Origin of the sequence: Rhizobium sp. P32RR-XVIII, from assembly GCF_012641395.1 — a bacterium.
Taxonomy (GTDB): Bacteria; Pseudomonadota; Alphaproteobacteria; order Rhizobiales; family Rhizobiaceae; genus Rhizobium.
In genome coordinates this window covers 782,087-889,435 of the sequence record NZ_JABAIH010000002.1, presented here as the reverse complement: position 1 = coordinate 889,435, position 107,349 = coordinate 782,087, and the positions used below count along the sequence as shown (strand labels likewise).

Genomic DNA, 107,349 nt, shown 5'->3' with positions numbered 1-107,349 from the left:
ATAGTTGAACTTGGTGGCCGCAGCAGCACGCATGGCGATCTGCCCCACGTCATCGAAGATGCGCGCTACCTCGATCGAGAGCTCGCCCGCGTCCTCGACGCCCTTGGCCTTCGACGTCACCTCGGTGTCGAGGGTGTTGTAGTTGACCATGTTCGGCGAGGCACCGTAGTCGCCGAGGTTCCCGACGCTACCAACGGGGGTGAATGTCAGGGCCGCAAAGCCAGTCGCGTCGAGTGGCAGCGTGACAGCCGCCGTGCTGATGGAGACTTTCGCCCCCGCAAGGGTAGTCTTGATGCCTGCCATGATGGTTTCCTTCTCTAAATGAAGCCGATGTAGGGGATGGTGACGGGTACCTGGACTGAAGCGTCCTCGATGAGTGGACCAGCTGCCCACGGCTCGCTGCTGATCGTGATCTTCACGCCAGAGGCGAAGAGTGTTTTATTTTTGAACCGTTCGATGATCTGGCCGGCGACATTGAGCGGGTCGATAATTCCGACACCCTTGGGCCAGATGACCGACACCTGCAGGATGCCTTGCCGTGGCTCTGGATCATCTGCGATCGGATATGGGCGTGGCCGGTTAGGCAGGAACGCCAGGCGAAGGTACTTTGTCGGTGTCGGCTGCCCGGCTTGCGGGAACAAGACGTTCGGCCCGGCTATCGGCAGCGCTGGTGAGAACGTGATGCCCTGCAGGTGCGCGACCAGCGCAGCAAATATCGTTGCGTCCGTGTTCGTCGCCATGTATCGATTGCCCATGTCCGAAAAGCCGCCTTTGTCAGACAGCGAGATTTACGATGCCTTGCACAACGCATGGCTGATGCTGGCTTCTGAGGCTGGAGCTACCGAGTTCGGCAACAACACGCTGAAAGCGGCGCGCCTGTCTCTTTTCACTCTGCAGATGACGTTGATGATGAAGATGGAAGGCGCTACAGACCAAATGCCTTCCGTACCTTCTCCGCATTCCGATTGACGTGCACATCCCAGTTCTGGGCTGCAAGACGGACAAAGCCAGCAGCCGGGCGACCATTCGCGCCATACTCCTGGTGGCCTGCATAAGCGGCGGTGTAGCCGAAAAATAGGTCATCTTCTAAGGAAGAGCCCGCAATCACCGCCTCAATCGTGCCGAAGTCGAAACTGTAGGCCCGCCCGTCAACTGGCTGGGCGTTCGGATTGATGCTGGGCATGGCGGCAGTGGATGCCATCAGCGAAGCCCACAGGAAGCCGGTCTCGAAAGGCAGTCTCCCGCCCTCTCTGTTGAGCGTCTGCATTTCCTTGACGACGTCGGCGGCGCTCTGGTTGCGCACAGCCTCCACCGCTTCCGGAACTTTCTCTACCCATCCAGACACCTGAGCCGAGAATGAAAGCGAAGCCATCAGGCCGCCCTCGCCCTATACCGGCGCAGACCGGCCGCGATGTAGTCGATTTCATACCTCAAGCGGCACTTGCAACCGATCTTGTGCTTCGCCGGAAGGCCGGGTGCGTGCGGGTACATCAGCAAGGTGCCGTCTGGCGCAACAAAAGCCTGATCGAGCGGGATGCCCTCAGCCTTATACCGCGCTGCCATCTCAATGTGCTGCATGCGGGGATGCTCCGAATCCGAATGCATCCAGTGCTTGGTTACTTCCTGCGCCGTGATCTTGCCACCATCGATCTGTTGGCGAATGGCGTTGTCGCGTGCAGAGAACAGAGCCGTCCGCGTTTCTTCAAGGCCAATCATCTCGCCGCGAAGGCGAAGGTTGTTATCCGAGAGACGCCCGACCATCTTGCCGACCAACTCGGCATCCACTGCCCTGCCCTCGCGGATGGCCTTCGTCACAGAGCGGTCGAAGCGCTTGTCTCTCGTTTTCAGGTCCAGGTATTGCTTCATCAGCTCCGGATCGCCTGACAGCAGGTTTTCGCGACCTCGCAAGATGAAATCTACCTGGCGAGACGTGAGCCCGATCGTTCCGCCTTCCCGCCGACCAGTCACGCGGTTCACTCGGCCGATGACATCCAGAGCTGTCGCCGTGGGGTTTTTCCCCTTCGACAGGCCGCCCTCGAAGGCCATCCGCAGCGCCTCGCGCTGATCGTCGGTGATGTTCGTCACCAGTGTGGCCGACTGCTCGCGGATGAGCCGTTCTGCTTCGAGGTTGCGGACTCCGAATTGGAAGAGCACGCGGGTCCCATCACGCGAAACCAAGGACGGCAGGCTCTGGACCATATTGACGCCGCCGGCATTGAAAGCATCGCGCAGCGCGAGTTCCAGGGTAGCGAAAGCCTCCGGCTCAAACTGGATCGCCGCCACAGCTCCAGCGATGTCACCACGTTCCAGGCGCTCGACGATGGTCCGCAAGACAACGGCCGACCTGATCCCTTCTATAGCCTCGCGAAATGCAGCCGCCAGCCGGGGCTCGAAGGTATTGAGCAGTTCTTCGAAGGTCATGTGTCATCCGATCAGCCATCTGGCAACGGCCCGCCAAGGTGGGCAAACGCACATCCCAAGAGCCAGAGGCGAGTGATGAGCGAGCACGGCACGTTGTCGTTCATGCTCTTTTCGTGTGCGGAACTGAATCGCTCCGCAGTCGTTGCCGCTGCTCATTGAAGGAGAACCGAAGCCATGAGCGAAGTCACCGCAATCCCGAGTCTCGACCTTAACCGGTATCTGGGGCGCTGGTACGAGATCGTCCGCCTTCCAATCAAATATGAAGACGATGGCGCAACGGACATCACGGCACACTACTCCCTTGATACCAATGGAAGGATCCGCGTCGACAACCGCTGCTTCGACAAGGACAACCAGCCTAAGCAGGCGGTCGGCGAAGCAGAGCCTATCGACGAGACGAATGCGAAGCTGAAAGTGAACTTTCTTCCGGCCGGCCTTCGTTGGCTTCCCTTTACTGATGGCGATTATTGGGTGCTCAAGATCGATCCTAAGTATCGGATCGCACTGGTTGGCACGCCAGACCGCAGGTTTCTTTGGGTGCTCGCACGAGATAGAGCCATCTCGGAAAGTACCCTCGAAGACTACCTAGCCGAAGCTCGTCGTCAGGGGTTTGACCTGAAGAACATTATCAGGCCGCGCCACACTGGACGTGAGGTGAGCGACGCTATGCTTGAGCACCAATGACGCTCATGCCGCAACTCTTCCCTGTACGATGAAGACGACATTGGTCACGCCGTCATAGTTATTCGGATCGGCCGCAATGACGTGATACTCAACCCCGCCGGCGGATACGATGTCGCCGACCTGAGGCACGATCGCGAGCCCGACCGACGAGATGTAAATCTGCCGGTCAGCCGTGGTGATGACCGTGCCGTCAATGTACCGCTGATCGTACGTCATCGGCACTAGCGTGGCCGTGTACGAGGTTTCCACCGGATCGCCGCCCAAGACGAGATCGGTGGTTAAGCGGGTCACGGTACCCGTCTGGCCGGACTCGGAGATGAGGCGTTCAGCGACCTTCTGCAGCCGCCCATAGTTGAACTTGCTCATACCCGATACGAACTCCCGACGAGGCTATTACCGGCGCCTTTGCACAGCAGTGGCCCGATGATGTCCTGCACGATCAGCAGGATCGGCCGTGCAGACTGCGCCGACGCATTCGCGTTCAGGTATTCCACCTCGATCTGCCCGATCTTCTCCCGCTTCACCTGTTCGGAGGCGAGGAAATCCGGGTTCATCGAACCGGGCGACACCAGTTCGCGCAAAGCGACTTCTGCCGTTGCCTTCTGGATCTCGACCGGGACGGCATCAAAGGCAACGCCCCAGCCTTCGCGATCGGTGACATCGACACGCGGCCAGGCGAGCGCTTGAGGGCGTCCCTGACGCTTGTATCCCTGCCACTGGTAGGAATTCGACAGGAAAGCTGTCGCGCGCCGGATAGCGCCTTCCTTGAGCGCCACATCACCGGTCCAAGTCGCGTTGACCATGGCGGAATGATAGGCATCGGCATACTCGACGCTGATGAAGGCGTCGGCGTCGGTCATGCCGGAGCCGTCTTCGACAATCAAAGCCATTTCCGGCCCTTCCCTTGCGTCTTGCAATAGGCCTCGATGAGGCTGCGCGAGATATTCTCGATGCCGTAGGCTTCCATTTCGATGCCTGGCTTACTCTCTCCGATGTGGTCGCAGAGGAACTGCCAGACATGGACCGCTTCGTGAACGATGGTCATGATAACTTCGAGCGCGTCACGTTCGGCAGCGCTATGGATGACGACGAGGATTATCGCCTCGTCCGTCTTGTCATTCTTGAGCCACTGTGTGTGGCCGCCCGCGTTCGGTACGTCGGGCCAAGGAATAGCGCTGTTCAGTCGCTGCATTTCCCGACCCCAAGCTTTTTCGCTCGGGCAGAAACCGATCGCGACCGGTTGCCATCCCCGATCGCACCAAACGACCTTGTCGCTCACTGCTGAGACAGAGCCTCGAGAGCGGCGACAATTTCATCCTTGGTCGCTGGCGTGTTCTCGCCAAGGAGTTTCCGGGCTTCCGCTTGGAAGGTCTTGAAATGGACGTCGGTATCCGTCGCCATCGCGAGCACTTCGGCGGGCGTCTTGACAGCCTGCGCGGCCACGGCTTCGTCGATTTCTTCCGGCGTGCTTCGGGACGCGTATCCGCTCGGCGGATAGTTGGAAGCGAGATAACCGGCGGCCACATATTCCGCGACCGTTGGGCCGTCCTGTCGCAGGACAGAAGCACCGCCGCTATCCCCGTCGCCGTAGAGGATGTGCTTATCAGGATCGAAATCCGCCTTGTTGATCAGCACATGATCGCCCTGGTCCTCAGACCACGGCTTGACCTTCATCGTTTCCATGTTCGTTCTCCGTTTTTGCTTGGAACAAAGTATCCCGGACTGCGTTCGATTGCCCGATGAGCACCAATAGATACGACTTGACCCTCAATTTGGTGACCGGCTGGGATGTTGTGGACACGCACACCAGTCTGATTGCCGAGATGCCTCCCGGGATGCCACTAAAGGGCCTCCTGAGGGATGAGGCAGAAGACCTCTGCCACTTGCTGAACATCAACCTGGACCAAGCCATCAGCGAGCCTGAGGGTAATTCACCAGGTCGAGCCTCGGCAGACGAGAATTAGACCGGGGCCGAAGCCCCGGCCGGTTGTTCAGACCGGTCAGCCGAGCAGCAGACCGATGTGTTCCTTCTTGATCGCTGCGCAACCCCAAGCCGCTGCGATTTCGTACTGGATCTGGCGATACTGCTCGTAAAGCGAGACCTCGAAGGAAAGACCGGAGAGCGGATCGGTGATGATGATGCGGTCGGCCGCCATGTCGCCCTGTGCCGGGAGAGCCGGCGCGCGGGTCGCAAGAGCGATTGCCGAGCGGGCGAAGAACATGTTGCGGGCGGAGCTGCCGACAACCGTGATTGCCGTCGCGGAGGCCGGGATAGCCTGACGAAGGCCAGGAGCCTGCAGCGTGATCGTGCCGGCGTTCGAGACGTCGGAGTCACCAGAGGCGACCACATATTGGTTGGTATCGCCTGCGAAGGTGATCACGTCACCGGCAAGTATCGTACCGGTGCCGGCCGATGCCAGGGTGATCACGGTCGCGCCGATGGCATAGCTTGCAGTGTTCGTCGTCGCCGATGCACCAGTGCCCTTGGTGAAGTTCTTCACACCAGCGGAGTTGCGAAGTGCGAAGTTCTGCAGGCGATCGGTGATGCCGTTGCGGAGCATGTCTTCGCGGCCGGCTTCGTTGACCTTGAAGAGAACCGACTGCTTACCGCGGAGGTTCTGCATCGCGCCGGAACCAAGCACCATCTGGAAGTCCAGACCCTGAGCGCCGTTGTCTTCGAGGATGCGCAGCGCACCGGCGGTGTCGCTGAGATCGCCAGCGGTACCGAAGGGAGCCGTGCCGGCCGTACCGACAGCGCGAGATGCATTCACATGCAGCGCGCCAAGATCGGCCTCGATTTCGTTCACGAGGGTGCGGATACCCTGGGCGAACTGGTCGCGAAGGATGACGTTGTAGCTGGCGCCGTTGTTGTCGAGACCGCGCTTTTCTTCGCCGTTCCAACGGATCGGGACGCGGCGGGCCTTGGTGATGGTCATCTGCACGTTGCCGATGGTCTGGTCACCGTCGTTCGGTGCAGTCACGGCCGGCGTGATGTCGGTTGCCGTTGCTGCCGGCGCAACCGGAGACGATACGGTCTGACCGACGGCGGCGCGCTCATAGGTCATGTCGGACGTGACAGCCGGGATGAAGCCAACCATTTCGCGGGAGACGACGTCGAGTGCGTTGTAAAGCGTGGTCGTGAGACCGGTGAGCGTATTAGCCATTGAGCTTGCCCTTTCTAGGAGTTGATGGCGATGTCATTGGGTTGGGTTGGGCTATCCAGCCCGGAACACCGCCATCCATCCGGATCGCGGCAGAAACTGCGGGTTACTCGGTGACCGTGAAGCCTTCGCGGACCTTGGCGGCCTGATCGGGGGGCGTCATCTGGTTGAATTCTGCGCGGGTGATCGTCTTGCCACCGCCCTGCCCGTTGCCGGGCTTGCCACCGCCGCCCGAATGGCCGTTGCCCTTCAGGATGCTGGCCTTCTGCGGGTAAGCGTCGACGAGGAGCTCAAGCGCCTCGTCGAAGTCCGCCAGCTCACCCGGGCGAGCCTTGGAATAGAGCTTATTTCCGGCCTGATCGTAGCCAACGACCTTGCCATCCTCGCGCTTGAAGTTCGTACCGAAACGGGCCTGCACGAAGTCGGCCGGGATCGCGAGCTTATCGGTCGCATACTTGGACCGGGAGAACGCGCCGCCGATCATCTCGCTGTCGAGCTGGCCCTTGAGCGTTTCATTCTCCTTGACGATCGGAGCATATTTCTCCTCGGTAGCCTTGATCGCTTCAGCCTTGACCTTCTCGACCTCGCCGGCATCGATCAGCTTCTTGTCGTCGATCGTCTTCAGCTTGGCGAGCGCATCCTTGGCCGCCGTCGCGTCGAGACCTTCGAACACCTTAAGCGCCGCCTCAGCCGCTTCCTTGCCCTCGCGATGGCCCTTCGCCTCGCCGTTGAGGCGGGAGATGGTTGCCACTGTGCCAGGCGCATCGAAAGCGATTTCCTTGCCATCGTCACCGATGAAAAGCGGCTTGCCGTCGCTGACCTCCGCATAGGTCTTGCCGTCTGCGGTCGTGATCGTCTTCAGTTTCATGACTGCTCTTTCCGGGCATCCGCCCTTTGCTATGGATCATCCGATCCGGTCGCCCTCCCGCATCCACAGGCGAGCATGAGAAGCGCGCCGCAGTCAGAAGGCTGCGACGGTACAAAGCCGCGTGGGCGGCTAACTGTGTGGCTAAGCGAGCGCTGCGCTCTGCTCATCCTCCGAAGGATCGGAGGGAATTTCATCGATGATCGCCCGTTCTTCCGCCTCCGGGTCGAACTCCGGGGAGAGCACATTGCGGCGGCGCATCTCGCTCCAGAGCGTGCGCTGTGACAGGTCGCCGGCAGCCCGCATCTTGATCAGCGTGTCCGGTCCCTTCTCGTCGTTCGGGTCCAGATCGAAATCATCATGGACCGCGACTTCCGGCTCCTCAGTCTCGCGGAGCCACATGGCCGTCAGCTTCATGGCATTCTCAAGCGCATCCTTCAGGTTCAGCGCCCAAGCCTGAATGGCGCTATTACCCTTCTGTGCGGCAAAGGCGGTTGTCACCACCGTGAGATTGCCGGTCTGTGCTGTGAGTGGCTGGCGCCCGAGCTCGCGCAACTGCTGCTCGGTCTGCTTCACATCCTCGGCGAGGAACCGGAGCGATTCCGCCGACGGCTCGATGAACTTCCACTCGCCATGCTGGCCGTCACCGTTGGGCGGGGCATACAGGACAGACTTTGGCCCGACGGGAACCGGCGCGGGCTTGCCATCCTCTCCCACCGGAGGCGTTACGCCGTTCGCGGCAAGCATTGGGAAGCAGGTCAGCTCCTTGATGTATTTCAGCCCGCTCTCTTGCTGGTAGTGCTCGACCTGGAGGAAGGCGGCATCCTTGAGAGGCGGGATCACCTGCCAGGAATGACCGACGCGGCGGCCGGTCAGGAAAGGCACGATCGGGATGACGCCGATGGTGATGGGTCCGGAGCCGACCGATGTCCAAACCTCTTCGCCCGATTGTCCCTTGCGCTTCTCCAGCAGCTCCCATGTTGCCGGAGCGGCCGATATCGCCTCGCCGCGCTCATCCCGCGTCACCTCACGATTGAGGACGCGCACCCGCTCGATCGTCTTCTCGCCATAACCGGCCCGCTCTGTCGTATCTTCCTTGATGCGGACATGGACGAAGGTTTCCACGCCTCCGATCATCTCGGAATAGGCGGCAATGAGGTTCTGAGCCGTGACAGGCACCCAATAGGGCCGCGCGCCGATCCTCTCCTCATCTGCCTGTGTGGCGTTCTCCGGGACATTCTTGGTGTAGTCGACGAGGATCCAGTCGATCGCATAGCCGATGCCCCGGAAGAAGCAATTTGCCGCGAAGACGTGCAGATGATCGCCCTGCCCGGTGATGTTCTCGGACAGCTTCTTGATACGCTCGCTCACCTTGTCGGAGAGTGAAACTTCCTTTGCGAAAGGCTTGGCGGCCAGGTTCTCAACGATATCCCGGAAGATGTTGGTGAACTTGCTGTTCTGCCGGCGGAAGTCGTAATCAGGCTGGCTCTCGTTCGGGAACTTCGGCAGGTACTTGACGCCCGCCGCGCGCATAGCATCGGCGCCGCCCAGGATCGTCGAGACCATGTCCCAATACGAGCACATCGCCTTGTAGTCGGAGCTGGTATCGCTCGGCTTCGCTTCTGGCATCAACGGTTTCCGTATGTTCCGAATAGGGCTTGCTGCGGTCGAGGCTTCAGCAGTCGCCCGAAGGCGCCCGATGAGGCGTCAACCTGGTCCTTGAACGAACCGCCCGGGAACAGGCACAGCTCGTCGAGGTAGTCTTCATTCCAATCCGCCTGGATCAGGTAAACGTTGCCCGCCTCGCACTGGCTTGAGAACGGTTCGGCGCGGGTCACCTTGTCGCCGGTTTCCGGCTCTGCCTTCACCTTCCAGCCGGCCAGCATGGCAACCATGTCCTGCGCCTGCACCTTGCCAGCTTGGCCCGGATCCTGCGGTAGGCTGATCTCGACATCCTTGCCGTCAATCTCGGCCGTACCTTTGATAAGCAGCCGAACCTTGTTGCCTTCGTCTTGTGTCTTGGCGACATGCCCGACGACGAATGAACCATCGGGCGCGCGACCAAGCTTCACGCCAGCGGTCCGCGCCGCGGTCGCCTTTTTCGTTGCAGCCAAGTCCCAATGACGAACCCACACTGTGCCTGCCGGAGCCTGGCGGATGATCTTGCCGGTGAACCACTCACGCTTGAACAGGCCGCCCTCGCGAGGAACGGGGCGCTGCTGGTATTGACCGGACACCGCATAATCGGTGAGCGCCTTCTGATCTCGGGTAAGCACTTCCGGCGGGAACCGCTCGGGAAAGAGCAGATCACCGTCATCGGTACGCGGGTCTTCGAAGCCGAGGGCAGTCTTGCAACGCCGTTCCGGTTCGAACTTCATCGGCAGCATCAGATGCTGGTAGCCAAGCCCGAGCTTCATGATCTGGCCTGAGACATCATCCTCGTGCAGGCGCTGCATGATGACGACGATCGCCGACTTTTCCGGATCGTTCACGCGAGACGGGACCGATTCCCGGAAGATGCGCGTTGTCCTTTGACGCTCTGCAGGGCTTTCCGCGGTCTCGGTCGAATGCGGGTCATCGATGATAACCCGGTCACCGCGGCCGCCGGTCATGCTCGAGAACGGAACGCCCTCGCGAAACCCGGTCTTGCTGTTGGCGAATGATGCCTCGCCCTCACGGCTAAGCTTCACTTCCGGCCAGAGCGATTGATACCACTCTGACTTGATCAGATCGCGCATCCGGCGGCTGTCGCGCTTGACGTAGCTTTCCGAATACGAGGTCGAGAGATATCGCATGCCCGGCATCTGCATCGGGCCCCATTCCCACGCCGGCCAGAAGACCGAGGCGAGAAGGGATTTCATCGTCCCGGGCGGGACATTGATCAGCAGCCGGTTCGAAAGCCCCATCGCAAGGAACGTGCCCTTGGTGATGGCTTCGAGATGCGAGCAGATCGCATCGATATGCCAGCCGTGGATATATGGTTGCGTAGGCTCCAGCACATGCCATGCTTCACGAACGAAGCCAGCCAGGGTTTGGCAGCGCGCCCGTATGCGCTCCGCATCCTTGGCGATGCGTTCCCGTTCGGCGTCAGCGGCTCTCCTTGCCCTCTCCGCCCGGATCGCCCGCATCATCGTCGCCGGATCCGGCAAGCGGGCCGAAGATAGCTTCGAGTGCTGCAAGCTGATCATCCGATACGTTGGTTAGGTCGACGGTCTGGATTGGGCCACCCTTTGGCCCTGAGTGCTGCACGCTGGCGAGCTTGGCATGCATGTATGGCGCCGCGTCCTTCGCGATGGATGCAGCAGCATCCCAATCCTTCTGCTTGGCGTGTTCGCGCATTGCCGTCAGCATGACCTCCAAAGGCGTCAGTCCTTCGGACGATGCCTTGTCAGCTATCTCGCGCGTTCGCTTCGTAGCTGCCCCTCTGGGGCGGCCAGCGCCGGTCCTCTTGCCACCGCGTGCCACGTCTGATTACCTTTGATTTATTTCAACACGACTGCATGGTGCAAACAGATGAATGAGGCCCCAAAGGGACATCGATTTTCTCAACTATATCTTCGAAACTCGGAGCTTCTGCCGGACAGCGAGAGGGCTCGTCGAAGGATTGGTTTTCTTATCGGCGAAAATTTCTTTGCAGAAGACTTTGGGCAAGTCCTAGCTCGTGAACTTGGGATACCTATTCCCGGAAACTCTAGCTATGCGTCTGCTTGGCCGAGCATCGTCAAGGACCTGGATCTTCGTGATTTTCTGGACCTAATTACCGTTCGTTATAAGAAGCTTAATAACCAGTTCCAACAAGAGCGTTCCAGAGTATTCCAAGCTCGGTTTCTGAAAGCTGCCCGAGAGATATTCGCGGAGGAAGACCTCAGGTATCGAATCGATGATTTGGGCGGCGTGCATCTGACTGTCGACGAGGCCTTCGAAGCCGTTCGCATATCGGTCATTACGGCTCTCATCGGCGTCAGATACAATGGCGTCCGATCCGTCTATGAGCAGGGTTTCTCATACTTGGACAAGAGCCCACCGGATGGCAAAGGTGCGCTCCGATCGAGCTTCTTTGCCACCGAGAGCCTGTTTCGCTTAATGTTTCCAACTTCGCACCAACTTAGCGGCGGCGAGGTGCAGAAACATCTAGAGCCTCTCGTCAATCGAATTTATGCCGACCAGAAACCCGCTATTTATCTCGCGCAGAAGCAGGTTGCCTCTTTCAAGGATTGGATCGATGGCGCGCACTTTTATCGACATGAGCCGGGCGCAGAGGAGCCCTCGCAGCCTCCCTTGGAACTCGCTATCTACATGATAACCCAAGCAGGCGGCCACATTAGATGGCTGGCCAAGCTTGACGCGATGAGCAACCAACCTGCATCATCGTAGGGACTGGTGAGTTTTTCAAGACTGGCATGCCTAACCTTCGAGGGATGGAATGGGGTTCTCAGATAAGCCGATGGCCTCGGTGATGAAGAAGAAGGTCGCCGATGGTTGGTCGGTCTACACATACAATGTCGGAGGGGTACCACTCCGAGAGAAGTTTTTTTACAGTGAAGCTGAGGCAGATGTTTACCACCTGCAGCAGCATGCCTTGATTCGAGCAGAACAAGGCCAATAGAGCAAAATCATTTCTACTAGCCGATGAGGCCATCGCATTTCGCGATATGAATTTTCTACCAGATGTACCACAACGCATAGACGAAACAGGCGGCGGCAACAGCACAGAGAAATACGAGGACCGCGCGTTCTGCACGGGGAGTCATGACCGCCACCACATAGACAGCGAGCCAATGAAGAACATCAGCGCCACCAGGGCGAGATAGACGATCCATGAAGAAGCGTTGCGGACAGGAGGAGGTAGGCGAGCCAGACGGCCTTGCAGGCGATGTGTAAGGCTTGGTCCTGGGCGAACGTCGTTCTGCCCTGCACCTTCGCCTCGTCGATGATCGTGTGAGCCAGCCATTCCGCTAACCCGATCCACACATTGCCGGTGACCAGCCCTACGCCGGCGCCTTCAATGCCGGAATGTGCGATCAGGTGGTAAACGCGCAGCGGGCCTAATTGTTTGCCCTTGGAGAGGAAGTCACCTTGCAGTGGATAGTCGAGCAGCCAGTGAACGGCCAGCAGCATCAAAGCCAAGGTCAGGACGCTTTCCATGATCTCTCCAAATGAAAAACCCGCCACCGGGTGGTGACGGGCTATGAGTAACCAGCCAGGGTGCGCCGAAGCGTGGCCGGTGTTGTTTATGATGGCTCCACAATCAGTTTCGTGCGCACTCTGCCGATAGCACCGTGTGTTCACGCGCTGGCTTGAATGTCCCCGGTGACGAACCACCGCCTACATTCAGAGGCCGGAGCCTACCTGTGTTGAGGCATGGCCTCGAATTGGGCAGCTACCGCCTTAACGGTAGCCGAGAGCAAATCGCCTTGGGCGCATGCTCGAATTATGCCGCCTGTTTCCGGCGGGCCTCGCGCTGGCGGCGGCGGGCGTTTTGTGCCTCAGCCCAATCGAACCGCTCCAGCGTCATGTCAAAGTCGCAGGCCGTCGGCTTTGCCTCAGCGTCCCGCCAGTGTGTCGCACCTTCTGCGATGATGACATCTTTATCGCTGATTTCCGGGTCATCAGGCAACAGGGCATTTATGTCGATTTCGTTATGCTGCAATGGCTTACAACCAATTACTAACAAAATGCGCAAGATTGCCCGCTCTTTTCGGCGCCTACCGGTCTCCGGGTGAATGCCCTCTTCCCTGCACCAGTCCTTAAAGAACCGCTTCCGAGCGCTGCACCATGCCCATGCCGTGAGGCACCGGCGCTCGCTCTCGTCGGGGACATGGGACAGCCAGCCTTGCGTCTCTTCGGCTTCGGTGATGTCGCGAGCGGTAGGCGTCCGCATGGTGGCCCAGAAGGCCTTCCGCTCCTCTGCAAGCCGCTCGGCGCCCCAGCCATTCTTATCTGCCTGGGTGTAAGGGTACTCGATCCAAGCGGCTCTGCTGGATACCCTCGGGCCGACCGATGCGAAGGAGACCATGCTGATCTCTACCGCTCGGATGAAACGCTCACCGATGTCACGTCCTGTGATCATGCTGCCTCCTGCCAAGCCACCGCTCGGAGAATGTCTTCATCCCCCTTGTAAAGGGCGTTATCGAGGATGCGGAGCTGGCCGTCACCGACATCCCACCAGTGCGGGGCTTTGAAAACCATCTTGCGGACAGAGCCTTCATCGTCTTTGATGCGAACACGGCGATCCCGCGGCGCTGTCGCTATATCGTGCCATTCCCTCATGCCGTTCTCCTGTCATCAAGCAAATCAGGTTGGACCGCCAAGGCCCCGAAGCGCCGGCGCATCCTCTCGTATATCATCCCGCCCAAGGCGTGTCGTTTCGATATGACGCCGTCGAGGTCCAATGCCCAGTATTGAAGCCATCCCAGCGGGAGACCATCGAAGAAGGCGAACCAGGCGGAGACATTGTTCTCGACGAGCTCGGGATAGTTCTTGGCCGCCGCCCTCACCATGTCGCTGATGACCCACAGGGAAGTCTCGTCGATAAAGGCCTTGTTGTTGGCGGTCTCAGACAGCGTCATGACCACAAAGCGAGCGTGTGCCTCTCCATGCCGGTTTCTGATGCGGTCCAGCGTGGCAATGGCGCGGGTCTGCCCGTTGGCCGGCATCACGTTCGCCGGCACGACTTCAATGCCGTACTCCGCGAAGATCGCCTGGGCCTCGGGGTGCTCGGTCATTCGATCTCGCCCATCGCTGCCCGGTGCTTCTTGATCGCATACCGAACGCTGGAATCATTCATCCCCATGAACCGGGCAATCTCAGAATGCGTCATGTCGGGAATGCGATCGGCGAGAGCGATGATGCATGCGTGACGGCACGCCACGACATGTTCCGCCCGCCGGCCGCTCCTGATGTGCGCCATGGTGAGGTCGGGCCAATGCTTCATCACCTCTTTGACGACTTCCTCGCCTTGGACCTTCGGCCCTCCTTCGGCCTGCGCCTTGCTAAGCTCTGCCTTCAGGGCGTCCTCGCTCTTGCGGGCTTCAAGCAACTCTTCCTTCAGCCGGTCGATGATCGCTTGCTTCTGCTCGTGCATCTGCTCATGAACGCGGATGGTCCGGCAAAGGGAAGCTATCTTGGCGTCCTTCGCTTCCAGGACCTCGCGTGTGAGCTTTACAGGCGGGTTGATGACCCGACGATGCGCCGCGTTCGCGTTGGCGACGATCTCGGCGGCGGATGTGTAGCTTCTGACGGCGATGGTCATGCTGGCACCTGTTCTTCGAGGAAGCATTCGAGAGCGCCTGAAAGACCCTCGATCGCGTTGTTGTACCCTTCCCGATATCCTTCGGGCTTGCTGTCAAAGATGTTGTCGGCAATGGCCTGCTCGGGAGTGACCGTCCAATTCTCTCCACACCATGCGATGAATTCTTCCATCTTGGCCTTGAAGAGTTCGCGGACCTGATATTCGAGATTAAGGCGCTCGCTCATGCCCCAATCCTCTCGACTATCGTCCGCCGTTCCTTGCCACGCTGCTTTACAAACGGCTTCAGGTTGAACAGCGCATCGCCGGCGGATGATGCTTCGAGCTTCGCGCCGTCGCGCCGGTAGTCGCCGTTGAAGTAGGCGAGCAGATGCCGGTTCACGGCCCGTAGGGCCTCAAGCTCGGTCGCGAACACGATTGGCCTATCGCCCTCGCCCATGATCGGCTTGGGGTGACCGTCGCGAGCAAAGCGGAGCATGCCCCAATGGCCGCCTGGTACCGGGCGGGTGTATCCGGCAAACTCATTCATCGTGCGAAATCTCCTTCGGAACAAATTCCTAATGCGCAAGTTCGAGGCCCGTCCAAAATCGAAGGTGCAAAATGGCTAAGGTCATCAAGGTCGATTTCAAGGTCTCCTGGATGATTCCGGTGCACGTTAAGATTGGAGACGGTTCTCGCAAAAAAATCTGCGGCCCCGATGAAGCGCTGGAATGTCTCAATCACCGTTGGCCCGTAGCCAAGGACGCCACTTATGAAGCGGCTAAACGCAAATGCTTGGCTGCGCTGTGTCAGAACGCGAGCGCCGAGGAGGCTCGGATGGCATTCGTGAACGCCGCTGCTACAGCAAAGATATTGGCGTGAAGGCCAAAAGTAGTTCATTTGCTTCTCCAAACTTCTTCCGGGTCTATGCCTTCAGTGGCCATTCGCTCCAGTGCAGCAGCTTGCTTCGCGTCGTGCTCTGCCCGTCGCTCTTCGGTCCAACCGTCTATGCGCGCATATTTTTCGGCGTAATTTCGGGAATCTCGCCACTGCCGCGCATAGGAAGGCCATGCTCGGGTTCGGTGGATCTTCTTCTTTCCGCCTTCAGTGAGTTGCCCGAGGCAAACCCTTTCTAGCCAGCCCCGGCAGTCGAGCTTTGCGGCTGCAATCACGAAATCATCAGGGCAGACTTGAAATGATCGGTAGCCCGTTTCGGAAAAGAACGGCTTTTCATGGTCGATGACACGAGCATCGCCACCGCAAAGTCCGAAGAGGCCGGAATAGGAGAAATCGACGCGGCACCCTGCTACCTCGATCTCGAACCGGCCTTTCTGGCCGAACATGGGAATCTCACCATCATTCGCGGCCAAAGCGTCCATAAGCCAGCGTGAGGCATCATTCAGGCAGAAGAAGCGGCCATTGCCATCCGGCGGCCCGCCCTTCTCTGCCTCCTCCATCGTCATCCCGAAGGCGTGCTCACCGATCGCCTTCAGGCGGTTCCCGGAGGTCACCATACCGTCGTAGTCGGCGCTCCGAACCGCGGTGTCATAGGCGCGAAGCTCTATCCAAGCTTGGTTGAGCATTCCGGCATCATCGCTGGGCAGGCTGTCACGGTACGCAAAGCGGGCTAGCCGGCTGTCTCTTTGCTCGATCTGCCAAGGCGAGAGCTTTACTTTTGCCGCAACCGGCGCGGCTACCGGCGCCGGGGGCGCTGCCATCATGTCGAAGAATGAGAGCTGCTGCATCAGAACAACTCCTCTGGGCGCTCTGGGCGCATGGAGCCGCATTTGAGGCTGCCGATCTCCGTGGTTCTCTCGATCGCCACCTCACCAAACAAGCGAGGCGTTGAACGTGCGAGCGCGCACCTTACTTTCCGAGATACGGCTTGTTGGAGACATGGAGGTTTGCCATGCACACGAAGAGCCATCGCGGCGATGCCCAATGGACTGCACCCGTAGCCATCCGTATCGGAAAGCGCCCGCCCGAGTACATTTGCGGCCCGGCAGAGGCCATTGATCTTCTGGAGCACAGATGGCCATTGAATTACGGCCCACACCTCGACGCCGCTAAACGCCGCTGCGTCGAGGCTATGAACCACATGGCGCACATCGAGGTAGCCAGAGAGGCCTTTATATGTGCGGCTGCAGAAGCCCATGTGTTGAAGTAAGGCGTGCATCAGAACAACTCCGCCGGCCGCTCGGGGCGCATCGAAACGTATCGGGTGTATTGCGCTTCGAATTTCAGCTGCTCGCGAACGTTCGGATCGCCAAAGCGGCATTTGATGCTGCCGATCTCCGCGATCCCCTCGATCTCGGATCCGAAGACCTTGTTGATCTTCTTCCAATCGGAGTCGGTCGCAGCCGTCGCTACGCGGTCGGCTTTGTATTTTTCGGCGCGGTACAGGTAGATGATGCCGTCATAATCGGCCTTTGCGCCCTCACCCCCGTATAGATCGGCCGAGATTGGCCGTGGATTGTCGCGGCGGGTTCCGGAGCTGTTGCGCTGGTTCAGGACGAGGAACGCGCTCTGTGTCTCGTCTGCGAGAGCCTTGAGCTCGACTGTCACTTCACCGGATATGCGGTCTGGCGATAGCTTCGGATCGCGAGGCTTCACCTTGCCAATGTGGTCGAGAACGATCAGCGGCGTTCTGCCGTTCGCGCGCTTCTTGATGAACCGGCGGGCGTAGGCCGTAAGCTGCCCTACCCCTTCGCGCTGGCATCGGATGATTTCCAGCGGCTGCTTGTCCATCCAGGTTGCGAACTGAACGCACTTGTCGCGCTCGCTGTCGTTCATGAGCCGCATGGGCTCATCCTGCTGCTTGACGCTGATGCCGTGAACCTGGGCGATCATCTGCCGAATGCACTGATAGGCGGATTGGTCATAGGAGAGGAAGAGGACAGGATGCCCTTCGCGCAGCGCGTGGTAGATGATCTGTATGGTGAGGCTGGTTTTGCCCTCGCCGGATGAAGAAAGTAGGCCATAAAGGTTGCCGCCGGCAAAGACCGTTTCCGAAAGAACGCGCCGGATTTCCTCAAGCCCGATCGGCACGCCTATGACGCCATCCCGGCGGCCAGATGCGCTGAACGCTGCCAGGTATTGCGACCCGGGCGACTTTATCGCCTTCGTCTCCGAAAACCGCGACTGCAATTCCTTTAAGCGCTGTTCAAGATTCTCTATCTCATCGCCAAGCGTAAGTAAGGTGTGGCCTTCCTTGGCGAGGCTGCTGATGAAGTCTGCTTCCCTTGCCAACTGGCGGGACAGCGATGCGCCTTTGACAATCTGAAGCTTCGCCTCGAACTCTTGCGGGAGAGTGTAGAAGCCTGCCTTCTGCAGCCTGTTTAAGTATTCCGCTGGCGTGATCGGCAGGTTATCGATTGCCTTCGGGATGAAAGGCTTCAGCGTTGAAGCATCGGCAATCTGATGCCCAGCATAGAGCTGCTGTGCTGCTCCGTAGATCGTCTGGTGCAGGCCCTCGGAGAAATCATGGGCCTCGAGACCGCAATCGTTCAGAAGATCGTTCTTGCAGAGTATGCCCGACAGGATCGATTCTTCCGCCGCGAAGACGTCGTCCTCGGACAGGCTGTCGAGCATGCGGCGATCGGGGGTAAAGTCGCGTTGGGGGGCGTTCATGCTGCCGCCTCATTGAATTTCTGAACTTCATTCCCGAATGCATGCCAGCCCTTGCGCTCCTCGCGGGCGAAGACGTCCGCGCGCCGCGCTTGCGGCATCACCCGATCGCAGATGGCGTAGAATTCTTCGGGCTTGCGGCTGTGCTCGCGGGCGACCCCATCGAAGACGGTGCGCGGAACGATTGACTGCCTGGGATTGCCCAATGCGCCGACGATGACGATCTCCCCTGTCGTCCGGACCCGGTAGCCGGTCCCCATGCGCTCTTTTCCGCCGGCAGTCAGCTTTCGCCAGACCATGAAGGACTTGTATTCAAATCCCCACGCCTTGCAGCACTCAATCGCCAATGGGAGCTGGGGCGCCGTAGCCCAGAGATAGAGAAGGCAGTCGATCGATGCTAGCTGTCCGACGGGCAAGGCCAGGATCTCGGCATCCTTCATGCAGACGTATTGACGCTGCGCTGCCTTCTCGTTTCCCTTCTCGCTGTAAAGGCCGAAGCCCCACGGCGGATCGATGACGATCATTTCGTAATGGAGCGGGAGGAGCGGATCGAAGAACCACGTCATTTCGGCGCCCTCATCTTCAGAATGCCCGTCGGGACGTTTGTGCCCGCCTCGGAGAAGCTGCCGACGGGCAAATCAGTCCATTGCCCTTCAAGCTCCTTGTGGTCGTAGTGAGCTGTCGCCGGCAGGATAGAAACGAGGGTGCCGCCCGGCTTGAGGAACTTCAGCGCATGGAGCACGTGCTTGACGTAGTGCCGGCCATAGAACGGCGGGTTCATCACGACGAAATCGAAGTCGGGACGGGCCGGCTGATCGAGGAAGTTCCCGGTCAGGACCGAGTGACCTTTTGCCCTTGCTTCGGCAGCGCGACCGGAATGCACCTCGATACCAAAAGGACGGCAACCGTAGGCTCTCAGCTCGTCGAGGATTCGGCCGTCGCCGCACGAGGGCTCTAGAACGCGATAAGCAGGAGCAGAGCCGTTATAGTCTCTCGGCTTGTAGATGCCGGCGGCTTCAAGCGCCCGCTCTATTACGTCCTGCGGAGACCAATAGAACTGCAGGTCTTTGGATACCGCAGTGCCGGCTTGCCGCTTGGCGCCTTCCTCTTCCGCATCCGGCAGCACCTCGCCATAGAATTCTGCCAGGGCGCGATTGATATCGAGCAGCCCATCTGGCGAGAAGAAGAGATGAGCGTTGCCGTTGCTGAACTTGCGGATCGTGATGCCGCGATCCTTCGTCTCGTAGACGTCAGGCGCCCCATGGCGGCGCTCGGAGGTGTAGGAACGCCCATCCAGAACGGCGTCATCACCGATCCTATGCGCCGTCTCGATCGCGCTGAACTCAGCATACTCCATCAGGGGCTTGCCCTGGTAAGCAGCAAGTGCATTTACGATGTCGCGCAGCTTGTCCCGGCCGTAGCTGCTGAATCCACCGTAATAGCTGAGGATGACGCGCTTCGGCAGGCCCTTGACGCCGATCTTGACCTTGGAGTGTGACTTATAGGCCGGGTCCAGATCGGCGAAGACTTCCGCCAGGCCGCGCAAGATGTGATAGCGCGGGCGCATCAGGTAATCACCGAAGGTCGCCTTCGCATTGTCGAAGGTCAGTTCCGGCGGATCCGCCATGGTCTGCTCGAAAAGCTTCTTGTCCTTAGCGCTGGCAATGCGATCGATCTGCAGCCGGTCATAGATGGCTTTCCAGCCAGATTTGAGGAGATTCGACCGCAGATCACGAGCGGACAGGTGCGGACGATGCCTTGTAACCGGCGCCACATACTTTCCTTGAACGCTGGCAGCCAATTCCAGCTGGCTGAAAGCAGCCTCGAATGAGGCAATTGCTTCTTCGATCGCCGCGTTCTTCTCTTCGTACTCGTCGACCAGATCGAGGACGGTTCGTTGTGTCACCAGCTGGTTCATGCCGCGCTCCGCTTCTGCTCGTAGGCGCCGGTGCGCAGTTCCATGAACCGCTGCTGCATCCATTTGATTTCGGGGATTGCGCAGTTATGCCAGCATGTGCAGACGCCGATCGCCTCGGCCGCGTCACGCTGCTCGGCCTTGGTAGAAGGGAGCGCGATACCCTCACGACCGGCATACTCAATCGCCAGATCCTTCCAGTCCTTGCCCTCGGGAGGCTTGATGCCCTTGCCGAAGTAGACCGGGCGCCATGACGTCGCGGCGATCGTGCCGAAGGGAATAGCCTTGATCTGGCAAATCGCGCTGATGGCGCCGAAGATGCCGGTCAACTGCAGCGCCGCCGGGTTGATGGTGGAGATCGTCTCCTCCTTGCCGGTCAGGTCTGCCTTGCCCTTCTTCTTGAACTGTCGGACGCCATGTTCTGGCCGCTCGATCGCAACGAAATCAGGCTGGTGCTCTTTGATCAGGCGGTAAAAGAGATTGGCGGCGACCGGATATTTGGATTCCCATTGAAGCTTGTCGCCGTTGTTGTTTTCGGCAACAGAGAAGGTTCCGCATAGGATTGAGGAACGGTGGCGGGCGCTGTCGCGGACAGCCCAACCGGACCTTGTTGCAAGGTCGAGGCCCATGATGATCATTGGCCGGCCTCCACTGGGATAAGCCGGTAGACGGCGCCGAGCCCCTGCACGCTGCCCTTCGATCCTTCGGTTTGGATAAGCCAGCCATATTGCTGCACACGGCGCCTGAGGTGGCTAAGCGTTACCCGGAAGGAATTTGCCGCCCCGTCGGGCTCATCGTCCAATTGATAGATGGCCTCTATCAAGGCATCGCGCCGCATGCGCTTGCCGACCGGCTTTGACAGGGCTTCAAGGATAGCTTTGGAGACCCACGACTTTTCGGAGTCTATGACGGCCTGAATTGGCGCTGCCTCACCAATGAAGCCGCCGCAGCATGGGCATGTATATGTCTGGACGCGAGCTACAACGTTCATGGGGAACCTCGGGGGAGAGAAAGTTCCCGGTCATTCGCGACCGGGACAGTGAAGGCGGCTCAAGCTGGGAGGAAGCGAGCCGCCCCAGGGAGCATCAGCCTTCGTCGTCGTCTTCATCTTCGGGGGGTGCTTCGATGTCCGCTTGCTCGTTGATACGGGCCAGGAGATCTGGAAGCTTCGTGTCGTATTCCTTGCGGCCCTCGTCGTACGAGGTGAGCCACCAGTGATCCTCGTCAGATCCGGCCATGTAGCCGGACACGCGATCGTTGCCGAGCAGACCAGCCTGGAAACCCTTGGCTCGGACGAGAGTCTCGCCGGTGACGCGTTCTGCCTGGTCGAGAAGGTCACCGCCGCTCGTCTTGGCGATCAGTCCCATCCATTCGAGGTTCTGTCGATCGCTCAAATGCTTATCGACGACCTTCTGCTTATCGTCGGCGACGACGCTCTTGAGGTAGTGGTCGAGCTTCTGGGATGAGATCCCGTGGGAGTTTGCATTCTTGCGGTTTGCCTTCCGCTCGTCGGCGATCCGCTTCGCCTCGAAGTGATTGGCGAGATCCTTGCGGTGGTAGTAGGCCACCAGGAGACGGTGATCCGTCTCCGCCTTGCTGCTGTTGTCACCGATCGCTGTCATTGCCGTAGCTGCTCCTATGTTGTCGGAAAAATCCGAAGGTTTCGGACAAAAAAAGAGAGGCCGGACTAGGCCTCATCTCTCATTTCATGCGCGATCCATAGCGCCAATAAACGCGCGTATTCCATCAACGAGAGGCTTGCAGCCATTAACCAGCGGGCGAAAGCGATCCGCATCGGGGCGTGCCAAGAGAGCGTCCGCCCGGGCAATGAATTCGTTTGCTCTTGCGATGAGTTCATCGACTTCTCTGAGTTCTGCGCGTGCATAGGTGATGCCTGCCTTTTCCTCGATGACCCGCAATTCTTCGGCAGAGATCGACACGCGCGGGTCGGCGTACCAAACATCCTTGGTTCGGGTGAAAGACCAGCCGAGACGCCTTGCCGCAATCCGGATGCGATCCTTCACGTTTTCGCCGCTACCCTTCGGCGCGACGTGCTTTTTCAATGCGGTTGATGCGAAATCGACGCTGGACATTTCGGATTTCTCCAACTGTTTTTCGGACATTTACGAATTCCCCTGTGCCACTAATCCGACGTGGCCAGGGCTTGATTGGTTTGAGTTCAGCTTCTGCCAACTGGCGAAAGCCGGTGATTGAGAACGGGGTGTACGATGAAGAGCTGTGAAAATGACGCGACGGGAACTCGGTGGAACTTGTGTCCGGTCGCGTCATCAGCTGCTTCGAAGGAATTGGACATCGAGCGCATCACCGAACTCCTGGGATGCCGTCGAGAATGGCTGCCATCGCGCAGAGCACGAAGCCGCCGATGATCATCGCCAAGAAGGCGTATCCGAGAAACGTCGCGATCATGCCGCTTCCCTCACCTCTGTAGGCCGCGTCAGCGCGTTGCAGCGCTCGCAGTGCCGCTCAATGATTTCTTCAATGGAGAGGACGCGCTCGCATGCATCGCAGCAGTGGAACGTCATCTGGCGTTTGGTCTGGCGGACAGCCGTTGCGAGAGTGCTGGTCATGCCGGAACCTGCTCAGTCTTCGGCGTCAGCATTGCCGTGAAGATCGAGATATCGGTCTTGCGAGAGACAACGGGGCGGAAGAAACGGGCGTCAAATCCGCAGTATCCACTCCGGGTTCGCACTTCATAGAAGCTCAAGGCGACGTGCTGCTTCGTTCCGTCAAAAGCATCGAAATCGCCGCCCTCAATGCAGGATACGGTCAGAATCCGTCCCTTTGCGACTCCGCATTCGAGGTCTTCGATCGCCGCGACCTTCTGTCCAACCTGAAACTTGCATTCCATGGCTCAAACGCCTCCGCCGCAGTCGTCGATGATGAGATGATCGAGGCCGGACGGCGACGGTTCGACCTCAACAGGGTCCGCCAGTCGGCCTTGCGCCTTCACTGCAGCGAATTCGCCGCCGTCCGATTGGGAATTGAATTCGGGCCACGGCGCCCAAGCGATCGGCTCCTTGCCGACGTTGAAGCCAGACCAGCGGTTGCCATCGAGGACAGCGCCGTTTTGCGTGTAGCGAGGCGGTATCCAGTAGGACTGGACGACCGTTCCATCGGAGTGAACCGCGAGGATGTATTCCTTTCGGTACTGCTCGATACGCTTGATGCCGTCCTTCGTTCTGACGGTCGTCTGCACCATCTTGCCGCGCGGTGCGCTGGAGATGTCGTGGTTCCACATTTACGCAGCCTCCGCGTAGCTAATCGCGCGCCGCATGACTTTCGTCATGGCCTTGTGACCGCACTGATCGTTGAATTCGAAAATGGACTGGCTGCCGCACGCCTTGCGCAGGATCATGATCGCCTGGCCGTAGTCGTCGGCGTTCGGCTGCAGGCGCTGAATGGCTCCGACCATGCAGAAGCGACAAGCCTTTTCGTCAAGGGGCTTCACCTGATTGCCGTGGCGATCGAAGGCGATGGCGCCTTTCGCCCACTTGTGCGGGGCGCTGATCATCGCCAGCGCGTCTTTGAGAACGTCGGCGGCGCTCATGCTGCGGTCTCCGCAGCGGGGACGTCGAAAAAGAGAGCGTCACTCCAGTCGATCGCACGTTCTGCTGCGGCCGAGCGGATCGCCTGCATTTCTTCTAGCGAAGGGGCGACACCGTTCTCCCATCGCGAGACCGTGGCCTGCGTTACACCGGCCACCGCGGCAAACTCAGCCTGGGTGACAGCGAATACGTTCTTTCGGATGTGCTTCAGCGCGTTCATGGGAACGGATATTATGCGCAAACGGATTATTTGCAAGCGCATTTTATCCGCGAACGCATTTTTGTTTATCCGCGTTCGGAACTAGCGTCCGTCTATGGCTACGATCCCTGAAAAACTTCGCGCGATCATGAAAGCGACCGGCTGGAAGCAGATGCAGCTCGCCGAGAAATTTGAAGTGTCGCAATCCACGGTCAATCGCTGGCTATCAGGCGCCGAACCTGAAGGACAACGGCGCGACGCAATCAATGATGCCTACGAGCGACTCACTGATGAAGTGCCATCCGATAACGGCGGCTGGCATCCAGTCTCGATCATGGGCTACATCGGCGCTGGTGCGGAGATCTTGCCAGATTTCGAGCAGGTTCCTCCGGAGGGCCTGGATCAAGTTCACGTCCCTTTCCATCTGCCGGAGGAAATGATCGCTCTTGAAGTCAAGGGAGATTCGATGCTGCCGGTCTACAAAGATGGGCACGTAGTCATCGTCTATCGTGATCAGAAAAAGCCGGTGACGTCCTTCTATGGCGAAGACGCTGCTGTTCGAACTTCCGAGGGCAGGCGCTTCCTGAAGACGATCATGAAAGGCAGTGGCGGCGTCACACTGATGTCGTTCAACGCGGCACCGATCGAGAACGTCAACCTCGATTGGATCGGAGAGATATTTGCTGTTCTGCCGCGTTCGCAGCTTCGGAAGGTGGACCGCGCCGGCGGGCTGCAGGGGAAATTGAGGCTGGGATGAAAAACGTCGTCGTGCTTGGCGCCATCGTCGGGTCGCTCTCTGTCTTTCCGGCGAAGGCGGAAACGCTTCTTTGCGTCGAACAAATTTCCGGTGGCCTCAAGTTTCTCGACGGAGAATGGCGCAGCACCACCTTCAGATTGTCCAATCCCCAGTATGTGGTTTCACCGAAAAATGGTGAACCGAACACTTACGAGGTAAAGCAACTCGGCAAGTCCTATCCTGATTTTACGTGCGAGAGAAAAGTCGTCGACGGTCAACCCAGCGAGCAAATGGCTTGTGGTGGCCTTGGATACGGCATGCTTATCAACTTTAATGCGCTCAGGTTCGTGGAGATCTACACTTTCGGGTATATCGAAGACGATAGATCTGGAGGAAACACGCCGTTTGTCACCGGTGGGCAATGTTCGGCGATATCGCCCTGATCGTCACCCTTCTACTTACTCCCCTCAGAGCAAGAACCTAAAAACAAATAAACTAATGTTATTATGCCTATCGTTATTAGGGGGGGCGCTGGTGCACTTTTGCCAAGGGGGCGCTAGTGCACCCTAGAGGGCTTCCCAAGCGAAAATCAGCCGGTAGCGATTGACGGCTCGATTCCGTAGCCCGCGCTGCACTTGATCCTTCGCGATCAACGTTTCATCGATCAATTTCGCCACAGCTCGCTTCACCGTCGAAGGGTTCAAATTCAGATCCTTCGCGATGGTCTTCTGCTGATGCTTTGTGTGGTTGTCTTTCCGGTTCATGTGCATGGCAATGAAGATCGCCACACGTTGGCAGTCGGAAGAGAGGTAGGGACGCCCCAGGACGTGGCGTATCCATTCGTCGCGCTCGCGGTACCAGTAGCCCGCTTCAGATAGCTCTTGATCATTTTGCATGCCCTAGATTTATGCGCGATTATCCGTCTGCGCAATTATTTTTATCCGTTTGCGCATTTTCTTTGTTGCTATTTATCCGTTTGCGCATAATATCCTCTCATTAACAAGCCGCTACCGATTGAGCCCGCCACGGCGAAGATCGCGAAACGGGACCGGCTTGGATCATTCGATCAGAGGACGGGACGATGGCAGAAAGCATTCAGACAGGACGCGGATCGGATAAGTTCGTCATCCGCCTTCCAGATGGTCTCCGAGAAGAGATCAAGGCCGCGGCCAAGGAAAACGGTCGTTCGATGAACACCGAGATCGTCGCCCGGCTCTCTGGCGATCCCAAGACGCTCCGCGACCAGTTCGCCGGTCAGGCTCTCTCGGGAATGCTCGCAGCCGATGAGAAACGCGCGCTTTCCCCTGAGGTTGCGGCTGTGAGCGCCTACCGCTCCGCCGACGCCATGCTCGCCGCTCGGAAAGGAGGTGCGTGATGGAAGTTACCTTCTTCTTTGAAGAACTGAAGATCGCCGAGTTCGGCGAAGGCGCCCTGCTCTACGGCCATGCGCTGCTCAAGGCCGACAGCTCCGGCGGCTTTTACGTCGACGAGATCGTGTTCCAGAACGGCCACGTCATCCACCAGCGCAGCCCGACGGTTCTCGATCGGGAGATGTTCAAGGCGATCACGGAAGTCCTCTACGACAACCGCGTTGTCTACGACGAGGATGGCAAGCCGGTCTCTACCTCCGGCAACCAAGCCGATAGCGAATGGGCTGATGCAGTCTCCGAAAGGAAGGCGGCATGATGCAGAAGACATACACGCTGGAGGAAGATTTCGCGCCAATTCTCAAGGGCGATATTGACATCCCGAATGCCGAGGACGTCGATCCAATGCTCTTCCTGAGCAATCTCGCATCCGGCGGGCATAGCTGGGTCCCGAAGTGGGGATGGGGCCGCGTTAACGGTCAGAAGAATTGGGCTCAGTTCTTCCTTACTCCCGCAGGAATGGGCGGCCGCTTCGATGGCGGAGGCTACGCGGTCGTCTGGCGCAACGGCATCTTCGATCAGGAAGCCAAGAAAACGATGCATCGCCCGCTCGTCGTCCGCTTCGCTATCTGCAAGCACGAAGAGGTCGATGCACCCGGCGCTAACCATTCGCGTGGCTGGCATCCCGGATCCTGCAGACATTGCGGTCTCGATATGACCGTCGACAGCGGTGATTGATCATGATCACCGCCCGCGAACTCCGCAACATCATAGCCGTGATGCACAGCATCGACCGGCACGAGATCGAGGAAGCCGGTTACGACATGCCGGACGGCTCCTGGCAGCACTTTCAGGAGAACCCGGCCGAGCGGTTCCTCAAGTGCAACGATGAATGCCGGGAAGCGATCAGTTCGGTCATCAACAAGCGCCTGAGGGGTGAGTAATGCGCCCCCTCGATCAAATCGACGCCGATTACAAGAAGGCAGTCGACGCGAAGCACCGGCTCTTGGATTGCGCCTTCGTCGTCTCGCTCTCGGTCGCCATCATCGGATTAGCCGTCCTTTTCGCCATGTACCAGGCGCTCGCACAGGCTGACCAGCATTTCAAAGATCAAAACCTAATCGCACAGGAGTCCATGCATCATGGCTGATCAAGTCACGTCTACCGATCTGATTATCAAACTGCCGGCTGTGATGACGGCTGAGGCATTCACCGATGACAGGGAGTTTGAAAAGCTCTTTGCCAAGGTCCAGGAAGAGGTATCGAAGCACACGCCCGACGTTTCGACGACTGTCGGTCGCCAGGCGATCGCTTCCCTCGCCTACAAGGTCGCTCGCACGAAGACGGCGCTTGTCGGCCAGGGCAAGAAGCTGACCGAGAGCTGGCGCGACCAGACCAAGAAAGTCAATGCCGCCTGCAACACGATCGAGGAACGCCTCGACGCGTTGAAGGACAGCGTTCGCAAGCCGCTTACCGAGTGGGAAGTTGCTGAGGCCGAGCGGGTCGACGGTCACAAGGCTTGTTTGGAAGCTCTGATCAATCTGTCGAAGGTCGGTTTCGGTCGCCCGTCATCGGAATTGCGCGAACTGCTTGCCGATGTCCAAAACCAGCCGATGGGCAAGGAACACTGGGAAGAGTTCGCCCCACAGGCGAGCGTTGCCCGCGAAGACGCCATCGACACACTCACGCGCCTTTTGGCGACTGCTGAAAAGCAGGAACGGGAAGCGGCGGAACTGGAACAGCTTCGCGCCGAGAAGGCCGAGCGGGACCGGCAGGAGGCGGAACGCCTTGCGGCCGAAGAAGCCAAGCAGGCTGAGGCCGATCGCGTCGAGCGCGAGCGTATCGCCGAAGAAAAGCGAAAGGCCGATCTGGAGAAGGCAGCAGCCGAAGCCGCCGAACGTGTCGAGCGAGAGAATGCCGCTCGTGTCGCCGCCGCGGAACAAGCAGCGAAGGACGCCGCCGACCGGGCGAAGCGTGAGGCAGAGGACGCCCAGCGCCGTGCGGATGAGGCTATTGCCGCTGCGAAGGTCCAAGCGGAACGGGAAGCGGCTGCCGAGCGCAAGCGAATCGCTGATGCACAGGAAGCTGAGGCAGCCGAACAGCGCCGCCGCGAAGCCAACATCGCGCACCGCAAGACGATCAACAATTCCATCGTCAAGGAACTCGTCAAGTGCTCCGGCATCACGGCCGACCAGGCGCAGAAGATCGTTGTCCATTTGGTCAGCGGTTTGGTTCCGAACGTCACCCTGAAATACTGAGGATCAGACCATGGCTGACACCGTTACCGTCAACACGCATGTCGAAGCTCTAAAAGAGCAGTCGAAGTTCATTCCGGACGGGATCTATTTCGGAATGCCGGAAAGCGTCTACCACGGCGACCCGGCGCTCGGGTCGACCGGCATCAAGAAGCTTGTCGACAACGCTCCGGACTACTGGTGGGATTCGCCGCTTAACCCGGCGCGGCCCGAAGACGACGACACCCCGGCAAAGGTATTCGGTCGACAGTTCCATCAATGCGTTTTGGAAGGTCCGGAGAAATTCAAGGCCGGTCACGCGCCGCAATACAATCCCGGCAACCGGAAAGACGGCATCGACGAGATTGCCAAGATCAAGGAAGCGGGGAAGGTTCCGGTCAAGTTCAAGGATTATGCGAAGATCCTTGCAGCGTCGGCCTTCATCAAGGCGAACAAGACCCTCGCCAATGCTTTCGAGGGCGGAGTTCCGGAAGTCTCGGTCTTCTGGACCGAGAACGGCATCCGCTACAAGGTCCGGTTCGACTACCTCAAGATGAACGCCATCACCGACTTGAAGTCGCTGGCGAATATGTACGGCAAGGAGTTCGGCAAGGCCTGCCGCGATGCCGTCGCTGGTTATGACTATATCGTCTCGGCCGAGCATTACCGGCATGGCCGGATGCAGATGGCGCGGCTCATCAAGGAGGGCAAGGTCTACAATGCCCCTGATGATCCGAAGTTCATGCCGTGGCTCATCCAGATAGCCGGCAATGGCCAGTTCGCCTTCGTCTTCGTCTTCTACCAGAAGGACGGCGCGCCGATCTCGCATGCAATCATGCTTTCGCCGGGGAACCCTCTGTTTGGGTACGCCAGGCAGATGATCGTCAAGGCGATCGACAACTACAACCGCTACATGGCCGAGTTCGGAACCGACACGGCATGGGTCCCCTCCACCCCTCTCGAAGAACTCGACGAAACCGATCTGCCGGTCTGGTACCAGCAGCGCCTCACGACCGGAGCATAATCCATGGATCACGAAATCATCACTCAGGACGGCGAAATCATCGAGAGCATCGGCATTTCATCGTCTGTTGCTGTCCAGCTTCAGAAAGCCGAGATCGATCAGCTCATCACCACGGCGCGTGCCTATCCGCGTTCCATGAAGCGCGTCCAGAACGCAATCATGAGCATGGCGACCTTGGACGAGGAGAGCGCCGAGGAATGCATGTACGCCCTTCCTCGCGGTGGAAAACCCATCAAGGGTCCATCGATCCGCTTTGCCGAGATCCTGAAGCAGTCGTTCGGCAACTGCCGGGCGGGTGCTCGGGTCGTGGACGTCGACCGGGTCGAGATGTTTGTCGAAGCCGAGGGCGTTTTCCATGATCTTGAAACGAACTCGTCGACCACGGCGCGCGTCCGTCGTCGGATCAGCGACAAGCACGGTAAGCTCTTCAAAGATGACATGATCATTGTCACAGGCAATGCGGCCTGCTCGATCGCGATGCGTAACGCAATCCTGGCCGGCGTTCCGAAACCTTTGTGGCGTCGAGCCTATGAAACAGTCCAGGCAACCATCACCGGCGACGTTACAACACTCTCCGAAAACCGCGAAAAGGCGTTGAAGGCTCTCGCTGCGTTCGGAGTGAAGCCGGAGCAGATATTCAGCGCACTTGGCCGGGAAGGTATCGAGGACGTCAATGTCGACGATATCGGCACGCTACGCGGCATGTATTCTGCCCTGAAGAACGGCGAAGCGACCGTTGAGGAAATGTTCTTCGGAACGGTCAAGGCTGCATCCCAACACGAGAAGGTTGCCGACCCTCTTTCCGACGAGCCGATCAAGCCACAGGAGGCCGCTGGCAGCGACGAAATGGCGCCTGCTACCGAGAACCGGGCCAAGACCGAAGCGGCTGCAGACGCCGAACTCGTCGACAAGGACACCAACACCGAATCCGGCGTGCCGCTCTCGCCGGAAGCCGCAGACGCCCCGTCCTCCGCGTCTGCTGAGGGAGGCGAGCGGTCCGATCCCCCGTCGTCTCCCTCCACCAATTCCGAAGCAGCCGGCGACACCGAGCGCGATATCCTGATCCGGTATGCGCGCGATGTTCTGCCCATGGCGGCGGATACGAACATCTCGCCGGCTGCTCTCAAGGAAGTCGAAAAGCAATGGGCAGGCGACGAGCTGAAGAAGCTTTCGGAAGACGGCCAGGAGAAGGCACGAACGATCAGCATGTCCATGCGGTCGATTGCGAACGGGAAGACGACGCTGGATATGGCGATCGAATATTTCTCGGAAGTGCTCGGCTGCGAGCCGGTAGAGATCGGCGGTGAAGCATGAATCGCCCCAATACCGCGAAGCTGCAGGCTCAGTGCGACGCCTTCAACGCCAAATACCCTGTTGGCCAGAAAGTCACGGTTCGCCGTGACAATGGCGAAGGCAAGGTAACGGTCACCCGGTCCACGGCCGAAGTCCTGTCGGGCCACTCGGCTGTGATTTGGCTGGATGGCATTTCCGGATGTTATCTTCTCGACCGGGTAACGCCCCTCATGGAGGCGTCCAATGGCTGACGAAACCCTCATCTCCTGGGCCGACCACACGCACAACCACTGGATTGGCTGTACCCGCATCTCTCCCGCGTGCGACGGTTGCTATGCTGCACACCTTATGGAAACTCGCATGGGCCGCGTCGAATGGGGCGGGCCTGGCAAGGGGAGCGGTACGCGCTCCCTCACCTCCGAAGCAAATCGGCGCAAGCCCCTCTCATGGGATCGGAAGGCAGCCAAGGAAGGCAAGCGCCCGTTCGTCTTCTGCTCGAGCTTGGCCGACGTCTTCGACAACGAGGTTCCGACCGAATGGCGCGCCGATCTGTTCGAGCTGATCAAGAAGACGCCCAATCTCATCTGGCTGCTGCTGACCAAGCGTCCGCAGAACATCGTCAAGATGGTCAAGGAAATCGGCTTCATGCCGAGCAACATTGCATTCGGCACGACGATCGAGGACCGAGAGCGGGCAAAGAAGAACCTGCCACACCTCATCGTAGCATCCGGATTGCGGCCGCTCTTCCTCTTTGCCAGCTGCGAGCCCTTGATTGGTGATCTCGGTGATTTGTCGCCTTGGATGACCGGTGATCCCCTCCCGCAGCGCCTTGCTGTTGGCGAGCGTTACGAGAGCGGCATCAAGATCGGCGCGGATGGATGGCCGAAGCTTACGGCGGTCGGCTGGTGGATCACCGGCGGAGAAACAGATCAGGGCACCCACAAGGCGCGGCCGACGCATCCAGCCTGGTTCCGCGGCATTCGCGATCAGGCGCTTGCGCACGGCCTTGCCTATCACCACAAGCAGAACGGCGAGTGGGCGCCACTTCAAGCCAATGATGGCGATTGGCCGACCGATCTACCGGGATTCTGCAGGATCAACGAAGCAGGCGAGCGTGTCGATACCGGCTGGCCGATGCAAAAAGTCGGGAAGAAGCACACCGGCCGGATGATCGATGGCGTGACGCATGACGCATTTCCGGAAGTGAGGCGCGCATGAGCGAACGTGAACGCCTTATCGCCCTCGTCCGCTGGATGGCGAAGCTGCAAGCCGAGACCGAACGCGTGAAGCGGGAGGCGTCTGATGGCTCGCCGTGAGTTCACCCGAAACCAGAAAGAGCAGATCGTCGAGCGCGCTCGCAACGCGGAGGGAATGGTCGCCTGCGAGCGTTGCGGCATGTTCCTGAAGAAAGGCGCGTGGGAGATCGATCACATCATCCCTGAGGCGCTGCGCCCTGAAGCCGACAGGAAGGCCAAGATCACGATTGCCGAAGGCCAACTGCTCGGTAAGGAATGCTGCCACCGCGGCGCCGACGGGAAAACGAACAAGGACGTTTCCCAGATCGCCAGGGCCAAGCGCCAATACAACAAGGCCAATGGGATCAAGGCGCAGAAGCAGCCCATCCGCTCCCCAGGTTTCCCGGCGACCGAGAAATCGGCCAAACGCCAGCCCAAGCCTTCCTTGCCACCGCGCCAGCTTTACCGCACCATAGACCCTCAGGAGGGGCGGAGATGAGCCTCCCGTATGCAAATAGCACGTCCGGCCGCTCTGCCATGGACGATATTCGCAAGACCATCCAGGCGTTCGGCTGCTCGAAATTTGCCCCGATGGAGGATTTCGAGGCCGGCAAGGTCATCATCCAGTTCGAATACCGCGGTCGCATGGTGCAGATCGAAGCGAGCGCCAAGGGATACGCGGCGGCTTGGTTGCGTCAGAACCCTTATTCGTCGCGCATGCGCATGACGAAGGTCGAGCACGAGCGCCGCGCCCTTGAGAAGGGTCAGGTCGCCGTCTGGTCAATTTTGCGCGACTGGATCAAGGGGCAGCTCACGGCAATCGAGACAGGCATCCTGTCGTTCGAAGCAGCGTTCCTCGGTCAGATCCTCTTGCCGACCGGCGAAACCGTCCATCAGCGCATCACCTCGCAAGGCCTCCTTCCGGCTCCGGAGCAAAAGCCATGACCTCTATCAAACTTGAGCGCTCGGTCGAGCAATGGGCTGGATGCGATGCCAACGCCATCGCCAGCGGCTCCAAAGCGCAGATGATGCATTTCGTGCAGGACGCGAAGAAGGACATTGCCGCCTTCTCCTCCGATAACGCCGCCCTGGTGGCGGAGGTGGAGGCATTGCGGGCTGAACGAGATGGCTTGGTGAAGGCGGTAAACGATTTGCTCGTTGCTGCCTCGTGGCTAGATCGTCCCTTCGTCGCGCAAAACACGCCGGTCGCTGAAATCCACGAGCGCATAGCGCTCATGTTCGCAGATATGACCCGCACCGAGGCTTCCCTTGCCGCCCTCACCGATAAGAAGGGCGCCCCTGCAACGGAGGGCGGGAGATGATGGCTGACAGGCTCACTAAATGCCCAGCTTGTGGCGGGCTCGGTTACTTTCGCTGCGACTGCTGGCCCGGTGATTGCATCTGCGGCCAGGACGAAGACACCTGCTGGGAGTGCGAAGGTGAAGGGTTGATAGACCCGACCTACGACGACGATTTCGGCGTTCCCTTCGAAGAACCCGACTACCCACCACCCCCAGAGATCAAGGGAGGTGAGGAATGACGGCATCTGCCCTCATCAAAGAATCGGATTTGCACCGCATGGCAAAGATCGCCAAGCGCGATGGCGTGCGTGTTGAGATCGTAGTCGACGGGAAAATCATTAGGGTTTCCCCCGATATCCCCGATAATCACAGCGGCAAGGACGTTGAAAAATTCCGAGGATTTGACCTCTGATGGAGGACATGCCGCGCAAGCCATTCTTGTCCCATGAAACGACCCGCCACGGAAAGCTTGTTTGGTATTTCAAGCGGAAGGGAAAGCGCGTCCGGCTGAAGGGGGAATATGGCAGCGACGAGTTCAACTCGGCCTATGAAAAGGCGCTGACGGGATCTATCCCGACGGTCGAGGCACCAAAGTCTCGTACCGGCTCTCTAAAGTGGCTGGTTGATCAATACAAGCGCAGCGCAGCCTTTGCCGAGCTGGCACAGGGAACGCGACGAGCGCGGGACAATATCCTGAAGCAGGTTCTGGAAAAGAACGGCGACCTGCCATTCGGCCGCATGACGAAGGCCGATATCAAGGCCGGGATCGACAAGCGCGCCGCCACCCCAAATGCCGCGAACAACTTCCTGAAGACAATGAGCCACCTGTTCAAGTGGGCAATCGAGGCCGAACACGTCGAAATCAACCCGGTGACTGGCGTAAGCAAGGTCAACGTTAAATCGGACGGCTTCCACACATGGACCGTTGAGCAGGTCGAAAAGTACCGCGCTCATCACAAGCTCGGGACCAAGTCACGGCTGGCGATCGATATCCTGCTCTTCCTGGGATTGCGCCGTGGTGACGCTGTGGTCGTCGGCAGGCAGCACCTTAAAGACGGCGTGATATCCCTGAAAACCGAGAAGACAGGGCAGTGGGTTTACCTGCCGGTCTTCAAGCAGCTCATGGATTCGATGGAGGCCACGCCGACAGGTGATTTGGCATTCCTCACGACAGAGCGCGGGAAGCCATTCAGTTCAGGAGCATCGTTTGGGAATTGGTTCGCCAAGCAGTGCAAGGCAGCCGGGCTGCCGGACGAATGCAGAGCGCACGGGCTGCGCAAGGCGGGAGCGACGATAGCCGCGGACGAAGGTGCAACGGCTCATGAGCTGATGGCAATGTTCGGCTGGTCGCGTCTGGCGATGGCTGAAATCTACACCAAAGAAGCAGACAAAAAAAAGCTCGCGAAGAGTGCGTCGGAACGTCTGGCGAACAGGATGTAGGTCGCACCTTTGGCCCTGCCCGGTCGCACCTACAATGAATCAATAACTTGGGATATGGTTTGGCGACCCCTGCAGGATTCGAACCTGCGACCACCTGCTTAGAAGGCAGGTGCTCTATCCAGCTGAGCTAAGGGGCCGTCCGGCGCTGCGACGCAGGGCAGCAACGCGGCATGTCTGAACGTTCAGTGTGTCCACGGTTGAGTGCGGGTATAGCGGAAATTATCCGGATAGGCGACCACCTGGCGGGCCGGATCCTTCGGCGCGATCACGCGGTATTCGATGCCGTTGCGCTTTGCATAAGCTTCGGCCAGTTCCTGCGATTCGAAGGTCAACTTCAGCTGCTGGCGCGTGTCGCCGGAGGACGTATAGCCCATCATCGGATCAATCTTGCGCGGCTGCTCCTGATCGAACTCCAGCACCCAGAGATGCGTCTTGGCCTTGCCGGACTGCATGGCGGTCTTGGCTGGACGATAGATCTTGGCAGACATGCTGCGCGCCTCCGGCTACGCGGGCCCTGCCCGCTGAATATTTCAAACCTCCACCCCGTTCTGGAGCGGTTCCTTGCGATCCATATAGCGCAAAGAGATGAATTTTGCCTATCCGCGAATCCGCCGGATTTCAAGAAAAAAGCCGAAGCGCACCGAACTGCCGCAGACTAATTGGACGCGAGCTTGTCGGCGGGCTTGCGGCAAGGTGAAATAATGTCGAGCGAGGCGTTGCGAACGCTCGTCTCCACCTGCATCAGCCCGAGCACGCTATGGAAGAAGTTGTCGTGCGAGGCCGGCCGCTCTGCCTGCGCCGCGATGCAGGCCCTATCCAAGCGGGTTTCGCTGGCGAAAGCATCCGAAAGCCAGAGCGCCATCGGCACATGGGTCTGCTGCCTTGGGGCGATGAAATACGGCGCGCCATGCAGATAGATCCCGTTCTCGCCGAGCGATTCGCCGTGATCCGAGAGATAGAGCATCGAACCGGCAAGCTTGTCCTGATGCGCCTTCAGCTTGTCGATGACGGAGGCGACCACGTGGTCGGTCATGACGATCGTGTTGTCGTAGGCGTTCGTCACCTCTTCCGGTTTGCAGTTTGCGAAATCGGCAACGCGGCAGTCGGGCGTAAAGCGCCTGCTATCATCGGGATAGCGCTGATAGTAGGCCGGGCCGTGGCTGCCGAGCTGGTGAAGAACGAGCACGCTGTCGCCCTTCACATTGGCGAGCCAGTCATCGAGCTTGTCGAGCAGGATGGTGTCCAGGCATTCGCCGTCCTTGCAGAACCGCGGATCGCGGGTATTCGGCAGATACTTGTATTTGATGCGGTCCGCGACACCGTAAGTCCCGGTGTCGTTGTCCCACCATTCGACATCGATCTTGGCGTGGCCGAGCACATCGGTCAGATTATCGGTCGCCAGGCCCTTCCGGTGGCTGTACTGCGTCCGCGGATAGACGGAAAACATGCAGGGGATGGAAACGGCGGTCTCCGTGCCGCAGCTCGTGACATCGGGGAAGAACGTGACGTTGCGCGCTTTCATCTCCGGGTTGGTGTCGCGGCCGTAACCGCCGAGCGAGAACTCCTGCCCTCTTGCCGTTTCGCCCGCAACGATGATCAGCACGCGGGGTTTGCCGGGCGCTGCCGCCGGTATCTGGCGCGCATCCGTGCCGATCGGCTGGCGCACGACATTGAGATTGTCTCCATAGGTGGCGGCAAAATAGATGGCGCTGCCGATCGGGAAATGCGGATTGATCGTCATCATCAGGTCACGATGGATGCGCCCGACGGCGGCGTAGGTGGAGTAAAACCCCATGCCGGTTACCGCGACGACGCCGATGCAAGGCAGCACCACCGCCGTATTATGCAGAAACTTGCTCCAAAAGGGCCGGTGGACGACACGCACGGCGGCAATCGCCAGGGAGGGTAGAACGCCCGCGAGCAGCATGTGGAGAACGAACTTCGCGGTGATCAGATGCTGCGCTTCCGATTGCGTCGTAACGGCTGCGTTGCGAAGCATCTCGCGGTCGATGATGACGCCGAAGCGGTCGGTGAACCAGGCCGCGGCGACTGCGGCAAGCACAAGGAAGATCAACGCCGGCTTGATGAGGTATTTCATGGAGACGCTCACGGCGATCGCGATCGTCAGCGCGATCATGCCCGCCACGAAGCCGGCGAAGGCCAGCCGATGGCCGTCGAAATAGACGAATGCCCGGCTCCAGAACGTGTAATTGGCGACGATGAGGATATAGAGCGATACGATGACTGCGAGCGTGATGCTGCCGATTTGGGGGCGCACCCACGCCTTCTGCTTTTCCGTTGCCATGCCGATTGGTTTGCTCCGTGTGCACCAGCGCAGAGCGGCTGGCACCGCGTTGCCGCCTGACTCAAAACCGCGCGACTATGGTGAGGCTTCCTGACACTATCCTGAACGGCAAAGCAGCGCCGAAGGATGGGGCAAACGCGTTTTTGATATTGCGGCGCCGGTATGAAGCGTGTATTGGCCCCTCTCACGGAGTGTAGCGCAGTCTGGTAGCGCATCTGGTTTGGGACCAGAGGGTCGGGAGTTCGAATCTCTCCACTCCGACCACCGACAAGCCCAGAGTTTGCTGGTGAATTTTAGACCCGCTAATATTCCCTGAAAAGCTTACCGCCACCGATACGGTTTGCCGCCACCTTGATTCGGTGGCGTTGCGGAATTGAAATAGCCCTCCGAAGCCGCCTGTCTCGTTGAATACAGGACGCTAGTCTGCCCAGAAAACGCGAGATACAACTTCCACCGGCAGAGTTGGAGGGACGAGTCGTGGAAGAACAGAAGTCAATTTTTGGACAGTCGCCGCCCCCTCGCAAAGATCATGTCCTGTTTAGAGCGGCCGATGCGGGGACTAACGCCTGCATCTCGTACTGGTACGACGTCAACTACCCTTACAAGAAAGGGTTCCGGATGGCGGCCGGTCGCCTAGCGCTACAAGTCTGCGAGTCGCATTCGGACCAGGACTCGCTCGTGTATCCGATCCTCTATCTCTACAGGCACCACATCGAGCTTGTCCTGAAGGATATCTTCAGGACCACTGCGATGCTGCTGGATCGTCCGATTGCCGATAACGAGGAGAAAGCACTTGGCAGGCACGATCTCTTGCCACTCTGGGAGTTGGTTGTTCCGCTGCTTGATCCAGCATGCGAGTCAATTGGTGAAGGTGCGATCCCGGCTGATGATATCGAGGGCGTGAACTCGTATCTTGAACAGGTAGCCGAACATGATCCTGACGGCCAGCGCTTCCGGTACGCGACTGTCAGGCTGAAGTCCCCGAAGAACTCAAATCAGCCGGTGAACTCGTCCATCAGAAACATTGTCTTGTCGACATTCCGACGTTTCCTATTAACAAAGTAAAGGCAGTCGATGCGGCTCGACTACTTCACGAAAGCCGATCATGGTCTTCAAAACATTGCGAAACGGCGGATCAAGATCGCCCGCATCAAAGACTTGAACGATCCATTCGAGTTTCTTCCGCTGCGCCTTCCTGACAAAGCGTCACGGATCGGTATGCGCGAAATGAAGAAGCTGGCGGACAAGGAGTATGGGATCGTCTGCCTCTCCGACAACTGGCAACATCCCATGATGTCGTCTCACTACGCCGACCGGCACAACGGGATATGCTTGGCGTTCGATGTCGTCGGCACCCGTCCGATTATCCCCATCAGCTACACCGGCAATCTGCTTGAGGCAAAGGACTTCAAACGAAAACAGTTGGATGACCTGACCGTAACCGACTTCATCGAGACCTAGTTCATCAAATACGCTTCGTGGGCCTACGAAGAGGAACGGAGAATGGTCTTTCAGCTAGATCAGGAGGAGAAAGAGGGTGACCTCTATTTTCATCACTTCGAGCCCAACCCGCGGCTCGCGCAAGTGATTGTCGGCGCTGAAAGCGCCGTGAGCCGGCAGCAGGTCGCGGACGCCATAGGCGCCCTGGTCAACGTTGAGTCATTCAAGGCTCGATTGGCATTCAAGAGTTTCACGGTTCGGAAAAACGATCTTCCCCGGCGGTGGAAATGACCGCTACGTGTCCAAGTATCGCTGTTCCTTGAACTTCGAGTCGCTCCGATAACTGCATCGGACAAAAGCGCGTCCATTACAAGCTTACAAATTTGTCAAAATAGCCGTCGAAATTCAATAATATAGCTTATTTCTAATCTCTCCACTCCGGCTATCTACCACGGTGATATAGCCATGGGGCCACCGGTCAGGCACGCCACGTTTTAGGGCGAGCCGGTCGCTGCGGCTGGCATCGTATTACCCCGCGCTTCCTCCTCTTTCCGCCAGCGTGAACAGCTCGATCGGATCCTTGAATCCTTTCAGATGATGGAGCTTGGTGGAGACGATGTTTTTCGTGCCGGCGCGGAGACGGAAGGCATCGGACATCAGGACGGACTTCCCGAGTGCGCCGCAGGCGGTCTGGATCCGGCTGAGGAGGTTGACGTCCGATCCGATGACGGTGAAGTCGAGCCGCCGGCCGGAGCCGATGTTCCCATAGCTGACCTTTCCGTAGTGCAGAGCGACGCTCGCGCCGATGCGGACGCCGCCGAGCTCGAGCTTCGCGAGATCGTCGAGGATCTGGTCGGTGGCCGCCAGAGCCTGCTCGCTCGCCATTGTGGCGTCGGAACTCGGGAAGAACGCGAGCACGGCGTCGCCCATGAACTTCAAGACCTCCCCGCCTTGGCTGGTGATCGCAGGCACCACGATGTCGAAGTAGGCGTTCAGAAGTTCGAGGACCTTCTCATCGGCCAGCCGGTTCGAGAGCTCCGTGAAGCCGCGAAGGTCGCAGAGAAGAAGCGCGGCCTCCATGGTTTCGATCTCGCCCTGGCGAATCCTGCCGGCAAGGATGCGCTGGGCAGTCATCGGGCCGATGTAGGTATCGAGCAGCGAGAGCTCGGCCTGCCGCAGCACCCTGATCTCGCAGCTGTTGCGAAGCGCGGGAAGGATGCGCTCGATGACGTGGATCTCGGAGAGCGTGAAGCCTGAGGACCGCTTTGTGGCAAACACCGCGGCACTCACCGGGCCGTCGATGTTGCAGAGCGGGGCGATCACGAGCTGGACAAGTCCCCGCCCCTCGAAGACGTCGATATGCTGCCAGGGCCACATCTGGTCGTCGGCATCGACGATCATCGGTTCCCGCGACTCCATCACCTTCCGAAGCGCGCTGGCTGCGAAGGCCATCTTCATGCCATGCTCCCGGTCGTGGATCTCCACGGGTTCGGACGGCGCCCAGGCGACGGTGCGACCAAGGATTTCCGGATGAAGTGTCATCAGGTGGAGGGTCAGCCGGTCGACCGGTAGCCCGATCTGACGCAGCCTGCGACCAAGACCGGCAACAAGGCCAGCCTCGTCGACGGAATGGCATTCGTCACCGGAAAGCCATTCCAGAACGGACAGGATGGAGGCGGGATCGACGCTGCGTCCCCCCTTACCGGCCGGATCCCGGTGGGACATGGGCTCCTGAATGATCGTATTCATGTCCATCTCCATCTCCTTAGTGAGCGCCAGCGCCGGAGACCTGGCCGGGCTTCTTCAGAAGCAGCGTTGCGACGAGCGCGACGACCAGCCCGACGCCGAGCAGGAAGAACGCGTCGCTGAAGGCCATGACGTTGGCCTGCTTGCGCACGCTCGAAGCGATGGCGACGAGGGCCTTGTGCGTGGCTGTGGCCTGGTCGCTGACGCCGTGGTTCATGAAGTAGGTCGTGAGCTTCGCGACGCGGAGGCGGGTCGCCTCCTCGAAGACGCTGACCGAGTTCGTCAGGATATTCGAGTGGAACTGCTCGCGCTTCGAGAGGAAGGTCTGCAGCGAAGCGATACCGACGGCGCCGCCGAGGTTGCGCATCATGTTGAAGAGTGCGGAGGCCGAGCCTGCGTTCTCCTGCTCGATGCCTGCGGTGGCGATCGCCGAGAGCGGTGCGAAGACAAGCGCCTGTCCGACGGCCCGGATGACATTCGGCCAGAAAAGCTGGTCGCTCCCGTAGTCGCCGGTCATATAGACGTTCATGAAGTTCGAGGCTGCAAAGAGAGCGAAGCCCACTGCGATCACGATCCGCACATCGAAGAGCTTCATCAGGCGCGGCACCAACGGGATCAGCAGAAGCTGCGGGATGCCGGTCCAGGCGAGAACCATGCCGATCTGTTCGGAATTGTAGCCCTGGATGCGCGACAGATAGATCGGCAGCACGAAGGCCGATCCGTAGAGCGCAATGCCAAGCAGGACATTGGCGACGATGCCGAAGCCGAAGTTGCGCCGGACAAGAAGCCGGAGGTTCAGCAGCGGATGCGCGGTCTTGAACTCGATAATCAGAAAGAGCGTCAGCGAGACCGCAGCGACAATCGACAGGCGGACGATGAAGTCCGATCCGAACCAGTCTTCCTTGTTGCCTTCTTCCAGCACCGTCTGCAACGCGGCAAGCCCGATCGCCATGGTGATGATGCCGGGCCAATCGCCCTTGGCGAGCAGGCCGAGGTTCATCGGAGCGCGATCGAGCGACGCCCAAAGCATGCCGACCATTACCAAGCCGGGAACGAGGTTGACGTAGAAGATGAACTCCCAGCCGTAATTCTCGGTCAGGTAACCGCCGATGGTGGGCCCGATGGCGGGAGCGAAAGTTGCCGAGAGCGCAAAGAGCGCCAGCCCGATCGGCTGCTTCGGCTTCGGCAGCAGCGTGATGATGATGGTGAACGCCATCGGAATGAGAACGCCGCCGGCGAAGCCCTGGATCGCGCGCAGCACGATCATCTGCTGCAGGTTCGCGGCGAAGGCGCAGGCGACCGAGAAGACCAGGAACAGGATCGCGTTGACGAGGAGATAGGTGCGGACCGAGAAGACCCTGGCCAGCCAGCCGCTCAGCGGGATGACCACGATCTCGGCGACAAGGTAGGACGTTGAAATCCACCCGCCGTCGTCCTTGCCGGCGCCGATCGCGCCCTGGATGTCTGCGAGCGATGCGTTGACGATCTGGATGTTGAGGACGGCCATGAACGCGCCAAGCGTAGAGCCGACGACGGCGATCCACATGCGCAATGCGCTCATCTCGGATTTGGCGGACTGCGCCGGGGGCGCCTGCGGGCGCGGATTGCTATTGGCTGCAATCTCAAGGGTAGCCATGACTTTTCTCCTTCCGGCTGGTCCGGAATCTCTCATGACGCTGGGTGGTCGATAATCGGGAAAGGAACGGAAGGATTATCCGGTGGGGTTGGATAATCCTCACTTCCCTTCCGATAGCTGCGCGGCCTTGGTGTCGACCTCGGGTTCGACGGACATGCCGGAGCGAAGACGGCCGGCGAGGTCCTCGTCGTCGATGACGATCTTGACCGGAATACGCTGGACGATCTTCGTGAAGTTACCCGTCGCATTGTCCGGAGGCAGCAGCGAGAACTCGAGACCGCTCGCGGGCGAGACACTGTCGACGTGCCCCTTGACTTCGAGATCGGGAAAGCTGTCGACCTTGATCTCGACCGGCTGTCCGGGCTGCACGTAGGTGAGCTGCGTCTCCTTGAAGTTGGCGACAATGTAGACCGAATGCAGCGGAACGATCGCCATCAGCTGCGTGCCGGAGGTCACGAACTGTCCGACGCGGATCGAACGGGCTCCGACCGTGCCATCCACAGCGGCGACGATGTTCGTATAGGAGAGGTTGAGCTCGGCCTGATGGGCGACGGCAAGGGCCCGATCCCTCTGGGCGACCGCCTGATTGCGCTGCGTCTTGAGCACGGGCACCTTGTTCTGGGCGGCGACGACGGCCGCCTGGTCGCGTTCGACTGCGGCGGAAGCCTGATCCATCAGCGACTGGCTCTGCTCGGCGCGGGATTGCGTACCAGCGCCATTGGTCGTGAGGCGGGCGTTTCTGGCGGCATCGGACTTTGCAAAAACCAGCGAGGCCTGGGAGGCGCCGAGCGAGGCCTTCGCCTGACCGATGATCGATTGCTGCAGGTCGACCTGGGCGTCGATGTTCGTGATCGCTGCCTCCGCGGCCTTCACGTCGGCCTTCGCCTGGTTGAGGGCGGCCTGGAAGTCGCGGTCGTCGATCCGGGCGAGCACCTGCCCGGCCTTTACGACGTCGTTGTCGTTGACGAGGACGTCCTTGATGTAGCCGGCGACCTTCGGAGCGATTGTCGTATAGTCCGCCTTCACGTAGGCGTCATCGGTGGATTCGATAAAGCGGCCGACGGTCCAGTAGTGGTGGCCGAAATGGACGCCGTAGGCTGCGCCGGCGAGAAGAACGGCCAGAATCACTGCCTTCTTGACGCCGCCCTTCCGCGACTTGGCAGTCGCCGGCGGTGCGGGGACCGGCTTCTGCTCGGGCACGGATGGGATGTCTTTGATCTTCGTGTCGGCTTCGGCGGAAGTCTCGAACACCTCCTTGCGAGGCAGCTCAACCATGTCAATTCTCCTGCGGTTTCGCGCGCAACGAGCGCGGGCTTGCTTGAATGGCGTGAAGATGCCCCGCTATTCATCGATTGATAATCCGCGTATATCGGTAAGGATCATACGCTGAGAGCGGATAATCAGGAGGTGGGCATGGACCGGCTGACAAGTCTTTCGGTCTTCGGAAAGGTCGTTGAATGCGGCGGTTTCAGCGCGGCGGCGCGCCGCCTGAACATGTCGGTGACGATGGTCGCCACCCATGTGCAGTCATTGGAAGAGAGGCTGGGCGTCCGACTTCTGAACCGGACAACGCGCAAGGTCAGCCTAACGGAGACCGGCAAGTTCTACTACGACCGGTCCGCCCAGATCCTTGCCGATCTCGAGGAGGCCGACCGCGCGGCAGGAGCACTGACCACGACGCCGCGCGGAGTTCTCAAGCTCCATTCAACAACCGCAGTCGTACCCTTCCTTCTGCCTGTCATCGACGAGTTCCTCGAGCTCTATCCTTCCGTCTCACTCAACATGATCACCGGCGAGCGGATGATCGACATGATCGAAGATGGATATGACCTTGCCATCCGCCCGGTTCCCTCACCCGACTCCAGCCTGATCGCCAGAAAGCTCACGCCATGGAGGCATGTGCTCGTGTGCTCGCCTTCCTACCTCGAAGCACATAAGGCTCCGGAAACTCCCGGCGATCTTTCCGGTCACGACTGCCTTCAATACACGTATTATCCGTACGGCGACGAATGGACCTTCGAGACGGAAAGGGGCGACCGGACCCAGGTGAAGATCAACGGCTCGGTCGTCTCGAACAGCGCCGAGACACTGAGGTATCTGGCCATCAGCGGGCGAGCGGTCTGGCTCGCCCCGAGCTTCGTCGTATCGGAAGACCTGGCCGAAGGCCGGCTCATCCGCCTGCTCTCCGGCTACCGGGGCGTGGAATTCGTGATCAACGCCGTGTACCCGAACAGAAGCCATCTGCCGACAAAAGTCCGTCTGTTCATCGATCTGCTCGCCGAACGGTTCGTCGAACATCGCAAGTGGATGACCTAAGCCAATGCGGAGAGATCCGGGGATCGAAGTCGCCAAACGAATAGGAGGCAAGCGATTTACGACCGGATTTACGGCATGCAACGTCAGCGTTTACTGTAACGTACTTCCGCAAAGGCAGTTTAAGGAGAAGTCTCTCCAGGTCGAATGACGACGATCCAGTTCAGGCATGGCCGTACCCTGCCGGATATAAGGGAGAGCGTAATGTTGGACGACCTGAAAGCCGGGAGGACGTGATGGGCACGAAACTCTCCGGAAGATTTCTCACCGCAACGGCCGCCGTCGCCATGTCGCTGGCATCGACAACATTCCTCACGGCGGCAAGGGCTCAGCAGCAAACGCCTGCAACACCGCCGCCCGCCGCCGAACCCGCGGCGCCCCAGGACACGTCAAAGCCGAACATCCTCGTCATCTTCGGCGACGATATCGGGCAGACCAACATCAGCGCCTATTCGTTCGGCGTGATGGGCTACCGCACGCCGAATATCGATCGTATCGCCAAGGAAGGCATGATGTTCACGGATTACTATGCCGAGAACTCCTGCACGGCTGGGCGCTCCACCTTCATCACCGGCCAGGTCTGCCTGCGCACCGGCCTCTGCAAGGTCGGCATCCCAGGAGCCACGGTGGGTCTCCAGCCGCGTGACATCACCATCGCCCAAGCCCTCAAGCCGCTTGGCTATGCGACGGGCCAGTTCGGCAAGAACCATCTCGGCGACCGCGACGAGTTCCTGCCGACCAATCACGGTTTCGACGAGTTCTTCGGCAATCTCTATCATCTGAATGCCGAGGAGGAGCCGGAGCGGCCTTACTATCCCAAAGACGATCAGGAATTCGTGCGCACGAATTCACCGCGCGGCGTCCTGAAAGCGTCAGCAGACGGCAAGATCGAGGATACCGGCGCGCTGACCACAAAGCGCATGGAGACGATCGACGACGAGACGACCGCGGCGGCGATCGACTTCATGGACCGGCAGGTGAAGGCCGGAAAGCCCTTCTTCACCTGGATGAACACGACCCGCATGCACGTCTTCACGCATGTGCGGGAATCGATGAAGGGGCAAAGCGGGATGCCGGGCAACGAGTATGCCGATGGCATGGTCGAGCATGACGGCGACGTCGGCAAGCTGCTGAAAAGCCTCGACGATCTTGGTATCACCGACAACACAATCGTCGTCTACACCACCGACAACGGTCCCAACCAGTGGTCATGGCCGGATGCCGCCACCACATCGTTCCGCAGCGAGAAGGACACCAACTGGGAAGGCGCGTTCCGCGTTCCGGCAATGGTTCGCTGGCCAGGACACATCAAGGCCGGCGAGGTCTCGAACCAGATGATGTCCGGACTGGACTGGTTCCCGACCTTGCTTGCAGCCGCTGGCGATCCCGACATCAAGGACAAGCTCGTGAAAGGCTCGACGATCGGCGGCAACCAGTTCAAGGTCCATCTCGACGGCTATAACCAACTCCCGTATCTGACGGGCCAGGATAGCAAGTCGTCGCGTGATGAATTCTTTTACTTCAACGACGACGGCGAGCTTGTCGCTTACCGCTACGGCAACTGGAAGATCGTCTTCTGCGAGCAGCGGGAGCCGGGCGGCTTCGTGGTGTGGGCCAACCCCTTCGTCTGCCTGCGCGCGCCGAAGGTCTTCAACTTGAGGATGGACCCCTACGAGCGAGCTGACGTGGTATCCGACCAGTACTACGACTGGCTGGCCAAGAACGCCTACCTCCTTCAGTACGGCGTCTGGCGGGTGGCCCCGTTCCTTCAGACTTTCCGCGACTATCCGCCGAGCCAACGCCCTGCAAGCTTCAGCGTTGACCAGATGGTCGAGGCACTGATGCGGTCGCTGGAACAGAGCCCGGCCGCGGCGCGCTAACGCGCGGTATCGACAAAAGCGGGCGCGGTCGGTCGCCGCGTTCGCCATCCGGAAATCCGTGGAGCGCATATGACCGCACGTGATGACATCCTCGCCCTCGGCAAGCGCATCGGCCAGTCCATCATCGGCCAGGAAACCATGGTCGAACGGCTGCTGCTCGGACTCCTTGCCAACGGCCATCTTCTCGTGGAGGGCCTGCCCGGCCTTGCCAAGACGCGCGCGATCAAGAGCCTTGCGAAGAACCTCGATTCCGAGCTCTCGCGCGTGCAATTCACGCCGGACCTGCTGCCGGCCGACATCACCGGTTCGGAAGTGTACTTTTCCGAAGGCGGCAAGGGCGAGTTCAAATTCCAGCAGGGGCCGATCTTCGCCAATCTCATTCTCGCCGACGAGATCAACCGCGCGCCCGCCAAGGTGCAATCCGCCTTACTTGAAGCGATGGAGGAGCGGCAGGTCACGGTCGGCGGCAAGAGCTACCCGCTGCCCGATCTTTTCATGGTGATGGCGACACAGAACCCGATCGAGCAGGAAGGCACCTATCCGTTGCCCGAAGCGCAGCTCGATCGCTTCCTGATGCATGTCGAGGTCGGCTATCCCGACGAAAAATCGGAGGCGGCGATCATGCGGCTCAATCGCGACGAAGAGAACGCCGCCCATGGCGGCGCCAAGCACGATCCTGCGGAGCGCCTCAATCCGCGGGCCGTCTTCGATGCCCGCAAAGAGATCGGCAGTGTGACGGTTTCCGACCCGGTGGAGAAATACATCGTCGCCCTTGTCTTTGCGACGCGCTATCCGGACCGCTACGACAAGGACCTCGCGAAACTGCTGCAGGTCGGCATCAGCCCGCGCGGCGTCATCAGCCTCGACAAGGTCTCGCGCGCCTACGCCTGGCTGAAAGGCCGCGACTACGTGACGCCGGATGACGTGAAGGCGATCGTCAACGACGTCTTCCGGCACCGGCTGATCCTCTCCTACGACGCCCATGCCTCGAACACCAGCGCCGACAAGGTCATCGACCGCATCACCGAACTGGTGGCTGTCTCATGACCGGGGCAAAGGTCAGCGGCGGTGTCTACGTGACGACTGAACAGCTCGTCGCTCTCGAAGCCCGCGCCCGCGACCTGAGCTTCGTCCAGAAGGCCCGCAGCCATCAGCAGCTTGCAGGGCGCATGCAATCGTCGCTGCGTGGCCGCGGCCTCATATTCGAGGAGCTGCGTGAATATCTGCCGGGCGACGACATCCGCTCGATCGACTGGCGCGTGACGGCCCGCACCAGCAGGCCGGTCGTCCGCGTATACGGCGAGGAGAAGGAGCGCCCGGCAATCCTCGTCGTCGATCAGCGGATCAACATGTTCTTCGGCAGCCGCCGGTCGATGAAATCCGTCACGGCGGCCGAGGCGGCCGTGCTCTGCGCCTGGCGCATTCTCGGTTCCGGCGACCGGGTCGGCGGCTTCGTCTTCGGCGATGCCGGCACCGATGAGGTCAAGCCGCACCGCAGCCGCAATGCCGTCATCGCACTCGCCAACCGAATTGCGGAAAAGAATGCGCAGCTCTCCGCCACCTATGCCGTTACGCCCTCGCCCGCGGCACTGGACGACGCGCTGCATAAGGTCGCCAGCATCGCCCATCACGACCATCTGGTGATCGTCGTCAGTGATTTCGACGGCTATGGCGAGACCACGCGAAATCTCCTGCTCAGGCTTTCCGGCCGCAACGATGTCATCTGCCTGCTTGTCTACGATCCCTTTCTGCTGGAACTGCCGACGAGCGGCGAGATCGTCGTCAGTGGCGGCACATTGCAGGCGGAGCTTGCGCTCGGACGAAGTTCCGTTCGCGGCTCCGTCGATGCGTTTGCCCGCAACCGTGGCAGGGACCTGCGCGCCTGGCAGAAGGATCTCGGCCTTCCGATGCTGCCGGTATCGGCAGCGGAGGAAACCGCGCCCCAGCTTCGTCGCCTCCTCGAGCAATCGGCTTGGCGGCAACGGAGGCACTGATGGAGCCCAACCCCAAGCTCGACCCGATAACGGAAACCGCACTGCGCTCGCTGCACGACATCGCGGTTCCGCCGCCGGTTTCATGGATGCCGCAGACCTGGGGGTGGGCGGCACTCGCGGCAATCCTTCTCGTGGCTCTGCTCGCCTCAGCTTTCCTCGCGCTGAGACGCTACCGCCGCAATGCCTATCGCCGGGAGGCGCTACGCCTGCTGGACGCCGTCGCCAGCGACATCCGTACTCCCCTGACGCGCAAGCGCGGCCTTCAAGGCCTTGCCGAGGTGTTGAAACGGACGGCGCTTGCCGTCTGGCCTCGCGAGCGGGTGGCGTCGCTGGCCGGCCCGCATTGGAACGAATTCCTGGATGGCTCCGCAGAAGTAGGCGAAGGCCATGCATTGGAGCGGTTGTTCGACGACTTCGAGTATCGTGACGAAGGGTCACTCGCCGCCCTCTCGCCGAGCGTGGGCGACGATCTCCTGCTCGGCGCCCGCCGCTGGATCGAGAAGCACCATGTACCAACTTGACCTTCCAGGGCTGCTTCTTCTCTTGCCGGCGCCGCTGCTTGTCTGGTGGCTGCTGCCGCCCCACCGCGAAACCTCCGCCTCCATCCGCCTGCCGTTCTTCGAACTCGTCGCAAAGGCAGCAGGCATGAGTCCGACCGAGGGCTCGGTTGTTCCTCGCCGCTCCTGGCCGCAGGCGATCGTCGAGGGCCTTGCCTGGTGCCTGGTCGTCCTGGCGCTCGCCCGCCCCCAGTTCGTCGAGCCGCCGATCGACAAGACGGAGCCGCAACGCGACATCTTGCTGGCGCTCGACCTGTCGCAGTCGATGGACACCAAGGACTTTCGCGCCCCCGGCGGGACGCTCGAGCCTCGCGTCGACGCGGTCCGGCAGGTCGTCGCCGATTTCATCGAGAGGCGGACAGGTGACCGGATCGGACTGATCGCCTTCGGCGATGCACCCTACCCTCTGGCGCCCTTCACCATGGATCACGAGCTCGTCCGCACCATGGTCGACGGCCTGCTTCCGGGCATCGCCGGCCCCAGGACTGCGCTCGGAGATTCCCTCGGATTGGCCATTCGGATGTTCGACAAGACAACCGTTCCGGAAAAAGTGCTGATCGTCCTCACCGACGGCAATGACACCGCAAGCAAGATGCCGCCGCTGAAGGCTGCCGAGGTGGCCAAGGCAAAAAGCATCGTGATCCACGCTGTCGGCATCGGGGATCCTGCCGCCACGGGCGAGGACAAGCTCGATACGACGACGCTGCAGAAAATCGCCGCCGGCACAGGTGGACGATACTTCTTCGGCGGCGATCAAGATCAACTGGCTGCCATCTACGCGGAACTCGATACCATCACGCCGGAGGACCAGAAGAACCTTTCCTGGCGGCCACGGACCGAACTCTTCCATTGGCCGCTCGCTGCAGCCGTGACCTTGCTGGCAGGTTGGTACTGCGTCGCTGGAGCGATCGGGCTCGTTCGACGGAGGGCCGTCGCGTGATCGCCGACTTCCATTTCCTCCGGCCCTGGTGGCTTCTCGCGCTGATCGTGCCGCCGGTGATTGTCTGGCTCGCCGCGCACTCGGGCGACATCCGAAGCCGATGGAAAGGCATGCTCGCGCCGCACCTGCTCGACAGTCTCGTCATCGAGCCGGATCGGCGCAATCAGCTGAAACCGGCCTGGATGATAGCCGCGCTCATGGCATTGGCCGTCCTCGGGGTGGCCGGGCCAACCTGGCAGCGCGAAGCCCCACCCTTCGTCTCGGACACAGCCTCGCTCGTCATCGCCGTCGACCTCTCGCCCACGATGGACGCCGTGGATATCAGTCCGAGCCGCATCGAACGTGCGAAGCTGAAGATCCATGACATTCTGGCGGCCCGGGATGGAGCGCGCACGGCCGTGGTCGCCTATTCGGGCACCGCCCATCTCGTGGTGCCGCTCACAGAGGACGACGCGCTCATCCAAACCTACACCGATGCGCTGGCGACCGGCATCATGCCCAAGCCCGGCAAGGACACCGCGGCTGCTCTGAGGCTTGCGGATAGCCTCCTGAAGGCGGATGGCTCTTCGGGCACGATCCTTCTCATGACCGACGGTGTCGAAGAGGCGGCCAACGCTTCGGCCAAAGAGATCGGCAGCGGCATCCTCGTCCTCGGCGTCGGCACCGCGGAAGGCGGGCTCGTCAAGCAGGCGGACGGCGGCTTCCTGACCGGCACCGGCGGAGACAGGGTCGTCTCGAAACTCGATCTCGATGGCCTGAAACAGTTCGGAAGCGAGACGGGAGCCGGCGTCGCAACCATCACCGACGACGATTCCGATGTCCGATGGATAGCCCAGCACGTGCGAAGGAATTTCGCCCAGCAGGCGGCGAAGGAGGGCGATCGCTGGCGGGATTTCGGATGGTGGCTCCTTATTCCCGTGGCATTGCTGCTTGGGCTTTCATTCCGCCGCGGATGGGTTGTGAAGGTCGCGGTGCTGCTCGCCTGCGCAAGGCTCCTTTCCCCGGCACCCGCCGAGGCTGCAAGCCTTGTGGATATGTGGCTGACGCCCGACCAGCAAGGCCGCCTCGCCTTCGAGCGCGGAGACTTCGCGTCAGCTTCGATGCATTTCAAGGACCCGATGTGGAAAGGCGTCGCCCTGTACCGGGCCGGCCGGTTCCAGGATGCGGTCGATTCCTTGGCCAATATCGACACCGCCGAAAGCTGGTTCGATCAGGGCAATGCCCTCCTCCACCTCGGAGAGTTCGAAGAAGCCGTCACCGCCTACGGCAAGGCGCTGCAGAAACGAAAAGGCTGGACGGAGGCAGAGGCAAATCTCGGCATTGCCGAGCAGCTGCTGAAGCAAAAGCAAGAGGAGGACGAGGAGCAGCAGCAGGACCCGAACCAGAAGCCGGACAGCGTCCAGTTCGACGACAAGGGCAAGCAAGGCAAGGCGGGGCAGGTCAACGCTGCCGAGCAGACGTCGGAGATGTGGATGAAGAACATCCAGGTGAGCCCCGCTGACCTGATGACGCGGAAGTTCGCGCTTGAGGATCGGAAGGCGACGCCATGAGACTGACCTTTCTACTATTCCTTCTCCTGACGCCGCTGCAGGCGCTGGCGGCAGAACCCTTCGCGCAGGCGACGGTCGACGACGGCGGCGACATTGTTCCCGGACGGCAGGTGTACGTCACGGTGGACGTCTTCGCGCCGGACTTCTTCACCTCGCCTCCGCAGTTTCCGCTGTTTGATCTTCCGAACGCGCTCGTTACGCTTCCAGACGAACGCGCGCAAAACCTCCTCCAGACGGTGGACGGGGTCCAGTATTCCGGAATCCGGAGACGTTACGCGGTCGTGCCCCAAATGCCCGGCCGCTACGTCGTCCCGCCGATCGAAATGGAGCTCGGCTACTCGGCCGATGGCAAGCCCGCCCGCGGTGTCGTCACAGCGCCGTCGGTCTCCTTCGTGGTCCAGGGAAGCCCCGGCATGCAGGAGCGGGTCGCCTTCGCAGCGCGCAAACTGACCATAGGACAGACGTTCGACCGCGATCCGGCGTCGCTGAAGGCGGGAGACGCCCTCGTCCGGACGATCACCATCACCGCCGAGGACACTCAAGCCATGATGATTCCTGCCGTGCGAGGCGGAACGGTGGCTGGGCTCCACGAATATGTGAAGCAGCCCAAGATCGAAGACGGCATCGCCATCGGAAGGGCGATGGCCAGCCGGAGGACCGAGACCGTCGTATATACGGCCGACGCGGTCGGAACCTATACGCTTCCCGAGATCGATTACGACTGGTTCGATGTCGACAGCCATCGGGAGGATACGGCCTCCCTTCCCGCCGTCCCGGTCACCGTAGCGCCGGCACCGATACGCCAGACCATCGCACCGGACGCGGGCGCGCAGGACGACGGCCGCCCCGCGCACGTCGACAGGCAGAGGCTGGCGATAGGCATGCTCTCGCTGCTCGCAGCTGCCGCGCTCGTGTGGCTCGGACGGCGGCTCGCCCCTCTCTTGGTCGAACGCGTTCGCCGGCTTCGCCAGCGATACCGCGCCTCCCACGCCTTCCGCCTGCGCCAGCTCAAGAAGACGATCGGATCGGCCGACGAGATGGCCGTCTATGCCGGACTGCAGGAGTGGAGCCGCGACCAGGGATACCGCTCGCTGGAAGACTGGGCGAACGATGGGCCGAGAGATCTCCGGCTGCAGGTGGATCTCCTCTCCCGGAGCCTGTTCCGATCCGACGATTCCAAGGTCGATCGGCACGTTCTCCAGAAATCCATAGATTTCCGAAGGGCCGTATCCGTCATGAATTCCGAGCTTCTGCCGCCGTTGAATCCGTCCGGTCAGCAGCGGTAATCTACCCTCATTTACGTTCCTGCTTGCGTAAACGACGCCCGCATTTACTGTAACGTACTTCCGCCCCTTCCCTTCACGCGCGATGCTGGCAGCATCTTGAACCGGAGGCGACGATGGCTTCGGCATTCGACGACGTTCCAACCTCGGGCGCTGCACCAGACGGCATGGTCTGGATTCCCGGCGGCACCTTCACGATGGGCTCGGATCGGCACTATCCGGAGGAGGCGCCTGCCCATCCGGTCACCGTCGACGGGTTCTGGATCGACGAAACGCCGGTGACGAACCGCAAATTCATGGAGTTCGTCAAGGCCGCCGGCCACGTCACGATGGCCGAAAAGGTGCCGGACGCCAAGGACTATCCGGGCGCCCTTCCCGAGATGCTGCGCGCGGGCTCCCTGCTCTTCGTCCAGCCGAAAGGCGTCAGCGGACCGGACATTTCCCAGTGGTGGACCTTCAAATTCGGCGCGAACTGGCGCCGACCACTCGGGGGCTTGAGCGACCTGCGCGGCAAGCTCGACCATCCGGTCATCCACATCGCCTGGTCGGACGCCAGGGCTTACGCCGATTGGGCCGGGCTTGACCTGCCGACGGAGGCCGAATGGGAGTTTGCCGCCCGCGGCGGGCTCGAAGACACCGAGTTCGCCTGGGGCGAGGAGATGACACCCGGCGGCGAGATCATGGCCAATACCTGGCAAGGTACCTTCCCGACCTACTCAACGAAGCCGAAGGGCCATGAGCGCACGTCGCCGGTGCGGTCGTTTCCATCGAACGGCTACGGGCTCTACGACATGATCGGCAACGTCTGGGAATGGACCAGCGACTACTGGAGCACGCGGCATCCCGAACCCGTCGCCAAGGCCTGCTGCATTCCGAAGAACCCGCGCGGCGGCGATGCCGAGGCGAGCTACGATCCCAACCAGCCGGCGATCCGGATTCCGCGGCGCGTCTTGAAGGGCGGCTCGCATCTCTGCGCCCCGAACTATTGCCGCCGCTACCGCCCCGCCGCCCGCCATGCCGAACCCGAGGACACGTCAACGAGCCATGTCGGCTTCCGCTGTGTGAAAAGAATGCCGCGATAACGAAACAAATGATTTGGGGAGAAACACGATGAGAAGCTCCTATAGAGACGTCGACACGATCCTCGCCTCCTTCATCGTCGCTTTCGTGCTGATGGTGATCGGCGCCCTGCCAGCGCTGGCGCAAGAGCCGCTGCCCTCCTGGAACGACACGGCAGCCAAGAGCCGCATCATGGACTTCGTCAAGGCGACCGTCACAGAAGGCGGGGAACGCTACGTCGCACCCGAAGATCGGATCGCCGTCTTCGACAATGACGGCACGCTCTGGACGGAGCAGCCCTACTACATCCAGCTCGGTTTCATCCTCGACCGCGTGAAGACGCTCGCCCCTGAGCACCCGGAATGGAAGACGAAGGAGCCTTTCAAGAGCGTTCTCGAGGGCGATCTGAAGGGCCTCGCCAAGGGCGGAGAAATGGGCATCGTCGAACTCGGCATGGCCACGCATGCCGGCATGACGACGGATCATTTCAACACGATCGTCACCGACTGGTTCACGACTGCGAAGCATCCGGAGACCGGCAAGCTCTACACCGAGATGACCTATCTTCCGATGCGGGAGCTCCTGGACTATCTGCGCGCCAACGGCTTCAAGACCTACATCGTGTCGGGGGGCGGCGTCGAATTCATGCGGCCGGTCACCGAGAAGCTCTACGGTATCCCACCGGAACAGGTCGTCGGCAGCACCATCACGACCGAATTTGCGATCGTCGACGACGTGCCGGTGCTGAACCGGCTGCCGAAGATCGACTTCGTCGACGACGGTCCCGGCAAGCCGGTGGGTATCAACAAGTTCATCGGCCGCAAGCCCATCTTCGTCGCCGGAAATTCGGACGGCGATTACGAGATGCTACGCTGGGCGGCAGCAGCAAAACCACCAGGATTTGCGATGATCGTCCATCACACCGACGGCGTCCGCGAATACGCCTATGACCGCCAATCGTCGTTCGGCAAGCTAGACAAGGCGTTGGACGAGGCGGAACTCCGGAATTGGCTGGTGGTCGACATGAAGAACGATTGGAAGAAGATCTTTGCTTTCAACCAATGACTTGCATCAGAACGCTTGCCGGAGCCCCGGCAGATTAGCGAACCGATGGACCTTTGCGGCGACACGTTTCGAAGCCGCCGCAAAGTTGAACGTCGATTAAAAGCGGAACACGGCGCCGAGGATCGGACCGTGCTCGATGACATCTTGGGTCAGGCTGTCGTTGCTGTAGTTCACACCGAGTGCGCGATATCCGATGAACGCAGAGAGCCATTCCTTCCATTTGTAGCCAACGCCCCCCATCACGTCCCAGTCGAGGTCGGCGCCGCCCGCGCCGATCAGACCCCATCCGGTCAAATAGACCGTAGGCGTGATCGAGTAGACGCCTCGGACGCCCGCCATCCCATCGACCCAGGTGGCGTCGTCGCTACGGGAAATTCCGCCAAGAGGGCCGCCGCTGAAAGATATCGTGGTCTCGACCGACCAGACCCTGAGGCCTGCGATGACATCCAGCCTGCCGTTTGGATCCTCGAGCACGGTGTAGCCTGCGCCGACCAGGGCGGTGAAGGTCACGGATTTGAGGTCCACTTCGTCCGCCAGCACGCCACGCGGCGTCGCCGCGTCCGAGGTAATCCTCACATATTCGATGTCGGTCACGATGCTGAAGGGGCCATAGCGTGCGTCTCCTGCCGCCATGAATCCGAAGTCGATATCAGCCAGAATGTCCCCGAAGCTTTGATTGATGTGGACCTCCGGCAGCCCGAAGACGGCGGTATCGCCGGAGATCCCGGCAGTCCACAAATACGGAGCAAAAGAGAAGCTCCATTCGTCCTGCACCGTGGTTTCAGGAGTGGGCGCGAAGGCAGGTGCCGGGTCGGCCGCCAGCGAGATACCGGGTGCGGCAAGCAGCATTCCCGAAAGGACAATGACAACAGTTCGCATCAAAGATTCCCCTTGTGAGGTCGTGAAGAACGCCTGTCACGACGATAGAAACATGATTCGTGCTCTCGTGAAGTACGCAACTGTAAATGCCTTCGTAAATTAGGGTCAGACTCTAGGGCCGGATGCTGGCGACTCCATCAAAGTCGGCGCCGGCCTTGGCGAGGCCGGCCTCGATTCCCGCGACGATCTCCGGCCGCATCCGGGCGGTGGCCATCTGCTGGCGGAACGCCTGCTCGAACTCGCGGTCCAGGGCCTTCGGCTGCGGCAGCTTTTCCTCCGCGTCCTCTGCTCCAAGCTGTCCGAGGGCCGCAACGCGCAGCGCACATACCAGGAAGTCGGTGCCGTTCACCTGTTCCGCGAGAAGCGAGGCTTCCGACCACCGGCTGTTTCTGTAGGCGTCGAGGGCCAGCACCAGCATCGCGTCGCGGGGCACGGTGTCGCGGTCGCGACTGGCGTCCCGCGCCAGGTCGACGCCCGCCTCCCAGTATCCCGACGAGAAGAGTACGAAACCGAGGGCAGCCGCCGCCTCCGGGTTGTTAGGGTTAAGTGCGATCGCCCGGTTGCCGGCCTGTATGGCCGCCTCCGTCCGGCCGGCTGCGAACTGCGCGGCCATCAACGCCGTCTGAGCCCTGTCCGACAGCGGCGCAAGCGAGGCGGCCCGCTTCGCGAAATCCAGGGCGCGTGCCTCGATTTCGGGACTCACTTGCCGGCCGCGTGGGGCGACGAGGACGCGGGAAAGCAGCGCGCTGGCGTCAGGATCGTCCGGCGACCGGGCGAGAGTGCGCTCCAGGCAGCGGGACGCCTCGGAGACGTCGTCCGCGTCACCGGCCTCGAGCGCATACTCGGCTCTCAGGACGCAGCCATTGCCGAGAGCGTCTCTCGGGGCGTCCTGCATCTCGATCGTGTTGATGACGCCGCGCGAGGAGGCAACCCGCGTCGCGAGCGCTCCCGCCATCTCCTCCCTGACTGCGGCCGCGCTTTTACCGCTGAGTTCCACCCGCTCGAGGCCGGAACGCAGGAGATTTCCCGAGACACCGTCCACGACCTGCCACCATACGCTGCGGTCGTCGCCGTCCCCGTAGTATTTCATCTCGATATCGTAGCTCGGGTCCGAGCGGCCCGCTCCGCCCGCGACCGAACCGGGCCGTGCCACGATCACGGTCTGGAACTGTGTCAGGGCGCTCAGCAGCATGTCTCGGGTCAGGCTCGCCTCGCCCTCCATGTCCGCAGACGCCGCAGTCATCGCCACGAGCAGGGTGGGCTTGGCCGTAGCTGTAGGTGTGATCGGACGGAAGTAGAGGGCGGCAGCTGCTAAGCAAACGACGAGCCCGATGCCGCCAAGTGCCGCCAGGCGCCGCCATTGCACCGGCGAGCGGATTTCCGAAGGATACGCAGGCGCCGCCTCGAACACAGCAGCGACATCGTCGTCGAGGTGCTGGTCGTCCGGCTCGTGCCGGATGGAGGTCTTCGGGAACAGCGTCACGTAGCTGCCCTTGGGAATATGGATCGAGACTCCGAGCTCTTCGGCGAAAACGGCGTAGTAGTTGTCGAGAGCGGTCCTCAGCCGGCTAATCTCTATCCGGACAATCGGATCGTTGGCGGCGTCGAAGGCGCTGGTTCTTCCCAGCACGTCGAGCGCGATCGAATAGGCCTTCACGCCCTTCTGGTAGCCCGCTAGCCTTCGCTCGGCGAGATATAGCAGGATCTCCCGCTGCCGGTCCGAGACACGGAACCTTCCGTCGGCAAGAAGCCTCTCCAGTTCCGCTCCGGCCTCCTCGAGGGATACTTCGCGGGTCCCCACGTCGTGTACTTCAGCACTCATGGTCCGCGCCCGTACCCATTGGCCACTAAAGTAGAACGCGAACATATATCGCCGACTTGACACCGAGTTGCAACCGGAAACGCTAATAAAAACCAACGCGCGATCAATCTCGGAAATGCGCGTGTCAATCAGGAGCGCCCGCGGAGCCCTGCAGGACATAACGGATGACGTCCGCCTCGATGTCCGAGCAGACGGTGTCGTATTCGTTGGCCAGGGCGAGATTACTCTCCTTCCGGAGCCGTTCGAGTGTGCGGCTGGCCTCCTCGTATGCTTCGAAGAGATCGTCAAGACGCCTCGATCTCGCAGCAAGCATTTGCAGCCGGCCGCGGATTGCAGGCAACTTGAGCATCAGCCGCCACAGCCCCAGCTGCGCGGCATCGATTGCGTTTCCCGCAGCTCCGCCTTGCCTGCTCACGGACGTCGATCCTCCTGTCAGGGTCGTCGCGGAAGTATGTCCTCCTGCGCGGAAAAGGTAAGTACGTTACTGTAAACGCCCGCCTCTTTACGCCTCACGCGCGGCCGCTTACGCCGGCATTTACCTCGCGTACAGACGCACGCAGAAAACATGGCGTCATCAAAAACAAACGCGCCAGCAGCGGTGGACCTCGATACGGTCCACCGCTGCTGGCTGGTCTCTAGATGCCGCGTGGGTTGATACATCTACTTAACAGGAAATACGCACGCGAGACTTACTGAGCGTCCTGGCAGGTGCGCAGGGCCTTGAAGGCGGCGTCGGTCCCGGCAAGGCTCACGGCGAACGGCTGACGCCCCTGCGGCGTGATCGTCAGCATCTTCTTCTTGGCAAGATCATAGATGAAGTCGAGGTTGTTGACCCAGGTGTAAGCTCCTTCAAATCCCTCGACTTTTTGACCGGTCGCCTCTCCGCTGAACTGCTGGCCATCAACATCGAATATCACGGTGCGCTTCGCGCCACTGGTAACGTTGGCATCGGCCTTGGTGTAAAGTGCCAGATAGCCACGCCTGGTGGTCCTCGTGTCGATCCCCATCTGAAGCTGCACGTCATCGGTCAGTTTTTTCGCGATCAAGCAGCCGGGGCCCATGTCCTGCCGCACGACGATGTCCCAGCCTGCTTCCGAGCCGTATTTCTTGATGCCGGGCTGGTCTTGAGCCTGCACCATCGCCGTACTGCCGAGAAAACCCAGAATCATCACTGCTGCGACGCGCGATTTTGCTCCTATTTGCATGTCATTCCTCCTTGTTTGGACAAGCCATGCCGACAGGGCCGAAGGCTGTTTTCCCATGACGCAAGTTGCCGTGCGTTCCTCAGTTGGTGAGGGAACTTGCCGGCCTGCTACGCAATGGGGTGCTTTGCGCCAACTGGGAGAGGAATGATCGAAACGAGAATTGCCGTAGGAAACAGCGTTCTCAGAGAACTGCTCAACATCATTTCGAATTCCCCCCTTGAGCGCCGTGGGCATGGCGTCTGCGGCATCTTCGAATGGTCAGTTCATGCGATTGCGTCTGTCCTCCGGCACAAGTGCGCCGGGCGCGGCATTGTGGATGAGGCCGCCTGCGCCTGCAAGTAAAACTTCCGATGTATTGCCTGTTCGTCTGGCGGTAGAGTGACGGCAGTTAGTCAAAGACCTACGTCCAACGACGGCCGTGCAGTTCAGTGTGACATGAATGGGGGAATCTTGAGAGCAATCCCAAAGTTTCCTGGGCTCTTCTCAGGTCTTCTGCTGGCATTCACTGGGAATCATCGGTAATGGGTCTTGAAAAGGTTGGTTTGGGACCCGGTCGGGAGGTCAAATCTCTTCCCGCCGATGATCCTTCCAGAATTGTTTGTTTTTCCAAGGCGGCCATTGGCCCCACAGAGGAGCCGTAATGCAAGTTGAAGTACCCTGCCCCAAGTGCGGCAAGACACGCATGAACTTTCCGCGCCCGCAGCCTGTCGATAGCGACATCATCACCTGCTATCACTGCGACTTCGAGCTTGGCACCTACGGCAGCATCAAGCGCAAGATGGCACTCTTCATGGAGCGGCTGATGCAGGCGGATGCCAAGGCGGCGAAAAAGCAGTAATTCGGAGAGGGGCGCGGCGCTTCGGCTTGCTGCCTACTTCTTTCTCGTGGTCGTAGGGCTCGCAACCTTATCACCGACCTTGATCCCGAGCTTCTTGACGACACCGGCATTCAGCTCGACGACGTATTTCACCTCGCCTATCGAATCGATGATGTCCCGCGAATAGGGAGTGGCATTCTCCTTGATGTGACGGATCGTGCCGCCGCTATCGATGAAGAGCATGTCCAGCGGCAGGATGGTATTCTCCATCCACATGGACACCCGCCGTGACTCGCCGAAGTCGAAGATCATTCCGGCATTCTCGGGCATTTCCTTGCGGAACATCAGCCCGTATTCGCGCTGCTCGTTGGTGGTGGCGATCTCGACCGTGAAATTCAGCATCTTGCCGGTGGCCGTCTGGATCACCAGCGGCTCCTTGTCGAAATGCATCTCTTGCTGGGCGAGCGCCGGTGCCGCGATCATGAAAAAAAGCGCCAACAAGGCGCTTTTGACGATGTTCATTGCAGAGCCGCGTGACATCAGTGCGACCGGCTAGCCGGGCTCGGCATGTCGGGGTGGATTTCCGCCGCCATCAGCCCCTTGTCGCCGTCGCCATAGCGAACGAGCACCACCTGGCCGGGGCGAAGCTCCGTCAAGCCGAAACGGCGCAGCGTTTCCATGTGCACGAAGATATCTTCCGTTCCCTCGCCGCGCGTCAGGAAGCCGAAGCCCTTCGTCCGGTTGAACCACTTCACCAGTGCACGCTCGAGACCGCTCGTCGCGGTGACCTGCACATGGGTGCGCACCGGCGGCAGCTGCGACGGATGGACGGCGGTCGACTGATCCATCGAGAGAATCTTGAAGGCCTGATAGCCCCGCTCGCGGCGCTGGATCAGTGCGACGATGCGCGTGCCTTCGAGAATTGTCTGGTAACCGTCGCGGCGGAGGCATGTGACGTGCAGGAGAACGTCCTGCATTCCGTTGTCCGGGACGATGAAGCCGAAGCCTTTGGCCACATCGAACCATTTGACGACGCCGGTGATTTCAACGAGATCGACGGCATCTCCGGACAACTCGTCGATATGCGTGAATTCCTTCGATGAAATCCTGTCAGCCATGTCGCCAGTCCCTCAATACGCGTCACACTGTTACGGTTAACTGATTCTTGATATCAAGATTAACATCTTGGTAACGGATCAGCGCAAGCCCTACTTTTCAATTATTCCCAGTTGCTCATCTTAACCGTGTGACTTGCCCGAAGCTTACGTTCTGCCGCATAACGGGACACCCCGCATTTAGAAAGGAAATAGAATGCGTTATCTCCACACCATGGTCCGCGTGAAGGATCTCGATGCGTCGCTTCATTTCTATTGCACGCTATTCGGTTTGAAGGAAATTCGCCGCTCCGAAAACGAGAAAGGCCGCTACACGCTGGTTTTCCTCGCTGCGGACGAGGATAGCACGAATGCGGAGCGAAATGGCGCCCCGTGTCTCGAACTCACCTACAACTGGGACATCGAGGATTACACCGGTGGACGCAACTTCGGCCATCTGGCGTATGAGGTGGACGACATTTATGCCACCTGCCAGCACCTGATGGATAAGGGAATCACCATCAACCGTCCGCCGCGCGACGGCCGCATGGCCTTCGTGCGTTCGCCTGACGGCATCTCTATCGAAATTCTTCAGAAGGACGCCAGCCTTCCTGCAGCCGAGCCCTGGCTCTCGATGGGCAATACCGGCGTCTGGTAAGCCGAGGCTTTAGCGAGGCTTGCAGCTTTTGCGATTTCAGGTCCCGGCGCCCGGTTCGCGCTTGCTGCAAGCCTGCTCCACAGGCACTCTCCGGCCGACTCGAAGCAGAAGACGGCCCCATTCGCCGCGTCTTCGGCATCCAAGGAGACCGGTCGGTTGCTCATTATCGAAAAGCGGATACGCGCTCAGGGCGTGCTTCTGATCGCCGCCGCGGCCCTTGCGCTTTCCGGCTGCGTATCGAATCAGAAGGCGCTCGATTCCGCTGCCGCCGCGCCTACCGATCCCGCGGCGGAGCAGCTTGCCGCAAAGACGCCGGGCAAGGCCAAGGGCACCTATCGCGATCCGACGGTCACCAATGTCTCCGGCGCGCGGCCTGCGACGGCAGCCCAGAACTCGCCTCAATCCATGCCGGCCTCCGCGGCCGCCATGCAGCCCGCCAATATCGGCGGCATGGTGATGCAGCAGACCCGGATCAACGCCAACGCCATGAGCATCTTTTCGGCCCCGCCGGCGATTCCGCAGAACAACAGCAGCTCGACGATCGTTCAGCCGTCCGATGCCACCGCCTATGCACCCTCTCCCGGTGTCGACGCGACGCGCAGCAGCGTCTTCAGCGCCCCGTCCCAGCCTGCCCCGGCACCGCAGTCCGGCGAATTTCCGCTACCGCAGCAATCATCCCAGAACACCAGCACGAAGCTGGCCCCCTCCGTCGAGACGGCAGCTATCGCAGGCAGCCTCAAGGCCGGATCGATGAATGCGCTCTATGCCGCGCCGAAACAGAACCTCCTCGACAGCCTTTCCGGCCTTCTCCAGAAGGCGTCCCTGCCGGGCATGACCCGCGTTGCGCCGAACGGTCTCAATATCCAGAACGGCGATGTGGAGGTCAGTTGCTTCAAACCCAATCTGCTGCATGTCATCAAAACGATCGAAAGCCATTTCGGAAAGCCGGTCATGGTGACGTCCGGATATCGCGATCCCGAGCACAACCGCATGGTCGGCGGCGCCGAAGAATCGATGCACAAGACGTGCGATGCCGCCGACATCCAGGTCGCCGGCGTCTCCAAATGGGACATTGCCGCCTATGTTCGCTCGCTGCCCGACCGTGGCGGCGTGGGGACCTATTGCGACACCGAATCCGTCCATGTGGATACCGGCAAAAACCGTGATTGGAACTGGGGCTGCGGTGCGGGACAGAGGCGAACGCTGCGCGGACCGGCGATCTGACAAGACCGCGATCTGTTACTTCGCCTAACGGCAGGACGGGTATGTCCGCACGAAGGATGGCCAGCAGCCCATTGATTCACATCGGATATTCAGCTTTTTGCGCTAGCGTGGATTTTCATGTCACTTTTTTGAAGAAAAGCAAAATTCCCGCTTGCGGTGCACAAAAGCGCTGACTATAAGGGCGCCACCACGAAGGAAGCGCCCTTCGTCTATCGGTTAGGACACCAGATTTTCATTCTGGGAAGAGGGGTTCGACTCCCCTAGGGCGTGCCACTTTTCTCATCGATCCCCGATTGCGCGTGCTTGTCAAAGCGCTCAGCGTTATTATCTGATGTCTGTGCGACCGCGCCCGTCGTCTAGCGGTCCAGGACAACGCCCTCTCACGGCGTAGATCACGGGTTCGAATCCCGTCGGGCGTACCACCCTGCATGAAGGCTAGCGGCTGCGGATCGACAAGCCACGCATGCGCGACGGTTGACCACGTCCCTATGGCCATGATGCCCCTCGTCCGCACGAGGCGGCCGCTTACCTCGCCGACATCCATTTTCCACAAGCCTCGAAAAAATCTGCGCAATCGCAATATTTTCGTATTTTGCCGCTTGCGGTGCACAAAGGTGCTGACTATAAGGGCGCCACCACGAAGGAAGCGCCCTTCGTCTATCGGTTAGGACACCAGATTTTCATTCTGGGAAGAGGGGTTCGACTCCCCTAGGGCGTGCCATTCGTGAGCAAAATCAATCATTTATATTGCCTAGTCGCAAATCGATAAGTGATTCAGTTTTCGGCGGCGCGAAGTCTCTTCACTTCGGCGTTGCGCTTGCTTGCAGCGGCGGCGGCGCGTTGCGCCATTGGTTCGGCATTCAGTTCGTTGAGGTATGCAACCGTAGTGGTAGGCTCGCGTGCCCGAAGCTCTTTTGCACGGCGAACAGGTCCGCCCCGCTCTCGGCGATTCGGCTAGCAAAAGTCCTTCTGAGTCCGTGAAGCGCCTAAGCAGCCTTATTCCGACGCCGGGGGCTCTTCGGCATGCTCGAAAATCTCGCGGAACAGGTCCTGCCATGCCCCTTCCTCCTTCTTTTCCACAGCCTCCCGGATTCTAGTCATGTCCGTTGCCAGTACGCGCACGTAGATATAGCCGCCCTGCTCCCGGGCCTGGATGCGTTTGAGCATTTCTTGATGGTCGCCGGTCGAATAGCTTAGATACCGTAGTCGGTCGTATTGCTCATGTGTCAATCTAAGCACTGATGGCAAAGCGCTCTGCGTTGGCCCGGGCGGCACCATCGTCATCGAAAAACCTTTGAACTCAAGATCAAAATGCCCCTCCTGATCCAAAGGGACAACCGTCTGCAGATGGGCAGACGCATTGACTTTGTAGTGCAAATAAGTCGAAGGAAGACCCATGTATGCGCCCTCGACCACCTCTTTCGGGAACTGCGTGACGAGGGCGTTCAGCAGGATTCGTCCCAAGATGTCGACCACGCTTTCGTGCGGATCAGGTAGCGTGCTTTCAATTTCCCTAAGTGTAGCCCCGTGCATAAGGCTATTCCGGGTCTGGTCGAGCAAAGCCGCGGTCGCTTCTTCACACTCCCCATCTGCTGCCATCATCAACGCCCGAATGGCCTGTTTCGCATAGGGCCTATGTTCTGGATGCTTTTCGCATTTCTCGCAGTAGAGCGCCGACTGACAGTGGGGGCATTTGTCGCGAACCTTCGCGGTCGGCTTCTGAAATTCGGCGTCTATGAAGATTGTCACGCAAGAGCCTTTTAACAAAGCAATTTAGAAAGAGAGCATGAAGGGAATTATTCTCGCCGGCGGCACGGGATCGCGCTTGCATCCGATCACCCAGGCTGTCTCGAAGCAGTTGATGCCCGTCTACGACAAGCCGATGATCTATTATCCGCTAACGACACTCATGCTTGCCGACATCAGGGACATCCTGATCATCACCACGCCGCATGATGCCGAAGCCCTCAAGCGGCTGCTTGGTGATGGCTCGCAGTGGGGCATTTCGCTGACCTATGCCGTACAGCCGAGCCCCGACGGCCTTGCCCAGGCCTTCATCATCGGCGCCGATTTCGTGCATGGCGACAGCTCCGCGCTGGTCCTCGGAGACAACATCTTTTACGGGCACGGGCTGCCCGAAATCATGAAATCGGGGACGAGCCGAAAGGAAGGCGCAACCGTGTTCGCCTACCACGTCACCGACCCGGAACGCTACGGCGTCGTCGGCTTCGACGCGAACATGAATGCGCTCTCGATCGAGGAAAAGCCCAGGCAGCCGAAATCCAACTGGGCGGTAACCGGCCTCTATTTCTACGACCAGCAGGTGGTCGATATCGCGGCCAATCTCAAGCCGTCACCGCGCGGTGAGCTGGAGATCACCGATATCAATCGCGCCTATCTCGAGCGCGGGCAGCTCTTCGTGGAACTGATGGGCCGGGGCTTTGCCTGGCTCGATACCGGCACCCGGACAGCCTGCTCGACGCTGCGGGTTTCGTCAGCACGCTCGAAAAGCGGCAGGGCTTCAAGGTCGCCTGCCCCGAGGAAGTCGCCTGGCGCATGGGTTACATCTCACAGGACGACCTCGTGAAGCTCGCTGAAAAGCTCGGCAAGAGCGCTTACGGACAGTATCTGTCGAAGCTGGCGTCGGAGCGCTGACTATCGCGCCGGCGCCGCGTCGCAGACGCGCAGCTGGATGCGGCGCGCTCCCTGATAGTGGTCAGCGCCGAGCATTCCCGCGACGTGGAGATTTGCTCCGCGGGAATTGAGCAGCAGGTTGCCGAGCGAGGTGTCCACCGCCCGGAAGGCGATGCCGTCGAGGCGGGCGCCGTCCATAGCCTCGAGCGTCACCTTCACATGCCTCTCGCCGACCATCCGCGCGTCGCGCAGCCGGTGCGCCGGCACGGCGAAGACCGGCTGCGAATGCCCTGAGCCATAGGGTCCGGCCGTTTCCAGCCGGTCGATCAGGTCGATGGTGGCGCCGCTGGCGCCGATCGCACCGTCGATCTTCAGGGTCTCGTTGGCGACCAGTGCGGATACGGTTTTCTCGGCCCGCTCGGTAAAGAAATTGCGCAGCGCTCCGAGTTTTTCCCGCTCGACCGTCAAGCCTGCGGCCATCGCATGGCCGCCTCCCTTGAGAAGCAGACCCTCATCGACCGCCGCGCGCACCATCCTGCCCATGTCGAAACCGTTGATCGAGCGGCCGGAGCCTGTTCCACGGCCGGACGGATCGAAGGCGATGGCAAAGGCCGGGCGCTTGAATTTCTCCTTCAGACGTGCCGCCAGCAGCCCGACGATGCCCGGATGCCACTTGTCTCCGGCGGTGACGATCACGGAAGCGCCCTCGCCATCACCGTATTCGGCATGCGCCTCTGCCTCGGCTTCCTGCAGCATCGCCGCTTCCATGGCCTGGCGTTCGCGATTGAGCTCGTCCAGCCGCTGGGCGATCACCTCCGCCTCGCCGGCATCATCGAGCGTCAGCAGCCTGCTGCCGAGCGCGGCATCGCCGATACGGCCGCCGGCATTGATGCGCGGGCCAATGAGGAAGCCGAAATGATAGGGGCTCACCGGCCCGGAAAGCCCGGCCTTGCGGAAGAGCGCCGCAAGCCCTGGATTGGTCTGGTGGCGCGCGGCAACCAGTCCCTTCACGACATAGGCCCGGTTCAATCCTTTGAGCGGCACGACATCGCAGACCGTCGCCAGCGCCACGATATCCAGCCATTTCAGCAGGTCGATCGCCAGAATGCGCTTGTCGCCGGCTTCCCGCAGCAGCCTCAGCGTCGCGACAAGGACAAGGAACACGACGCCCGCGGCGCAGAGATGCCCCTGCCCCGAAAGATCGTCTTCGCGGTTGGGGTTCACCAGCGCGTGGCAATGCGGCAGCTCATGCGTCACCTGGTGGTGATCGATGACGACGACGTCGATATTCCGCTTTTCGGCGGCCGCCAGAGCCTCGATGCTGGTCGACCCGCAATCGACGGTCACGATCAGCTGGGCACCGTTGTCGATCAGCTGGTTGATTGCCGCCGGGTTGGGTCCGTAGCCTTCGAAGATGCGATCGGGAATGTAGATATTGGCCTTCACGCCGAAATGCGTGAGGAAGCGGTACATCAGCGCTGAGGAGGCCGCACCGTCGACATCATAGTCGCCGAAGATCGCGACGTTCTCGCCGCGCCTAATCGCCTCGACAAGGCGCTTTGCCGCCTTCTCGCAATCCGTCAGCGTATAGGGATCGGGCATCAGGCTGCGGATCGTCGGATCGAGAAACTCGACGGCCTCGTCGACCCCGACACCCCGGCCAGCAAGCACTCGCGCAATGAGGTCTGGCAAACCGTGCATCTGGGACATCGCCAGCGCGCGGTTCTGGGCGGCCTGATCCAGGCGCGATACCCAGCGATTATCGAGCGCGGATTTCTCCACCCCCAGAAACGCCCGTTGCACCGGATCGGCGGCTATGTCCACCATGCCCTCACTGATCGCCATCGCTTGTCACCGCTCCGGGACTGGACGGTACGGGCAGATTTATGCGGCTTTGGAGGAGCACACAACGGTTTTGGGCATGGGGGCTCGCCTTAGCTGTGGACGGACGCGAAAGCACCGCGTCCGCCTCGCTCGGGCAAGTCGCTCTCCAGAGACTCAGTCTTCCTTGGGGCGCTCGATGCGAATCACCTGCGGTTCGCCGACGAGATACTCCTCGCCCTTGATGGCGGCGACCGCGTTGCGCACGGAATCCTCCATGGTCGCATGCGTGACCAGGATGATCGTCTGGTGGTGCGACGGTGCCAGATGCTGCTGCGAACGCTGTACGATCGATTCCAGCGAGATATGGTTTTCCGCCATATGCGTGGCGACGCTCGCGAATACGCCGGTGCGGTCGAGCACGGTGAGGCGGATGAAATAGCCTCCTTCGTGGCTCTGCATCCGCGCCTTGCGGTAGGGCTCGAGCGACTTTGCCGGATGGCCGAGCACCGGCACGCGCTGTGCGCCCGGCTGGCTCTTTGCGATATCGGCGATATCGCCGAGCACGGCGGATGCGGTCGCATTGCCGCCTGCACCGGGGCCAACCATTAGCAGTTCGCCGAGAATGTCGGATTCGATCGCCACGGCATTGGTGACGCCGTCCACCTGAGCAATGACGGAATCGACCGGCACCATGGTCGGATGCACGCGCTGTTCGATACCGGTCTCGGTGCGCTGCGCCACCCCGAGCAGTTTGATGCGATAGCCAAGGTCGGCCGCCGCATGGATATCATCGATCGAGATGTTGGTGATGCCTTCGAGATAGATGTCGTCGGCGGCGATCTGGTTGCCGAAGGCAAGCGTCGTCAGGATCGAGAGCTTGTGCGCGGTATCGTTGCCCTCGATGTCGAAGGCGGGATCGGCCTCGGCGTAGCCGAGACGCTGGGCTTCCTTCAGGCAGTCCGCAAAGGAGAGGCCCTCCTTCTCCATCTTGGTCAGGATGTAATTGCAGGTACCATTCATGATGCCGTAGATGCGCGAGATCGTGTTACCCGTCAGCGATTCACGCAGCGCCTTGATCACCGGAATGCCGCCTGCCACAGCGGCTTCGAAATTCAGCAGCGTCCCTTTTTCTTCCGCGATCTTCGCCAGTTCGACGCCGTGATAGGCAAGCAGCGCCTTGTTGGCTGTCACCACGTGGAGACCGCGTTCGAGTGCGGCGCGCACGGAGCTGTTCGCCGCGCCGTTCACGCCGCCGATCAGTTCGACGAAAACGTCGATATCGCCCTTTTCGGCCAGCTCTTCCGGCCGGTCGAACCACTCGATGCCGGTCAGGTGAAGGCCACGGTCCTTCGTCTTGTCGCGGGCCGAAACGCCGGTAATCACGATCGGCCGTCCGCACGTTGCAGCAAGCTCGTTGCTGCGGTTTTGAATGATACGGACGAGCGAGGCACCAACGGTGCCAAGGCCCGCAATGCCGATTTTGAGGGCGTCTGCCATGGAGAGATCCTGAGTGTCTTACGAGGGGCAGCCGCCGGAAAGCGGCTGCCGTTGCGGTGATGGTATCAGCGGTGTGCGTTGAGCGAGATGACGTTATGCATCGTCTCGTCGGCCGTCGATAGGAACTTCTTGATGTTGCGGGCGGCCTGACGGATGCGATGCTCGTTCTCCACGAGTGCGAGACGCACATAATCATCGCCCTGCTCGCCGAAGCCGATACCTGGCGCGACCGCGACATCCGCCTTCTCGACGAGGAGCTTGGAAAACTCCAGCGAGCCAAGATGACGGAATTTTTCCGGGATCTTCGCCCAGGCAAACATCGTCGCAGCCGGAGGCGGCACCTGGAAACCGGCTTTGCCGAAGCTCTCGACCATGACGTCACGGCGGCGCTTATAGACGTTGCGCACTTCCGCGATGTCGGAGCCGTCGCCATTCAGCGCATGGGTCGCGGCAACCTGGATCGGCGTGAAGGCGCCGTAATCGAGATAGGACTTCACGCGCGTCAGTGCCGCGATGAGGCGCTCGTTGCCGACAGCAAAGCCCATGCGCCAGCCGGGCATGGAGAAGGTCTTCGACATCGACGTGAACTCGACGGTGACATCGATTGCGCCCGGCACCTGCAGAACCGACGGAGGCGGCTCGCCATCGAAATAGATTTCCGAATAGGCAAGGTCAGACAGCACGATGATGTCGTGCTTCTTCGCGAAGGCGATGACGTCCTTGTAGAAATCGAGCGTCGCGACGAAGGCCGTCGGGTTGGACGGATAGTTGAGGACCAGTGCCAGCGGCTTCGGGATCGAATGGCGAACCGCCCGCTCCAGCGGCGGGAAGAAGCTTTCGTCTGGTTCGACCGGGATCGAGCGGATCACGCCGCCTGCCATCAGGAAGCCGAAGGCATGGATCGGATAGGTCGGGTTCGGGCAGAGCACGACGTCGCCCGGCGCGGTGATGGCCTGCGCCATGTTGGCGAAGCCTTCCTTGGAGCCGAGCGTGGCAACGACCTGCGTATCCGGATTGAGCTTTACGCCGAAGCGGCGGGCGTAGTAGGCGGCCTGCGCGCGGCGAAGGCCCGGAATACCCTTGGAGGAAGAATAACGATGCGTGCGCGGGTCCTGGACCACTTCGCACAGCTTGTCGACGATCGCCTGGGGTGTCGGGAGATCAGGGTTTCCCATGCCGAGATCGATGATATCGGCGCCGCCCGCTCGCGCGCTCGCTTTCAAACGGTTGACCTGTTCGAAAACGTAAGGCGGCAAACGCCGGACTTTGTGAAACTCTTCCATCTCTTTCCCCATGGAAATGCGGCCACCATGGCCGCGCTCGAAGTTCGTTTGTTCCCGGCTGCTTGCGACACGAACTTCAGAATCGCAAGGGCCGTATTCATCAGACTTTCGTGACGCGGCGATTCTTTGACGAACAGCCGCAACAGACGCATTTTATCGGGAAATTCATCTCTCCCGCCGGCTGCGGAAGGCTTTGCGTCCAAATCGCCTGGCAGGCAAGCCTTAATTGCCGATTGCAGAAAGCGCGTCGGCGCCGTGCTCGGCGGCAAGCTTTCTGAATTCCGCCACGCGCCGCTGATACTCGGCTTCCGAAATGGTGCCCGCCTTGCGCTGGGCGACGAGCGCTGAAAGCTGCTTTTGAAGGCCTGCGGCTTCCTCGTTGCTCATCTGCGTGTTTGCGGCCGTCAGCGGCGCGCCAAAGCCCGGATATCCGTCCGGATAATGGGACAGGCTGCTTTGCGTCGGCTCCTCGCCCTTCGTCGCCGTCATGACGACAGCTGTCGGCGGCGCTCGCCGCGCCGCGGCGGCCGCCTTCTGTTCCGGCGTCGACGTGCATCCGGCAAGCATCGCCGCCGCGGCCGCGGCGACGAGTGCCATGCCGGTTGCGATTGCAATGCCAGTGATGCGGTTCGTCGTCATGCCAGATCTTTCAAATCCTGAAGCCTTAGCGACTGTTAAATTCGTTGCAGCGACAAAGCAATAGCACGGGCGGGCTTGCGTTGAACTTGTTTTCTTGATCGCGGACGATGTACAACTGATTAAGAGACGATTGCTGCCGCGGGGGAAAAGCGTGACCGACAGCGACAACAAGGCGAAGGCTCCAGGCTTCGAGGCACCAAGCCTCGATCCCTACCTCGTGAAGGATCCCGAGGCGATGGCGAAGAACATCGCCCGCGCCTTGGAGAATCTCGGCAAGGCGGCCTCCGCCTGGCTTGCCCCGCGCGAGAGCGGCGAGATCAATGAGAGGCTTGCCGCGCCGATGACCGACATGGTCAAGACGCTCTCCAAGGTCACCGAATACTGGATGTCCGATCCGCGCCGCACCTTCGAGGCGCAGACGCAGTTGATGAGCAGCTATTTCGGCGTTTGGATGCGTTCGATGCAGCGCATGCATGGCGAGTCTCCCGAGCCGGAGCCGCAACGCCCCGACAGGCGCTTTGCCGATCCCGATTGGCAGAAGAACCCCTTCTTCGATTTCCTGCGCCAGATCTATCTCATCACCGCCGACTGGGCGGAGAAGATCGTCGCAGAAACCGAAGGACTTGACGAGCACACGAAGCACAAGGCCGGCTTCTACGTGAAGCAGATCACCGCCGCCCTGTCGCCGAGCAACTTCGTCGCCACCAATCCGCAGCTCTACCGCGAAACGGTCGCAACCAGCGGCGAAAACCTGGTGCGCGGCATGCAAATGCTGGCGGAGGACATCGTGGCAGGCGGCGGCGACCTGAAACTGCGCCAGACCGACATGACCAAGTTCGCGGTCGGCCGCGACATGGCGCTGACACCGGGTAAGGTCATCGCCCAGAACGAGATCTGCCAGGTCATCCAGTATGAGCCGGCCACGGAGACGGTGCTGAAGCGCCCTCTCCTCATCTGCCCACCCTGGATCAACAAATTCTACATTCTCGACCTCAACCCCGAGAAATCCTTCATCAAATGGTGCGTCGACCAGGGCCAGACAGTGTTCGTCATTTCCTGGGTCAATCCCGACGCCCGCCATGCCGCCAAGGATTGGACGGCCTATGCCCGTGAAGGCATCGATTTCGCATTGGAAACGATCGAAAAGGCGACCGGCGAGAAGGATGTCAACGCCATCGGCTATTGCGTCGGCGGCACGCTGCTCGCGGCGACGCTGGCGCTCCATGCCAAGGAAAAGAACAAGCGCATCAAAACCGCGACGCTTTTCACCACGCAGGTCGATTTCACCCATGCGGGCGACCTCAAGGTCTTCGTCGACGAGGAGCAGCTGAAAGCGCTAGAGGACCATATGACGGCCACCGGCTATCTCGATGGCTCGAAGATGGCGACCGCCTTCAACATGCTGCGCGCCTCGGAATTGATCTGGCCGTATTTCGTCAACAACTACCTGAAGGGCGAGATGCCGCTGCCCTTCGACCTTTTGTTCTGGAACGCCGATTCCACCCGCATGGCAGCCGCCAACCACGCCTTCTACCTGCGCAACTGCTATCTCAGGAATGCGCTCACCGCCGACGAGATGATCCTCGACGGCAAGGCGGTGTCGCTCAAGGACGTGAAGATCCCGATCTACAATATCGCGACGCGTGAAGATCATATCGCGCCCCCAAAATCGGTCTTCCTCGGCAGCCGGTTTTTCGGCGGCAAGGTCGATTTCGTGCTCGCCGGCTCGGGCCATATCGCCGGCGTCGTCAATCCGCCCGCCAAGAACAAATACCAGTATTGGACCGGCGGCCCCGCCAAGGGCGAATACGACGCCTGGCTCGCCAAGGCCGAAGAAACCCGCGGCTCCTGGTGGCCCCACTGGCAGGCCTGGATCGAAGCGAAGGACGCAAAGCGCGTCCCTGGGCGCAAACCTGGCGGCACAGCACTCAACGCCATCGAGGAAGCCCCCGGCAGCTATGTCATGGAGCGGGCATAGCGCCGACCGTTCGCCGGAAGAGCCACTATTCAAAGGTGATCATGGTTGCCGGCGACGGCAGCAGTTCCTTCGTGACCATGTCGCCGAACCCGGCCTGCCGCCCCATCTCCGCCAGTTCGCTCTTGGTGTAGGCATCACCCTTCGGCGTGGTTGCCAGCATCACCCAGGAGAATCCTGCCGGAAAATCGGGAGAAACGCGGTCCTCGTTCGGCACGAACTCGACGGCGAGGACCTTGCCTCCGGCACCGAGACTGGCACGAGCCTTCTTCAGGAGGTCCACGCAGGTTTCGGCATCGAAATGGTGCAGGAAGTTCGGGAGCAGGATGAGATCGTAGTCCGCGCCCCAATCCACCTCGAAGGCGCTTCCGGAAATAAAGCTGAACCGATCCACGACGCCCGCCTTCGATGCGTTCTCCTTGGTCAAGGCCAGCACCGAGGCCCAATCCAAGGCCACGATCCGTGCGGAAGGGACGGCCTTGGCGATCTCGATCCCGAAGCCGCCCGGGCCGGCGGCGATATCCAGCACCTTCTTCGGCGGCGAGGGCCAGGCCTTGATCTCCGCCGCAACGCTGGCAGCACTTCCACCCGTGAAGGCGCCCATGCCGCGGGCAAACTTCACCCAGACGGGATTGTCTGCCGCGATATTCGCGAGCCCCAGCGCTCCGCCGTTGCGGACATAGGCCACCGGATCGTCCAGAAACAGCGAAACCATTTCTGGCGCCGCCATGAACTCAATTGCGGCCCCCATATAGGCGGGCGAACGGCGGTCGAGAAAGACCTCGCTCGACGGTGTCAGGGCGTAAATTTGTCCGCTCTTCGTCAGGAAGCCTTTGACGACGAGATAGTCGCAGAGGGTGCGGAATCCGCGCTCGGAACCGCCGGCCGTAGCCGCGAGCGCCTCCGCCGTTCGATCCCCGCTGCCGATCATCGTGAAGAGATCGAGTTCGATGGCAGCCTTGATCGCAGCCGTCTTGCCGTATGCGATCATCGCGTCGACCAGCAAGGATGGTGAGACCTCGCTTTCGCCCAATTCAACTGCAGCAGACATTCGGTTCCCCCTTTTTTAGCCATTCGTCACTTTGCGACGATAACAGACGGGGGAACGAATTACACGTCTCGCTAATATTAAAGCAGAAAGAAAGGCATCCGCTCAACCTGGCTCCGTTTCTTGAACACATAGCGAATTGCGTAAAGGAATTAGTTACCATAGTGCGTCATGCTCCCTGACAGCCGCTAAGGTGATTGGGCCTCATTTCTGCCCTCTTGCTTCATTAGCGGCTCCGGCGAAGCGTCCCTCGTAGCGCCGGTGTGACGCGTAGGAAACCGAGTAATATGGCGTTTGCTATTGAGACGTGTGAAAGCGTCAACCCTTTCGGCTGGGCTTTTTTTCGACCAGCCAGACTTCTCCGGGTCATCCCGGGGACTATTGCAATTGGTATTGCCGTCTCGGCATCCGCCTGGATGATCGCGTCGGTTGCAACAATGCACACCTCTGCAATGCCGCGCGCGCCGGCGGCGAATTTGATCGCCGATGTCGCGATCGCGCCGCAGCCGGCTCACTCTGCGGCTACCGGCGCACACCCGCTGATCCGTGTCGATAAGTTCTCACGCCTCCCCGGCAAGACGACGATTTCAGACCGCATGGTTGCCGAGAGCACGCCGAAAAGCTCCAAGGATATGGTCGCGCTCATGCAGCGCCGCGGCCTGTCACTGCTCGCCAAGCGCAACAACGGCGCCGAAATGGCTTCGGCATTGAGGCAGCAGGCGCAGGTGCTCGCGAGCGCTGCGGCTTTCACGGCTCCGGTGCCACTCCCGGAACCCGCTCATCCGACCGAGATCGCCGCCGCCAAGCCGATCGAGCCAGCCTCCGGCCCAACGGCGGCCGCCGACGCGGCTTCCGCCCAACCTGCGCCGGCCGCAGCCCCGGTCGAAACCGCCTCCGCCGAGACGGCGGCATCCGATGCGCCTTTCGGCCTCGTTCTCGCGCCCGGCACCGACATTCCGCTGCCGATGTCGCGGCCGGCCATGCCGAAGGGTGAACCGGCCGCCGAACCCGCGCTTGCCTATGCGCGAACGGAAGATGACGGCGAGGACATGCCGGCATACGCCAAGCCGACGCTGATGCCCGGTGCCCGCGCCGGCGTGGCGATCTATGATATCGCAGCCGGCACCGTCTATCTGCCCAGCGGCGAACGGCTCGAAGCCCATTCCGGCCTTGGCGCCATGCGCGACAACCCGCGGTATGTTAACGTGAAAATGCGCGGGCCGACGCCGCCGCACACCTATGACCTCACCATGCGCGAAAGCCTGTTTCACGGCGTCGCGGCGATCCGCCTTCATCCCGTCGGCGGCCCGCAGCAGATCCACGGCCGGGTCGGCTTGCTCGCCCATACCTACATGCTCGGCAAGCGTGGCGATTCCAACGGCTGCATATCCTTCAAGGATTACCGCCGCTTCCTCGCCGCCTTCAAGCGCGGCGACGTCAAGCGCCTCGTGGTCGTGCCGAGCCTGAAAAATGCGCCCTCGTCGCGCCCGACGCTTGCGTCGCTGTTTTCAACGCGGAGCTAGCGCAGCTGGCTTTGCCAGCTGTCCTCCAATCAGCCGCGCGTCGCCCACTGAAGGCCGGCAGCGACGGCTAAGCCCAGAAGCGGCCAGACTGCCCAAAATATCCCGTGCCACGAAAGCAGGTTGATTGCGACGATGCCGAGCGCAATGGCCGCCAGCGTGGCCATCCGCCGGTCGATACGATCTTGGCTCCGAATCCAGATTAGTGCCGAAACGAAGGCAAGGCCGAGGAGCGGCCAGGCGGCCCAGAAACCCCCCTGCCAGGACAGGAGGTTGATTGCCACCAAGGCAGCTGCCGCCAATGCGAACACGGCAAAGATCTTCCGGACTCTCCGGTTCGGCTGCTGCGTGGACTTCGCCGGAATGGCCTCCGGACGGGTCGTTGCGGCTTGCGGCGGCGGGGCGTCGCCGGCGTCCTCCCCGATGCGCACGGCATAGCTCGGCACCGGCTCCGAAACATTCTTCACCGTCAGCGGCCCGAGGAAATCGAAACCGACGGCCACCTTGTTGCGGACCTGTTCGTAGACAGTATTCGAGATGACGACACCGCCGGCAGCCGCCGACGCCTGCAGCCGTGCGGCGATATTGACCCCGTCACCATAGATATCCTCGCCGTCGGCAATCACATCGCCAAGATTGATACCGATGCGGAACAGCATGCGCCCGTCCGCCGGCCGCGTCGCGTTCATGCCGGCGAGTTCGTTCTGAACGTCCACCGCCGCGCGCACAGCCTCGACCACGCTCGGAAATTCGGCGATCAGCCCGTCACCCCAGGTATTGATCACCCGCCCTCCGTGCAAGCCGATGAGGCGCGACATCGCATCGCGATGCCGTTTCAGCATTGCCAGCGTGCCTTCCTCGTCCGCGCCCATCAGGCGGGTGTAGTCCTGCACGTCGGCGCAGAAGATGGTCGTCAGCTTGCGTCGCGTCTCGGTCATGATGCCTCCCCCTCCCCTGGGCTCACCCAGTGAAGCTGCCTGCACTCATCAATAGGCGGGATTGCGCCGAATGTGAACGGAAAGGCGCAGCCGGCGCCCAACCGTCGTTGTGATCGACCACCTTCGTGGCTTTCCCGCTTCGTTCGGAAGCGATCCAGGCAGATTGCGAAACCGCCTTCCCGCCGAATGCCGCGCGGTGGGACTGGTTGACCACGCAGGCTCGCGCTCCGTATACTGCGCCGGCCGACGGAATGGGGGATTTCCCGGCTATGGCAGCTCAAAGAACGCCGAGATGGGCATGGACGTGGCCTCTAGCCGCGTGGATCGTACTCTTCGCCGCGCCATTCTTTGGCCAGGGAATTGGGATCCTCGTCGTTGCAGGAATAGCCCTGGTCGCGACCGTTTTCGTTGCCGTCTATCATGCCGAGGTCGTCGCTCACCGTATCGGAGAACCCTTCGGCACGCTCGTTCTGGCACTTGCCGTCACGATAATCGAAGTTGCGCTGATCGTCTCGGTAATGATCTCAGCCCCAGCTGAAAAGGCGGGGCTGGCACGCGACACGGTATTCGCCGCAGTCATGATCGTGATGAACGGCATCGTCGGTCTATGCTTGCTGTTGGGTGGAATGCGCCATCATGAGCAGGGATTTCAGGTCCAGGGAGCAAGTGCCGCCTTGGCCGTCCTGGCTGCTCTGACCACCCTTACCATGCTTGTGCCAAACGTCGTCGCGACGTCAGTCGGTCCGATGTTCAGTACGGCGCAGCTTATATTCGCGGGTATCGTCTCGCTGGTCCTCTACGTGTCATTTGTCTTCGTCCAGACCGTTCGGCATCGCGACTACTTCCTTCCGGTTGAAGCCGATGACGAGGATGCGCATGCGTCATTACCCTCAAGCAGGACGACCGCCGCCAGCGCAGCATTGTTGCTCGTCTCGCTGGTCGCCGTCGTGGGGCTTGCGAAATCACTGACGCCGGTGGTGGAGGCAGGAATAAATTGGCTTGGGGTGCCGAAGGCGGTCGTCGGGATCATTATTGCGGCCATCGTATTGCTTCCTGAATGCCTCGCCGCAGGCAGAGCCGCCCAAGCCAATCGATTGCAGACCAGCCTGAACCTGGCATTGGGATCGGTCCTTGCGGCGATCGGCTTGACGATTCCTGCAGTTGTTCTCGTTTCGATCATGCTCCACCAGCCCCTCGAACTCGGCCTGGACGACAAGGACCGGGTCCTGCTGGGGCTAACGCTCATCCTCAGCGTGATCACCTTGGGGACGGGGCGGACCACGGTGCTTCAGGGCATTGTCCATTTGGTTGTCTTCGCGGTGTTCTTGTTCTTTGCGGTCGCACCATGAGCCTCGGCGGCTGAGAGCTGTGAAGGCTTCCACCGAGTGTATCCTGGGTCGACTGGCGTTCCTTCAAGACCGTCCTTCGAATTGCTTCTTCAGACGCGTGATCCGCTCAGCTCCTCGGTACCGCTCGTGTGAGCGTGCCGCCAGCGGGACGTCAGCGATATGCCACCGATCGTGTAGGCCGAGGCGAGGAGCACGTTTTGCAGCCGAGCGACGAAAAACTCGCTGCTGCCGCCCGGCAGGGGCGTCATCCCCAATCCCAGGAGGAGGATGAAGGTTGCAAGGGCTATCGCGTAGACGGGTGCTCTGTCCCCTGCCGTGGCGATCCGTCCCGCGAAGATGAGGCTCGCGGCAAGGCATGCGGTGACGAAAAATAGAAAGGTGTTCGCCAGAATTACGAGACTGTAGACGATCGCGGCCGCCACGCCGCCGATCAGGTTCGCAAGGATCAGGCCGAACGCGGCCCGCAGCGACTGTTCGGCATCACGCATGCGAAGCAAGGTCACGATGATGATTAGCGCCACGACGGCGACCTCGGTGGCATCGAGGATAAACCAGGCAAGGGCCGGAGCCAGGACGAGTGTGTCAAGAAGCGCATTCGAGGAGGCGGTCCGGGGCGGTTGGGCCGGTCGGGCAACGCTGGACGAAGCGGGGCCGTCGGACAGCGGCGGAAACGCCGCGTAGGCTAGCCAGACGACGAGGAGCGCGGCGATTCCGGCCGATACAAGGGTTGACGCAAACTGGCCGGACAATTGAGGCGAGAGAACCGCGATGACCGGAATCGTAACCACCGAAAGCTGGGGCAGAAACGTAGCCAGGTCCGGTGCGCCCCGCCGGTGGGCGTAGAAGGTGAGATACATCAAGAGCGCAAGCGCGAGGATCAGGACCGCCGGGGATGAGGAAAGGACGTTGGTGAGTAGTAGTACAGCGCCACTCGATAACGCGATCAGGACGACGAACAGGACGCCCTGGGCGAGGCTCGGGTAACGTTCCAACCTGACGAGCATGTTCGCAGCCAGGAGTGGCGCGAGGAAGGTCGCGTCCCAGTCAAATGCCTCGACCAATGCGAAACAGACCGTCACGCCGAATGCGAGGCGAAGAGCGGCTCGTTTTCCGGCCGCGGTCGCGGCGTGGGTAGAGCTACTGGACATAGGCCAACAGCGCGCCCAGCCTCATCCTGAGATAGGCAATCGCGTTCATAAAGGAATTGCCGCTGGTATAGATCATGACATTGGCCTGGGAGCCGAATCGCAGAACATTCGGCTTGGTTTCGACGTCGAACTCGATGCGAACCGGCATCAACTGCGGCGACCGAATCCAGCCGCTCTGGGTCCTTGGGCTTGGCAGGCCGGTTCGGACGTCGACACTGCGGTTTCCGACTGCGTAGCCGATTGCCGAGACGCGGCCGGAGAAGACGCGGCCCGGCAGAATATCAAGAACGATCTCGGCGGGGTCGCCGACAGTTATGTTCTCCAGGTTGTTCTCCTTGAATGCGGCCTCGATCCAAACTTCCCTCAGGTCGAGGTAGCTCATTGCGGTCTCACCCTTTCCCAACATCTGTCCGGCGGCAAGGGCGAGACTGGTAGCGCCGCCCTCTGAGGGAGCCACGACAGTGGTGTTTTGCAAGTCCAGATTGGCCTGGGCCAATGCCGCCATGGCCTCGCGGATTTGGGGATTGTCGTCGCCCACGGGGCCAAGAGCCTGCGTGGCTCGCTCGAGCTCGGCCTCGGCCTGCCTGACGATCGCCTCGGCGGCGTCCAGGTTAGCCTGCGCCTCTGTCTGTCGTGCCCTGGCGAGTACGCCTTTGCCGACGAGTACGACGGTGCGGGCCGCCTGATCGAGGGCATTCTCCCGCTGGGCAAGAGCCTCGGCTACTTTTGCCTGAGCCGTTGCGATTGCTGCGGTCGAGGCGCCAATCGATTGCCCCACCGTCTGAAGATATGCCTCCGCGCGACGGACAGCGATCTCATATTGTTCAGGATCGATCTGGAAGAGTGTCGCTCCGGGTGCTACCCGCTGATCTGTCGAGACATTCACTTCGCTCACGCGGCCAGAAACCTCCGGGGCGATCCTGACGAGATATGCCTGGACCAATCCCTGCACGGTGTAGGGCGTGTAGCGGTCCGCTGCGACACCATAGATAAACAGCGCGAGGCAAATCGCGATCACGATCAGCGTCACGCGAAGCACCGGGTTGGCCGATGGTCGAGCTTTATGAGTCGACGGCGCGCCGGTCGAGCGCTCCGATACAGCATCTTCGTCCGCCATGGCGGCACCCCCTCAAAACGGAAGGCCGATGCATTCAACTTGCCAACGATTTAGTAATAGCTAATATCGAAGGATCGGAGCTACGCGTCAAGGATGCGGAGTGGGGTATCTCTCAACGTTCTCTGATCCTTCTACACACTGTGGCAACCGACTGATTTTGCGTGGCAGCGGAGGGAGCGGTTTGCCATGGATTTCACGGTCATCGACCTCGATCTTGTCTTGAAGGTTCTACTCCTCCTGCTGATCGGGATGGGTCCAAAGATTGCACTCGTCCCGTTTCTTGAGAAGACGAAAAATTTCGATACGGCGACGCAGCGAACCATTGGCCGCCAGATGGTATTGATCGCGGTCACCACGGCGATCGTGCTTTTCGCAACCGGGTGGTTCCTCATGCGTCTTCTTCACGTGACCGGAGGTGCCGTTGCGGTCGCCGGTTCGATCATATTGGCAATTCTCGCGATTGAAATGGTTTCGGCTCCGGGAAAGAAGCCCGAATCCGAGGAAACCGACATCCTGCCGGACCCGAAAAAGATTGCCGTCTATCCCCTCGCCATACCCTACTTGTTGAACCCGGTCGGGATCACCTTGCTGATCATTACGTCCGCCGAGATAAGGACCATCGCAAGCGCTGGGCTGGTGCTTGGGATGGTCTTGGTGGTGGGAGCCTTCGATTATTTGGTCTTTTCCAACATCGACAAGCTATCGAAGCGCTTGAATCCGGTCAGTCTCATTATTTCAGAGGTCGTGTTCGGGGTACTGCTGGCAGCCGTTGCCGTCCAACTCATGCTTTTTGGGTTGGACACCCTCGGGATCCTCGACATCGCCGACCATTGAGGTGCAGGCGCGATCGACGTCTCCCACCGCGTTTGCACCAAGCCAACGTGATCCACTCCTCAGTCGAGTCCGCCATGACCGCCGCTGGCGTAGTGGTGGTCGTATTCGTTGAGCGCAATTCTGACTTCGAGAGCCAGCATGATAAGCGCGACCGCAAGCAGGGAAAGCGAGACTGAAAAGAGGATGCCGGCCCCGAAGATATGCTGCGTGCCAACAAAGGCGCTGGCGAACGAGAAGATCATCAGAAATGTGGCCACGATCCCGCTGAGAACCGCGTAGTAGATGGCACTGTTGAGCAGCCGAGCGCGCCTCCGGAGCCGGGGTAGATCCTCCCTTAGATGGCTCCGCGCGTTTTCGGCTTCCGGAAGCGCGTTCAGGTCGCGCACGCGGTGCAGAATGTCATTCAGCCGTGAATACAGCAGCGAAACGAAGGCCGCCACAGCGCCCAGCAGAAAGGACGGGGCAATCGAATGCGAGATGACCTGGGAAATCTGGTCCGGCGATGGAGCATTGAGCAGATTGAACAGCATCGTCTGAGATCACCCCTATCAGTCCGCTTCGTTTGGCACGCAGGACCGCTAATTCCAGTCTGTCATCAAACCGCCCTCTGAGCCTGACGTGGAACAGATGTATATCATGGACAATATTCTCCGTAGCTCACTGGTAAGGCGATGGCACCTTCGGGCCGCCAGAGGCGGACGTCCACAGCTCGGTCACCAGCGGCTTAAGCATCAAGCGACCCGGGTGGCCGACGCTTTGAGAAATAATCATCTAACTTATCTTGGATGACGAAACCGGCAATACTAAATGCCACTAGGGAGACAGCTATGATCAGGCCACGGACAAATTTATAGTCTAGTGGAATGGGCAAAGCTATAAGTAGACCTGTCGCGATACCGATGGAAATTATAAAAACAGAGCGCAGAAGCATCTGTAGTAAAATAAGCGGAATAGTAAGGAATGAGGAATTATCTGCTTCTCTCGGCTGCCCTATTCCCTTAATCGTTCCTTCTATCTCAAAAAGTCCCGTCGGTGCAGTATGCAACACCTCGCACTTAAACCCCTGATTTGAGTCGAGGAACTCAAATTCGGGCACGATGGCATTAGCGGTGATGGCCTTCAGTGAAGCATTGTTACTGGGGGACGACATCGAAACAATCGACACTTCTAGAACCTCGCACTGCTTAGGCACTGCGAAGCGCAATGGATCGCCTTTAGCGATGTCTTCGGCCGAGATTGTTCTGTTCCCGCCGTTCCACACCCAGAACGTTGTTTTGGTAACCCGTTCTATCGTCCGCCCAGAAAAACGTATCTCGATCTTCCCGTCCAGTATTTTAGATCCGTTCCCGCCGACGATCCTCGTTTCCATTTTCTCATAGAGCATCGCCCGACGTTCACGGGTTCGCAGGTAAGTGTAAATTGAGAATAGAAAACCAAGGACACCAATCACAAAACCAATATTGTTCAAGGTGAAGTAATCGAGCCAGTTTGAGGCCATCTTGCTTTCCGTGCGCGTGTTGAAGGATAGAGCAATCTTCGGTTGCTCCAAAAGTCAACGGGTAACAAGAAGAAACCACGGCTTATTGCACTGGAGCCGCAAGGCCGCTTAGGGGCCGGAAGCAGTCCGCAATTTCTAACTTAGCCTTCGGCTAACTGTTGAGAGAGCTCCCAAAGTGGAGAGCGAACTTGCCACGCCCTCGTGGGGGAAGATCGCTTCCGTGCATGACAAACGCCGAAAACCCAACAAAATCAATCGCCACCCTGCCATTTCATCGGCGCCCACCGAACCTGTGACATCATCCTTCCGTTCCGTCACGGATACACCGCGAGGCGTCGCGGCGAGACGGGACCGGCGCCGGTTGCGGAAGAAGGACGTAAGCTCCCGCCGCCGGGGTCCGCAGAAAATTGTCTCCCTCCGGGGCGGCGGTCGGGCGAAAATGCCGGCCGGGTGATTTCGGACGTGCCTGTGGGGCACACAGACGGACCGGCGGTGCTGGGATCCGAGCAGAGAGGCCGGAGTTGCGGATAAAAACCGCCGAACGGGGCGCTGGGAAGCGCCATATACTTCTACTCAACGCGGCAATTTCCAGCGCCCCGTCCGAGTTGAAATGCAGATGCAAGGCACGGGTGGATTCATCGCGTGAACGGAAAGCCGTGTCGGTGTACCGTATCGAGATGACACAAATCTCGTGCTTGCAGTTGATCGCGATGGACGAACGCGGCATAGCTGCATTATGTACGTTAAGACAATCTCCGCTAAGGCCCGTCAATGGTGAACTATATCGAAGCCTCCTCCGCGCCGCCGAAGAATACCGGCGCCATCAGGCTCTACGGCCCCGAGGCCTTCGAAGGCATGCGCAAGGCGTGCCAGCTTGCAGCCCGCTGCCTCGATGAACTCGCCGCGGTCGTCGAGCCAGGTCTTCCGACCGACGCGATCGATCGGTTTGTCTTCGAATTCGGCATGGACAACGGCGCCTATCCGGCGACGCTGAATTATCGCGGCTATACCAAATCCACCTGCACCTCGATCAACCATGTTGTCTGCCACGGGATTCCGGACGCAAAGCCGCTGCGCGAGGGCGACATCGTCAATATTGACGTCACCTATGTGCTCGACGGCTGGCATGGCGATTCCAGCCGCATGTATCCGGTCGGGCAGATCAAGCGTGCCGCCGAACGGCTCCTCGAAGTCACCCATGAAGCGCTGATGCGCGGCATTGCCGCCGTCCGTCCGGGTGCGCGTACCGGTGCGATCGGCGAAGCGATCCAGACCTATGCCGAAGCGCAGCGCTGCTCGGTCGTTCGCGATTTCTGCGGCCATGGCGTCGGCCGCCTCTTCCACGATTCGCCAAACATCCTGCATTATGGCCGCGCCAACGAAGGCCCGGAACTCAGGGAAGGCATGATCTTCACCATCGAGCCGATGATCAATCTCGGCCGGCCGCATGTGAAGGTCCTCGCCGACGGCTGGACGGCGGTGACCCGCGACCGGTCGCTCTCGGCGCAATATGAACACACGGTCGGGGTCACGGCCAATGGCTGCGAAATCTTCACGCTTTCGCCCGGCGGCCTCGACCGGCCGGGCCTGCCGCTGAACGGGTAAGTGTAGATGGCGAAAGGTCCTGTTTCTCACACGAACGACGAACTGCCTTTCGACCTGGACCCCTCACCTGCCGACGAGCGGCAGCTCTTTGCCGATCAGCCGGTCAAGCCCTCCGCGCTCGGGAAGCAGGCGCTTCCTGCGGCACTGTCGAAGGAAGAGCACTATCACGGCCATCGCGAGCGGCTGCGCGGTCGCTTCCGCGATCATGGCGATACCGCGCTTGCCGATTACGAAGTGCTCGAGCTGCTGCTGTTCCGGCTGATCCCGCGGCGCGACACGAAGCCGATCGCCAAGGCGCTGCTCGATCGCTTCGGTTCGCTCGCTGGCGTCTTCGGTGCTCCGGCGTCGCTTCTGCAAGAGGTCAAAGGCGTCGGCGAGGCCGTCGCGCTGGACATCAAGCTGATTTCCGCCGTCGCCCATCGCACCTTGAAAAGCGAACTCAAGGGCAAGCAGGTGCTGGGCTCCTGGTCCTCGGTGATCCAATACTGCCATGCCGCCATGGCGCATGAGGCGCGCGAGCAGTTCCGCATCCTGTTCCTCGACAAGCGCAACGCACTCATTGCCGACGAAGTTCAGGGCCGCGGCACGATCGACCATACGCCGGTCTATCCGCGCGAGGTCGTCAAACGTGCCCTCGAACTCTCGGCGACGGCCATCATCCTCGTCCACAATCATCCCTCCGGGGATCCGACGCCATCGCGTGCCGACATCGACATGACGAAGCTGATCGTGGAAACGGCCAAGCCGCTCGGCATCGCCGTCCATGATCACATCATCATCGGCAAGGATGGCCACGTCAGCCTGAAGGGTCTTCGGCTCATGTAAGCGCTGGGAGAGCCACCGTTCAGGTGGCTGTCAGCTTCGGCTCGCAAAGAGCGCATGCTGCCTTAGCGGCAGCGTTTGCGACCCAGAGGCAGCCGATGACCATAACGCTATTTCCGCGCCGATTTCGCCTTTACGGCAAGGCGGCGCTACGGCTCTTCGGATTGTTTTTGCTGATCGTTGGCGGTTACTACGTCTTTCTGCAGGTGACCAACAACTTTGCAACGGTGGTTGCCGGCGAAGTCTACCGCTCGTCGCAGCCGTCGGCCGAGGCGATTGCGCAGTTCGAAAAGCAGTACGGCATCAAGACGATCATCAACCTGCGCGGCGAATCCGGCAAGTCAAAATGGTATGTTGACGAAGTCGAGCAGGCAAAGGCGTTGAACATCAGCCATATCGATTTCCGGATGTCCGCCGGGCGGGAACTGACTCCCGAACAGGCTGAAGAGCTCATCGCCATCATGCGGAATGCGCCGAAACCCCTTTTGATCCATTGCCAGGCCGGCGCCGACCGGACGGGGCTCGCCTCCGCTCTCTACCTTGCCGCCGTGGCCGGAAAAGGCGAGGCCTCTGCCGAGCGCCAGTTGTCGCTCCGATTCGGGCACGTGCCCTTCTCGTTCAGCCGTGCTTTCGCCATGGACCGGACTTTCGAGAAAATGGAACCTTCCCTCGGGTTCGGAGTTCAGGACACGAACTCATAAGACAATTTGTAACGTTGACCAGCTACGCTTGGACGACATATTGCGCTGCAATATGATTCCAAACTCCAATCCAGGGCTGAGCGATGTTCCCTTATGATCTCATTGTTGTAGGCAGCGGCCCGGCAGGGCGGCGCGGCGCCATCCAGGCCGCGAAGCTCGGCAAGAAAGTCCTGGTCATCGAACAGGGCAAGCGCGTCGGCGGCGTTTCCGTGCATACCGGCACCATCCCTTCCAAGACGCTTCGCGAGACTGCGCTTAACCTGTCGGGCTGGCGCGAGCGCGGCTTCTACGGAAGGGCTTATCGCGTCAAGCAGGAGATCAGCGCCGAGGACCTGCGCCGCCGGTTGTTGATTACGCTCGACCACGAGGTGGAGGTTCTCGAACATCAGTTCGCCCGCAACCGGGTCCAGCATATCAGGGGCAAGGCAAGCTTCATCGACGCTTCAACGCTGCAGGTGATCAAGGATGACGGCGAGGTCCTCCAGGTGACCGGAGCGAGCATCCTGCTGGCCGTCGGCACAAAACCATTCCGCCCGGACTATATCCCGTTCGACGGCAAGACGGTCATCGACAGCGACGAGCTTCTCGACCTAGAGGAGCTGCCACGTTCCATGATCGTCATCGGCGCCGGCGTCATCGGCATCGAATACGCGACGATCTTCAGCGCTCTCGATACGGCGGTTACAGTGATCGACCCTAAACCAACGATGCTCGACTTCATTGACAAGGAGATCGTCGAGGACTTCACCTACCAGCTTCGCGACCGCAACATGAAGCTTCTGCTCGGCACCAAGGCTGACAAGGTGGAGAAGCTCGACAACGGCAAGGTGCAGCTGACGCTGGACAACGGCCGGCACATCGTCACCGACATGGTACTCTTCGCCGCCGGACGCATGGGCGCGACCGACACGCTCAATCTGCCGGCGATCGGCCTCGAAGCCGACAGCCGCGGACGTCTCAAGGTCAATCCGGAGACGTTCCAGACATCCGTGCCGCATATCTACGCGGCAGGCGACGTCGTCGGCTTCCCGAGCCTCGCCTCCACCTCCATGGAACAGGGGCGCATTGCAGCACGCGTGGCCATCGGCGCGGTTGCCAAGGAGCCGCAGAAATATTTCCCCTATGGCATCTACGCCGTTCCCGAGATTTCGACCTGCGGTTTGACGGAAGAGGAAATGAAGGAGCGCGGCATTCCCTACGAATGCGGCATCGCCCGCTTTCGGGAGACGTCACGCGGCCACATCATGGGCCTCGACACCGGCCTGCTGAAGCTGATCTTCTCGCTGAAGACGCGGCGGCTGCTCGGTGTTCATATCGTCGGCGAAGGCGCTACGGAACTCGTCCACATCGGCCAGGCCGTGCTCAACCTCAAAGGCACGGTCGAATATTTCGTCGAAAATACCTTCAACTATCCGACACTCGCCGAAGCCTACAAGATTGCCGGCCTCGACGCCTGGAACCGCATGGGCGACATCAAGTCCGAGTTGTGATCGTCGTACTCATGAGGCTTGCATGGCATACCTGCGAGACGGTGCGGCAGGTCCCGCGCCTTAACAGGTCGAGATCCCTGAGACGGCGCTATTGCTGCCCAGCAGAGAGCTGCTGTGGAGCAGAGATCGTCGCGGTTTTGAGCAGCACTGCGACTTGCAGCGTATCGAGGAATTCCACCACCTCGATCACCTTGCCATTGTCAAAGGTGATCTTGTCCATGATCTCGGTGTCGAAGTCCGTGGAAACATGGCGCATATGCCCCTCGCGATGGACGAGCGCGACATCGCCGTCGATATGGACGTCGACGAACTTCAGGTCCTTCATCTCCCACGTGTCGATGAAGTGCCGCATCGCCTCGCGAAGGGCAGCACTGCCGACAACCGGATCCGTCAGTTGCGCCAGATGCCGGTTTCCGGCGACGCGGAATACGCAATTGTCGCCGAAGAACGACATCAGCCTATCGAGGTCGCCCTCACCTCTCGCCTCGTAAATCTGCTTCACAATGTCCTTTAATTCCGCGCCGGAAGTCATCGCCAAAACCCTCCCCTGGCAGCAGCTTTCAGCTTGCATCCGTTCTTTCTAAAATGCAACCAGATGGTGAGTCATGCATGTCGGCCGGAACTCTGACCGCCATTCAGTTTGGCAGCACCCCTTCCGGCGGCAACCAATCCAGTTCGGTAAGCGCCGCCAACAGATGTTGGGCGACCGCTTCGTTGCCTTCCTGCACGGCAATTTCATAGGCCGTGAGGCAGTAACGGACGAGCGGCTTGGTCAACGTCGGTTCGTCGGAAACGGGACAGATTATGCCCGCATAAAGTTTCGGGAGGCCGTTACGATCGCGGAAGCAACGGCCGAAGACCATCACATAGGAGTAGCAGCCATCGGCTTGCGCAACGCGATAGCTCTGCTGCTCCGGCTGCGCAGTGTCGATCGCCTTTTGGATCTCGGCTGCGACGCCCGCGCGGTCTTCAGGGTGGATTCGCTCCAGATAGGTTTCCAGCGGCAATCCGGATTCCGTCGCCTTTCGATCAAGGCCGAACATTTCCGCGACGGCGGGATCCGCATAAACCTGATCGGTGGCCATCTCCCAGGTGAAAAATCCCGATTCCGCTGCGGCGTCGTTCGGGGAGTCCGATGCAAAAGCGCTGCTCTGGAACGTCAAGTGCTTCTCCCAAATGGATAAAATTTATAGCCGCAACCGAAGGGGCCGCGAGCGGTAAAAAAGGCAAATCAAAAACAGCCCCAGTAGTAGGTACCGGCGGCCAACAAATAAAGGCAAACAAAAAGCCCTGCCGAAACCGGCAGGGCCGTGCTTTTTAATCGAGACTGGCGATTACTCAGCGGCGCCTTCGGCGTCCTTCTTCTTCGAAGCAGCCTTCTTTTTCGGAGCAGCTTCCTCGCCTTCGGAAGCTTCAGCCTTGGCGGCTGCCTTCTTCTTCGGAGCGGCCTTCTTGGCATCCTTCTCGGAGCCTTCGCCTTCTTCGTCAGCGAGCAGCTCTTCCTTGGTGACCTTCTTGTCCGTCACGTCAATCTCGGTCAGCAGGTGATCGATGACCTTTTCTTCGAAGATCGGCGCGCGGATCGAAGCAGCAGCACCCGGCTGGCTGCGGAAGAAGTCCATGATCTGCTTTTCCTGACCCGGATACTGACGCAGCTGCTCGTAGATCGCGCGCTGCATCTCGTCTTCGCTCACTTCCACGCCGGCCTTTTCGCCGATTTCAGAGAGGACGAGACCGAGGCGGACACGGCGCTCAGCGAGCGTCCGGTATTCTTCCTTGGCCTTCTCTTCGGTCGTATCCTCGTCCTCGAAGGTCTTGCCGGACTGGGCGAGATCGTTGTTCACCTGGCTCCAGATGCCGTTGTATTCGGCTTCAACGAGCGAGTTCGGCGTTTCGAACTTGTACATCTCGTCGAGCTGATCGAGGATCTGGCGCTTGACCTTCTGGCGGGTCAGCGAGCCGTATTGAGATTCGATCTGGCCGCGAACGATTTCCTTCAGCCGGTCAGCCGATTCCAGGCCGAGCTTCTTTGCCAGCTCGTCATTGATTTCCACGTCGGCCGGAGCAGCGACGTCCTTGACCGTAACGTCGAAGGTGGCTTCCTTGCCGGCCAGGTTCTTCGCCGGATAATCGGCCGGGAAGGTCACAGTGATGGTCTTTTCGTCGTCAGCCTTGACGCCGACGAGCTGGTCTTCGAAGCCAGGGATAAAGCGGCCGGAGCCGAGGACGAGTTCAGCGCCCTGATCGGTGCCGCCTTCGAAAGCTTCGCCATCGACCTTGCCGACGTAATCCATCGTGACGCGGTCGCCGTTGGCAGCCTTGCCCTTCTTGCTTTCGTAGGAGCGGGCGCTTTCAGCGACCTTGAGAACCTGTTCGTTGACTTCCTCGTCGGAGATATCGACGACTTCGCGGGTGATCTTGATGCCCTTGACGGACTTCAGTTCGATCGGCGGCAGAACTTCGTAGGAGAGCGTGAACTCGAAGTCCTTCTGAGCGGCGAGGATCTGTTCTGCCTCGTCCTTGTCTTCGGTCATCGCGATTTCCGGCTGCGTGGCGGACTTTTCGCCGCGCTCGGACAGGATGGCAGTCGGCTGCTCGCGAACGATCTCGTTGACGAGGTCGGCCATGATGGACTTGCCGTAGACCTTCTTGAGGTGGGCAACCGGAACCTTGCCCGGACGGAAGCCATTGATGCGCACCTTGTCCTTTACGTCGGCAAGGCGCTCGTTCATCTTGGTTTCCATGTCCTTGGCCGGGATAACGACCTTGATTTCGCGCTTCAGCCCTTCAGCGAGCGTTTCGATAACCTGCATGTCTTCCTACCTTCATTTCATGGCGGCCGTGCCCAGACGCCGTTCGTTTCGATGAGCACGACGCCGGAAAATTGCCGGGCGTGGCTTGTTCTCAATTCTTATTCATTCCACCCGAGGCGGAACGGCGCTTTGCTGCCGGATAATCGAGGGACACCTGTTTCCGGTCCCCCCGCCTGCAAGCCAGCTTTGGTGCGGGTAGAGAGACTTGAACTCCCACGCCTTGCGGCACCAGAACCTAAATCTGGCGTGTCTACCAATTTCACCATACCCGCGTTCTCAAAAACCGCATGCAAATGCCTGCACATGAGGCCTTCCGGAGCGCGGCGTCTCTATATCACCCGATTTGGAGGAGGCAAAGGAAAAATGAAGGGCAAATGACAGGGATTTTAAGGGTGCACAGTGGCTTTCAGCGAAGTTAGTAGAGCGGCTCCTCATAAGATGGCTTCCCGTCCACAAGCAGGCTGCGGATCTGTGCAGTGCCATCGGCCGATACGCGGGCCGCGATCGAAACGTTGCCGTTCTGCCGGGCCTCCTCCAATGGCTTGCCCTGGCCCTCTGGCACATAGTAGCGCTCGATCCCGTATTCGACGCGAATGTTGTCCGTTGCATTCACAGCGTAGTTGTAGAAAGGACGGCTCTTGAGCACGACGCTTTCGGCTCCTTTCGGAAGCGGCTGGAACGACGATTCGGTAATGCCCCAGAAGCCATCCGGCTGCTTTTTCAACCGAACCCACATCGTTTGCTCGCCCGCTTCGGCAGGCAGCGGGCCAACAACCGTTCGCGCCGGCACCGACGAAATTTCGTAATTCAGCACGACGTAGTCGCCGCGCAGGAAATCGCGCGGATCGACAGGAGCGGTTTTCAGCAGCACCTCGGCGCCGCTGCGCAGGATCTCCGCACGGCTTTCGATCACATAGCCCAGAATGATCGTTTGGAGCGACGCAGCGATGACTGCGGCGATGAGATAGCCCCTGGCCAACCGAAGCTTATACGAGAATTCGCTCATTGGACCACCTCGGCGGAGTTCGCGGCGAAGCGCCGCTCAAGCCGGATCACCACCCAGGCGACAACGGCCACGAGCAGCCCGGACAGGAGGAAGAGGCTTGATGTTCCGAGTATGGAGCCGACCGTAACCGAAGCAAGATAAAAGATCTCGCCAGCAAACATGGCGTAGGCAAGATAGCGCACAGCGCCATTATCCCGCCCCTGAAATGCGATCGCGAGCACAGCCGCGGCAAGCGTCAGCACGCCGAGAAGCACCAGCCTCCAGCCGTCATCCACCTGCATATGAAGCAAAAGGAGCCCGATGGCGGCAATCAGGAAGGCGTAGAAGGCCGGGGCAGCACCCGCACTTCTGACAATACGGGAATTGCGCAGTGGTGGCACGCTGAGTGCCAGGAAGACGGCCATTCCACAAATCGCAAAGGCAAGCGCGACGGCGATACGCTCATCCAATGTATAAAGCCAGGTGAGCCAGCCGACGACGAGCAGATAGGCCAGATGCCGGGCGCGATCAGCTCCGGTGAAACGGACCAGCGCGATGGTGATCAATGCCATGATGGGTGGCGCCCATGGATCGACGCCAACCCAACGGGTGTCGAAGGTCGATAGATAGACCGCAAAGGAGCCCCAGGACAGAAAGCCTGCCGTGGCGGTGACGGCACTCGACCTGAACAGTGCGGCGGTAACTGCCGCAACCGCGAACCATAGATACATGACGGTCTGCTCGTCGCCCGACAGATGATACATCTGCCCGATGAGCGAGATCGCGCCGCCGAAGCTCAAGGCGCCGATAACGAGCAGGCCGCTCGCTGCCGCCGACGCCCCGCGCGCCAGGAAGTACGCGGCACCGAGATAAACCGTCCAGATCAGAGCCAAGATCGCACCGACGCGGATCAGTCGCGGGATCGCCTCCCAATTGGACGCGACAAGCAGCAGGACCGCGGCAGCCAAAAGGATTGCGGCGAGCACCATCAGCACATTGCCGAGACTGAAGCTCGCCGGGCGACTGTCATACTCCCCAAGCAACAGTTCGGCTGTCGTCTCGGTCAGAAGACCCTTCTCGACCCAAAGCGAAAGATCCCGCTCCAACCGGCCCCGATACATTGCTGCCTCCGTCCCAACGGCTTCCTAAGTACCGTTATAAATGGCGGAGCGTCTTTCGCAATCTCCCTGCCCGAACACCCCAGGAGTTGCCCATGCTAACTTGGGAGCGATTATTCATTCTGCGTTAACAGACTGGAGCTAATATTACGGCGCAAGCTAAGGCATGCGCAGAGTGCATGACCACCATGATGATATTGCACTGCACAATAATGGCTGAGGCTATTATATAGATAGCTAACAAGCGCGGGCGTGGCGGCCCGGCCCGGTTTACCGGAAGCCTGCGGACATAAGTCCGTAACGAAATTCGGAGAGCGACCTCCTCCTCCCAGCGCTCCCGATAGACTGGCAACACGCCTCCTCCCAGTTGTCAGTCACTCAAACGAGCCCACCGGATCCTCCCCCGGTGGGCTTTTTGTTTGGCCTACAGGAGGGTTTTCAAGCACCACTCGCCCCAAGCCTCGGGATGGCCATTCTGCCTATTCATTGACCAGCAGGCCGCGAAACACTTCAATTCTTCTGCAGAGAATTGCGCGCCATGCATAGGTGGAATGAAATCTTGTCTCTGTTAGGTCTGTGCGGCGCAACATATATACCACTCATCAAATAGAGGTCAGCGCCGATCGGCGGCAGCTGGCAGATCGCAAGCCCTAGGAAAGGGGACCCAAAATGAACTTCGCACGCTCTTTCAATAACTGGCGCAAGTACCGTCAGACGGTTACTGAACTCGGCCGCATGACCAACCGCGAATTGCATGACCTCGGCATCGACCGTTCGGACATCCATCGCGTTGCTCGCGAGGCAGTGGCCCGCTAATTCAGGCGATTAGCGTCCTCCCAAGCTGATCTCCTTTTTCAAAAACGCCCGGTGCTTCGGCAACGGGCGTTTTCTTTTGCCGAGATTTCCGCTTCCTCAATGGTTGCGGCGAAAATCCCCGCATGTCTGCGGCTCAAGAAATGCCTCTTGCGTATTTATCGTGCACATCCTGCACAAATGCATAGCAGATGCATTTTCTTTGCACTGCACAATATCGCAGGGAGCTACTATATGAATGTCAAGCGCAGAGACGGCGATGGCGCCGCCCGCGAAGCAACATTCTAAGGAAGACGACAATGAACCCGATCCGCATTGCAAAGAGCTGGATTAGCTATCGCCGTACGATCAGCGAACTCGGCAACCTTTCGAACCAGACGCTTGCCGATATCGGCATCACCCGTTACGACATCCGCAACATCGCATCCCGCTCGTTCCGTTAATCGCTTCGAGCGTGATACATCCAAAACGGCGCCACTTTGGCGCCGTTTTCGTTTAGACACTGCCGCGGTATATACCTTGCTATACTCTTGATGGGGCGGAGAATTACTCCTGACCAAACATCACACTTTTTAATATACTTAAATCACTATGACTCTCTCAACGCATCCAAACTATTTAAGGTTGATGATATAGCGCATCGAGCATCATCCCCTATGCCGACGATGGGTTATTTCTAGCTGATTACCCTGCTGGACCCAACGAAGTAGGTGTTTAATCCGGGTAGCAAGGGTTGTATTTCCGTCTACTTGAGCTTCGGCGCAGTCCGCCCCACGTCGGGCTGGCAGGCGGACGAGAGGGTCGCTGCCAGGTTTCCCCGCACGAGCAATAACCGTAGCTGTGGCAAAAGCGCCGGCATCGGCGAGCGCGGACCCCGAAATTGTTTGGATTGGACTGTGGATCAGCAGCGGATTTGACGAGAGGTCGCCCTATTTCGCACGACTAGCGCTGAAGGCGGAAAGACCGACGGCTTAGTTCCGCCACCTGCCCGAGCCGTTAGCCTCGTTGTTGAAGAAGCGCGAGGCGGCCTCTGTACGGTTTCGTACATTCATCTTCTTGTAGATGTTTCGCACGTGCACCTTCACTGTATTCTCAGAGAGATGCAGCTCATCGGCGATGATCTTGTTTTGCGTGCCCTTGCAGATCAGATCCAGGATCTGCACTTCGCGCGTGGTGAGCGCGGAGAGATCGCCCTGGCGGAGCTTGAGCGCACCCGCTCCAGCTGCGGCGACGGACTTTGTCTCGTAGAGCGACTTCTCCGGTGGCCCGGCCTGGTTGGTGAGCCGGTTGAGCAATGCCGAAGGGAAATGCTCGCCGCCCTTCATCAGAAGGTCGACCGCCGCCATGAAAACGTCCAAGCGAAGATTGAGCGGCAGCACGCCGTCGATAACTCGCGCCTCAACAAGCCGGTTGACATAGGGCTCCAGCATATCGATTGCTTCAATGACCAGGCCGATCGATGTCGAGGGGTGATTTTCCCGTACGATCTGAAGCGCCTCGTTAAGCTCGGAACCCGGTATATGGTAGAAGAGCACGAGCTTGGCTTCATTGGCTTCATTCTCCAGCATGGCCTTTGAATAGCCTTTGCTGACGACTTCGCAGCCTGCAAATTTCTTTGCCAAAGCCTCTGCCAGACATTCAGAGAACAAATCTGCGTTCGCAATAACCAGTATGATGTCTCCGGCCGGGCCGAACTTTCGGCTTTGGTCGGCATCCCCCGTCTTTGACGCCGTCATGAACATTTTACGCCTCCCCTGGCGCTACACGTTACAGATGCCTCTGAGCAATCGCTGCGAAGATGTTCCAATTGGTGCGGTTTCAGGTTTCTGCGGTAGTTAGTTAGACATTTCTTAATTATCGTAATATGAACAGGCCGGGAAGGAAATGGCCCAAAAGTGTTAGTTTTTGTGAATCATCAGTAATATTTCTTAGTGTTACGGTTGCATTTTGCTTATTTAAGACTGAAATCCGCGTATGTCTCTCAGTATTCTTACTAAGAAATGGTATCCGTACTGTGATAATAAATCAAAAGCTATTTTGGTATTTCGCTTGCGTCTGCATGAATTGAAGATCTTCTTACTGAAGAAGCGGCTTGCAATGTTGAGCACGTAGAACTGGCGGCTCAGCACGGGCGCCCCTTAGAGATAACAAGAAGGTTCTGGAGTATTCCTCATCGAAACGGCACACCTGCCGACGGCGTCCTCACGGAGACCAGCAGGCAGAAACAGCCGCCCTGAGTCCTGCTTTTTTTCTGCGGGAGTTTCCTGTTTTCGCCAGGCGTGATATCAGCCGCGCATGAACAAGACCCCTTCCTATACTCCCATCCACGTCGTCGGCGGCGGGCTTGCCGGTTCCGAAGCTGCGTGGCAGATCGCAACTACCGGCGTGCCCGTCATCCTGCATGAGATGCGCGGCGTGCGCGGCACGGATGCGCACAAGACCGACGGCCTTGCCGAACTCGTCTGCTCCAACTCCTTCCGCTCCGACGATGCGACGAGCAATGCCGTCGGCGTCATCCATGCGGAAATGCGCATGGCGAATTCGCTGATCATGGCTTGCGCGGACAAACATCAGGTGCCCGCCGGCGGCGCGCTCGCCGTCGATCGCGACGGTTTTTCGGACGCGGTGACGAAGGCGATCCATGAGCATCCGCTCATCACCGTCGTGCGGGAGGAGATAACGGGACTGCCGCCGAAGGAATGGGACCTGGCGATTGTTGCCACCGGGCCGCTGACGGCCCCGTCCCTTGCTGCTGCAATCCAGGAAGAAACGGGTGCAGACGCGCTTGCCTTCTTCGATGCAATCGCCCCGATCGTCTATCGCGACAGCATCGATATGGATATCTGCTGGTATCAGTCGCGCTACGACAAGGTCGGCCCCGGCGGCACGGGCAAGGACTATATCAACTGTCCGATGAACGAAGAGCAGTACAACGCCTTCGTCGATGCGCTGATTGCGGGCGACACCGTGGGCTTCAAGGAATGGGAAGGCACGCCCTATTTCGACGGGTGCCTGCCGATCGAAGTGATGGCGGAACGCGGCCGTGAGACGCTCCGCCACGGCCCGATGAAGCCGATGGGACTTACGAACACGCACAATCCGGCGGTAAAGGCCTATGCGGTCGTTCAGCTGCGGCAGGACAATGCTCTTGGCACGCTCTACAACATGGTCGGTTTCCAGACGAAACTGAAATATGGCGCCCAGGCTGAGATTTTCCGGATGATCCCAGGCCTGCAGAACGCCGAATTCGCCCGCCTCGGCGGCCTGCACCGCAATACCTACATCAACTCGCCGACGCTGCTTGATCCGTCACTGACACTGAAGTCCCGGCCCGGACTGCGGTTTGCAGGGCAGATCACCGGCTGCGAGGGCTATGTCGAAAGCGCGAGCGTCGGACTGCTGGCCGGGCGCCTCGCCGCTGCCGAACGCAAAGGCGAAGCGGTTTCGCTGCCGCCTGCAACGACTGCCCTGGGTTCGCTGCTCGGCCACATCACCGGCGGGCATATCGTCACCGACGAGGAACCGGGCAAGCGTTCCTTCCAGCCGATGAACATCAATTTCGGTCTCTTCCCGGAACTGCAGCCGGGCTCCATCGTCAAGCCGGAAGGCGTCAAGCGCTTCCGCGGCAAGGACAAGACCATAATGAAGCGGCAGCTGATCGCCAAGCGGGCGCTTGCCGATTGTGCCGCATGGCTCGGCCAGAGCGTGCCTGTTGCAGAGAGCGCTTGAACGTTATTGAGTGTTGGCTGCCGGCTTTTCTGCCGGTGGCAGCGCAAGATCGGCATCGGCGACGTAGTTGCCGAGCAGCCAGAGCGCCACTTCGGAGGCTTCCTTGGCGGAAGCGAATTCGAAGGCGCCGTTGTGATGCGGGTGATCGAGGAAATCGATAACCAGCCCCCTGCCCGTTTCAGAACTGACGACCCGCACCCTGCCCGGCTCGAGCACGTGGCAGGAGAAGTGACGGTGCATGTTGCGCATGAAGCCCGCCTTGTTGTCATGCAGGCGAACGAAAACCACCTGGCCGTCACCGGTCGCCTGGAGCTGGCGGATTGCCTCGTTCGGAAAGGCGCGGTTGAACTCCAGAATAGCGAGGCCGGTGTCTCGAAAGCCCTCCTCATCCTTGTTCCGGACAGCCATTCGGGTGGCGACGAAGGCGAGGAGAACCACGAGGGCGAACAGAATGCACCAGACGATAATGCTCAACGCCGTTTCTCCAGTTCCAGCTTAGCGGTCATTCACCCCTAGCACTCCAGGCTTGCGCGAGTGTGAACAGGCTAGGGCCTGACCCTAGATCTTCCTGCGCATCAGCGCCAAGGTCATGCTCAGCTGCCGGCGCCATTGCGGCGGCTGCAGCGACTGCTCGAAGACCGAGGCGCCGACCTTTTGGGCCTTCATGAGGACCGGCCCGGCAAGCGTAGCGGGCAGGAAGGCCGGGACAACAGCCGGTGGGAGCGCGACAGCGCGAGCTCTTGCCAGATGATCGCGGCCGAGACCTGCGAAGGCTTCGATCGCAGCTGAAATGCGTGCTTTATCCTTGCCTGCGAGGAAGCTGTCGCGGTCGAGCCCCGTGGCGCTCAGGATTTCGAGCGGAATGTAAAGCTGCCCCCGATGGCGGTGCAGCGGCATCAACAGCAGCATGCCGGCGATCGCCTGCGCGACGCCCGCATGGCCCGCCGATTCGGCCGATTTCGCGGCCTCTTCCGCCGACAGGACAAGGCTTGCAAGCTGGATCAGCGCCGATGCCGTTTCCCCGGCATAGCCTTCAAGCGACGTGCGCGTTTCCATGGGATCGTCGTAGAGATCGAAGATGCGGGCATCGACCATGTCGACCAGCGTCTGGCGTGGCAGGCGGTGTGCCTCAATCGCACTCAACAAGGCTGCGCCGACAGGATTGGCCTGCGTCGAGCCGTGAGCGCTACCCTCCAGGAGATCGCGCCAGTATTGCATGCGGACTTCGCCGGGCAGCGGCTCGTGCACCAGATCGCGAACGCGCGCGAGTTCGGCGTTGAAGGCGTAGAGGGCTGCAAGATCACCCCGCTTGTCCGCGGGAGACAGCAGGCAGGCGAGATAGCGGTCGCGATCGCTGTCGCGCAGCATGGCCAGGCAGATGTCCTGGTTGCTCATCGACTTGTCCGTCATTGGTCAGACCGCGATCAGAGCCGCTGCGACGGCGCGGGATTCTGCAAGCATGATGTTGAAGGTGCGAACAGCAGCGCCAGTGCTCATCGGATCGGAAGAGATGCCCAGAGCCCTCAGCCTATCCTTCAGCTCCTGGGGCAGCCGGCGGAGCTCTGTGCCCGTGCCGACGAGCAGAACTTCGATGTCTCCAGCCTCTGCCAGCACCTTCTTGAAATCTTCAACCGAAAGCGGCTTCGACATGTCCATATCCCAGCCGTAGATGCCGGAGGGAAGGCATAGGATGGAGCCGCGATGGGACATGTCGGCGAAGCGAAAGCCGCCGTTGCCGTATGCGTCGATGGGAGCGCGGCCGGGGAAATGCGCCTCGCGGATTTCTATGCCTCTAGCCATGACTACACTGGGGCCTTTCCGGATCTTTCGTCGGCTGCCGCGTCCTCATCCTCATCGAAGACTTTCGGCCGAAGCCTGAAGAGGATCAATACCGGAGCGGCAATATAGATGGAGGAGAAGGTGCCGACGGCAACGCCGAAGAACATGACCAGCGAGAAGGATCGAATGACCTCTCCGCCGAAGAGAACGAGCGCAAGCAGCGCGAGCAGCGTCGTTGCCGCCGTCAGAATCGTGCGCGACAGCGTCTGGTTGATCGAGGCGTCGATGAGGATTGGCAGCGGCATCTGCGGGTAGCGCCTCAGGTTCTCACGCATGCGGTCGTAAACGACGACGGTATCGTTTAGCGAGTAGCCGACGATAACAAGCAAGGCTGCGATACTTGTCAGATTGAATTCAATGCCGGTGACGACGAAGAAACCGAGTGTCAGAATGACGTCGTGCAGCGTCGCGACGATCGCGCCGATCGCGAACTGCCATTCGAAACGGAGCCAAATGTAGATGACAATGGCGGCAAGCGCTGCAAGGATGCCGAGTGTTGCAGTCTTCGTCAGCTCGCCGGAAACCGCGGGGCCGACAACTTCGACGCGGCGGAAATCATATTGATCCGCGAGCTCGCTGCGCACGAGTGTTATCGCCGACTGCTCGGCATTTTCGCCGCCGCCCTGCGCTTCGATGCGGATCATGGCGCCTGAGGCATCACGGAGGCGTCTGACCTGGACTTCACCGAGGTTCAGCTCGCTCAGCCGCGTGCGAATATCCTCAAGATCAGCCGGCCCCTGCTTCGACTTTACCTCTATGAACGAGCCGCCGGTAAAATCGATGCCGAGATTCATGCCGATCGTGGTCACGGCCAGCATGGCGGCGAGCGAGAGGGCCGCAAGCGCGGTGAAGCTGTAGCGGCGAATGCCTATGAAGCGGATGCGCGTGCCATCGAAGACGTCTGCATGCACGCTCTTAGGCAAGTGCCTCAGACGCCGGCGGCGCACCCAGGCAAGGACCAGACGACGCGTGAAGGCGAAAGCGGTGAATGCCGTGGTCAAAATGCCGATTGCAAGCGTGACAGCGAAGCCACGGATTGCGTCGCTCCCAAGGTAGAAGAGGATTGCCGCGGCCAGGAGGGTCGTGATGTTGACATCGATGACCGTCCTAAAGGCTCTCGAATACCCCACCCGAATCGCCTGATCGACGCGCGTGCTGCCTCGGACCTCCTCGCGGATGCGCTCGTAGATCAGGACGCTGACATCGACTGCAATGCCGATCATCAGCACGATGCCCGCAACCCCAGGCAAGGTCAGCGGTGCGCCGAGCAGCGTGAGGACGGCCAAGATCATCATGATGTTGATTACAAGGGCAGCAGCGGCAATCACGCCGAGAACGCCGTAAAGCGCCACCATCAGCCCGACGACGAGAACGGCGCCGATAACCCCGGCGACAAGACCGGAATGAATGGACGAGGCACTGAGACCCGGATCGATCGTCCTTTCTTCGACGATAGTCAAAGTCGCGGGAAGTGGGCCGGAACGGAGCATCGCGGCAAGGTCCTCTGCCTCCTCCGTTGAATAGTCGAGTGGTATCAGGCCGGTATCAACTGTGATGGGCTCTCGGATAACCGGTGTCGCGATCACCTGATCGTCCAATAGAACTGCCAGCGACCGCCCGGCATTGTTCTGCGTCAACTCCGCGAATTGCTTCGCGCCCTCGGGACTGAAGCGAAAGGTGAGGTTGGAACTGTCGTCGCTCGCTCCCGGTTTGATCTGGAAATCGCGGAGATCTGCCGACGACAGGACTTGCCCGCGCTCGACCAGATATGCGTCCGGCGGGTCATCCCCCGAATAGACGATCCGCGAACGTGCCGGCATGTTGCCACCCATCGCATCCTCGGGTGACATGCTGCTGTCGATCAGGTGAAAGGAGAGCCGGCCTTCCTGACTTAGCAGATCCTTGAACCTCTGCGGGTCGGCAAGACCCGGCACCTGAACGGTCAACCGATCCGGCCCGCGAGTTTCGATGACCGGATCGATCCCGCCGGCCTCGATGGCGCGACGGCCGACGATATCGATCGATTGCGTCAAGGCTCCCGCGAGGCTGCGGTCGATCGCCTTGCCGGTGATCTGCAGCGTCAGCTGCCCGTCATCTGCTTTCGACAGCGTGATATCCGGGTCCCCGGCGCCAGCGGCCGGAACCGTCAACGGCGTCAAGACGGCGACGGCCTGATCGAGCTGGCTCGGATCGGTGATACGGACCTGGATGGTCTGTCCGGTGCCAGCAAGACCGGTATAGCGGATCCCAGCCTCGCGCAGTTTGCCGCGCACGCTTGCTACGGTGCTTTCGAGCCGCTCCTTGACAAGATCGGAGCGCTCCACCTTCAGCACGATATGCGAGCCGCCCTGAAGGTCGAGACCAAGCGTTACCCGCTTGTGGGGCAGCCAGCTCGGAAGCGAGGCATCCGGGACAAAATTGGGGGCGGCCACGACCGCCGCCGCCAAGACAATCAGCCAGATCAGAACGATTTTCCAACGGGAAAAATGGAGCATTATGGTCTCGACACTCTGATCCGGCTTTTCTGGCTGCCGGAATTACGCGGCGTCGGCCTTTACCGGTTCGCCCTTCACGCGAACGTCGGCGATACCGCTGCGGACCACCCTGACGCGGACCCCTTCGGCGATTTCGACCTCAACTTCCTTATCGTCGACAACCTTCGTCACCTTGCCGACGAGGCCGCCGGCCGTGACAACCTGATCGCCGCGACGGATCGCGTTCAGCGTTTCCGCCCGCTTCTTGGCCTGGGCTCGCTGCGGGCGGATCAGCAGGAAGTACCACACGACCATGAGCGGCACGAACAGGATGATCATTTCGAAGCCGGAGCCGAATGGCGACGCCGCGGAGTCCGTAGCGGCCTGGGCAAATGCCGGGGTGATAAACATGATAAGCTCCTCAGATGCGTGGCGGAGTATATCCGCCTATTCAGGTGGCCGGACTATAGTTGCGGCAAGAACGAATGCAACAAAAACAGCCTGAAGCCGTACCGATTCCCCTGTGTCATAACCTTTCCGCTGTGGAAAGGCCATGCTACCTCGCGTCGAAACCCCAAGGCTGGCAACGGCAACGGAATTCAGGAGACATACGATGGCCGAGGAACTGAACAGCGTCATTTTGCAGGAGCTGAGGCGGCTTGCTGATTCCATCGAGCGGCTGGCAGGTCCGAGACCCGGCGTCAACGACTGGAACGCCGCCGACTGTTTCGTCTGGTCCCCTGCCCGTCTCCACCTGCAACCTGTCCCGCGGCCGAACCGGGTGGCGCTGAAGCTCATTCGCGGCGTCGACCACGTGCGCGACATTCTGCACGAAAATACCGTGCGCTTCGCGGAGGGATTTCCAGCCAATAACGTACTGCTCTGGGGTGCCCGTGGCATGGGCAAGTCGTCGCTGGTCAAAGCGGTGCATGAGGATGTCCGCCGGGAAAGCGGCGTTTCCCTGAAGCTTGTCGAAGTGCATCGCGAAGACATCTCAAGCCTGCCGACGCTGCTTGATCTTCTGAAGGAGACGCCGCATCGTGTCATCGTTTTCTGCGACGACCTTTCCTTCGATCATGACGATACTGCCTACAAGTCATTGAAGGCAGCGCTCGACGGCGGCGTCGAGGGACGGCCGGACAACGTGGTCTTCTACGCCACATCCAACCGCCGTCACCTGCTGCCGCGGCATATGATGGAAAACGAGCAGTCGACGGCGATCAATCCGTCGGAGGCGGTCGAGGAGAAGGTGTCGCTTTCCGATCGTTTCGGCCTCTGGCTCGGCTTCCACAAATGCAGCCAGGAAGACTATCTCACCATGATCGACGGTTATGCCGACTACTTCAAGCTGACGCTCGATCGCGAGAAGATGTATGCAGAGGCGCTCGAATGGGCGACCACGCGCGGCGCGCGCTCCGGCCGCGTGGCCTGGCAGTACATACAGGATCTCGCTGGGCGCATGCGCATCACCCTCGCCCGAGATTAGGGTCCCAATCCTAATCAGTGGCTCCGGCTGTTGCAAAACGACAAAAGCCCGGCGGGAAGCCGGGCTTTTGCATGTTCCCGAGACGCTTGACCTACTCGAGGAATGTGATCGGATTGACCGGCGATGCGTCCTTGCGGACTTCGAAGTGGACCTGCGGCTGCTTCACGCTGCCGCTCATGCCGGAGACGGCAACGGTCTGGCCGCGCTGTACCTTCTGCCCACGCGTGACGCTCAGCGTATCAGCATTGCCGTAGACGGTGACGGTGCCGTCGTCGTGGCGAACGAGGACGGTATTGCCAAGCTGCTTCAAGCCGTTGCCGGCATAGATGACCACACCGTTTTCCGCGGCCTTGATCGGCGTGCCCTGCGGCACCGATATGTCGATGCCGTCGTTGCGGCTGCCGTTGACGTTGGCGCCGTAGGCAGCGATGACCGCGCCGCGGACCGGCCAGCGGTATTTGCCGATGCCGGTCGATTCCGGTGCGGCGGAGGCGACATCCGCCTTCTTCTCGACTTCATCGACCGTCTGCGTGGCAGCCGGGGTGTAGGAGGCGGGCTGGGCGGAAGCCGTCTCTGCCGCAGCGGATGCCGCGGGCGAAGCAGGCTTCGGTTGCGCCTTTACCGGGATAGACGCGGTTTTCGTCTGATCGGCAGACGCGGAGCCGTTCGGAATGGTCAGCGTCTGACCGATGCGGATCGAGCTTGCGGAAAGGTTGTTCGCCGCCTTGATGTCGTCGACCCTGGCGCCTGTCACCTTGGCGATCTTGGCGAGCGAGTCTCCCGGCTTTACGGTATAGGTACCGCCACCGGCATTCGGACCCTTGCCGGCACCGGCAGCGACCTTCCCGGTCGCGGGATCCGCGCCGGTCTGCGACTTGTCGCGAGCAGAGCCTGTGCCCGGCAACACCGCAACGTTCTGTTCCGGCATCTTCGAAGGCTGCGGAAGCTTGCCGCCCTTGGAGAAATCGGCCGCCTGCGCGGAAGCCTTGGCGGCGTTGCTGCCGCCATTGAAGGTCGGAATGAGGATCGTTTCGCCCGGCTTGATGGCCGCGGCCGACTTCATGTTGTTGGCGCGGAGAATTTCCTTTTCGGGAACGCCGTACCGTCTTGCAAGCGACGCGAGATTTTCTCCCGGGCGCACCATGACGGAGGGCGCATTGGACGCAGACCAGCCGGAGGCCTTCGGAGTCGTGCCGGTGGTGATCGGATCGGGCGCGGCAAGCTTCGGAGCCGGCTGGGTGCGCCGCGGCGCTTCGGTGACCGACGGAGCGGCCGGGAACGGCTGCGCCATAGCGACCTGCTTTTCCCGAGAAGGCGTCGATGGCGATGCTCCCGTCGGCGGCGCAAGGTCGGAGCGCTGGACCGAGACGGGGGCCGAAGCCATTCGGGCGTTGGACTGAACCGTTCCGGTGCTGGCCGGATAGGGTTGGTTCATAGCGACATTGCTGGAATTGTAAGACGGCTGCGTCATGCCGGGTTGAAGATCAGCTGTTGGGACCGGGTCACTCTGCAGGCCGCTCATGCTCCGGCGCGGTACAGACCCTGTCGTCATCTGATCCTGACCAGAGCCGGCGAATAGGCCGCCGAAACGTGTCACATCCGAGCTGCAGCCGGCTGCGGTGCTCGCCAGCAGGGCCACAAACATAAGATTACCGGCCGACTTTCCGAAGCTCGGCGAAACGCTGTAACGCATGACACGACCCACTATTTACTCAACCATTTGTGGGTATATTAAACCGCGTTAGTGTTACCACCCGGTTAAGGCGCTCAAATCAAGCGGATATTTTTGAGGAATTGATAACCATAGTTTTGCGGGTGAAAAGTCGCAGCCACCGGCAATCTTGGAAACGCCGGCGTCGAAGGCCTCAGAGCTGGGACGCGAGCCGCGGGACAATCGGCAGATAAGGAACCTCGAAAAGCTCTTCGCGTTCGAACCGGCTGCCGGTCTTGGTCAGCCGGACCATACGGCATTGATCCTCGGTGATCATCAGCGGCGCGATCATCGAACCGCCCGAAACCAACTGGTCCGCGTAGAAGCGGGGCATGGAGTTAAAAGCGGCCGTCACGAGGATGCGGTCGAACGTCCCCTCGCCCTGCAGGCCGTTGCTGCCATCGGCGTGGCGCACGATGATGCTGCGCAGACCGAGCTGGTCCATGCGGCGCTGCGCGTTCGTCGTCAGGGTCTTGTAGCGATCAACCGTCAGGACGCGCTCGGCCATGCGGCCAATGACGGCAGCCATGAAGCCGCTGCCGGTGCCGACTTCGAGCACGCGCTGGCCGGGCTTCACCTTGAGATGATGCAGGATGCGGATGGCGAGATCGACGCCTTCCAGGAACGAGCCGCACTCGATCGGGATCGTGCGGGTGGAATAGGCATCGTCGGCAAATTGCGGCGGTACAAACAGCGCGCGCGGCGTCTGCTCGACGGCCGTCAGCAGATTAATATCGGAAATGCCTTCGGACCGCAGCCTCAAGACGAGCGCTGCGAAACCTTCCTTCTCGACCTGCCGTACTGTCAAAGCGTTACTCCGTACCAGAAAGCGCCCGCGCCACGCGGTCCCTTACGGAATAATCGGTCAGATCCAGTTTCAAAGGTGTTACCGAAATCTTGTTATGCTTGAGCGCATGAATATCCGTGCCGTCGGAAAAGTCGCCGGCGCGCTCGCCGAACTTCAGCCAGTAGTATGGGAAGCCACGACCGTCGGAGCGCGCATCGACCTGCAGGTTGAAGGCGAGCTTGCCCTGGGCGGTGACTTCGACGCCCTGCACGTCTTCCGGACGGCAGCTCGGGAAATTGAGATTGAAGAAAGTGCCTTCCGGCAATTCGACATTCATCAGCTTTTCGAGAAGAGCCGGTGCATGCGTCTCGGCGACTTCCCAGGGCACCATGCGCACGCCATCGGAATAGACATAGGCCTGGCTCAGCGCGAAGGAGCGCACACCCTGCATCGTGCCTTCGATGGCGCCGGCTATGGTGCCGGAATAGGTGACGTCGTCGGCAACGTTCGAGCCGGAATTCACGCCGGAGAGCACAAGGTCCGGCTTGATGTCCATGACCTGCTTGATGCCCATGATGACGCAGTCGGTCGGCGTGCCGCGCAGCGCGAAGTGTTTCTCCGAGACCTGGCGCAGGCGAAGCGGTTCGGAAAGGCTCAGCGAATGCGCCAGGCCGCTCTGGTCCGTTTCGGGCGCGACGATCCACACGTCGTCAGACAGAGTGCGCGCAATCCGCTCAAGTGCCGAGAGACCTTCGGCATGAATGCCGTCGTCATTGGTGAGCAGAATGCGCATCGCTTCAGGCCGCCCGTTCGATCTTCGTCAAACCGCCCATATAGGGCAACAGCGCGTCCGGTATAGTAACCGAGCCGTCCTCGTTCAGGTAGTTTTCGAGGACCGCGATCAGGCAGCGGCCGACGGCGACACCGGATCCGTTCAGGGTGTGAACGAACTTCGTGCCCTTGTCGTCCTTGCCGCGGTAACGCGCATTCATGCGCCGCGCCTGGAAATCGCCGCAGACGGAGCAGGACGAGATTTCGCGGTAGGTGTTCTGTCCCGGCAGCCAGACCTCGATGTCGTAGGTCTTGCGGGCGCCAAAGCCCATGTCGCCGGTGCAAAGCGTCATCGTGCGGAAATGCAGGCCGAGGCGTTTCAGCACTTCCTCGGCGCAGGCAGTCATGCGCTCATGCTCGGCGATCGAGCTTTCGGCGTCGGTGATCGACACCAGCTCGCATTTCCAGAACTGGTGCTGGCGCAGCATGCCGCGCGTGTCCCGGCCAGCGGAGCCCGCCTCCGAGCGAAAGGACGGGGTCAGCGCCGTGAAGCGAAGCGGCAGCTTTTCCTGCTCCAGGATTTCGCCGGCGACAAGGTTCGTCAGGGTTACTTCCGCTGTCGGAATCAACCAGCGGCCATCGGTCGTTTTGAAAGAGTCTTCCGCGAACTTCGGAAGCTGGCCGGTGCCGAACATTGTCTCGCTGCGCACCATTAACGGAGAGCTGACTTCGGTATAGCCGTGCTCGCCGGTGTGAAGATCGATCATGAACTGGCCAAGCGCGCGCTCCAGCCGGGCAAGCTGGCCGGTCAGCACCGTGAAACGCGAACCGGACAGCTTGGCGGCGCGCTCGAAATCCATGTAGCCAAGCGCTTCGCCAATTTCGAAATGTTCCTTCGGCGTATGGTTCCAGCGCGGCTTGTCACCGACGGTGCGGGTAAGGACATTGTCGTGCTCGTCCTTGCCGACCGGCACGTCATCGAGCGGCACGTTCGGAATGCGCGACAGGGCATCGTTGAGCTCAGCCGTTAGCTGGCGCTCTTCGTCTTCGGCCGCCGGCAGCGAGACCTTCATCTCGGCGACTTCGGCCTTAAGCTTTTCGGCAAGCTCGCTGTTCTTCTGTGCCATCGCCGCGCCGATCTCCTTGGAGGCGGCATTGCGGCGGGAGAGCATGTCCTGGGCCTTCTGGATGGCCGAGCGGCGCTTCTCATCGAGCGCAATCAGGCTTTCGGACAAGGGCTCGGCACCACGCTTGGCAAGTGCCGCATCGAGCGCCTCGGGATTCTCACGGATCCATTTGATATCGAGCATTGTCGTTCCGGGGTCGTTACAAAAGACATGATCCGGCCAAAGCCTGACCGGGCCTCGACCGGATATTCTACATGCGTTCAGGAGGGAATTCCGGAGAACCGTTCAGACGCTGTCCGTCTTGGCAACATCTGCGGACCCATTCGCCTCTTCGACCGCCTGCGCCGCACGTTGGCGCTCCACGAGTCGCGCCGCGTAGATGGAAATCTCGTAGAGAAGGATCGTCGGCAGTGCAAGGCCGATCTGGGACATCGGATCGGGCGGCGTCAGTACCGCGGCGACGATGAAGGCGAGCACGATCGCGAACTTGCGCTTCTCGGCGAGCCATTGCGAGGTGAGCAAGCCGACGCGGGCGAGCAGCGTCGTGACGACCGGAAGCTGGAAAACCAGGCCGAAGGAAAAGACGAGCGTCATGATGAGGCTCAGATACTCCGAGACCTTCGGCAGCAGCGAGATTGCGACATCACCCTCCCCCGGCGCCTGCTGCATGGTCAGGAAGAACCACATGACCATCGGCGTGAAGAAGAAGTAAACCAGCGCGCCGCCCATCAAAAACAGGACCGGCGAAGCGATCAGGAACGGCAGGAAGGCTGCGCGCTCGTTCTTGTAGAGGCCGGGGGCAACGAACTTGTAGATCTGCGCGGCAATGATCGGGAAGGCGATCACAAGGCCGCCGAACATCGCGACCTTTACCTGCGTGAAGAAGAACTCCTGCGGAGCCGTGTAGATCAGCTGCGCCTTCGTGACATCGAGGCCTGCCCACTGGACAGCCCATTTGTAGGGGTAAACCAGGGCATTGAAGAGATGCTTGGCGAAGATGAAGCAGACGATGAAGGCGACGAAAAACGCACCGATCGACCAGATCAGCCGCGTGCGCAGCTCCATCAGGTGTTCGATCAATGGCTGCGGTTTGTCTTGGATGTCACCGCTCATGCCTCGTCCTTCTTCTTGGTGGCCGTCTTCTTCGGAGCGGCTGCGGTCTTCTTTGCCGGAGCAGTCTTGGCTACCGAGGCCGGCTTTGCGGACGCAGCGCGCTTCGGCTTTGTGGCGGCTGCTGAAACGACAGCAGCAGGTGCCGGCTTTTCAGCTGCAGCAGCGGCACGCGGCTTGCGGACGGCCTTCGGCTTCTCGGCAGCAACCGGTTCTGCGGGCACAGGCGCGGCCGGCGCTTCGGGTGCAGGCACGATCGGCGGAGTTTCCGGAAGGCTGAGCGATGGCGCTGGCGCCGCCACTTCCGTCTTGTTCTCCTCCGCGGGCTTATCAGCCCTTGTTGCGTTCTGCAGATCGGCCTTGATCTCGTTACCCATCTCGCGAAGTGGGTTCATTGCCTCGCGCAGGCTGTTGACCGGGTTAAGCCGCTGCGCGTCGCTGATCGTCTGACGCACGTCGTCAAGCTCCGCTTCCCGCAGCGCCTCGTCGAACTGGGCGCGAAATTCGCCTGCCACCTTGCGGGCACGCTGCGTCATCTTGCCGAATGCGCGCAGCATAGGCGGCAAATCCTTGGGACCGACAACCACGATCAAAACGACCGCGATGACAAGCAACTCGGTCCAGCCAATATCGAACATTCAAGGCTCCTGACGGGGAAGTGGGGCAACCACCCGTTCCCAGGCTTATTACTTGGTTTCGTCGGCCTTGTGATCGACGGTCTTTGCCGTTTCCGGTGCGTCGTCGTCGTTCATGCCCTTCTTGAAGCTTTTGATGCCCTTGGCGACGTCGCCCATCAGTTCCGGAATCTTGCCACGGCCAAACAACAACAGCACGATCGCCAGGACGATGAGCCAGTGCCACATGCTAAAGGAACCCATTCCGCATACTCCTATTGCGTTAT

124 protein-coding genes, 6 tRNA genes and 2 pseudogenes (1 of these 132 running past the window's edge) are annotated in these 107,349 nt (G+C 60.3%); 55 read left to right on the top strand and 77 right to left on the bottom strand.

What is annotated here, in order from left to right; all coding sequences use genetic code 11:
- Both HGP14_RS09655 and HGP14_RS09650 read right to left on the bottom strand, forming a co-directional pair.
- Positions 1–303, bottom strand: the 5' portion of a protein-coding gene (locus HGP14_RS09655; protein WP_168829577.1) for a hypothetical protein. Its footprint begins 186 nt before the window's first position; the window shows 303 of its 489 coding nt (coding positions 1–303); its start codon is at positions 301–303; its stop codon lies beyond the left edge, outside the window.
- Between the two features lie 14 nt (positions 304–317).
- The gene (locus HGP14_RS09650; protein WP_168829576.1) at positions 318–740 is read right to left on the bottom strand and encodes a phage tail terminator-like protein; all 423 of its coding nucleotides are present in this window, start codon (positions 738–740) and stop codon (positions 318–320) included.
- A 13-nt stretch (positions 741–753) separates the two neighbouring features.
- Here HGP14_RS09650 and HGP14_RS09645 point away from each other — a divergent pair, with 13 nt between their 5' ends.
- Positions 754–969 carry a hypothetical protein gene (locus HGP14_RS09645; protein ID WP_168829575.1) on the top strand — a complete coding sequence of 72 codons (216 nt, stop codon included), beginning with the start codon at positions 754–756 and terminating at the stop codon, positions 967–969.
- On the opposite strand, the gene HGP14_RS09640 is transcribed toward HGP14_RS09645, so the two are convergent.
- Entirely contained in the window at positions 926–1,372 is a 447-nt protein-coding gene (locus HGP14_RS09640) for an HK97 gp10 family phage protein (RefSeq protein WP_168829574.1), read from the bottom strand. The two genes, HGP14_RS09645 and HGP14_RS09640, sit on opposite strands and share 44 nt — an antisense overlap.
- Positions 1,372–2,421, bottom strand: a complete 1,050-nt coding sequence (locus tag HGP14_RS09635; protein WP_168829573.1) for a head morphogenesis protein — start codon at positions 2,419–2,421, stop codon at positions 1,372–1,374. Before HGP14_RS09635 ends, HGP14_RS09640 begins: the two co-directional genes overlap by 1 nt.
- Before the next feature lie 174 nt (positions 2,422–2,595).
- Between HGP14_RS09635 and HGP14_RS09630 the strand changes: the two genes are divergently transcribed.
- Positions 2,596–3,105, top strand: coding sequence for a lipocalin family protein (locus HGP14_RS09630; protein ID WP_168829572.1), 510 nt, complete (start codon positions 2,596–2,598; stop codon positions 3,103–3,105).
- A gap of 3 nt (positions 3,106–3,108) precedes the next feature.
- Here HGP14_RS09630 and HGP14_RS09625 read toward each other — a convergent pair whose 3' ends face one another.
- The 9 genes from HGP14_RS09625 to HGP14_RS09585 all read right to left on the bottom strand — a co-directional run bounded on the left by HGP14_RS09625 (position 3,109) and on the right by HGP14_RS09585 (position 10,482).
- Positions 3,109–3,471 carry a hypothetical protein gene (locus HGP14_RS09625; RefSeq protein ID WP_168829571.1) on the bottom strand — a complete coding sequence of 121 codons (363 nt, stop codon included), beginning with the start codon at positions 3,469–3,471 and terminating at the stop codon, positions 3,109–3,111.
- Positions 3,468–3,995 (bottom strand): DnaT-like ssDNA-binding protein, encoded by a 528-nt coding sequence (locus tag HGP14_RS09620; protein WP_168829570.1) that lies wholly within the window; start codon positions 3,993–3,995, stop codon positions 3,468–3,470. Before HGP14_RS09620 ends, HGP14_RS09625 begins: the two co-directional genes overlap by 4 nt.
- Positions 3,986–4,297, bottom strand: coding sequence for a hypothetical protein (locus HGP14_RS09615; protein ID WP_168829569.1), 312 nt, complete (start codon positions 4,295–4,297; stop codon positions 3,986–3,988). The genes HGP14_RS09620 and HGP14_RS09615 overlap by 10 nt, the downstream gene beginning before the upstream one ends.
- A gap of 83 nt (positions 4,298–4,380) precedes the next feature.
- Positions 4,381–4,788 carry a hypothetical protein gene (locus tag HGP14_RS09610; RefSeq protein WP_168828769.1) on the bottom strand — a complete coding sequence of 136 codons (408 nt, stop codon included), beginning with the start codon at positions 4,786–4,788 and terminating at the stop codon, positions 4,381–4,383.
- 317 nt (positions 4,789–5,105) lie between these two features.
- Positions 5,106–6,269 carry a P22 phage major capsid protein family protein gene (locus tag HGP14_RS09605; RefSeq protein ID WP_168829568.1) on the bottom strand — a complete coding sequence of 388 codons (1,164 nt, stop codon included), beginning with the start codon at positions 6,267–6,269 and terminating at the stop codon, positions 5,106–5,108.
- Between the two features lie 103 nt (positions 6,270–6,372).
- Positions 6,373–7,134 (bottom strand): DUF6651 domain-containing protein, encoded by a 762-nt coding sequence (locus tag HGP14_RS09600; protein ID WP_168829567.1) that lies wholly within the window; start codon positions 7,132–7,134, stop codon positions 6,373–6,375.
- A 141-nt stretch (positions 7,135–7,275) separates the two neighbouring features.
- Positions 7,276–8,760 (bottom strand): DUF4055 domain-containing protein, encoded by a 1,485-nt coding sequence (locus HGP14_RS09595; RefSeq protein WP_246704396.1) that lies wholly within the window; start codon positions 8,758–8,760, stop codon positions 7,276–7,278.
- A complete protein-coding gene (terL, locus tag HGP14_RS09590; RefSeq protein ID WP_168829566.1) occupies positions 8,760–10,262 on the bottom strand; it encodes a phage terminase large subunit in 1,503 nt (500 codons plus the stop codon). The genes HGP14_RS09595 and terL overlap by 1 nt, the downstream gene beginning before the upstream one ends.
- Complete coding sequence (locus HGP14_RS09585) at positions 10,219–10,482, bottom strand: hypothetical protein (protein WP_246704395.1); 264 nt, start codon at positions 10,480–10,482, stop codon at positions 10,219–10,221. The genes terL and HGP14_RS09585 overlap by 44 nt, the downstream gene beginning before the upstream one ends.
- 162 nt (positions 10,483–10,644) lie before the next feature.
- Here HGP14_RS09585 and HGP14_RS09580 point away from each other — a divergent pair, with 162 nt between their 5' ends.
- Positions 10,645–11,505 (top strand): hypothetical protein, encoded by an 861-nt coding sequence (locus HGP14_RS09580; protein ID WP_168829564.1) that lies wholly within the window; start codon positions 10,645–10,647, stop codon positions 11,503–11,505.
- Between the two features lie 414 nt (positions 11,506–11,919).
- On the opposite strand, the gene HGP14_RS09575 is transcribed toward HGP14_RS09580, so the two are convergent.
- The 7 genes from HGP14_RS09575 to HGP14_RS09545 all read right to left on the bottom strand — a co-directional run bounded on the left by HGP14_RS09575 (position 11,920) and on the right by HGP14_RS09545 (position 14,909).
- On the bottom strand, positions 11,920–12,276 hold the full coding sequence (locus HGP14_RS09575; RefSeq protein WP_246704394.1) for a DUF3307 domain-containing protein: 357 nt from the start codon (positions 12,274–12,276) through the stop codon (positions 11,920–11,922).
- A gap of 286 nt (positions 12,277–12,562) precedes the next feature.
- Positions 12,563–13,147 (bottom strand): hypothetical protein, encoded by a 585-nt coding sequence (locus HGP14_RS09570; protein ID WP_168829563.1) that lies wholly within the window; start codon positions 13,145–13,147, stop codon positions 12,563–12,565.
- Positions 13,148–13,197: 50 nt separating this feature from the next.
- Positions 13,198–13,401: a hypothetical protein gene (locus HGP14_RS09565; protein WP_168829562.1), complete on the bottom strand. Its 204-nt coding sequence runs from the start codon at positions 13,399–13,401 to the stop codon at positions 13,198–13,200.
- The gene (locus HGP14_RS09560; protein ID WP_246704393.1) at positions 13,398–13,856 is read right to left on the bottom strand and encodes a hypothetical protein; all 459 of its coding nucleotides are present in this window, start codon (positions 13,854–13,856) and stop codon (positions 13,398–13,400) included. The genes HGP14_RS09565 and HGP14_RS09560 overlap by 4 nt, the downstream gene beginning before the upstream one ends.
- Positions 13,853–14,383, bottom strand: a complete 531-nt coding sequence (locus HGP14_RS09555; RefSeq protein WP_168829561.1) for a hypothetical protein — start codon at positions 14,381–14,383, stop codon at positions 13,853–13,855. The genes HGP14_RS09560 and HGP14_RS09555 overlap by 4 nt, the downstream gene beginning before the upstream one ends.
- On the bottom strand, positions 14,380–14,607 hold the full coding sequence (locus HGP14_RS09550; protein WP_168829560.1) for a hypothetical protein: 228 nt from the start codon (positions 14,605–14,607) through the stop codon (positions 14,380–14,382). Before HGP14_RS09550 ends, HGP14_RS09555 begins: the two co-directional genes overlap by 4 nt.
- The gene (locus HGP14_RS09545; protein WP_168829559.1) at positions 14,604–14,909 is read right to left on the bottom strand and encodes a hypothetical protein; all 306 of its coding nucleotides are present in this window, start codon (positions 14,907–14,909) and stop codon (positions 14,604–14,606) included. Before HGP14_RS09545 ends, HGP14_RS09550 begins: the two co-directional genes overlap by 4 nt.
- A 71-nt stretch (positions 14,910–14,980) precedes the next feature.
- On the opposite strand from HGP14_RS09545, the gene HGP14_RS09540 reads away from it, so the two are divergent.
- Positions 14,981–15,241 carry a DUF982 domain-containing protein gene (locus HGP14_RS09540; RefSeq protein ID WP_168829558.1) on the top strand — a complete coding sequence of 87 codons (261 nt, stop codon included), beginning with the start codon at positions 14,981–14,983 and terminating at the stop codon, positions 15,239–15,241.
- A 14-nt stretch (positions 15,242–15,255) separates the two neighbouring features.
- Here HGP14_RS09540 and HGP14_RS09535 read toward each other — a convergent pair whose 3' ends face one another.
- Positions 15,256–16,104, bottom strand: coding sequence for a hypothetical protein (locus HGP14_RS09535; RefSeq protein WP_168829557.1), 849 nt, complete (start codon positions 16,102–16,104; stop codon positions 15,256–15,258).
- Positions 16,105–16,268: 164 nt separating this feature from the next.
- Between HGP14_RS09535 and HGP14_RS09530 the strand changes: the two genes are divergently transcribed.
- Complete coding sequence (locus HGP14_RS09530) at positions 16,269–16,526, top strand: DUF982 domain-containing protein (protein ID WP_168829556.1); 258 nt, start codon at positions 16,269–16,271, stop codon at positions 16,524–16,526.
- A gap of 8 nt (positions 16,527–16,534) precedes the next feature.
- Here the strand turns inward: HGP14_RS09530 and HGP14_RS09525 are convergent, their stop codons facing one another.
- The 12 genes from HGP14_RS09525 to HGP14_RS09470 form a co-directional block, all read right to left on the bottom strand.
- Positions 16,535–17,989, bottom strand: coding sequence for a replicative DNA helicase (locus HGP14_RS09525; RefSeq protein ID WP_168829555.1), 1,455 nt, complete (start codon positions 17,987–17,989; stop codon positions 16,535–16,537).
- Complete coding sequence (locus HGP14_RS09520; RefSeq protein ID WP_168829554.1) at positions 17,986–18,552, bottom strand: MT-A70 family methyltransferase; 567 nt, start codon at positions 18,550–18,552, stop codon at positions 17,986–17,988. The genes HGP14_RS09525 and HGP14_RS09520 overlap by 4 nt, the downstream gene beginning before the upstream one ends.
- Entirely contained in the window at positions 18,549–19,904 is a 1,356-nt protein-coding gene (locus HGP14_RS09515) for a DUF4942 domain-containing protein (RefSeq protein WP_168829553.1), read from the bottom strand. The genes HGP14_RS09520 and HGP14_RS09515 overlap by 4 nt, the downstream gene beginning before the upstream one ends.
- The gene (locus tag HGP14_RS09510; RefSeq protein WP_168829552.1) at positions 19,901–20,539 is read right to left on the bottom strand and encodes a hypothetical protein; all 639 of its coding nucleotides are present in this window, start codon (positions 20,537–20,539) and stop codon (positions 19,901–19,903) included. Before HGP14_RS09510 ends, HGP14_RS09515 begins: the two co-directional genes overlap by 4 nt.
- Complete coding sequence (locus tag HGP14_RS09505; protein ID WP_168829551.1) at positions 20,536–20,892, bottom strand: helix-turn-helix domain-containing protein; 357 nt, start codon at positions 20,890–20,892, stop codon at positions 20,536–20,538. Before HGP14_RS09505 ends, HGP14_RS09510 begins: the two co-directional genes overlap by 4 nt.
- Positions 20,893–20,986: 94 nt before the next feature.
- Positions 20,987–21,523, bottom strand: a complete 537-nt coding sequence (locus tag HGP14_RS09500) for a hypothetical protein (RefSeq protein WP_168829550.1) — start codon at positions 21,521–21,523, stop codon at positions 20,987–20,989.
- Between the two features lie 84 nt (positions 21,524–21,607).
- The gene (locus HGP14_RS09495; protein WP_168829549.1) at positions 21,608–22,024 is read right to left on the bottom strand and encodes a hypothetical protein; all 417 of its coding nucleotides are present in this window, start codon (positions 22,022–22,024) and stop codon (positions 21,608–21,610) included.
- A 300-nt stretch (positions 22,025–22,324) separates the two neighbouring features.
- Complete coding sequence (locus HGP14_RS09490) at positions 22,325–22,489, bottom strand: hypothetical protein (RefSeq protein ID WP_168829548.1); 165 nt, start codon at positions 22,487–22,489, stop codon at positions 22,325–22,327.
- On the bottom strand, positions 22,486–22,770 hold the full coding sequence (locus HGP14_RS09485; protein ID WP_168829547.1) for a hypothetical protein: 285 nt from the start codon (positions 22,768–22,770) through the stop codon (positions 22,486–22,488). Before HGP14_RS09485 ends, HGP14_RS09490 begins: the two co-directional genes overlap by 4 nt.
- Before the next feature lie 3 nt (positions 22,771–22,773).
- A complete protein-coding gene (locus HGP14_RS09480) occupies positions 22,774–23,160 on the bottom strand; it encodes a hypothetical protein (protein ID WP_168829546.1) in 387 nt (128 codons plus the stop codon).
- Positions 23,161–23,469 carry a hypothetical protein gene (locus tag HGP14_RS09475; RefSeq protein ID WP_168829545.1) on the bottom strand — a complete coding sequence of 103 codons (309 nt, stop codon included), beginning with the start codon at positions 23,467–23,469 and terminating at the stop codon, positions 23,161–23,163.
- Positions 23,466–23,687, bottom strand: coding sequence for a helix-turn-helix transcriptional regulator (locus tag HGP14_RS09470; RefSeq protein ID WP_168829544.1), 222 nt, complete (start codon positions 23,685–23,687; stop codon positions 23,466–23,468). The genes HGP14_RS09475 and HGP14_RS09470 overlap by 4 nt, the downstream gene beginning before the upstream one ends.
- A gap of 94 nt (positions 23,688–23,781) precedes the next feature.
- On the opposite strand from HGP14_RS09470, the gene HGP14_RS09465 reads away from it, so the two are divergent.
- Together HGP14_RS09465 and HGP14_RS09460 are read left to right on the top strand one after the other, a co-directional pair.
- Positions 23,782–24,423 (top strand): XRE family transcriptional regulator, encoded by a 642-nt coding sequence (locus HGP14_RS09465; RefSeq protein ID WP_281408075.1) that lies wholly within the window; start codon positions 23,782–23,784, stop codon positions 24,421–24,423.
- Positions 24,420–24,845 (top strand): hypothetical protein, encoded by a 426-nt coding sequence (locus HGP14_RS09460; protein ID WP_168829542.1) that lies wholly within the window; start codon positions 24,420–24,422, stop codon positions 24,843–24,845. Before HGP14_RS09465 ends, HGP14_RS09460 begins: the two co-directional genes overlap by 4 nt.
- A 123-nt stretch (positions 24,846–24,968) precedes the next feature.
- Here the strand turns inward: HGP14_RS09460 and HGP14_RS09455 are convergent, their stop codons facing one another.
- Positions 24,969–25,298 (bottom strand): helix-turn-helix domain-containing protein, encoded by a 330-nt coding sequence (locus HGP14_RS09455; RefSeq protein WP_168829541.1) that lies wholly within the window; start codon positions 25,296–25,298, stop codon positions 24,969–24,971.
- Between the two features lie 185 nt (positions 25,299–25,483).
- Between HGP14_RS09455 and HGP14_RS09450 the strand changes: the two genes are divergently transcribed.
- From HGP14_RS09450 to HGP14_RS09380, 15 genes are all read left to right on the top strand, one after another.
- Positions 25,484–25,777: an Arc family DNA-binding protein gene (locus HGP14_RS09450; protein WP_168829540.1), complete on the top strand. Its 294-nt coding sequence runs from the start codon at positions 25,484–25,486 to the stop codon at positions 25,775–25,777.
- Positions 25,777–26,088: a hypothetical protein gene (locus tag HGP14_RS09445; RefSeq protein WP_168829539.1), complete on the top strand. Its 312-nt coding sequence runs from the start codon at positions 25,777–25,779 to the stop codon at positions 26,086–26,088. The genes HGP14_RS09450 and HGP14_RS09445 overlap by 1 nt, the downstream gene beginning before the upstream one ends.
- The gene (locus HGP14_RS09440; RefSeq protein ID WP_168829538.1) at positions 26,085–26,507 is read left to right on the top strand and encodes a hypothetical protein; all 423 of its coding nucleotides are present in this window, start codon (positions 26,085–26,087) and stop codon (positions 26,505–26,507) included. The genes HGP14_RS09445 and HGP14_RS09440 overlap by 4 nt, the downstream gene beginning before the upstream one ends.
- 2 nt (positions 26,508–26,509) lie before the next feature.
- Positions 26,510–26,713, top strand: coding sequence for a hypothetical protein (locus HGP14_RS09435; RefSeq protein ID WP_168829537.1), 204 nt, complete (start codon positions 26,510–26,512; stop codon positions 26,711–26,713).
- Positions 26,713–26,919 (top strand): hypothetical protein, encoded by a 207-nt coding sequence (locus HGP14_RS09430; protein ID WP_168829536.1) that lies wholly within the window; start codon positions 26,713–26,715, stop codon positions 26,917–26,919. The genes HGP14_RS09435 and HGP14_RS09430 overlap by 1 nt, the downstream gene beginning before the upstream one ends.
- Positions 26,912–28,027 (top strand): hypothetical protein, encoded by a 1,116-nt coding sequence (locus HGP14_RS09425; protein ID WP_168829535.1) that lies wholly within the window; start codon positions 26,912–26,914, stop codon positions 28,025–28,027. The genes HGP14_RS09430 and HGP14_RS09425 overlap by 8 nt, the downstream gene beginning before the upstream one ends.
- 10 nt (positions 28,028–28,037) lie before the next feature.
- Positions 28,038–29,027, top strand: coding sequence for a PD-(D/E)XK nuclease-like domain-containing protein (locus HGP14_RS09420; protein WP_168829534.1), 990 nt, complete (start codon positions 28,038–28,040; stop codon positions 29,025–29,027).
- A gap of 3 nt (positions 29,028–29,030) precedes the next feature.
- Positions 29,031–30,341 (top strand): hypothetical protein, encoded by a 1,311-nt coding sequence (locus HGP14_RS09415; RefSeq protein ID WP_168829533.1) that lies wholly within the window; start codon positions 29,031–29,033, stop codon positions 30,339–30,341.
- Positions 30,338–30,571, top strand: coding sequence for a hypothetical protein (locus tag HGP14_RS09410; RefSeq protein WP_168829532.1), 234 nt, complete (start codon positions 30,338–30,340; stop codon positions 30,569–30,571). The genes HGP14_RS09415 and HGP14_RS09410 overlap by 4 nt, the downstream gene beginning before the upstream one ends.
- Entirely contained in the window at positions 30,564–31,538 is a 975-nt protein-coding gene (locus HGP14_RS09405) for a DUF5131 family protein (protein WP_168829531.1), read from the top strand. Before HGP14_RS09410 ends, HGP14_RS09405 begins: the two co-directional genes overlap by 8 nt.
- An 84-nt stretch (positions 31,539–31,622) precedes the next feature.
- Positions 31,623–32,054, top strand: coding sequence for an HNH endonuclease signature motif containing protein (locus tag HGP14_RS09400; protein ID WP_168829530.1), 432 nt, complete (start codon positions 31,623–31,625; stop codon positions 32,052–32,054).
- Positions 32,051–32,500, top strand: coding sequence for a hypothetical protein (locus HGP14_RS35465; protein WP_168828768.1), 450 nt, complete (start codon positions 32,051–32,053; stop codon positions 32,498–32,500). Before HGP14_RS09400 ends, HGP14_RS35465 begins: the two co-directional genes overlap by 4 nt.
- Positions 32,497–32,877, top strand: a complete 381-nt coding sequence (locus HGP14_RS09390; RefSeq protein ID WP_168829529.1) for a hypothetical protein — start codon at positions 32,497–32,499, stop codon at positions 32,875–32,877. Before HGP14_RS35465 ends, HGP14_RS09390 begins: the two co-directional genes overlap by 4 nt.
- 214 nt (positions 32,878–33,091) lie before the next feature.
- Entirely contained in the window at positions 33,092–33,268 is a 177-nt protein-coding gene (locus tag HGP14_RS09385; RefSeq protein ID WP_168829528.1) for a hypothetical protein, read from the top strand.
- Entirely contained in the window at positions 33,268–34,296 is a 1,029-nt protein-coding gene (locus HGP14_RS09380; protein ID WP_246704392.1) for a tyrosine-type recombinase/integrase, read from the top strand. The genes HGP14_RS09385 and HGP14_RS09380 overlap by 1 nt, the downstream gene beginning before the upstream one ends.
- A 60-nt stretch (positions 34,297–34,356) precedes the next feature.
- Here HGP14_RS09380 and HGP14_RS09375 read toward each other — a convergent pair.
- From HGP14_RS09375 to HGP14_RS09365, 3 genes are all read right to left on the bottom strand, one after another.
- Positions 34,357–34,433: transfer RNA gene (locus tag HGP14_RS09375), tRNA-Arg, on the bottom strand.
- Positions 34,434–34,478: 45 nt separating this feature from the next.
- Positions 34,479–34,784, bottom strand: a complete 306-nt coding sequence (locus HGP14_RS09370; protein WP_168829527.1) for an ETC complex I subunit — start codon at positions 34,782–34,784, stop codon at positions 34,479–34,481.
- Between the two features lie 167 nt (positions 34,785–34,951).
- Entirely contained in the window at positions 34,952–36,601 is a 1,650-nt protein-coding gene (locus tag HGP14_RS09365) for a phosphoethanolamine transferase (protein WP_168829526.1), read from the bottom strand.
- A gap of 187 nt (positions 36,602–36,788) precedes the next feature.
- Between HGP14_RS09365 and HGP14_RS09360 the strand changes: the two genes are divergently transcribed.
- From HGP14_RS09360 to HGP14_RS09345, 4 genes are all read left to right on the top strand, one after another.
- Positions 36,789–36,865: transfer RNA gene (locus tag HGP14_RS09360), tRNA-Pro, on the top strand.
- A 213-nt stretch (positions 36,866–37,078) separates the two neighbouring features.
- Positions 37,079–37,666, top strand: a complete 588-nt coding sequence (locus HGP14_RS09355; RefSeq protein WP_168829525.1) for a hypothetical protein — start codon at positions 37,079–37,081, stop codon at positions 37,664–37,666.
- A 9-nt stretch (positions 37,667–37,675) separates the two neighbouring features.
- Positions 37,676–38,062: a hypothetical protein gene (locus HGP14_RS09350; protein ID WP_168829524.1), complete on the top strand. Its 387-nt coding sequence runs from the start codon at positions 37,676–37,678 to the stop codon at positions 38,060–38,062.
- Positions 38,063–38,104: 42 nt separating this feature from the next.
- Positions 38,105–38,332 carry a hypothetical protein gene (locus HGP14_RS09345; protein ID WP_168829523.1) on the top strand — a complete coding sequence of 76 codons (228 nt, stop codon included), beginning with the start codon at positions 38,105–38,107 and terminating at the stop codon, positions 38,330–38,332.
- Between the two features lie 237 nt (positions 38,333–38,569).
- Here the strand turns inward: HGP14_RS09345 and HGP14_RS09340 are convergent, their stop codons facing one another.
- From HGP14_RS09340 to HGP14_RS09330, 3 genes are all read right to left on the bottom strand, one after another.
- Positions 38,570–39,790 (bottom strand): adenylate/guanylate cyclase domain-containing protein, encoded by a 1,221-nt coding sequence (locus HGP14_RS09340; RefSeq protein ID WP_168829522.1) that lies wholly within the window; start codon positions 39,788–39,790, stop codon positions 38,570–38,572.
- Between the two features lie 16 nt (positions 39,791–39,806).
- Positions 39,807–41,423, bottom strand: a complete 1,617-nt coding sequence (locus HGP14_RS09335) for an MDR family MFS transporter (protein WP_168829521.1) — start codon at positions 41,421–41,423, stop codon at positions 39,807–39,809.
- Positions 41,424–41,522: 99 nt separating this feature from the next.
- On the bottom strand, positions 41,523–42,698 hold the full coding sequence (locus HGP14_RS09330; RefSeq protein ID WP_168829520.1) for an HlyD family secretion protein: 1,176 nt from the start codon (positions 42,696–42,698) through the stop codon (positions 41,523–41,525).
- Positions 42,699–42,836: 138 nt separating this feature from the next.
- Between HGP14_RS09330 and HGP14_RS09325 the strand changes: the two genes are divergently transcribed.
- The 10 genes from HGP14_RS09325 (at position 42,837) to HGP14_RS09280 (ending at position 54,064) form a co-directional block, all read left to right on the top strand.
- Complete coding sequence (locus tag HGP14_RS09325) at positions 42,837–43,739, top strand: LysR family transcriptional regulator (protein ID WP_168829519.1); 903 nt, start codon at positions 42,837–42,839, stop codon at positions 43,737–43,739.
- 233 nt (positions 43,740–43,972) lie between these two features.
- Positions 43,973–45,616 (top strand): arylsulfatase, encoded by a 1,644-nt coding sequence (locus HGP14_RS09320; protein ID WP_168829518.1) that lies wholly within the window; start codon positions 43,973–43,975, stop codon positions 45,614–45,616.
- A gap of 69 nt (positions 45,617–45,685) precedes the next feature.
- On the top strand, positions 45,686–46,663 hold the full coding sequence (locus HGP14_RS09315; protein WP_168829517.1) for an AAA family ATPase: 978 nt from the start codon (positions 45,686–45,688) through the stop codon (positions 46,661–46,663).
- Positions 46,660–47,610, top strand: coding sequence for a DUF58 domain-containing protein (locus HGP14_RS09310; protein ID WP_168829516.1), 951 nt, complete (start codon positions 46,660–46,662; stop codon positions 47,608–47,610). Before HGP14_RS09315 ends, HGP14_RS09310 begins: the two co-directional genes overlap by 4 nt.
- Entirely contained in the window at positions 47,610–48,131 is a 522-nt protein-coding gene (locus HGP14_RS09305; RefSeq protein ID WP_168829515.1) for a DUF4381 domain-containing protein, read from the top strand. The genes HGP14_RS09310 and HGP14_RS09305 overlap by 1 nt, the downstream gene beginning before the upstream one ends.
- A complete protein-coding gene (locus HGP14_RS09300; RefSeq protein WP_168829514.1) occupies positions 48,118–49,107 on the top strand; it encodes a VWA domain-containing protein in 990 nt (329 codons plus the stop codon). Before HGP14_RS09305 ends, HGP14_RS09300 begins: the two co-directional genes overlap by 14 nt.
- Positions 49,104–50,657, top strand: a complete 1,554-nt coding sequence (locus HGP14_RS09295; RefSeq protein WP_168829513.1) for a VWA domain-containing protein — start codon at positions 49,104–49,106, stop codon at positions 50,655–50,657. Before HGP14_RS09300 ends, HGP14_RS09295 begins: the two co-directional genes overlap by 4 nt.
- The gene (locus tag HGP14_RS09290; RefSeq protein ID WP_168829512.1) at positions 50,654–51,943 is read left to right on the top strand and encodes a BatD family protein; all 1,290 of its coding nucleotides are present in this window, start codon (positions 50,654–50,656) and stop codon (positions 51,941–51,943) included. Before HGP14_RS09295 ends, HGP14_RS09290 begins: the two co-directional genes overlap by 4 nt.
- A gap of 113 nt (positions 51,944–52,056) precedes the next feature.
- Positions 52,057–53,022, top strand: coding sequence for a formylglycine-generating enzyme family protein (locus HGP14_RS09285; protein ID WP_168829511.1), 966 nt, complete (start codon positions 52,057–52,059; stop codon positions 53,020–53,022).
- Between the two features lie 91 nt (positions 53,023–53,113).
- On the top strand, positions 53,114–54,064 hold the full coding sequence (locus tag HGP14_RS09280) for an HAD family hydrolase (RefSeq protein ID WP_409527070.1): 951 nt from the start codon (positions 53,114–53,116) through the stop codon (positions 54,062–54,064).
- A gap of 96 nt (positions 54,065–54,160) precedes the next feature.
- On the opposite strand, the gene HGP14_RS09275 is transcribed toward HGP14_RS09280, so the two are convergent.
- The 4 genes from HGP14_RS09275 to HGP14_RS09260 form a co-directional block, all read right to left on the bottom strand.
- Complete coding sequence (locus HGP14_RS09275) at positions 54,161–54,943, bottom strand: hypothetical protein (protein WP_168829509.1); 783 nt, start codon at positions 54,941–54,943, stop codon at positions 54,161–54,163.
- 112 nt (positions 54,944–55,055) lie between these two features.
- Positions 55,056–56,765 (bottom strand): tetratricopeptide repeat protein, encoded by a 1,710-nt coding sequence (locus tag HGP14_RS09270; protein ID WP_168829508.1) that lies wholly within the window; start codon positions 56,763–56,765, stop codon positions 55,056–55,058.
- 124 nt (positions 56,766–56,889) lie between these two features.
- On the bottom strand, positions 56,890–57,180 hold the full coding sequence (locus HGP14_RS09265) for a hypothetical protein (protein WP_168829507.1): 291 nt from the start codon (positions 57,178–57,180) through the stop codon (positions 56,890–56,892).
- 274 nt (positions 57,181–57,454) lie between these two features.
- Positions 57,455–57,970 (bottom strand): hypothetical protein, encoded by a 516-nt coding sequence (locus HGP14_RS09260; protein ID WP_168829639.1) that lies wholly within the window; start codon positions 57,968–57,970, stop codon positions 57,455–57,457.
- 640 nt (positions 57,971–58,610) lie between these two features.
- On the opposite strand from HGP14_RS09260, the gene HGP14_RS09255 reads away from it, so the two are divergent.
- On the top strand, positions 58,611–58,808 hold the full coding sequence (locus tag HGP14_RS09255) for a hypothetical protein (RefSeq protein WP_168828767.1): 198 nt from the start codon (positions 58,611–58,613) through the stop codon (positions 58,806–58,808).
- A 33-nt stretch (positions 58,809–58,841) separates the two neighbouring features.
- On the opposite strand, the gene HGP14_RS09250 is transcribed toward HGP14_RS09255, so the two are convergent.
- Complete coding sequence (locus HGP14_RS09250; RefSeq protein WP_246704390.1) at positions 58,842–59,309, bottom strand: DUF192 domain-containing protein; 468 nt, start codon at positions 59,307–59,309, stop codon at positions 58,842–58,844.
- Between the two features lie 17 nt (positions 59,310–59,326).
- Complete coding sequence (locus HGP14_RS09245) at positions 59,327–59,905, bottom strand: cold-shock protein (protein WP_168829505.1); 579 nt, start codon at positions 59,903–59,905, stop codon at positions 59,327–59,329.
- Positions 59,906–60,098: 193 nt separating this feature from the next.
- On the opposite strand from HGP14_RS09245, the gene gloA reads away from it, so the two are divergent.
- The 5 genes from gloA to HGP14_RS09220 all read left to right on the top strand — a co-directional run bounded on the left by gloA (position 60,099) and on the right by HGP14_RS09220 (position 62,484).
- Entirely contained in the window at positions 60,099–60,539 is a 441-nt protein-coding gene (gene gloA, locus HGP14_RS09240) for a lactoylglutathione lyase (protein WP_168829504.1), read from the top strand.
- A gap of 156 nt (positions 60,540–60,695) precedes the next feature.
- A complete protein-coding gene (locus HGP14_RS09235; RefSeq protein ID WP_168829503.1) occupies positions 60,696–61,763 on the top strand; it encodes a YcbK family protein in 1,068 nt (355 codons plus the stop codon).
- Between the two features lie 198 nt (positions 61,764–61,961).
- Positions 61,962–62,036: transfer RNA gene (locus HGP14_RS09230), tRNA-Glu, on the top strand.
- A 72-nt stretch (positions 62,037–62,108) separates the two neighbouring features.
- Positions 62,109–62,185 (top strand) — tRNA-Glu (locus HGP14_RS09225).
- Positions 62,186–62,409: 224 nt separating this feature from the next.
- Positions 62,410–62,484: transfer RNA gene (locus HGP14_RS09220), tRNA-Glu, on the top strand.
- A 139-nt stretch (positions 62,485–62,623) separates the two neighbouring features.
- Here the strand turns inward: HGP14_RS09220 and HGP14_RS36645 are convergent.
- Positions 62,624–62,731 (bottom strand): annotated as a pseudogene (locus HGP14_RS36645) (hypothetical protein); the annotation flags it as partial.
- Between the two features lie 28 nt (positions 62,732–62,759).
- Positions 62,760–63,512 carry a hypothetical protein gene (locus HGP14_RS09210; RefSeq protein WP_168829502.1) on the bottom strand — a complete coding sequence of 251 codons (753 nt, stop codon included), beginning with the start codon at positions 63,510–63,512 and terminating at the stop codon, positions 62,760–62,762.
- Positions 63,513–63,549: 37 nt separating this feature from the next.
- Between HGP14_RS09210 and rfbA the strand changes: the two are divergent.
- Positions 63,550–64,418 (top strand): annotated as a pseudogene (gene rfbA, locus HGP14_RS09205) (glucose-1-phosphate thymidylyltransferase RfbA).
- Here rfbA and recJ read toward each other — a convergent pair.
- The 4 genes from recJ to HGP14_RS09185 form a co-directional block, all read right to left on the bottom strand.
- Entirely contained in the window at positions 64,419–66,224 is a 1,806-nt protein-coding gene (recJ, locus tag HGP14_RS09200; protein ID WP_168829638.1) for a single-stranded-DNA-specific exonuclease RecJ, read from the bottom strand. It abuts the pseudogene before it with no gap.
- A 171-nt stretch (positions 66,225–66,395) separates the two neighbouring features.
- Positions 66,396–67,718, bottom strand: a complete 1,323-nt coding sequence (locus HGP14_RS09195) for a homoserine dehydrogenase (protein WP_168829501.1) — start codon at positions 67,716–67,718, stop codon at positions 66,396–66,398.
- Positions 67,719–67,783: 65 nt separating this feature from the next.
- Entirely contained in the window at positions 67,784–69,001 is a 1,218-nt protein-coding gene (locus tag HGP14_RS09190) for an LL-diaminopimelate aminotransferase (protein ID WP_168829500.1), read from the bottom strand.
- Positions 69,002–69,223: 222 nt separating this feature from the next.
- Entirely contained in the window at positions 69,224–69,640 is a 417-nt protein-coding gene (locus HGP14_RS09185) for a hypothetical protein (RefSeq protein ID WP_168829499.1), read from the bottom strand.
- A 151-nt stretch (positions 69,641–69,791) separates the two neighbouring features.
- Here HGP14_RS09185 and phaC point away from each other — a divergent pair, with 151 nt between their 5' ends.
- Positions 69,792–71,618: a class I poly(R)-hydroxyalkanoic acid synthase gene (phaC, locus tag HGP14_RS09180; RefSeq protein WP_168829498.1), complete on the top strand. Its 1,827-nt coding sequence runs from the start codon at positions 69,792–69,794 to the stop codon at positions 71,616–71,618.
- Positions 71,619–71,643: 25 nt separating this feature from the next.
- On the opposite strand, the gene HGP14_RS09175 is transcribed toward phaC, so the two are convergent.
- The gene (locus HGP14_RS09175) at positions 71,644–72,666 is read right to left on the bottom strand and encodes a methyltransferase (protein ID WP_168829497.1); all 1,023 of its coding nucleotides are present in this window, start codon (positions 72,664–72,666) and stop codon (positions 71,644–71,646) included.
- 434 nt (positions 72,667–73,100) lie between these two features.
- Between HGP14_RS09175 and HGP14_RS09170 the strand changes: the two genes are divergently transcribed.
- The gene (locus tag HGP14_RS09170) at positions 73,101–74,186 is read left to right on the top strand and encodes a DUF2778 domain-containing protein (RefSeq protein WP_409527067.1); all 1,086 of its coding nucleotides are present in this window, start codon (positions 73,101–73,103) and stop codon (positions 74,184–74,186) included.
- 29 nt (positions 74,187–74,215) lie between these two features.
- Here HGP14_RS09170 and HGP14_RS09165 read toward each other — a convergent pair whose 3' ends face one another.
- Complete coding sequence (locus tag HGP14_RS09165; RefSeq protein WP_168829495.1) at positions 74,216–75,121, bottom strand: adenylate/guanylate cyclase domain-containing protein; 906 nt, start codon at positions 75,119–75,121, stop codon at positions 74,216–74,218.
- Positions 75,122–75,390: 269 nt separating this feature from the next.
- Here HGP14_RS09165 and HGP14_RS09160 point away from each other — a divergent pair, with 269 nt between their 5' ends.
- On the top strand, positions 75,391–76,470 hold the full coding sequence (locus HGP14_RS09160; RefSeq protein ID WP_168829494.1) for a calcium:proton antiporter: 1,080 nt from the start codon (positions 75,391–75,393) through the stop codon (positions 76,468–76,470).
- A gap of 89 nt (positions 76,471–76,559) precedes the next feature.
- On the opposite strand, the gene HGP14_RS09155 is transcribed toward HGP14_RS09160, so the two are convergent.
- Positions 76,560–77,618, bottom strand: coding sequence for a DUF2955 domain-containing protein (locus HGP14_RS09155; protein ID WP_168829493.1), 1,059 nt, complete (start codon positions 77,616–77,618; stop codon positions 76,560–76,562).
- On the bottom strand, positions 77,608–78,735 hold the full coding sequence (locus tag HGP14_RS09150) for an HlyD family secretion protein (RefSeq protein WP_168829492.1): 1,128 nt from the start codon (positions 78,733–78,735) through the stop codon (positions 77,608–77,610). Before HGP14_RS09150 ends, HGP14_RS09155 begins: the two co-directional genes overlap by 11 nt.
- A gap of 186 nt (positions 78,736–78,921) precedes the next feature.
- On the opposite strand from HGP14_RS09150, the gene HGP14_RS09145 reads away from it, so the two are divergent.
- Positions 78,922–79,569, top strand: a complete 648-nt coding sequence (locus HGP14_RS09145) for a MarC family protein (protein WP_168829491.1) — start codon at positions 78,922–78,924, stop codon at positions 79,567–79,569.
- Positions 79,570–79,628: 59 nt separating this feature from the next.
- On the opposite strand, the gene HGP14_RS09140 is transcribed toward HGP14_RS09145, so the two are convergent.
- Positions 79,629–80,099 (bottom strand): DUF2721 domain-containing protein, encoded by a 471-nt coding sequence (locus HGP14_RS09140; protein WP_246704389.1) that lies wholly within the window; start codon positions 80,097–80,099, stop codon positions 79,629–79,631.
- Positions 80,100–80,293: 194 nt separating this feature from the next.
- Positions 80,294–81,067, bottom strand: coding sequence for a hypothetical protein (locus HGP14_RS09135; RefSeq protein ID WP_168829490.1), 774 nt, complete (start codon positions 81,065–81,067; stop codon positions 80,294–80,296).
- A 771-nt stretch (positions 81,068–81,838) separates the two neighbouring features.
- On the opposite strand from HGP14_RS09135, the gene map reads away from it, so the two are divergent.
- The 4 genes from map (at position 81,839) to sthA (ending at position 85,685) form a co-directional block, all read left to right on the top strand.
- Positions 81,839–82,672 (top strand): type I methionyl aminopeptidase, encoded by an 834-nt coding sequence (gene map, locus HGP14_RS09130; protein ID WP_168829489.1) that lies wholly within the window; start codon positions 81,839–81,841, stop codon positions 82,670–82,672.
- 6 nt (positions 82,673–82,678) lie between these two features.
- A complete protein-coding gene (radC, locus tag HGP14_RS09125; protein ID WP_168829488.1) occupies positions 82,679–83,497 on the top strand; it encodes a RadC family protein in 819 nt (272 codons plus the stop codon).
- 95 nt (positions 83,498–83,592) lie between these two features.
- Entirely contained in the window at positions 83,593–84,195 is a 603-nt protein-coding gene (locus tag HGP14_RS09120; protein ID WP_168829487.1) for a dual specificity protein phosphatase family protein, read from the top strand.
- 83 nt (positions 84,196–84,278) lie between these two features.
- Entirely contained in the window at positions 84,279–85,685 is a 1,407-nt protein-coding gene (sthA, locus tag HGP14_RS09115; RefSeq protein ID WP_168829486.1) for a Si-specific NAD(P)(+) transhydrogenase, read from the top strand.
- An 88-nt stretch (positions 85,686–85,773) separates the two neighbouring features.
- On the opposite strand, the gene HGP14_RS09110 is transcribed toward sthA, so the two are convergent.
- From HGP14_RS09110 to HGP14_RS09085, 6 genes are all read right to left on the bottom strand, one after another.
- Positions 85,774–86,217 (bottom strand): nuclear transport factor 2 family protein, encoded by a 444-nt coding sequence (locus HGP14_RS09110; RefSeq protein WP_168829485.1) that lies wholly within the window; start codon positions 86,215–86,217, stop codon positions 85,774–85,776.
- A 103-nt stretch (positions 86,218–86,320) separates the two neighbouring features.
- Positions 86,321–86,848: a PAS domain-containing protein gene (locus HGP14_RS09105; RefSeq protein ID WP_246704388.1), complete on the bottom strand. Its 528-nt coding sequence runs from the start codon at positions 86,846–86,848 to the stop codon at positions 86,321–86,323.
- A 171-nt stretch (positions 86,849–87,019) separates the two neighbouring features.
- A complete protein-coding gene (gene tig, locus HGP14_RS09100; RefSeq protein WP_168829484.1) occupies positions 87,020–88,498 on the bottom strand; it encodes a trigger factor in 1,479 nt (492 codons plus the stop codon).
- A gap of 187 nt (positions 88,499–88,685) precedes the next feature.
- A tRNA-Leu gene (locus HGP14_RS09095) sits at positions 88,686–88,770 on the bottom strand.
- A 143-nt stretch (positions 88,771–88,913) separates the two neighbouring features.
- Entirely contained in the window at positions 88,914–89,504 is a 591-nt protein-coding gene (locus tag HGP14_RS09090; RefSeq protein WP_168829483.1) for a GDYXXLXY domain-containing protein, read from the bottom strand.
- Positions 89,501–90,604 (bottom strand): DUF2157 domain-containing protein, encoded by a 1,104-nt coding sequence (locus tag HGP14_RS09085; protein WP_168829482.1) that lies wholly within the window; start codon positions 90,602–90,604, stop codon positions 89,501–89,503. The genes HGP14_RS09090 and HGP14_RS09085 overlap by 4 nt, the downstream gene beginning before the upstream one ends.
- 666 nt (positions 90,605–91,270) lie before the next feature.
- Here HGP14_RS09085 and HGP14_RS09080 point away from each other — a divergent pair.
- Both HGP14_RS09080 and HGP14_RS09075 read left to right on the top strand, forming a co-directional pair.
- Positions 91,271–91,417, top strand: coding sequence for a DUF1127 domain-containing protein (locus tag HGP14_RS09080; RefSeq protein ID WP_168829481.1), 147 nt, complete (start codon positions 91,271–91,273; stop codon positions 91,415–91,417).
- A 296-nt stretch (positions 91,418–91,713) separates the two neighbouring features.
- On the top strand, positions 91,714–91,857 hold the full coding sequence (locus HGP14_RS09075; RefSeq protein WP_168829480.1) for a DUF1127 domain-containing protein: 144 nt from the start codon (positions 91,714–91,716) through the stop codon (positions 91,855–91,857).
- A 528-nt stretch (positions 91,858–92,385) separates the two neighbouring features.
- Here the strand turns inward: HGP14_RS09075 and HGP14_RS09070 are convergent.
- On the bottom strand, positions 92,386–93,156 hold the full coding sequence (locus tag HGP14_RS09070) for a helix-turn-helix transcriptional regulator (protein ID WP_168829479.1): 771 nt from the start codon (positions 93,154–93,156) through the stop codon (positions 92,386–92,388).
- Between the two features lie 553 nt (positions 93,157–93,709).
- Here HGP14_RS09070 and trmFO point away from each other — a divergent pair.
- Positions 93,710–95,143, top strand: coding sequence for a methylenetetrahydrofolate--tRNA-(uracil(54)-C(5))-methyltransferase (FADH(2)-oxidizing) TrmFO (gene trmFO / locus HGP14_RS09065; protein WP_168829478.1), 1,434 nt, complete (start codon positions 93,710–93,712; stop codon positions 95,141–95,143).
- Between the two features lie 3 nt (positions 95,144–95,146).
- Here trmFO and HGP14_RS09060 read toward each other — a convergent pair whose 3' ends face one another.
- From HGP14_RS09060 to yajC, 5 genes are all read right to left on the bottom strand, one after another.
- On the bottom strand, positions 95,147–95,617 hold the full coding sequence (locus tag HGP14_RS09060; RefSeq protein WP_168829477.1) for a hypothetical protein: 471 nt from the start codon (positions 95,615–95,617) through the stop codon (positions 95,147–95,149).
- An 84-nt stretch (positions 95,618–95,701) separates the two neighbouring features.
- Positions 95,702–96,553 (bottom strand): phytoene/squalene synthase family protein, encoded by an 852-nt coding sequence (locus HGP14_RS09055; RefSeq protein ID WP_168829476.1) that lies wholly within the window; start codon positions 96,551–96,553, stop codon positions 95,702–95,704.
- A gap of 3 nt (positions 96,554–96,556) precedes the next feature.
- Complete coding sequence (locus HGP14_RS09050; RefSeq protein WP_168829475.1) at positions 96,557–96,943, bottom strand: Mth938-like domain-containing protein; 387 nt, start codon at positions 96,941–96,943, stop codon at positions 96,557–96,559.
- 2 nt (positions 96,944–96,945) lie between these two features.
- Entirely contained in the window at positions 96,946–99,477 is a 2,532-nt protein-coding gene (gene secDF / locus HGP14_RS09045; RefSeq protein WP_168829474.1) for a protein translocase subunit SecDF, read from the bottom strand.
- Positions 99,478–99,519: 42 nt separating this feature from the next.
- A complete protein-coding gene (yajC, locus tag HGP14_RS09040) occupies positions 99,520–99,867 on the bottom strand; it encodes a preprotein translocase subunit YajC (protein ID WP_168829473.1) in 348 nt (115 codons plus the stop codon).
- Between the two features lie 202 nt (positions 99,868–100,069).
- Here yajC and HGP14_RS09035 point away from each other — a divergent pair, with 202 nt between their 5' ends.
- A complete protein-coding gene (locus HGP14_RS09035) occupies positions 100,070–100,942 on the top strand; it encodes an ATP-binding protein (RefSeq protein WP_168829472.1) in 873 nt (290 codons plus the stop codon).
- A 91-nt stretch (positions 100,943–101,033) separates the two neighbouring features.
- Here HGP14_RS09035 and HGP14_RS09030 read toward each other — a convergent pair whose 3' ends face one another.
- The 7 genes from HGP14_RS09030 to HGP14_RS09000 all read right to left on the bottom strand — a co-directional run bounded on the left by HGP14_RS09030 (position 101,034) and on the right by HGP14_RS09000 (position 107,326).
- The gene (locus tag HGP14_RS09030) at positions 101,034–102,635 is read right to left on the bottom strand and encodes a peptidoglycan DD-metalloendopeptidase family protein (protein ID WP_168829471.1); all 1,602 of its coding nucleotides are present in this window, start codon (positions 102,633–102,635) and stop codon (positions 101,034–101,036) included.
- A gap of 172 nt (positions 102,636–102,807) precedes the next feature.
- A complete protein-coding gene (locus tag HGP14_RS09025; RefSeq protein ID WP_168829470.1) occupies positions 102,808–103,461 on the bottom strand; it encodes a protein-L-isoaspartate(D-aspartate) O-methyltransferase in 654 nt (217 codons plus the stop codon).
- A 4-nt stretch (positions 103,462–103,465) separates the two neighbouring features.
- A complete protein-coding gene (gene surE / locus HGP14_RS09020; RefSeq protein ID WP_168829469.1) occupies positions 103,466–104,233 on the bottom strand; it encodes a 5'/3'-nucleotidase SurE in 768 nt (255 codons plus the stop codon).
- Positions 104,234–104,237: 4 nt separating this feature from the next.
- Positions 104,238–105,521, bottom strand: coding sequence for a serine--tRNA ligase (gene serS / locus HGP14_RS09015; protein ID WP_168829468.1), 1,284 nt, complete (start codon positions 105,519–105,521; stop codon positions 104,238–104,240).
- A 102-nt stretch (positions 105,522–105,623) separates the two neighbouring features.
- Complete coding sequence (gene tatC / locus HGP14_RS09010) at positions 105,624–106,451, bottom strand: twin-arginine translocase subunit TatC (RefSeq protein WP_168829467.1); 828 nt, start codon at positions 106,449–106,451, stop codon at positions 105,624–105,626.
- Positions 106,448–107,086, bottom strand: a complete 639-nt coding sequence (gene tatB, locus HGP14_RS09005) for a Sec-independent protein translocase protein TatB (protein WP_168829466.1) — start codon at positions 107,084–107,086, stop codon at positions 106,448–106,450. The genes tatC and tatB overlap by 4 nt, the downstream gene beginning before the upstream one ends.
- Positions 107,087–107,134: 48 nt before the next feature.
- A complete protein-coding gene (locus HGP14_RS09000) occupies positions 107,135–107,326 on the bottom strand; it encodes a twin-arginine translocase TatA/TatE family subunit (protein WP_168829465.1) in 192 nt (63 codons plus the stop codon).
- Positions 107,327–107,349 lie beyond the last annotated feature (23 nt).

Excerpts from the sequence above, each read along its gene's own strand:
- HGP14_RS09650 (WP_168829576.1), bottom strand. The coding sequence starts at position 740 with ATGGCGACGAACACGGACGCAACGATATTTGCTGCGCTGGTCGCGCAC.
- HGP14_RS09645 (WP_168829575.1), top strand. The coding sequence starts at position 754 with ATGTCCGAAAAGCCGCCTTTGTCAGACAGCGAGATTTACGATGCCTTG.
- HGP14_RS09640 (WP_168829574.1), bottom strand. The coding sequence starts at position 1,372 with ATGGCTTCGCTTTCATTCTCGGCTCAGGTGTCTGGATGGGTAGAGAAA.
- HGP14_RS09635 (WP_168829573.1), bottom strand. The coding sequence starts at position 2,421 with ATGACCTTCGAAGAACTGCTCAATACCTTCGAGCCCCGGCTGGCGGCT.
- HGP14_RS09630 (WP_168829572.1), top strand. The coding sequence starts at position 2,596 with ATGAGCGAAGTCACCGCAATCCCGAGTCTCGACCTTAACCGGTATCTG.
- HGP14_RS09625 (WP_168829571.1), bottom strand. The coding sequence starts at position 3,471 with ATGAGCAAGTTCAACTATGGGCGGCTGCAGAAGGTCGCTGAACGCCTC.
- HGP14_RS09620 (WP_168829570.1), bottom strand. The coding sequence starts at position 3,995 with ATGGCTTTGATTGTCGAAGACGGCTCCGGCATGACCGACGCCGACGCC.
- HGP14_RS09615 (WP_168829569.1), bottom strand. The coding sequence starts at position 4,297 with ATGCAGCGACTGAACAGCGCTATTCCTTGGCCCGACGTACCGAACGCG.
- HGP14_RS09610 (WP_168828769.1), bottom strand. The coding sequence starts at position 4,788 with ATGGAAACGATGAAGGTCAAGCCGTGGTCTGAGGACCAGGGCGATCAT.
- HGP14_RS09605 (WP_168829568.1), bottom strand. The coding sequence starts at position 6,269 with ATGGCTAATACGCTCACCGGTCTCACGACCACGCTTTACAACGCACTC.
- HGP14_RS09600 (WP_168829567.1), bottom strand. The coding sequence starts at position 7,134 with ATGAAACTGAAGACGATCACGACCGCAGACGGCAAGACCTATGCGGAG.
- HGP14_RS09595 (WP_246704396.1), bottom strand. The coding sequence starts at position 8,760 with ATGCCAGAAGCGAAGCCGAGCGATACCAGCTCCGACTACAAGGCGATG.
- terL (WP_168829566.1), bottom strand. The coding sequence starts at position 10,262 with ATGATGCGGGCGATCCGGGCGGAGAGGGCAAGGAGAGCCGCTGACGCC.
- HGP14_RS09585 (WP_246704395.1), bottom strand. The coding sequence starts at position 10,482 with ATGCTGACGGCAATGCGCGAACACGCCAAGCAGAAGGATTGGGATGCT.
- HGP14_RS09580 (WP_168829564.1), top strand. The coding sequence starts at position 10,645 with ATGAATGAGGCCCCAAAGGGACATCGATTTTCTCAACTATATCTTCGA.
- HGP14_RS09575 (WP_246704394.1), bottom strand. The coding sequence starts at position 12,276 with ATGGAAAGCGTCCTGACCTTGGCTTTGATGCTGCTGGCCGTTCACTGG.
- HGP14_RS09570 (WP_168829563.1), bottom strand. The coding sequence starts at position 13,147 with ATGGTCTCCTTCGCATCGGTCGGCCCGAGGGTATCCAGCAGAGCCGCT.
- HGP14_RS09565 (WP_168829562.1), bottom strand. The coding sequence starts at position 13,401 with ATGAGGGAATGGCACGATATAGCGACAGCGCCGCGGGATCGCCGTGTT.
- HGP14_RS09560 (WP_246704393.1), bottom strand. The coding sequence starts at position 13,856 with ATGACCGAGCACCCCGAGGCCCAGGCGATCTTCGCGGAGTACGGCATT.
- HGP14_RS09555 (WP_168829561.1), bottom strand. The coding sequence starts at position 14,383 with ATGACCATCGCCGTCAGAAGCTACACATCCGCCGCCGAGATCGTCGCC.
- HGP14_RS09550 (WP_168829560.1), bottom strand. The coding sequence starts at position 14,607 with ATGAGCGAGCGCCTTAATCTCGAATATCAGGTCCGCGAACTCTTCAAG.
- HGP14_RS09545 (WP_168829559.1), bottom strand. The coding sequence starts at position 14,909 with ATGAATGAGTTTGCCGGATACACCCGCCCGGTACCAGGCGGCCATTGG.
- HGP14_RS09540 (WP_168829558.1), top strand. The coding sequence starts at position 14,981 with ATGGCTAAGGTCATCAAGGTCGATTTCAAGGTCTCCTGGATGATTCCG.
- HGP14_RS09535 (WP_168829557.1), bottom strand. The coding sequence starts at position 16,104 with ATGCAGCAGCTCTCATTCTTCGACATGATGGCAGCGCCCCCGGCGCCG.
- HGP14_RS09530 (WP_168829556.1), top strand. The coding sequence starts at position 16,269 with ATGCACACGAAGAGCCATCGCGGCGATGCCCAATGGACTGCACCCGTA.
- HGP14_RS09525 (WP_168829555.1), bottom strand. The coding sequence starts at position 17,989 with ATGAACGCCCCCCAACGCGACTTTACCCCCGATCGCCGCATGCTCGAC.
- HGP14_RS09520 (WP_168829554.1), bottom strand. The coding sequence starts at position 18,552 with ATGACGTGGTTCTTCGATCCGCTCCTCCCGCTCCATTACGAAATGATC.
- HGP14_RS09515 (WP_168829553.1), bottom strand. The coding sequence starts at position 19,904 with ATGAACCAGCTGGTGACACAACGAACCGTCCTCGATCTGGTCGACGAG.
- HGP14_RS09510 (WP_168829552.1), bottom strand. The coding sequence starts at position 20,539 with ATGATCATCATGGGCCTCGACCTTGCAACAAGGTCCGGTTGGGCTGTC.
- HGP14_RS09505 (WP_168829551.1), bottom strand. The coding sequence starts at position 20,892 with ATGAACGTTGTAGCTCGCGTCCAGACATATACATGCCCATGCTGCGGC.
- HGP14_RS09500 (WP_168829550.1), bottom strand. The coding sequence starts at position 21,523 with ATGACAGCGATCGGTGACAACAGCAGCAAGGCGGAGACGGATCACCGT.
- HGP14_RS09495 (WP_168829549.1), bottom strand. The coding sequence starts at position 22,024 with ATGTCCGAAAAACAGTTGGAGAAATCCGAAATGTCCAGCGTCGATTTC.
- HGP14_RS09490 (WP_168829548.1), bottom strand. The coding sequence starts at position 22,489 with ATGACCAGCACTCTCGCAACGGCTGTCCGCCAGACCAAACGCCAGATG.
- HGP14_RS09485 (WP_168829547.1), bottom strand. The coding sequence starts at position 22,770 with ATGGAATGCAAGTTTCAGGTTGGACAGAAGGTCGCGGCGATCGAAGAC.
- HGP14_RS09480 (WP_168829546.1), bottom strand. The coding sequence starts at position 23,160 with ATGTGGAACCACGACATCTCCAGCGCACCGCGCGGCAAGATGGTGCAG.
- HGP14_RS09475 (WP_168829545.1), bottom strand. The coding sequence starts at position 23,469 with ATGAGCGCCGCCGACGTTCTCAAAGACGCGCTGGCGATGATCAGCGCC.
- HGP14_RS09470 (WP_168829544.1), bottom strand. The coding sequence starts at position 23,687 with ATGAACGCGCTGAAGCACATCCGAAAGAACGTATTCGCTGTCACCCAG.
- HGP14_RS09465 (WP_281408075.1), top strand. The coding sequence starts at position 23,782 with ATGGCTACGATCCCTGAAAAACTTCGCGCGATCATGAAAGCGACCGGC.
- HGP14_RS09460 (WP_168829542.1), top strand. The coding sequence starts at position 24,420 with ATGAAAAACGTCGTCGTGCTTGGCGCCATCGTCGGGTCGCTCTCTGTC.
- HGP14_RS09455 (WP_168829541.1), bottom strand. The coding sequence starts at position 25,298 with ATGCAAAATGATCAAGAGCTATCTGAAGCGGGCTACTGGTACCGCGAG.
- HGP14_RS09450 (WP_168829540.1), top strand. The coding sequence starts at position 25,484 with ATGGCAGAAAGCATTCAGACAGGACGCGGATCGGATAAGTTCGTCATC.
- HGP14_RS09445 (WP_168829539.1), top strand. The coding sequence starts at position 25,777 with ATGGAAGTTACCTTCTTCTTTGAAGAACTGAAGATCGCCGAGTTCGGC.
- HGP14_RS09440 (WP_168829538.1), top strand. The coding sequence starts at position 26,085 with ATGATGCAGAAGACATACACGCTGGAGGAAGATTTCGCGCCAATTCTC.
- HGP14_RS09435 (WP_168829537.1), top strand. The coding sequence starts at position 26,510 with ATGATCACCGCCCGCGAACTCCGCAACATCATAGCCGTGATGCACAGC.
- HGP14_RS09430 (WP_168829536.1), top strand. The coding sequence starts at position 26,713 with ATGCGCCCCCTCGATCAAATCGACGCCGATTACAAGAAGGCAGTCGAC.
- HGP14_RS09425 (WP_168829535.1), top strand. The coding sequence starts at position 26,912 with ATGGCTGATCAAGTCACGTCTACCGATCTGATTATCAAACTGCCGGCT.
- HGP14_RS09420 (WP_168829534.1), top strand. The coding sequence starts at position 28,038 with ATGGCTGACACCGTTACCGTCAACACGCATGTCGAAGCTCTAAAAGAG.
- HGP14_RS09415 (WP_168829533.1), top strand. The coding sequence starts at position 29,031 with ATGGATCACGAAATCATCACTCAGGACGGCGAAATCATCGAGAGCATC.
- HGP14_RS09410 (WP_168829532.1), top strand. The coding sequence starts at position 30,338 with ATGAATCGCCCCAATACCGCGAAGCTGCAGGCTCAGTGCGACGCCTTC.
- HGP14_RS09405 (WP_168829531.1), top strand. The coding sequence starts at position 30,564 with ATGGCTGACGAAACCCTCATCTCCTGGGCCGACCACACGCACAACCAC.
- HGP14_RS09400 (WP_168829530.1), top strand. The coding sequence starts at position 31,623 with ATGGCTCGCCGTGAGTTCACCCGAAACCAGAAAGAGCAGATCGTCGAG.
- HGP14_RS35465 (WP_168828768.1), top strand. The coding sequence starts at position 32,051 with ATGAGCCTCCCGTATGCAAATAGCACGTCCGGCCGCTCTGCCATGGAC.
- HGP14_RS09390 (WP_168829529.1), top strand. The coding sequence starts at position 32,497 with ATGACCTCTATCAAACTTGAGCGCTCGGTCGAGCAATGGGCTGGATGC.
- HGP14_RS09385 (WP_168829528.1), top strand. The coding sequence starts at position 33,092 with ATGACGGCATCTGCCCTCATCAAAGAATCGGATTTGCACCGCATGGCA.
- HGP14_RS09380 (WP_246704392.1), top strand. The coding sequence starts at position 33,268 with ATGGAGGACATGCCGCGCAAGCCATTCTTGTCCCATGAAACGACCCGC.
- HGP14_RS09370 (WP_168829527.1), bottom strand. The coding sequence starts at position 34,784 with ATGTCTGCCAAGATCTATCGTCCAGCCAAGACCGCCATGCAGTCCGGC.
- HGP14_RS09365 (WP_168829526.1), bottom strand. The coding sequence starts at position 36,601 with ATGGCAACGGAAAAGCAGAAGGCGTGGGTGCGCCCCCAAATCGGCAGC.
- HGP14_RS09350 (WP_168829524.1), top strand. The coding sequence starts at position 37,676 with ATGCGGCTCGACTACTTCACGAAAGCCGATCATGGTCTTCAAAACATT.
- HGP14_RS09345 (WP_168829523.1), top strand. The coding sequence starts at position 38,105 with ATGGTCTTTCAGCTAGATCAGGAGGAGAAAGAGGGTGACCTCTATTTT.
- HGP14_RS09340 (WP_168829522.1), bottom strand. The coding sequence starts at position 39,790 with ATGAATACGATCATTCAGGAGCCCATGTCCCACCGGGATCCGGCCGGT.
- HGP14_RS09335 (WP_168829521.1), bottom strand. The coding sequence starts at position 41,423 with ATGGCTACCCTTGAGATTGCAGCCAATAGCAATCCGCGCCCGCAGGCG.
- HGP14_RS09330 (WP_168829520.1), bottom strand. The coding sequence starts at position 42,698 with ATGGTTGAGCTGCCTCGCAAGGAGGTGTTCGAGACTTCCGCCGAAGCC.
- HGP14_RS09325 (WP_168829519.1), top strand. The coding sequence starts at position 42,837 with ATGGACCGGCTGACAAGTCTTTCGGTCTTCGGAAAGGTCGTTGAATGC.
- HGP14_RS09320 (WP_168829518.1), top strand. The coding sequence starts at position 43,973 with ATGGGCACGAAACTCTCCGGAAGATTTCTCACCGCAACGGCCGCCGTC.
- HGP14_RS09315 (WP_168829517.1), top strand. The coding sequence starts at position 45,686 with ATGACCGCACGTGATGACATCCTCGCCCTCGGCAAGCGCATCGGCCAG.
- HGP14_RS09310 (WP_168829516.1), top strand. The coding sequence starts at position 46,660 with ATGACCGGGGCAAAGGTCAGCGGCGGTGTCTACGTGACGACTGAACAG.
- HGP14_RS09305 (WP_168829515.1), top strand. The coding sequence starts at position 47,610 with ATGGAGCCCAACCCCAAGCTCGACCCGATAACGGAAACCGCACTGCGC.
- HGP14_RS09300 (WP_168829514.1), top strand. The coding sequence starts at position 48,118 with ATGTACCAACTTGACCTTCCAGGGCTGCTTCTTCTCTTGCCGGCGCCG.
- HGP14_RS09290 (WP_168829512.1), top strand. The coding sequence starts at position 50,654 with ATGAGACTGACCTTTCTACTATTCCTTCTCCTGACGCCGCTGCAGGCG.
- HGP14_RS09285 (WP_168829511.1), top strand. The coding sequence starts at position 52,057 with ATGGCTTCGGCATTCGACGACGTTCCAACCTCGGGCGCTGCACCAGAC.
- HGP14_RS09280 (WP_409527070.1), top strand. The coding sequence starts at position 53,114 with ATGGTGATCGGCGCCCTGCCAGCGCTGGCGCAAGAGCCGCTGCCCTCC.
- HGP14_RS09275 (WP_168829509.1), bottom strand. The coding sequence starts at position 54,943 with ATGCGAACTGTTGTCATTGTCCTTTCGGGAATGCTGCTTGCCGCACCC.
- HGP14_RS09270 (WP_168829508.1), bottom strand. The coding sequence starts at position 56,765 with ATGAGTGCTGAAGTACACGACGTGGGGACCCGCGAAGTATCCCTCGAG.
- HGP14_RS09260 (WP_168829639.1), bottom strand. The coding sequence starts at position 57,970 with ATGCAAATAGGAGCAAAATCGCGCGTCGCAGCAGTGATGATTCTGGGT.
- HGP14_RS09255 (WP_168828767.1), top strand. The coding sequence starts at position 58,611 with ATGCAAGTTGAAGTACCCTGCCCCAAGTGCGGCAAGACACGCATGAAC.
- HGP14_RS09250 (WP_246704390.1), bottom strand. The coding sequence starts at position 59,309 with ATGAACATCGTCAAAAGCGCCTTGTTGGCGCTTTTTTTCATGATCGCG.
- HGP14_RS09245 (WP_168829505.1), bottom strand. The coding sequence starts at position 59,905 with ATGGCTGACAGGATTTCATCGAAGGAATTCACGCATATCGACGAGTTG.
- gloA (WP_168829504.1), top strand. The coding sequence starts at position 60,099 with ATGCGTTATCTCCACACCATGGTCCGCGTGAAGGATCTCGATGCGTCG.
- recJ (WP_168829638.1), bottom strand. The coding sequence starts at position 66,224 with ATGGTGGACATAGCCGCCGATCCGGTGCAACGGGCGTTTCTGGGGGTG.
- HGP14_RS09195 (WP_168829501.1), bottom strand. The coding sequence starts at position 67,718 with ATGGCAGACGCCCTCAAAATCGGCATTGCGGGCCTTGGCACCGTTGGT.
- HGP14_RS09190 (WP_168829500.1), bottom strand. The coding sequence starts at position 69,001 with ATGGAAGAGTTTCACAAAGTCCGGCGTTTGCCGCCTTACGTTTTCGAA.
- HGP14_RS09185 (WP_168829499.1), bottom strand. The coding sequence starts at position 69,640 with ATGACGACGAACCGCATCACTGGCATTGCAATCGCAACCGGCATGGCA.
- HGP14_RS09175 (WP_168829497.1), bottom strand. The coding sequence starts at position 72,666 with ATGTCTGCTGCAGTTGAATTGGGCGAAAGCGAGGTCTCACCATCCTTG.
- HGP14_RS09170 (WP_409527067.1), top strand. The coding sequence starts at position 73,101 with ATGCACACCTCTGCAATGCCGCGCGCGCCGGCGGCGAATTTGATCGCC.
- HGP14_RS09165 (WP_168829495.1), bottom strand. The coding sequence starts at position 75,121 with ATGACCGAGACGCGACGCAAGCTGACGACCATCTTCTGCGCCGACGTG.
- HGP14_RS09160 (WP_168829494.1), top strand. The coding sequence starts at position 75,391 with ATGGCAGCTCAAAGAACGCCGAGATGGGCATGGACGTGGCCTCTAGCC.
- HGP14_RS09155 (WP_168829493.1), bottom strand. The coding sequence starts at position 77,618 with ATGTCCAGTAGCTCTACCCACGCCGCGACCGCGGCCGGAAAACGAGCC.
- HGP14_RS09150 (WP_168829492.1), bottom strand. The coding sequence starts at position 78,735 with ATGGCGGACGAAGATGCTGTATCGGAGCGCTCGACCGGCGCGCCGTCG.
- HGP14_RS09145 (WP_168829491.1), top strand. The coding sequence starts at position 78,922 with ATGGATTTCACGGTCATCGACCTCGATCTTGTCTTGAAGGTTCTACTC.
- HGP14_RS09140 (WP_246704389.1), bottom strand. The coding sequence starts at position 80,099 with ATGCTGTTCAATCTGCTCAATGCTCCATCGCCGGACCAGATTTCCCAG.
- HGP14_RS09135 (WP_168829490.1), bottom strand. The coding sequence starts at position 81,067 with ATGGCCTCAAACTGGCTCGATTACTTCACCTTGAACAATATTGGTTTT.
- map (WP_168829489.1), top strand. The coding sequence starts at position 81,839 with ATGGTGAACTATATCGAAGCCTCCTCCGCGCCGCCGAAGAATACCGGC.
- radC (WP_168829488.1), top strand. The coding sequence starts at position 82,679 with ATGGCGAAAGGTCCTGTTTCTCACACGAACGACGAACTGCCTTTCGAC.
- HGP14_RS09120 (WP_168829487.1), top strand. The coding sequence starts at position 83,593 with ATGACCATAACGCTATTTCCGCGCCGATTTCGCCTTTACGGCAAGGCG.
- sthA (WP_168829486.1), top strand. The coding sequence starts at position 84,279 with ATGTTCCCTTATGATCTCATTGTTGTAGGCAGCGGCCCGGCAGGGCGG.
- HGP14_RS09110 (WP_168829485.1), bottom strand. The coding sequence starts at position 86,217 with ATGACTTCCGGCGCGGAATTAAAGGACATTGTGAAGCAGATTTACGAG.
- tig (WP_168829484.1), bottom strand. The coding sequence starts at position 88,498 with ATGCAGGTTATCGAAACGCTCGCTGAAGGGCTGAAGCGCGAAATCAAG.
- HGP14_RS09090 (WP_168829483.1), bottom strand. The coding sequence starts at position 89,504 with ATGAGCGAATTCTCGTATAAGCTTCGGTTGGCCAGGGGCTATCTCATC.
- HGP14_RS09085 (WP_168829482.1), bottom strand. The coding sequence starts at position 90,604 with ATGTATCGGGGCCGGTTGGAGCGGGATCTTTCGCTTTGGGTCGAGAAG.
- HGP14_RS09080 (WP_168829481.1), top strand. The coding sequence starts at position 91,271 with ATGAACTTCGCACGCTCTTTCAATAACTGGCGCAAGTACCGTCAGACG.
- HGP14_RS09075 (WP_168829480.1), top strand. The coding sequence starts at position 91,714 with ATGAACCCGATCCGCATTGCAAAGAGCTGGATTAGCTATCGCCGTACG.
- HGP14_RS09070 (WP_168829479.1), bottom strand. The coding sequence starts at position 93,156 with ATGTTCATGACGGCGTCAAAGACGGGGGATGCCGACCAAAGCCGAAAG.
- trmFO (WP_168829478.1), top strand. The coding sequence starts at position 93,710 with ATGAACAAGACCCCTTCCTATACTCCCATCCACGTCGTCGGCGGCGGG.
- HGP14_RS09055 (WP_168829476.1), bottom strand. The coding sequence starts at position 96,553 with ATGACGGACAAGTCGATGAGCAACCAGGACATCTGCCTGGCCATGCTG.
- HGP14_RS09050 (WP_168829475.1), bottom strand. The coding sequence starts at position 96,943 with ATGGCTAGAGGCATAGAAATCCGCGAGGCGCATTTCCCCGGCCGCGCT.
- secDF (WP_168829474.1), bottom strand. The coding sequence starts at position 99,477 with ATGCTCCATTTTTCCCGTTGGAAAATCGTTCTGATCTGGCTGATTGTC.
- yajC (WP_168829473.1), bottom strand. The coding sequence starts at position 99,867 with ATGTTTATCACCCCGGCATTTGCCCAGGCCGCTACGGACTCCGCGGCG.
- HGP14_RS09035 (WP_168829472.1), top strand. The coding sequence starts at position 100,070 with ATGGCCGAGGAACTGAACAGCGTCATTTTGCAGGAGCTGAGGCGGCTT.
- HGP14_RS09030 (WP_168829471.1), bottom strand. The coding sequence starts at position 102,635 with ATGCGTTACAGCGTTTCGCCGAGCTTCGGAAAGTCGGCCGGTAATCTT.
- surE (WP_168829469.1), bottom strand. The coding sequence starts at position 104,233 with ATGCGCATTCTGCTCACCAATGACGACGGCATTCATGCCGAAGGTCTC.
- serS (WP_168829468.1), bottom strand. The coding sequence starts at position 105,521 with ATGCTCGATATCAAATGGATCCGTGAGAATCCCGAGGCGCTCGATGCG.
- tatC (WP_168829467.1), bottom strand. The coding sequence starts at position 106,451 with ATGAGCGGTGACATCCAAGACAAACCGCAGCCATTGATCGAACACCTG.
- tatB (WP_168829466.1), bottom strand. The coding sequence starts at position 107,086 with ATGTTCGATATTGGCTGGACCGAGTTGCTTGTCATCGCGGTCGTTTTG.
- HGP14_RS09000 (WP_168829465.1), bottom strand. The coding sequence starts at position 107,326 with ATGGGTTCCTTTAGCATGTGGCACTGGCTCATCGTCCTGGCGATCGTG.